Genomic DNA, 114,350 nt, shown 5'->3' on the forward strand with positions numbered 1-114,350 from the left:
GGCGCCTATACTCACCTTGCCACACCAAAACGCACGGGCGGCGATCCATTGCGTCTGGCGTTCTGCTGGGCGCATGGGCGGCGAAAACTGATCAAGGCCAAACCCAAGAAGGGTTCGCCTATTGTCGACAAGGCGCTGTTGCGCATCGCCACGCTCTACAAGATTGAAGACCAAATCCGTGGCTCGGATCCTGATCAGCGCCGGGCCGTCCGGCAGGAGCTGTCTCGTCCATTGGTCGACGAGTTCTTCGCCTGGCTGCAGGCGCAGGCCGGGCGGGTCTCGCGCAAGTCCGATCTCGGCAAGGCCATGGCCTACATGCTGAAGCGTCAGGACGGCTTCCGCCTGTTCCTGGACGATGGTCACGTCGATATCGACTCCAACCTCGTCGAGAACGCCATCCGCAGCCCTGCCATGAATCGTCGCAATGCGCTCTTCGCCGGTCACGACGAGGGCGGCCGGAACTGGGCACGCTTCGCCAGCCTGATTAGCTCCTGCAAGATGAACGGCGTCGAACCCTATGCCTATCTGCGCGACCTGTTCACGAAATTGGCCAACGGCCACCTTGACCGCGACATCGACATCCTGATGCCGTGGGCCTACGTGCGGCAGCCCAACGGCGCATAGGGACCTCGTCTCGTAGTCCCTGAGGAGCTACCCACAGACCTCAGCTTCACGCGATCGACCAAACGCAACTGAAAAATCAATGGGCCGCGACCGCCGCTTACGCTTTTTCAGCGTTCGCTGCCATATCTCCGAGATCAATGTTGATATCGTGCAAAAATGGAACCAGACGGTCGCCGATGTGGGTTTTTGCGAGCCGCGCAGCGAAGGAGAGCGGGCTTTCAGTGGTCGGGGATGATGAGGCCTTTGAGGCTTGGCTGTGGTCGTCTGATGACGCGTGGTTCTACCTCGATTCCATCGACGAGGCCCGCCTTGACGACCCGCGCACATTCGCAAAAGCGATCCGCCAATTCGCCCGCAAAATAAAAGCTGCGCAGCACAGAGCAAACATCGTGATTTCCAGTCGTCCGTACGCTTGGCGGAGCTACACCGATTACGCGATGGTACAGAAGTATCTGCCATATGCGAGGCAGAAAACGAAGGTTGTGGAGACGGTCGACGCCAACGAGCTCACTGAGGAGGTCCTCGAGCACGTTGAGGAGTCATCGGAAGCCGACGGCGGATTGCGCGTCTACGTTTTGAATGACCTTACCGAAACTGACATCCGCACCTTCGCCGAAGCGCGCGGTGTCGCCGATGCGGATCTGCTGGTCGAGGACATCCAGCGACGAAACCTTATCGCAGTTGCGGCACGACCCTTCGATCTCGAGAGCATCATCGAAAAATGGAAGCAGGATGGCGAACTCGGCAGCCGCTTCGATTTTCTACGCTTCGGGATCGATAGACGGCTTTCGGAAATCAATCCCGACCGGGACAGGCAACAGCCGCTAAATCGCGAGAGAGCTCGCGCAGGTGCGAGACATCTGGCTGCGGCGGTCATTCTATCGAGTAAATCCGGGATACGAGTACCGGACGAACAACCTCTCCAAGACGGCATCGACGCCGCTTCGGTGCTCGGTGTCTGGCAGCCCAGTGACGTCCACGCACTCCTCGAGAGAGGAGTTTTCGATGATGTTATCTACGGTAAGGTTCGCTTTCGTCACCGCGAGGTGCGGGAATTTCTGGCAGCGGAATGGCTGGCTGACTTATTGCGGACGGGAAATTCTCGGCGAGCAATCGAAAGCCTGATCTTCCGCGAAAAATACGGCCACACTTTCATCGCGCCCCGCCTGCGCCCAGTGCTGCCGTGGCTGATCCTCCTCGACGAGAACATCCGCCGCAGGGCGGTTGCCCTCAGTCCCGAAATCATCGCAGAAGGCGGAGATCCCTCCCGACTTCCGCAGGAGGAGAGGCGTCAACTCCTTTATCAAATCGTTGCCAGGATTGCCGAAGACGTCGGCCCTCGTTCGGCAAGCGACAATGACGCCATCGCGCGGATCGCCGATCCCGACCTGTCCGATGATGTCGTGCGGTTGACGGAAGAGTATCGTGAGAACGATTCTGCTCTGTTTTTCCTTGGCAGACTGGTCTGGCAAGGAAAAATGACAGCTTGCCTCGGGCCGATGGCGGATATCGCCGTTGAGGGCGGTAGAGGTCGCTACTCACGAATTGCGGCGGTGAGAGCCGTTGCGACGGCCGGAACGAGGGAAGACCTCGAAGCTGTCTGGGACAGGATTGTCGCGGACGAGAATCCTGTGGACCGGCATCTCGCCGCCGAGATCGTACGCAACGCATCGTCTGATCGCGCCTCCATTGATCGAGTCCCTGCGCTGATCGAGCGGCTAACACCGTACGAGCGCTTCCACACGTCTGGGCTGTCCGATGCCTTTCATCGATTTCTGGACGGCTTCGACGTCCAGCAGGCCGACGGCCAGCAGGAATTGGCAACGTTGATCGAGGCTTTCAATGAGACCCTTTCTCGGGAACCTTACCTCGATGGCGGGCGCGAACGTATATCGCGAGAACAGAGTTGGCTTCTCAGCGCGGCGGCGCATGGCGTCGAGCGACTTGTCGGCGTGCGATCTTCGCACGCGCTCTTGGAGAGCACTGTAGCTGTCTTGCAAAAGGTTGCCTCAGCCCGCTTCTGGCATGATATCGATCTTAGTGATCATGCGAAGCGCCTTCAGGAGGCGGTGCCAGACTGGCCCGATCTGAACGATACCGTTTTCTGGTCTGCGATTTCTGCCGAACGGTCACGACGTGAGGAGACCGGCGGGGCTCGCCTGACCGATCCGGTCTGGGCATTACATCATGAGTATTGCCGTTACAGAGATGCCGACTTCGATCGCGTGCTTTCGTTTATCCCGAACCGCGAGCATGACGACGACAAGCTCGTTGCGGTCACGCTTGCCTACCGCTTGATCAAGGACTTTGAACTCTCTGACGAGGACTTAGGTCGGCTGGGAAGCCTTGCCGAAAGCAACCCGTCCTTGGCAGAACACCTTGAAAGCCTTGTGAACTGGAGGCCCACGAAAGAGCAGCGAGCCATGCACGAGCGTTTTGCCAAGGCTCGGCGAAAACGTGAGAGAAAAAGTGCTGTAGCCGCAGAACGCCGACGTCGTTGGATCGAGGACCTCAAAGCCAACCCGAACCTCATTCGACGCCCGGAAGACGTCGCCCCCGGCGAAATGACTTACAATCAGTTATATCTGATGGAAGCTGCCCAGAATGGCGAAAGCAATCGGTGGCGAGGTGACAATTGGTGCAGCCTCATCGAGACATTCGGTGAAAACGTTGCCGTCGCATACCGCGATGCCGGCATCGACCACTGGCGCCACTACACCCCTGCGCTCGCCTCCGATGGGCAAGATACAACCGGCGTTCCAAGCAACCTTATCTTCGGTCTTGCGGGCCTCGAAATGGAAGCCGAGCAGGCTGCGGAGTTCCCGACGCACCTGAGTGACGATGAGTTACGTCTCGCCATGCGCTATGTGCCATGGGAACTGAACGGCTTCCCGACCTGGCTGGAGAAATCCTATCGTGATCGCCCTGAGGTCGTTTCCGACGCGATGCTCCGTGAACTTGCTTGGGACCTCGAACGTGAGGAGGCGCCGCGCTCCTACGTGCTCCATGACATCGTCTACTACGCGCCTTGGCTGCACGCGGATATCGCGGAGTGGGTCATTGACTGGCTGGAGGTGAACAATGCACGCGACGCAGATGTGCTCCGCAAGGCGATCTTCATTGCCAACAGCACAGCTGATAGCACTCGGCTTTCTGCTCTCGCGCGCGCAAAGTTGGAGGTGCAGTCTTCAGTCGCCGAGCACGCGAAATGGTTCGCGCTTTGGGTCGACATCGACGCTGACGAGGCAATCGCGCATCTGGAAGGGTGGCTCGGCTCACTGCCCGCCGCAGAGGCATCAACGGCCGCTCAGCATTTCATCACCGAGTTGCTTGGAAGTCGCCGCAGCGAAAACCTCGGGACGGGATTCGAAAGTCATCGGACACCGGCTCACCTCAAGCGCCTGTATGTGCTCATGCACCAACACATCACGGCAGAGACGGACATCAATCGGGCTGGACGCGGCGTTTACTCGCCCGGCCTGCGCGACGACGCTCAGGATGCGCGCGACGGCCTATTCAAAGCGCTCTGCGATATCCCCGGAAAGGAGACATACCTCGTCCTGAGGGAGTTAGCCGAGGACCATCCGAACGAGTCCTCTCGCGCCTGGATGCTCCGTTTGGCGTCCGAACGTGCCGAGAAGGACGGCGACATCGAGGATTGGTCGGACGATCAGTTGCGCGAATTCGACGCCGATCAGCTGATGACGCCAGCAACGAACGCCCAGCTCTTCTTGATTGCCGTCCAGCGGCTGATCGATATCCAGTCGTGGTTGGAGGACGGCGACGACAGTCCAAACCGGACATGGCAGCGTGTGGAGGCCGAAACGGAGATGAGAAATCTCCTCACCGGTCGCTTAAATGATCTGGCGAATGGTCGATACAGCTGCGCGCAGGAAAACGAGATGCCGAACGCGCAGCGACCCGACATCTGGGTCCAGAGGCCGGGCCTCACATCAGTCCCAATCGAACTGAAGCTCCTCGACAATGGTTGGACGGGACCGGACCTATGCGAGCGGCTCCGGAACCAACTCGCGGGCGACTACCTCCGAGATGAAGGTGGCGGCCGAGGTGTCATGTTGCTTGTATGGCAAGGGCGCGCACCTGATCGCAGGTGGCAAATTGAAGGTCGCTTGGTCGGCCTCGACGGTCTCGAAGAAACCTTGCAAGACTACTGGCACTCGATCGCCCATGACTGGCCAGCCGTTGAAGAGGTCAAAATCGTTGTCATTGATCTCGTGCGTCGGGGGCATCGATCGAATACCTGAACTTGGCATTGACCTGAATTACTACACCATTCTGTGGGAATGACAGATTTCTTAGTCGCTTGAGCCTATCTATTCGCATATGCAGGGAAGTCCCGCATTCCCTCCTCAGTATCGGTCAATCAGATCCGACGAGTTGGGCGTGGCAGAAGGTCCGCTTCCACGTCGAGGCCAGGGTGCGTTCGCACCTGCGGCGAACTTCCGGTTTCCACCCGCCGTTCGCCCGATTTGAGAGCATTGCCGGGCATAAGTGGGCACAGTGTTCGCCCATCCGCGTCTGCGATGCGTCCCAAAAGGTTCCCCGCTGTCCGATATCTGCTACACCTTGGGAAAGACTGGCAATTTGGTGCTCATGAACCTCGCCTCAAAATCCTTCCTGGGGTTCCTGATTGACCCTCTCGGCCGACATCCAAGGTCCCTAACCCTGCAAGAAAAGGGTATTGCGGCAAACGGGGCTGGTTTGCCCTGGATAGGGCTTGAAGCTATTGCGACGCGCCCATCGGTCAGCAAGGGCCTTCTCTCGTCGTCGCTTTCGCTCGATCTTGGCGGCGGCCGTAACCTGACCTTGCCAGCGGTGGATACCTCTGCGGCAAAGGAATTCGCGGATGCGGCCGCCAGAGCTTGGTCAGATTTCAATCGGGCGGAGCTGGAGAAGGAGGACGCCGCGGTCCGGCACATCCTGCACGCACTCGATGCGCTCAAGGTGCCGGATGCTTATCCCGCAGCATGCCACGTAGCGCCGCTGGTGCGCGATGCCGCCGATCTGAACAGCCGTGTGCTGTCCAAGCTGAACGCCGAGGCCGTCGGCGACCAGGTGATGTCCCGAATTGCCCCGATCATGGCGCTCGCATCCGATCCGCATGTCGTCCGTGACGCCTCCATTGCAGAGTTCGTCGAAGCTCAGCTCCTCCGATGGCAGGATTTCTTCGACACGGTCGAGTCCATGCCGCTGACGCCGGAGCAGCGCCTGTCGGTCGTCGTCGACGAAGACGCGACGCTGGTTCTGGCCGGCGCGGGCTCCGGCAAGACAAGCGTTATCACCGCCAAGGCCGCCTACCTCGTCAAGGCGGGGATAAGAGAGCCGAGCGAGCTCCTGCTGCTGGCCTTTGCGAAGGATGCCGCAACCGAGATGTCCGTTCGGATCGAGGCGCGGTGCGGGGTCCTCGTGGCAGCGCGCACATTCCACGCGTTGGCCTACGAGATCATCGGTGAAGTGGAGGGGGAGAAGCCCCCTTTGGCACCGACCGCAACAGACGACAAGGCGTTCCTGACGCTCATGAAGGAGATCCTGCGACACGTCGTAGCGACCGCCAGCGAGATCGCGCAGACCGTGATCGGCTGGTTCGCCGGTTTCTTTGACGACTTCCCGACAGAATGGGACTTCAAGACGAAGCACGAATGGTATGCGCAGATCGAGAGCCGCAACCTGCGGACGCTGCAAGGCGAAACGGTGAACAGCTTCGAAGAGCTTCTGATCGCCAACTGGCTCTTCCGGAACGGCATCGCCTACGAATACGAGCCGAGCTACGAGCACAAGCTCCAGAAAACGGGTCGCCGCATCTACACGCCCGATTTCCGGCTGACAGAGAGCGGCGTCTACATCGAGCATTTCGGCGTGCGCAGGAAACGCGGCCGGGACGGCGTGGAGGAACTGACCACGGCGCCTTACGTCGATCGCGATGAATACCTCGAAAGCATGGACTGGAAGCGGCAGGTCCATGCCGAGCACGAGACGGTTCTGGTCGAGACCTACAGCTGGGAGCGTGAAGAGGGCCGGCTGCTCGACGCGCTTGCCAAAAAGCTCGAGCCCCACGTCACGCTGCGGCCGATCCCGGACATCGCGATCTACGACCGTGTGGCCGAGGTCGGGGTGGTCGACAGCTTCACCTCGCTGATGGGCACCTTCCTGCGTCACTTCAAGAACGGCGGCTATCGGGTCGACGACTGCTCCGACAAAGCGCAGACGCTCAAGATGGGCAAGCGGGCCGAGGCCTTCCTAAAGATCTTCGGGGCCGTGTTCCGAGAGTATCAGTCCCGCCTGGGCGATCGGATCGACTTCGAAGACATGGTGAACCGCGCCACCGCCCTCGTCGAGAGCGGGCGCTACCAGAGCCCGTTTCGACATATCCTCGTCGACGAATTCCAGGACATCTCGACCGGACGGGCGAAGCTGATCCAGGCACTCAAACGCCAGCATTCCGATGCCAGGGTGTTTGCCGTCGGCGATGACTGGCAGTCGATCTACCGCTTTGCCGGGTCGGACATCCACATCATGCGCAACTTCGGCGCGGAATTTGGCGGCATTTATGCAGGAGCCACTGGAGTCCATCGGACCGTCGATCTCGGTCGGACCTTCCGATCGGTGGACAAGATCGCTCTGGCTGCCCGTCGCTTTGTTCTCCGCAACCCCGCTCAAATCACTAAGACGGTGATACCGGCAGGCGAGACGGACGAACCTTCGATCAGGATCGCTTGGACGCGCCGCGACACCGGGGAGACGGCCTTGAACGACGCCGTGGCTACTCTTGCCGCTACTGAAGGCAAGGGTGGCGGGAAGCCGTCGATCCTGATCCTCGGGCGATATCGTTTCCTGAGGCCCGATGTCGGGTGGCTTCAGCGTCAGAACCCCGGGGCGATGATCACCTTCAAGACCATCCATGCATCGAAGGGCCTCGAGGCCGATCACGTGATCATCCTTGGTGCCGACAACGCCAAGATGGGCTTCCCCTCGATGATCGTCGACGACCCTCTGCTTAGCCTTGTATCGCCTGAGGCCGAGCCATACCCAAATGCCGAAGAGCGGCGTGTCATGTATGTGGCTGTGACCCGCGCACGGCGGACCGTGACCATTCTTGCCTCTGAGGCGCGCCCTTCTGTCTTCGTCGAAGAGCTGATGAGAGAGCCCGAGTTCGGTGTAGTCGTGCCATTGGAGGCTCAGAAGCACACCCACACCTGTCCGGGTTGCGGCGGGCGTCTGCTTCACATGGCTGGAAAGGACGGTCGCGACTGGTATCGCTGCGAGCACGTGAAGCTGTGCGGCAGTCGCATGCCGGCTTGTCCCGCCTGCGGTGTCGGCCTCCCGATCCGTTCCCGGACCAGTGGAGAACTGGTTTGCACTGATTGCGGGGAGACCCAGCAGACTTGCCCCAGTTGCGAAGCAGGATGGCTTGTCGAACGGCGCGGCCGCTATGGAGCATTTCTCGGCTGTGTCCGCTTCCCTGACTGTGATGGCAAGGCCAAGCTACAGAAAAGCGCATGACTGGCTGAAAAGAGCATTAGCCAGCCGTCATTGGCACGGCCTTCGACGAAGGCCCGCGGTCAGCGCCTTCTGGATGCTCATGGTCGCCGCAGCGAAAGCCCGCTTTTCGTCCTTCGTATCGACCAGGCTGCGCGCCGAACTGACGCCGATCGCGCCCGCTCTCTCAGGCTGCTTCTGCCTGATCCATCTGTCGCTCCAGCGCTTGCCGTGCCAAGCCCGCGACGTAAGAAATATCCTCGATCTTAGTCAGCCGCACTTCAGAGTTACCATTGCCCCATCGACCGACGCCGGTCACGTCTTCTACCATTCCCCGGGGATCGCTGATATCTTGCGGCTCGATGTTGAGTGAGATTCGCAAGCCTTTCGCCTGAGGGACGACATCCGCGAAATTTGTTTCGGCCTTGAAGGCAACATAGAGCTTTAGAAACTCGCGGGTCACGCAGGGGTCGAGGGCAAGGATCCTTTGCTCGAATGCGTCAAACAGTTCTCTGGTATGACCTCCAGCCAAGTGATGGTGATCCTGGATCGTGTATCCAGTTGTCGGCGCATCCTTCACAACGTTCAGCGAGGCGATTTCTACATCCGTCAGGGTCGGCGCGGCCCAGACTTTGGTCGCTTCCTTCGCCAGCTTTGCTGCGCGCGCCTGGATGGCTTCCTCGTCCCAAGCCTCAGTCGCCCCAAGTCCTTTATTCACTCGGAGCGGGCTGTCTTTGAAGCCATTTTCCATGTCGCGCTTCTCGTGGAACGCACGATTGCTGTATTCAGGGTTGTATCCGGTAAGGGTCAAGTTTCCGAGTGTGTGCAACCAACGTTCCTGTACCTGTTCGGCTTCGGGACCGAGTTCATTTCGCCACTCTGCCGAAAGGTTTGGGTCTTGAGGCAGGATGTGTTCGATCGTGTAGTCGTCGACATGCACGCGCTCCTTGCGGCCATTATTTTCGAAACGCCGGAGCCAGTAGCTTCGCCGCGGGAAGTTATAAAGGTCTCGGGTCTTGAGCTCTTGGATGAACTCTTCATCTCGTGGGAAGCGCCGGTATGACTTCATGCCGTAGAAGTTGGTCCGGACGCTGCTCAGATAATCATCCTTGTCGATCGAACGGGCGAGGTTGGCGAAAGTTTTATTGAGCGAATTAGTGGGGATGGAGCAGATTGCGCGGCGGAAGACATAGGCTTCGACCATGCGCAGCACATCGTGAAACTCCACACTTGTCAGGCGTCCATTTTCGACGTCATCGAAGACCTCGAGAAGGAAGGGGTAGGCCACATCTACCTTGAGTTCGCGGATATCTTGGAACGCCTCGGCCAGGTCAGGCTCGGTCTGATGGCCAAGAGCGATGACACCGTAGAGGCGGGCGTAGTAGCGAACTTCTTTGACCAGGTCCTCGATAGTGCCGCCTTTGGATTGCACTTGGCGCGCATAGGCTTTGTAGGCCTCGTAGACGTCGCCCAAGCGGGGGATATTGCCTGTGCGGACCGTCAGGTAGTTGCGCATGAAGTTGTCAAAATGCGCTGTATATGCACCCTGACCGAAATCCTGCTCCATGGGGTGCCAGTAATGCTCATAGAGCCTTGTCTGATAGTCGGGCTCAAGTCCCATGAGCACGAAATTCCGGATGAGGTCCGCTTGGCTGAGCTCTCGCCCGGTCGAGTTCATGCTTTCGAAAATAAGCTGTGGGTTATCGTGTTCGCGGCTCAGGGCGATGTCCACCATGATCAGCTTGCCAAGGCCCTTGCAGATCGTCTCAACAACAGCGTCGCCTGCCGCAAGGCGGTTCTTGAACGCGTCATAGTTTTCGACGATGCGGTCGGACTTGGGCGTGGGATGGTCATGCTGACCGACGATCGCTTTCAGGGTATCGCGGTCGGTCCGGGTCAGCAGCAGCTTATAGAACTCATCGCCGCTGCGCCGGTGGTTAGTCAGGAGAGTTTCGCGGATCTCGTCTGCAGAGAAGCCTTCGACCGGTTCCTCATCACCGACACTGTCGGCGAGCGCAGCCAATAGCAATGTGATGGTGGTTAAGCGTTGCTGACCATCAATGACCAGGTTGGGGGCCCGCTTGGTATTATTGGATAGCCCATCCTCAATGTAGACAATGGAGCCGATGAAATGCACATCGATATTGTCATCCGACCCGGCTCTATAGATGTCCTCCCAGAGCTGGGTGCATTCCTTCTCCGTCCAAGAGTAGGTTCTTTGGTAAATCGGGATGACAAATCTCGGGGCGGCTCGGAGGAACTGGAGGAGGCCGGCTTCGGTCGCTTTCACTGGGTCACCTGAACTGAAAAAATAATCTTGGATTGAGCTCAGCCTAAAGCGCCAGCCGATTGAATGACAATCCGAATGTGACGTGCAGGGAGCAACACTTCTTAAAAAGACGGATAACTGCAGCAATGTATCTGCGAACCTGTTTTCGACCTGTCTCCGTGCTCCGCGATTGTGACCCAACAGTCCGGGACATATCTGTTAAGTTTCTCAGTGATGGCACAGACTTGCATCGGCTGTTTCCCGCAAATAGCTGCCATTGGTGAATGCCACAGCGAACGATCGCAGTCCGCTCATTCCGGCAGAACCTACCTCCTCTCGATTGACGCACGACGTCAAAAAGACGCTCTTCAAAGGCGCTATCAATATAATTTGGCAGAATCCCAAAAATATTCTTCGTCGAAGTAGCTTTTGACCAATGTCGTTGTTGATCGCTGAGATAGACCGCAGCCGCACCTGAAGAAAGGAACCACGAATATCCCCCGCCGACCGCCGATCTCGACGCCTTGGACATGAGGCGTGAGACCAAGCAGTCAGCGACATACGGACCTCCAATCCTTTTGACCCGGGACGAACCCCGGACCGCCACGACGAAATCAAGGAGGACCACAATGTTTCACACCAAAATTCAACCAGGCTCGGATTTCCGCGCCATGCCAACCGGAGAACTGGCACTGCGCGCATATCTGTCCGCGCATCATGAGGGGCTCGGCCAGGCCGCGGTCCTTCTCGCGGGGCGACGCGGCGCACGGCTGGTTAATGCCATCAGGGACGGCCTGGGCCAGCCTGGGCCGTTGACCACCCGTCTACGGCGCCGCCTCCTGGATCTGCGCGGCCTGCTGTTTCTCGAGCATAGCGACGACTGGGAGGAATTCGCGCCCGTCGCGATGCTGGAGCCCGATAATCCGATCGTTCCCGAACTCTGCCTCCTTGCGGATGGGCTCGACGACGCCCTGCGCAGCGCTGGCATCTTTCCCACTCCGGACTTTCGGGCAGCGTGATTGACTGGCCTGCGCCCGCCTCGCGCCAGGGCGCGGGCCTGCCGATCAAAAAAAATGCACCGGTCCGCAGATTTTTCCTTCGTGCCGGAGAAAAACGACCAATGTTCTCGTTACCAGCGCCACACAGCAGCCATTGAGACCAAGCAAGAGGAGACCTACGGAGACCGAACACTCCCCGCGATGCACGGACATGACGCCGATGAATCAGGCAAACCACCGTTCACGCATGCAAAAGGGAGACCACCATGCAAAACACCATCACCGTCATCGACACGAAGCAGGCCCGCTACGACGCGGTCGCCGACACGCAAAAGCACCTCCGCCAGCACGGAGCAAGCTTGTGCGATCTGCTCGACGCGCTCGATGATCCCGCAGGATTTGAGGCCTTCTGCGTGCTCCATTCGGGTCTTGCGGCACCGTTTCCGGACGCCGATACCGTCAACGTCGCGCTGCGCGATATCCGGCGCATTATTGCCGCACAATCGGCGTCGTCGCTCGAGCGGATTTCGCGCGAGCGCAACATCTACGCTGCGGAAGCCGCGCAGTGGCATGGTGCGCGGCTGAGCGATCTGATCGCGCGGTTTCGCCATGTCGGATAAGCTCCTGTCGCCCTGCGCATGGGAAGCACAGGGCCTGGATGAAGATCCGCATTCTGCACAACTGGCGCAGGACATCTGCGATGTGACAGCCTGGCTTTGCGTGAAATATCACGTCCCATCGGTCCGGCTATGGCTGTACCGACATCGATGGCAGCGAGGTCAACAGATTACAGGTGTTCATGCGCTTGCTTCCCATGAAAAACATCTTCGCATCCTTTCCGGTGCCGAGGCGGCATTCCCCGCGATTGGCTATGAGCTCCGTGATACCGGCGGGGAAATCTTCGCCCATCCCCTTTGCGAGCGCGAACATTCACGACACCAAGTATTGCGGGGCTTCGCCCGCGTAGAGGCTGCCTTGCGACGGTCTCGCCTCTCATAAATTCATCAGAAACCAATGAAAGGGCGGCGCGAGCCGCCCTTTTTCGTGTTCGCTCATCACTCACCGACGACCCTCAACACATTCACCGGGCGTGACCGCATCAGTTTACGTGCTTGTCGATCTTGTGTTGAACATGGTTGTCAATCTTGTCTTGGCCATGAACCCAGCGACAGCACGATAAACCTGCGACGTGCCCTGGCGCTGCCTCGTCATTCCATCAGAAAAATTCCATAGAAATGTTTTAGTCTGGCGTGTCCGGGACCCATATCCCGTGGGACAGAGTCGAACCTTCGTTCGCACTCAATCGGCTGAAATATCCGCGAAATCGGGCGTTTCCGCCCGATTGACCCTTTTTGCTTGCAAAATAGACATTTCAGCCCGGCCAGTGGCTAATAATTGATAGTCAGAACAACACCGCCTCGTCCCCCCAATCACCCGCACTTCGAATGACCGCAGCTTGCGCAGGTCATGCACCCCTCGATCATGCGCATTGCGAAATCGCCGCAGCTGCTGCACGCGGCTCCCCTGCCGGCTCCGAGGTTGACGACTTCGGCGGTCGGGTCGGCCTTCAGACCCAGCCCCTCACCGGCCAGAAAGCCAATCTTGACCATGTGCTGCTCCAGAATGCCGCCGATCGCGGCGAGGATGGAGGGGACGTATTTGCCGCCCATCCAGGCGCCGCCGCGCGGGTCGAAGACCGCCTTCAGCTCCTCGACCACGAATGAGACGTCGCCGCCGCGCCGGAACACCGCGCTGATCATGCGGGTCAGGGCCACCGTCCAGGCGAAATGCTCCATGTTCTTGGAGTTGATGAAAACCTCGAAGGGCCGACGCCGCCCGCCCAGAAAGACATCGTTCACGGTGATGTAGATCGCGTGGCTGCTGTCAGGCCATTTCAGCTTGTAGGTCATGCCCTCCAGCTCGGCCGGGCGGTCCAGCGGGTCGGACATGTAGATCACATCGCCGTCGCTGCTGACCTCCTGGGGCGCGACATCGGCGGTCTCGCTCACGCTGAGAACCGAGCCGGTCACCTCATTGGGCCGGTAGGTGGTGCAGCCCTTGCAGCCGCTGTTCCACGCCTGCATGTAGACATCCTTGAACGCGTCAAAGCTGATGTCCTCGGGGCAGTTGATCGTCTTGGAAATGCTGCTGTCGACCCATTTCTGCGCCGCGGCCTGCATGCGCACATGATCGGCCGGCGCCAGCGTCTGCGCGTTGACGAAGTAATCGGGCAGCTCCGCATCGCCGAACTTGTCCCGCCACATCTGCACGGCGTAGTCGACAACCTCCTCTTCGGTGCGGCTGCCGTCCTTTTGCAGGACCTTGCGGGTATAGCTGTAGGCAAAGACCGGCTCGATCCCGCTGCTGACATTGCCGGCGTAAAGGCTGATCGTGCCGGTCGGCGCGATCGACGTCAGCAGGGCATTGCGGATGCCATGCTTGCCCACGGCGCGGCGCACATCGTCGTCCATGCCCTGCATCGTGCCGCTGCGCAGATAGGCTTCGGCATCGAACAACGGGAAGGCGCCCTTCTCGCGGGCCAGATCGACCGAGGCCAGATAGGCCGCTCGCGCAATCGCCTTGAGCCAGCTTTCGGTCTGCATCGCCGCCTCTTCAGAGCCATAGCGCTGCCCCACCATCAGCAGCGCATCGGCCAGGCCCGTCACGCCCAGCCCGATCCGGCGCTTGGCCTGCGCCTCGGCCTCCTGCGCGGGCAGCGGGAACTGGCTGGCATCGACGACATTGTCCATCATCCGCACCGCAACGGCGACCAGATCGGCCAGCGCCGGCTCGTCCAGCGCGGCGCCCTCGCAGAAGGGGTCGCTCACCAGCCGCGCAAGGTTGATGCTGCCCAGAAGGCAGGCGCCATAGGGCGGCAGGGGCTGCTCGCCGCACGGGTTGGTGGCCGCGATCGTCTCGCAATAGGCCAGGTTGTTGGCCTGGTTGATCCGGTCGATGAAGATGACGCCCGGCTCGGCGTAATCATAGGTGGCCTGCATGATGCGGTTCCACAGATCGCGCGCCTGCAGCGTGCGGTACACCTTGCCGCCGAACTCCAGATCCCAAGGGCCGTCCGCCTCGACCGCGGCCATGAAGGGGTCCGTCACCAGCACGCTCAGGTTGAAATTGCGCAGGCGCGCCGGGTCACTCTTGGCGGCGATGAAATCCTCGATATCGGGATGATCGCAGCGCATCGTCGCCATCATAGCGCCGCGACGTGATCCGGCGCTCATGATCGTGCGGCACATCGCGTCCCATACATCCATGAAGCTCAGCGGCCCGCTGGCATCGGCGCCCACGCCCTTGACCACGGCGCCGCGCGGCCGGATCGTCGAGAAATCATAGCCGATCCCCCCGCCCTGCTGCATCGTCAGCGCCGCCTCGCGCAGCGCGTCAAAGATACCGCCCATGTCGTCGGGCACGGTGCCCATGACAAAGCAGTTGAACAGCGTCACCTTGCGGCCCGTCCCGGCGCCTGCGGCGATACGGCCCGCGGGCAGGAATTTGAAATCCTCCAGCGCGCGATAGAACCGCTCTTCCCACTGCTCCGGTTCGGCCTCGACCGACGAAAGCGCGCGCGCGACGCGGCGCCAACTGTCTTCGACCGACTCGTCGCCCGCCTCGCCCTCCGCCGGGCTGAACCGGTACTTCATGTTCCAGATCTGTTCGGAAATGGGGGCGGCAAAACGGCTCATGGGTGAGGCTCCGACATAGGCTGGCAAAGGGATGGGATTGCAGAGCCGTCAGCATAGGCGCGCGCCGGGCCGCGGTCAACGGCGCAGGTCGGCCAAACCCGCCTCCGATGGCCCTTGCCGCGACCCTGCTTTTTCTTGGTGAAAATACCCATTGCGCCCCATCGGCAGGCGCCACCGCCGCCGCGGCGCGGCATGCTGCCACGGGGCCTGTGCGCAGAAAACCCTGCCCGCGCCATTGAACTTGCCCGCCCGCCGCATAAACTGGGCGCCATGAAACCCGCAGCCCTCAATCTTGTGAAACTCAGCGTTGGCACCGCGAATGTCGAAGACCTGATCGCCTGGCAGGCGACCGGGCGGGCGCGGGGGGCGGATGGATTGCCGCGTCACGTCACCCGCATGTGGCCCAGACGCGCGGCCGAGCTTTTGGAGGGCGGGTCCATCTACTGGGTGATTCAGGGCGTGCTGCAGTGTCGACAAGGCATCCTTCGCCTTGATGAGCTGATCGGCCAGGATGGCATCCGGCGCTGCGCCATCGTGCTGGATCCGCAAATCATCCGCACCGCGACGGCGCAGAAGCGGCCCTTTCAGGGCTGGCGCTACCTGCCCGGCAGCAAAGCGCCGGCCGATCTGGCCGCCGCGCGGGCGGGCGAGGACGCGCTGCCCGCGAATCTCAGTGCCGCACTGGCCGATATCGGCGTGCTATAAAAGCAACAGATCTGCCTGCCTGGCAAAGCGCCGCCACCGCCGAATCAGGCCGCCACACGGACGTTCGGCGCCCGTCCGCCATAGGCTAAGCTATTGAAAAAGATAAACTTAAAAGATATTCTCGACCCCGGATCGATGATTCTTCACGTTTACGGCGGTTAACCGCCTATCAAAATCACATTTTCTTGAAACCGGACGTTTGACGGGGCAGTTGCATCCCGTAGGCCAAACCTAAATACGAAGCCTATGAGGCGCAGGGCCAAATCACTGGACCCACGCCCGAGCAGAGACGAAAGGACATACACCATGAAATACTTGCTCTCCGCCACCGCAGCGTCCGCACTGCTGGCAGGCACCGCGTTCGCAGGCAACATCGAGTCCGCGCCGATGGAACCTGTGATTGCACCGGCCCCCGCGCCGGTCTTCACCTCCCCCAACTGGACCGGCTTCTACGCTGGTGGCCAGTTGGGCTATGCTGACATCAGCGGCAGCGGCACTGGCTTCGCCGGCGACCGCGATGGTGACGGCGTTGACGACAACGTCGACGCGGATGGCTTTCCAATCCCGTTCGGCTTCAGCGCCAATGGCGACGGCATGATCGGTGGTCTGACCGTTGGTTACGATTACGACATGGGCGACTGGGTTGTCGGTGCCGCAGCAGACTATGACTGGACTGATATCAGCGTTGGTGGCCTTGCGCTCGACGACGACGATATCGCCATCGGTTATGGCACCACGATCGAAAGCATCTGGCGCGCCAAGCTGCGGGCTGGTTACAAGCTGGGTAACGGCCTGCTGTATGCAACCGCTGGTTATGCACAGGCTGACACCAAGGACTGGGGCAACACGGACGGTTACTTCGTCGGTGCAGGTTACGAGCACATGGTCACGCAGAACATCTCGCTTGGTGGCGAGATCCTGTACCATGAGTTCGACAACTTCAGCGGCGTGAACGTTCCTGACTATGACATCGAAGCAACCACCGCTCAGGTGCGTGCAACGTTCCGCTTCTAATCGGACCGTCGGGCCGCACAGGCCCGACACTTGACAAGATGAGCGCGCGGCCCGATCGGGTCGCGCGTTTTTCGTTGCGGCAAGCAATAGTTTCAGCAGCATGCGCCGGTTCAGCGCCGAACCGGGACGGCTTGGCGCGACAAGATCGGCGACGCCCGCGGACCGGCTGCAGCGAAGCCCGGCAGCGCCCAATTGAACCGTGATATAACCGCAACAGCTCGACTTCTGCGATTCCCGCAGATCCATGCGTCACGGCGAGACTCCGCCGACTCTGACCACCTCCGAAAATGGCTTCAAGCATCTGATTTCAAAAAATAAAACACGGATGAAGCCGCCATGTCCGCCTTCCCCTTCCAAATCAGGCGACTTGCCGCCGAACCTAGTCACATTTTCTTGAAACCAATCCAGGACGGGGCCGTTGCAATCCATGAGACAAACATTGATCTCTCAAGGCATGAGGCGACGGGCCAGATTTCTGATGCCACGCCCAGTCAGTTTACGAAAGGACAGAACATGAAATATTTGCTCTCCGCCACCGCAGCTTCCGCGCTGATGGCAGGCACCGCATTCGCAGGCAACATCGAGCCCGCACCGGTGGAACCCGTGATCGCACCGGCCCCCGCGCCGGTCTTCACGTCGCCCAACTGGACCGGCTTCTACGCCGGTGGTCAGCTGGGGTATGCCAACGTCGACTCCGACTTCCCCGGCGACCGGGATGGCGACGGCTTCATCGGTGGTCTGGTTCTGGGTTACGACTATGACCTCGGCAACAACTGGGTGATCGGCGGCGGTTTTGACTATGACTGGGCCGACATTGATTACGGCGATGGCGGCGTCAACGAGTCGACCATGGAAAGCATGTGGCGCGCCAAGGTGCGCGGCGGCTACAAGATCGGCAATGGCCTGCTCTATGCAACCACCGGTTATGTCAACGCGGACACCAACAACCGCGGCGACAACGACGGCTACTTCCTCGGTGGCGGTTATGAGCACATGGTTTCCGACCAGTTCTCGGTCGGCGGCGAAGTGCTGCACCATCTGTTCGACGACTTCACCGGTAGCTCGGACATCGACGTGACCACCGCCCAGGTGCGCGCGACATTCCGCTTCTGATCGGACAGCCCGGCCGTCACGGCCCGGCTTGAACAGAACGCGCGGCCCTCACGGGTCGCGCGTTTTTCGTTTTCGGCCCAGTGGACGCACGCAGCGAACCGGTTCCGGCGCGATTACAGACCTATGGCGCGCGAACATTGCCCCCATTGCCCCCACGGCATCGCGCAGCGTCAGTCAACGCCCAGCTTCGCCATCAACGCGGTCAGCGTGGCGCGGTCCGCGTCGCTCAGATCCGCGCGGCGCGCGCAGAACAGCGTGGCCTGACTGCGCAGGATCAGCCCGTCATCGAGAATCTTCAGGTGGTTCGCGCGCAACGTATCGCCGGACGAGGTGATATCGGCAATCGCCTCGGCCGTCTCGTTCTTGACGGTGCCCTCGGTCGCGCCCTGGCTGTCGACCAGGCTGTAATCGGCGACGCCATGCTCGCGCAGGAACTCGCGCACCAGCCGGTGATATTTCGTCGCGATGCGCAGCCGGTGACCGTGCCGCGCCCGAAACGCCGCCGCCGCCGCGTCGAGATCATCCAGCGTGCTGACATCCACCCAGGCCTGCGGCACCGCCAGAACCAGATCGGCATGGCCGAACCCCAGCTCGGCCAGCACATCGACGCGCGCTTCCCAGCCCACCAGCGTCTCGCGCACCAGATCGGTACCGGTTACGCCCAGGTCGATCCGCCCGGCGTCCAGCTCGCGCGGGATTTCCCCGGCCGAGAGCAGCACCAGCTCCACATCGCCCGCGCCGCGCACGATGCCGGCATATTCGCGCTCGGAGGCCGAGCGATCCAACGTCACGCCGCGCGCGCCGAACCATTGAAACGTCTTCTCCATCAGCCGCCCCTTGGACGGCACGCCCAGCCGGATGCTCATCGCGCCCCTCCCAGAAAAGCCACCAGTCCGGGCCGGATCACGCCGCCCACGGCGGGAATGGCGCGCCCCTGCCCCAACTGCCGGGTCAGCGCGTCATAGCGCCCGCCCGTGGCCACCGCCGGCAGTTCAGGATGCGCATCGCACGTGAAGCCAAAGACAAAGCCGTCGTAATATTCCATCTGGCTGCGGCCATAGGATGCCTCGAACGCCAGATCATCCACGGCAATCCCGCGCGCGGCAAGCGCGTCCAGACGCGCAGCGAACCCCGCGACGGCGCCATTGATGCTGGGCATGTCCACCGCGATGTCGCGCAATCGCTCCAGCGCGTTGGGACAGGTCTCGCGCACGTTCAGAATCGCGTCGATCAGGTCCACATCGGCGCCAGTCACCGGCGGCGCGGCCGCATCCTCGCGCAGCGCCTCGATACGCGCCGCAATCTCGGCCTCGCTGCGCAGGCCGATGATCGGCCCGGCATCCGCCATCGGATCGGTGGACTCCAGCAGCGCGGCGCGGCTGGCGGGCACCGGGCTGCGCCCCGCAAAACGGTCCATGAGCGCGCGGAAGCGGCGCGGGCGCCACACATGACGGCGCAGCGCCGCCTTGCGCGCAGGCGTTGTCGGTAATCCGTCGACAGCCGCCATGAGGATACCGATATCGCCCGTGGCCGCACGCAGGTTCAACGGCGCAAGGATATCATGCAGGCGGGCAAAAACCTCGGCATCCGCATCGGCGGGGGCCGTGCGATCAAAGACCTCATAGCCGACCTGCATGTATTCGCTGGCGCGCTCGGGATGCGCCTCCTGCCTGCGGAACACCTCGCCGGAATAGGTATAGCGCGCGGGCTCGGCCCCGTCCGCCATATGCATCTGAACGACCGGCACGGTGAAATCCGGGCGCAACATCTGCTCGCCCTTCATCGGGTCGGAGGCGACATAGGCGCGCGCGCGGATATCCTCGCCATAAAGGTCCAGCAAGGTGGCGGCAGGCTGCAGGATGGCGGTTTCGACAACCTGCGCGCCCGCCTGCTCGAAAATGCCGCGCAGGCGCTGCGCCTCGGCGCGGATCGCGGCCCGGCTGACATCCGACGGGCGGCGCGGCTGGTTCGGATCCTGCATCAGCTGTGCGCGTCCAGAATTTCGCGCACTTTGGCGATCATGTCGGCGCGCGGCACCTCGAACTGGCTGGGCCGTTCCTTCCATTCCTCCAGCGTCGCACTGGCCGCGATCTGCGCGCCCAGCACCAGATCCTTGATCTGCACCACGCCTGCCGCCTGCTCGTCCGCGCCCTCGATGATCGCAACGGGGCTGCCACGCTTGTCGGCGTATTTGAGCTGATTGCCGAAGTTTTTCGGGTTGCCCAGATACACCTCGGCCCGGATGCCCGCCTGCCGCAGCTCGGCCACCATGGCCTGATAATCGGCCATGCGCGCGCGGTCCATGACCGTCACGACAACCGGCCCCGGTGCGGCAACCTGCGCCTGTCCCTTGGCCCGCAGCGCGGCCAGAAGGCGGTCAACCCCGATGCTGATGCCCGTGGCCGGAACGCTCTGCCCGGTGAACCGCTTGACCAGATCATCGTAACGCCCGCCGCCCGCAACGCTGCCGAACTGGCGCTTGGCGCCTTTTTCGTCAAGGATGTCGAAGGTCAGTTCCGCCTCGAACACGGGCCCCGTGTAATAACCGAGGCCGCGCACCACGCTGGGGTCAATGTCGATCCGCTCCGTCCCATAGCCCTGCGCCGCCACCAGCGCCGCGATTTCTTCCAACTCATCCACACCCTCAGCGCCAATCGCCGACCCGCCGACAGCGGCGCGCAGATTGGCCAGCGTTTCGGCCACGCCTGCCCCCTTCGAGGTCAGGAACGCGATCACCGGCTCGGCCTGCGCATCGCTCAGCCCCACGCCGTCGATATAGGCGCCCGACGCATCCAGCCGCCCCTTGCCCAGAAGCTGGCGCACCCCGTCGCTGCCGACCTTGTCGAACTTGTCGATGGTGCGCAGAACCGCGTCGCGCTGGCCCTGATCGTCCAGCCCCATGACCTCCAGCACGCCGTTCAGAACCTTGCGGTTGTTCACCCGCACCACATAATCGCCGCGCGCAATCCCCACCGTCTCCAGACAATCGGCCAGCATCGCGCAAATCTCGGCATCGGCGGCCACCGACGGCGCGCCGACCGTATCCGCATCGCACTGATAAAACTGGCGAAACCGCCCCGGCCCCGGCTTTTCGTTGCGCCAGACCGGCCCCATCGCATAGCGCCGGTAGGGCGTCGGCAGATCGTCCTTGTGCTGGGCATAGACCCGCGCCAGCGGCGCCGTCAGGTCATAGCGCAGCGCCAGCCAGTCGCCGGGCTTGTCGCCCTCGTCTTCCTGCCATGCAAAGACGCCCGCGTTGGGACGGTCCACATCGGGCAGGAACTTGCCCAGCGCCTCGACCGTCTCGACGGCCGAGCTGTCGAGCGCGTCAAAGCCATAATGGTGATAGACCCGCGCGATCGCGTCCAGCATGGCGGCCCGCTCGACCACCTCGATACCAAAGTAATCGCGAAACCCCTTCGGCGTCTGCGCCTTGGGGCGCGGGGTCTTTTTCTGCTTGGCCATCGCATGACTTCCCGAAGCTGTGCTGTCTGCCGCGCGGTCTAGCCCAAGCGCCGGACGGCGGCAAGGGAAGGCGCCCGGCCCGGGTTTCATCCTGGCCCAAATACTCATCCCCGCGCGGCGCTTGACGCGGCGCGCGGGCTGGCCCACAACCGCCCCATGGACCGCCTCGAAGAACAGATCGCCCACCTGATGCGCGCCGTCGACGATTTATCGGATACCGTCGCGCGGCAGGACAAGGAGATCGCCACCCTCACCCGCCGGGTCGAGATGCTGATGCGCCGCGAGGCCGAGCGCGAGGCCGATAGCGGCAGCGCCGCCCCCTTTGGAAACGAGCGCCCGCCCCACTATTGAGCGCCCGAGATTATTCGCGAAAAATCTCCGCCCGCCTCAGATGTCCTGCACGTCCATCACGCCGTCGAGGCTCTTGATCGCGCCCTTGATCTGCGGCGTCACCGGGTACTCACGCCCCGCCGACAGCTCGACCTCGCCGGGCAGGCCGTCACCCATCAGGCAAAATCGCACCGGGCCGGGCCGGGCCGCCTTGGCCGCCTGCGCCGCGCCGTCCAGCACCCGCGCCACCGACGCCAGCGCAGACGGCGCATCGACGAAGATCAGCAGACCGAGGCTGCCCGCATCGGCCACCACGCCGTCGATCGGCGCGACAGAGCGCGCCAGCAGTTTCAGCTGCTCGGCCTCCATCGTCGCCTCGACCGTGACGACAACCTGCGCGCCCGTGTCGATATGCTCGCGCGATTTCTCCAGCGTCTCCGAGAACATCGTCACCTCGTAGCCGCCAGTCGTATCGCTCAGCTGGACAAAGGCAAACCGGTTGCCCCGCGCCGATTTACGCTCCTGTCGTCCGGCGACGACGCCCGCCATCTTGACCACGCAAGGGCCGCGCGCGGCGCGCTGCATCACCTCGTCCAGCGTCTCAACCTTCTTGCGCTTCAGCGCCGCCATGTAGTCATCCAAAGGATGCCCGGAGAGGTAAAATCCGACGGCCTTGAACTCCTCGGTCAGCCGCTCGGCGGGCAGCCAATCGTCCACCGGGGGCAGGCGCGGCTCGGGCAGATCCTCGCCCGCCTCGCCGAAGAGCGAGACCTGCGCCGAATTCTTCTGATCGTGGATCGCGGCCGAATAATTCATCAGCGCCTCGACCGCGTCAAAGACACGGCGGCGGTTGCGGTCGATCTCGTCGAACGCACCGGCGCGGGCCAGCATTTCCATCGGGCGCTTGCCGATCCGCTTGATATCGACGCGGCGCGCGAAATCGTAGAGCGTCGCAAAGGGCTTGTCCGCGCGCCCCTCCACGATCAGCTTCATCGCCTCGACGCCGACATTCTTCAGCGCGCCAAGGCCGTAGTGCAGCACGCCCTGCCGCACCATGAACTGCGCCTCCGAGCGGTTGACGCAAGGCGGCGCCCAGGGCAGATCCAGCCCTTTCTTCACTTCTTCGAAATAGACCGACAGCTTGTCCGTGAGGTGAATATCGCAATTCATCACTCCGGCCATGAACTCGGCCGGATGGTTCGCCTTCAGCCACGCGGTCTGATAGCTGACCACCGCATAGGCCGCCGCGTGGGATTTGTTGAAGCCGTAATTGGCGAACTTGTCCAGAAGGTTCCAGACCTCCAGCGCCTTGGCGTCATCGACGCCGTTTTCCTTGGCGCCCTTGATGAATTTCGGCCGCTCCTCATCCATCGCGGCCTGAATCTTCTTGCCCATGGCGCGGCGGAGCAGGTCCGCGCCGCCCAGGGAATAGCCCGCCATCTCCTGCGCGATCTGCATCACCTGCTCCTGATAGACGATGATGCCTTGCGTCTCGTCCAAGAGGTGATCGATCGTCGGATGCAGCGTGTCGCGCTTCGACAATCCGTTCTTCACCTCGCAGAATTTCGGGATGTTCTCCATCGGGCCGGGACGGTAGAGCGCGACCAGCGCGATGATGTCCTCGATGCAGTCGGGCTTCATGCGCTTGAGCGCGTCCATCATGCCGCTGCTTTCCACCTGGAACACGGCGACGGTTTTCGCGCGCGCATAGAGCGCGTAGGTCTTGGCGTCATCCAGCGGGATCTGCCCGATATCGTTCTCGGCGCCCTCGAACGGCTCGTAGATCGCGCTGCCGTCGGCGGCGGTGTGCAGATCGCGGCCCTCGCCGTGGATCTGCTCGATCGCGTTCTGGATCACGGTCAGGGTTTTCAGGCCCAGAAAGTCGAACTTGACCAGCCCCGCCTGCTCGACCCATTTCATGTTGAACTGGGTCGCGGGCATGTCGCTTCGCGGATCCTGGTAGAGCGGCACCAGCTCGTCCAGCGGGCGGTCCCCGATCACCACGCCCGCCGCATGGGTCGATGCGTTGCGCAAGAGCCCCTCGACCTGCATGCCGTATTTCAGCAGCCGGTCGACGACCTCCTCGTTGCGCGCCTCCTCGCGCAGGCGGTCCTCCTGGATCAGCGCCTGCTCGATGCTGACGGGCTTGACGCCCTCGACCGGGATCATCTTGGACAGGCGGTCCACCTGCCCATAGGGCATTTGCAGGACGCGCCCGATGTCGCGCACGGCTGCCTTGGACAAAAGCGCGCCGAAGGTGATGATCTGGCCCACCCGATCGCGGCCGTATTTCTCCTGCACATATTGAATCACCTCCTCGCGGCGGTCCATGCAGAAGTCGATGTCAAAGTCAGGCATCGAGACGCGTTCGGGGTTCAGGAACCGCTCGAACAGCAGGCTATAGCGCAGCGGATCAAGGTCGGTGATCGTCAGCGCATAGGCCACCAGCGATCCCGCGCCCGAGCCGCGCCCCGGCCCCACCGGGATATCGCGGTCCTTGGCCCATTTGATGAAATCGGCCACGATCAGGAAATAGCCTGGAAACCCCATGCCCTCGATGATCTTCAGCTCGAATTCCAGCCGCGCCTCATACTCCTCGACACTGACCGCGTGGGGAATCACCGCCAGCCGCGCGGCCAGCCCTTCCTTGGCCTGGCGGCGCAGCTCGTCCACCTCGTCATCGGCAAATTTGGGCAGGATCGGATCGCGCCGATACGCGCCAAACGCGCAGCGCCGGGCGATTTCAGCCGTGTTTTCAATCGCTTCGGGCAGGTCGGCAAAAAGCGTCGCCATTTCCTGCGGCGTCTTGAAATTATGCTGCGGCGTCAGGCGGCGGCGCGGTGCGGACTGGTCAACATAGGCGCCGTCGGCGATGCAGAGCATGGCATCATGCGCCTCGTACATGGCCGATTTGGGGAAATAGACGTCATTCGTCGCCACCAGCGGCAGCTCCATCGCGTAGGCCATTTCAATATGGCCGCGCTCGCTGGCGCGTTCGGCCTCGGGCAGACCGTCCTCGCCGGGATGGCGCTGCAGCTCGACATAGAGGCGGTCGCCGAAGATCTCGGAAAACTGGCGCATCAGCGCCTCGGCGGCGGGGCGCTGGCCAGCGCGCAGCAGCCGCCCGACCGGGCCATCGGGGCCGCCGGACAGGCAAATCAGACCGCCCGAATTCTCGGCCAGCTCGCTGCGGGTGACATGCGGCAGCGCGCCGTCCCCGCGCAAGTAAAGGCAGGAGTTGAGCTTCATCAGATGCTCGTACCCCTCCTCGTTCTGCGCCAGCAGGACGATGGGCGCGGGCGCGGACGGCCGCTCGCCGGGGGCGGTGTCCACATAGGCCAGATCGATCTGGCAGCCCATGATCGGCTGGATCCCTGCCCCTGCGGCCGAGACGGCAAATTCAAGCGCCGCGAACATGTTGTTCGTATCGGTCACGGCGACGGCGGGCATGCCCGCATCGACGCACAGACCGGGCAGTTTCTTGAGGCGGACAGCGCCCTCCAGCAGGGAGTATTCGCTGTGAACGCGCAGGTGAATGAATCGGTGGGGGCTGCTCATGGGGCCATCTTAGGCGAGCGCCGCGCGCGCCGCCAGAGGGCGCAGGGCGCGCCGCCGCGTCATCTTCCCGTGACAGGCGCGCCGTTCTTTGCCACTCTGGCCGAAAGCACACAGGATACCGCCATGCCCCTGCGCACCAACCTTCCGCCCGCTGCCTCCGTCGCCGAGCAAGGCGAGGGCGCACGCCTCAGCGCGCCGTCGGCGGTGCGCAACGCGCCGGTGATCGCCGAGATGCTGGCCGTCCACGGCCCGCATGAGGGCCGCGCGCTGGAGCTGGCCAGCGGCACCGGCCAGCATGTCATCGCCTTCGCCGCCGCCCTGCCGCATGTGGACTGGCAGCCGTCCGATATCGACCCGTCCCGCCGCGCCAGCATCGACGCATGGGCGCATGCCTTCAACATCCGGGCCGCGATCGCGCTGGATGCCACGGCGCCCGGTTGGAGCGCGGATCATGCGGGGCAGAACATGATCGTGCTGGTGAACCTGCTGCACCTGATCAGCGAGCGCGAGGCGCATATCCTGCTGCATGAAGTGTCGCTAGCACTGGCGCCCGGCGGGCTGTTCGCGCTTTACGGCCCCTTCCTGCGGGACGGAAAGACCGTATCAGAGGCGGATGCCGCGTTCGATGCCAGCCTGCGCGCGGGCGATCCCGACATCGGCTACAAGGACGCGGGCGCCGTCCAGCGCTGGATGCGCGATGCGGGGCTGCATCCGCTCGCTCCGCTGCCGATGCCCGCGAACAACCTCATGTTCCTGGCCCATCAGCCGCTATAGGTGATCTGCCCGCCGCAGATGGTGGCCAGGACGCGCACCTCGTGGATCTCTTCGGGCGCGCAAGCCTCCAGATCGCGGTCCAGCACCACGACATCGCCCATCTGCCCGGCAATCAGCTGACCCTTGCGGCCCTCGTTGAACTCCACCCAGGCGTTGGCGCTGGTATAGGAGGCGAGCGTATCCATCAGGCTTTGCGGGCGCACATCCCACGGCGCGCCGGGCTGCATCGGCGCGATGGCGCATTGGATGTTGCGCATGACATCCACCGGCACCACCGGCCAATCGGTCGAGAAGATCACCGGCGCGCCCGTCTCGCGGATGCGCTGCCATGCAAAGGTATAGGGGTATTGGTCATCATAAAGCAGTGTGCCCTGCGGGATGACCGGGAAATAGTCGCCCAAGGGCGAATGGCGCGGCTGCAGCGACGCGACGGCGCCCAGCGCGCCCAAACGCGGCAGGTCATCGGGGTGGATCACCTCGATATGCTCGATCCGGTGGCGCGAATCGCGGGCGCCGTTTGCCTCGCGCGCGGCCTGATAGCCGTCCAACGTCCGGCGCGTCGCCAGATCGCCGATGGAGTGGACGCTCAGCTGAAGGCCCATCGCATCGGCGCGCACGCATGCGGCGTTGAAATGGTCCGGCTCGAACACCGGCTCGCCCACGGTATCGGTGCCCGGATAGGGCCGCGTCATCAGCGCGGTGTGCGTGTCCATGACGCCGTCCATGAACATCTTGACCCGCCCCGACCAGACCCGGTCGCCGGTATAGCGGCGCCGCATCTCGCCCGCCTCCTCCAGCCGGTCCAGCGGATCGAAGTTCTTCAGGTGGAACGGCACCTGCATCCGGCATTTCAGATCGCCCGCCGCGTCCAGATCGCTCAGCAGCTCCAGCTGATAGAAATTGCCGTCCATGTTGTGCATCGTCGTGATGCCGTGGCTGGCCGCATGGGCCAGCCCCTTGGCCAGAAGGCGGCGGTCGGCGGCGCGCTCGGCCTCGGTCGCGGGCGGCTCCGGCTCGGCGCCGGTGACATAGCCCAGCATGTCGCGCCCGCCCGTGCGGCTGAGCTTCAGCACCGGGCCGAAAGCGCCGGTTTCCTGCAACTCGCCGCTGGCGGTGCCGCCCTCCTCCATCACGATGACGCTGCCTTCGGGCACCGGGCCGCCATGCAGAAGGTTCGCGCGCTCCAGCGCCTTGGTGTTGGCCCAAAGCGTATGGATGTCGGGCGCCAGCAGCGCCAGCGGGCGATCCGGCAGGATCGCGTCCAGATCGTGCCGCGTCGGATTGCGCCCGTCCATCAGCCCGTAGGCGGTGGAGGTGCCCAGAATCATCGCCTCGTCGGGGTTCGCCTCGGCATAGGCGCGAATCGTGCGCGCCGCGGCGTCGGTGCTCTCGACGCCCTCCATCGCCATGAATTCCAGCGCGGCAGAGCCCTGGAACAGGTGCACATGGCTGTCGATGAAGCCAGGCATCACCGTGCCGCCGGCCGCGTCGATCACCTGCGCGCCCGGTGCCGCCAGATCGCGGATCTGCGCCGTGCTGCCCACGGCCAAAACCGCGCCGCCCGCCAGCGCCACCGCCTCGGCGCGCGGCTGCGCGGGGTCCATCGTCAACACCTTGCCGTTCAGGATTACCAGATCCGCCTTGCCCGTCATGCGCCGTCTCCTTGCATTCAAAATCCGGCACCAGATTGCGGCATCGCGCAGGCGCGGTAAATACCCCCTGCGCGCATCCGGGGGAGATGGGGTATTTACCAATCAATGGCCTGCGGCATAGGCTGGCAGGCAAATCACGCACCGGGAATCGTGCGATACGGCAACATGACAAGGTGGCTCAGATGGCAACCCAGACAGAAATACGCGATCCTGGCACGCCGCAGGCCGCTGCCGCGCAGGACGTGATGATCCACGCCGAGGGCGTGATAAAGACCTTCGGCGAGGGCGCGGGAAAGATCACCGCGCTCGACAACGTGACGGTGGACATCCGCAAGAACGAGTTCTTCACGCTGCTCGGCCCCTCGGGCTGCGGCAAGACGACCCTTCTGCGCCTGATCGCGGGATTCGAGCTGCCCGACCGGGGCCAGATCCTGCTGGACGGTCAGGAAATCGGCCATCTGCCGCCCTACAAGCGGCCCGTGAACACGGTGTTTCAGTCCTATGCGCTTTTTCCGCATATGAGCGTGGCGCGCAACATCGGCTTTGGCCTTGAGATGCAGGGCCGTCCCAAGGCCGAGATCAAGACCGCGACCGAGGAAATGCTGGCGCTGGTGCAGATGGAGCATCTGGCGAACCGCCAGACCGATCAGCTGTCGGGCGGCCAGCAGCAGCGCGTCGCGCTGGCCCGCGCGCTGGCGCCGCGCCCCAAGGTCCTGCTGCTGGACGAGCCGCTGTCGGCGCTGGATCTGAAACTGCGCAAGGAGATGCAGATCGAGCTGAAGCGCCTTCAGGGCGAGACGGGGATCACCTTTGTCTTTGTCACGCATGACCAGGAAGAGGCGCTGACCATGTCGGACCGGATCGCGGTCATGCAGGCGGGCTGCATCCTTCAGGTCGGCACGCCAAAGGAGATCTACAACAACCCCGCGCGCCGCTTCGTTGCCGATTTCATCGGCGATATCAACATACTGGAGGGCGAACTTCAACAGGATGGGGGCGCCGTCCTGCTGCCCGGCGGGGCGTCCATCGGCGCGCTTTTGCCCGAGGGCGCGGCGCGGTCGGGCAAGGTGTCGATCGCGATCCGCCCCGAGAACATGGGCCTCACCGCCCCGGACGCGGCCGACGCGTCGCTGACCGGCGAGGTGACGAATATCGTCTATTTCGGCGCGGGCCATAACGTTCATGTCGCGCTGGACGGCGGCGGCGAGGTTTTGGTGCGCCGCGCGCAGACGGATGCGCAGGTCGGCGCCAAGGTGGGGCTGGCGGTGCCGGACGCCGTTCAGGTTCTGGTGGATTGATGACGGACGTGACCCCGCAGACCGCCACCGACGCGCGCCTCGCCGAGGCCCGGCGCCAGACGATGGGCGCCGCGCGCCGCCGCCGCTGGCAATTGCTGTCGCCCGCGCTGCTGATCATCGGGCTTTTCGGGCTTTTCCCGCTGACGATCACGCTGGTCTATTCGTTCCTCAGCCCCGGCTCTTATGGCGGGGTGCGCTGGGAATTCTCGACCGATGCCTATGTGCAGTTCCTGTTCGACCGCGACATCTTTGACGATACGCTGAGCTTCTCGGCGACCTATCTGAACATCTTCGCGCGCTCGATCGGGCTGGCGCTGGGGGCGACGATCGGATCGCTGATCATCGGATTTCCGACCGCCTATTTCATCGCGTCAAAGCCCGCGAACCAGCGCAACCTTTGGCTTTTCCTGATCACCCTGCCCTTCTGGGTGAACCTTCTGATCCGCACCTATGCGATCCTGCTGATCATCCGCGACGAGGGCATCATCAATCTCAGCCTGATCTGGACCGGATTGATCGACCAACCCATCGGCATCCTCTATACCGATACGGCCATTTTCATCGGCCTGATCTACAGCTACCTGCCGTTCATGGTCCTGCCTCTCTACGCGTCGCTGGAAAAGCTGGATTTCCGGCTGGTCGAGGCGGCGTATGACCTTTACGCCAGCCGCCTGCAGGTGCTGCGCCATGTCATCGTTCCGATGGCGAAACCGGGGATCGTGGCGGGCTGCATCCTTGTCTTCATCCCGGCGCTCGGCGCCTATATCACGCCTGATCTTCTGGGCGGGGGCAAGCAGCTGATGATCGGCAACCTGATCGCGCTGCAGTTTGGCGGCTCGCGCAACTGGCCCTTCGGGGCGGCGGCGGCGCTGATCCTGATGGTGGTCGTCATGGTGTCGCTGACCGTCTATGTCCGCTACTCCGGCAAGGAAGGAAACGGCCGTGGCTGAGCGCACCCCCACCCAAACCCCCGCCACCGTGGCCAGCCCCGACCCCGCCGCACCGCCCCCGCGCCGCCGCCGCCGGATGAAGGACCTGCGCAAGCAGCCCGGTTTCGACACGATGGCGTGGTTCTGCCTGTTTTGTCTTTATGCGCCCATCGCCGTGCTGGTGGTATTTTCCTTCAACGACAACCGCTCGGTCGTCAGGTGGACCGAATTCAGCCTGCGCTGGTACCGCGCCGCGTTCGAGAATGACGGCATCCGGCATGCCACGTGGATATCGCTGCAGGTGGCGTTCGTCGCGATGGTGTTCGCCACGACATTCGCCACGATGGCCGCGCTGGCCACGACGCGCGTGCGCGCCTTCAAGGGGCAGACGCTGACCTATGCGGTCATCAACCAGCCGCTGATGGTGCCGGAAATCGTCACCGCCGTATCGACGCTGGCGTTCTTCGTGCTGATCAAGCAGGTAACGGGGCTGAACGGCATCGGTTTCCTGATGCTGGCGCACACGGTGTTCTGCATCCCCTTCGCCTACATGCCCATCCGCGCGCGGCTGGAGGATATGAATCTGACGCTGGAACAGGCCGCCGCGGACCTTTACGGGACGCCATTTCAGGTCTTTCGCACCGTCACCCTGCCGCTGATGGCGCCGGGGATCGTGGCGGGCGCGATGCTGGCCTTCGTGGTGTCGCTGGACGATGTCATCATCACCCTGCTGGTCGGCGGACCGGGCGAGACGACGTTGCCCGTCTACATCTTCGGCCAGATCCGCCGGGGCATCACACCCGAAATCAATGCCGTCTCGACAGTGCTTCTGGGCCTGTCGGCGCTATTGGTCTCGATCTTCTTTCTGATCGGGAACAAGCGGAAATAATCCGCGAGACGTATAACCAACCGGAGGAGACAATCTGACATGACACAAAAACGCACGATGGCCGCGACCCTCGCCGCCGCGGTGACGCTGGCCGGCACCGCCTGGGGCGAGGGCGAATTGAACATCTACAACTGGGGCAACTACACCAACCCCGAGCTGATCGAGAAGTTCGAGAAGGAATTCGACGTCAAGGTCAACCTGGACGATTACGACAGCAACGAGATCATGCTGGCCAAGGTCCGCGAAGGCAGCAGCGGGTATGACATCGTCGTGCCCAGCGGCTATACCGTGCCGATCATGATCGAGCAGGATCTGCTGGCCGAGGTGAAGCCAAACGAGATGGAGAATTTCGGAAACGTCGATCCCCGATGGGTCGATGTCTACTGGGATCCGGGCCGCAACTACACTGTGCCATGGCTCTGGGGCACCACCGCGTTTACCGTCGATACCGAAGTCTATGATGGCGACATCAACACGCTCGCGCTGATGTTCGAGCCGCCCCAGGAGCTGTCGGGCCGCATCAACATGCTCAACGACATGCCCGAGGTCATCAATGCCGCGCTGCGCTATCGCGGGTATGAGCGTTGCAACAGCAACACCGACGAATTGCGCGACGTGACCGAGCTGCTGATGAACGCCAAGCAGCACTGGCGCACGATGGATTATGCCACCATCGAGAAGCTGACCTCGAACGATGTCGATCTCAGCCAGACATGGAACGGCGCCGCGATGCGTGCGCGCGAACAGCGCCCGACGCTGCAATACGCCTATCCCAAGGAGGGCTTCGCCGGCTGGATGGACAACGCCGCCGTGCTGAAGGACGCGCCCAACATGGAAAACGCCAAGAGTTTCATGAACTTCATGATGGCCCCCGAGAACGCCGCGCTCAACTCGAACTTCGCGCGCTATGCCAGCGGCATCAGCGGCAGCGAGGAATTCATGATCGAAGAGCTGCTCGACGCGCCGGAAATCATCATACCGGAAGGTGCGCCCGAGCCCGACTTCGTCGAGCCCTGCGCGCAGGAAGTGACCGATCTCTATAACCGCATCTGGACGAAGCTGAAGCAATAAGGCATTGCAACGCAGGCGGGGCGCGATATCGGCGCCCCGTCCTTTTTTCGCGCGCCGCAGCCCCGTTGCGCTGCCGCGCCCCGCCCCGAGGATACCCGCCATGAATGTTCCAGCCGCACCGGCTCATCCACCGTCGCCACTCAGCGCACGCGAACAAGGAATCATGGAGGGCTTTCCGCCGCCCCCCGACAAGGTGCCGGGCCCGAGCAATTGGGACATGCCCCCGTTCAACCGCTGGTCCTTTCAGAACATGCGCAGCCTTTTTCCCACGGTGGACGTCCGGCGCGGCGACGGCCCCGTGCGCCCGCTGGCCGCCTCCTCGCAGGAGGGGCTGGGCGGCGTGACGTTCCAGACATTGGCCGGGGCCGAATGCACCGTCGATGACTGGCTCGATCAAAGCTATACCGACGGGTTCCTAGTGATGAGCCGCGGCAAGGTGGTGCTGGAGCGGTATCTCAATGACATGCACGGCCACACGCCGCACCTGTCGCAATCGGTGGCCAAATCCATCGTCGGCACGCTGGCCGGGGTGCTGCATGGCGAGGGCGCGCTGGATCTGCACGCGCCGATCCTGGACCTGCTGCCGGAACTGGGCGAGTCGGGCTATGCCGGGGCCACGCTGGGCCAGGTGCTGGACATGCGCTCGGGCGCGCGCTTTACCGAGGATTACAACACCCCCGGCTCGGACATGACGCGCATCGACATCGCCAGCGGCTGGCGCCCGCCCCTGCCGGGCGAGCCTGCGCCGACCATCCGCGACGTGATCCAGACCCTTCCGGGCGTGCGCCCCCATGGCGAGGCGTTCAGCTATCGCTCGATCGAGACGGATGTCGTCGCCTGGGCGCTGGAGCGTGCCGGCGGCGCGTCATTGGCGCAGCTGCTGTCGAGCCGTATATGGCAACATCTGGGCGCCGAGCGGGACGGGTTCTTTACCGTCGACAAGGCCGGCACGGCGCTGGCCGATGGCGGCTTCAACGCCACCTTGCGCGATTACGCGCGCTTTGGCCTGATGATGCTGCAGGGCGGCGCCGTCGAGGGTCGGCAGGTCGTTCCCGAGGCATGGGTGCGCGCCAGCGCCCGCGGCGATACCGCCGCGTTCGGCGAGCCCTATACGGCCACCTCGCCGCATGGCGCCTATAGCCGCCAATGGTGGATTCATGACGCCCGGCGCGGCGATTTCATGGCGCGCGGCGTCTTTGGCCAGCTGATCTATCTGGATCCGCAGACCGAATTCATGGCCGTCAAGCTGTCCACATGGCCCGATTTCCTGATCCACAGCTACACCATCGACATGCTCTCGGCCGTGACCGCGCTGCGCGATGCGCTTTCCGCGCCGGATGCCGGACCGCGCAAGTTCGCCAGTTTCCTGCGGCGCAGGTAGGGCGCTAATCAGGCAGCGCCCCGCAAAACCCGCCGCCGGGCGCCGCGCCGGACCCCAGCGCAAAGAGCGCGGGCGCGTGATACGGGTTGGGCGGGCTGGCCGTCACGTCAAGCCCGATCACGAGGGCAAGACCGGCCAGCGCCAGCGCGGCTATGGTGCGGCGGCTCATGTCCGCGGCTCCAGGCCCACCAGCGCGCGGATGCGGATGCCCGCGAACGCGCCTGCGAAGGCGGCGATGAACCAGACCCAGCCATGCAGGCTGCCCGTGGCGATGCCTGAAAAGAACGCGCCGACATTGCACCCGAAGGCCAGCCGCGACGAATATCCCAGGACCAGCCCCGCGATGATGGCCGCCACCCACGCGCGCGCAGGATAGGCCGGCACAGGCTGCGCCAGCCCGCCCCGCCGCCATGCGGCGATGCCGAACGCGCCCGCGATCATGCCGAAATTCGTCAGCGACGTGTAATCGGTCAGCAGGCTCGCGCCCAGCCGCTCGGCCGATCCCGGCGCGGCCCAGTAGGGCGAGCCGGACAGGTCCGCGCCCAGTGCCGCCGCGCCCTTCGCGGCCCACAGCCCAAGGCCGTAGACCACGCCCCAGGGCTGGCCCGCGACCACCAGATTGGCAATCGCCAGCGCCGCCAGCAGCACGGCGGCGACCAGATAGCGCGCCGGAATACGGCGCGCGCCGGGCGCGCCCAGCAGCCAGAAAACCCCCGCCACCAGCGCCAGCGCCGCCAGCGTCACCACCAGCCCCGCCGTGCCTTGCAGCGTCAGGATGGGCAACGCGCCCAGCCCGGTCCACCAGAGCAGGTGGTAAGCCCCGGCAAAGCTGCCGATGGCAAAGAACGGCAGCGCCAGCAGGCCGACCGGATTGCCCGATCCGGCATTGACCAGCGTGCCCGATCCGCAGCCCAGCACCACCTGCATCGCGGCGCCGAAGACGAAGGCGCCGCCGATCATCGCCCAGCCGACCGGCGCCTGCGCGCCGCCCAGCTCGCCCGGATGCGCCGCCAAGAGCGGAAAGGCCGCGCAGGCAACCAGCCCGATCGCCAGAAGCTGCGCCAGGATGCCGCCCGGCTCGCGCCGCAGGATCATCGCGCGCCACGGCCCGGCAAAGCCGAACCGCATCCCCTCCAGCGCCATGCCGAAGCCCAGCCCGATCAGCAGCATCAGCCCGAACCGCGCCCCCGCGAAAAGCGCCACCAGCGCCACCGCCATGAGGCCCCCGAGGATCAGCGCCGCACGCGCCGCGCCAAGGCTGCGCGGGGCAGTGTCCGCTGCGCCAATGAATGCCGCCTGCGTCATCAATTGCCCCCGGTTAGCTGGTTCCAGAAATTGGCGAACAATCCCGGCTGGTTCTGCATCTCGCCCCCGGTTTGCGAATACTCCACCATCGAGCCGGGATAGAGCTTCACGTTCTCGATGCCTGCCAGTTCGGACATGGCGAACCAATCGGTCGCGGCCCAGTGGCCGGTGTTGCAAAAGGACACGAGCGGCGCGCCGGTGTCCGCGCCCAGCCGGGCCTTGAGCGCGGCGACGCTCATCTCGCCCCCGATGGCGGTCGCGCCGGGGCGGAAAAACTCGGTATGGGGCAGGTTTTGCGCCCCGGGCAACGTGCCGGGACGGTCCGCGGCATCATGCGCCTTTTTGCCCTCGAAAAAGGGCGCGGGGCGCGCGTCGATCAGCGTGGCGGCCTCCTGCCCCGACACCGCGCGCTCGATTGTCGCGGTGTCGGCGGTCCAGGTGTCGTCCCAGCTGATGTCGAGCGCGCTCGGCGCCGGCTGGGCTGCGTCCTTGGACAGCGGCAAGCCCGCGTTGACCCACGCGGTCGCGCCGCCGTTCAGCACCGCAAGCTGCGTGAACCCCGTGCTCTTGAGCGTCCAGTAGACGCGCGCGGCCGCGCCGAAATCGGTGTCCGTGTCTCCTTGCGAGACGATGACGACCGGCTCGGACGGCTCCAGCCCCAGACGCTCTAACAGGGCCTCCAGATCGGCGACGGCGGGCACCGCGCCGGGATTGTCCGCCGGGCCGCGAAAGAGGCTGTAAGGCGCCGCGAGTGCGCCCGTGATGTGGCCCGCATCAAACCCTTCGGCGCGAATGTCCAGAATGTCGCGCGCCTGCGCGCCTTTGGCAAGCTCGGCCAGCTCGGCGGGCGACACCAGCGGGCCGAACTCCTGCGCAAGCGCGCTGGTGGCAAGCATTGCGGCCGCGCCGGTCAGGAATGACAGAATGAGGCGTTTCATGGCGGGACTCCCTTCGGGAAAGACGTGTTTGACCTCCGATTTAGGATATTTGCAGGCGTTGCAAGCCGCGCCGGAGGACGGGCGCGGCCGGGAGGGAGGATTTCATTCAAATCGGCCCCGGACAGCCGGAACGATATTCCGATCCGGCGGCACGCACCAAGCCGCGCGACCCGCGTCCGTGCACCCCGATGGAACGCGGGCCTTATTGCCCCACCGTCATATGTTCAGCACCAAGCTGGCGATGGTGAAATACAAGATCACGCCGAGCCCGTCCGAGATCGTCGTCACCAGCGGGCCGCTCGCCGTTGCCGGATCCAGCCGCAGGCGGCTGAGCACGAAGGGCAGCGACATCCCGACAAGGCTGCCGATCAGAACCGCGACGAACATCGTCAGGCTGACGGTCATGGCGATATCCATGCCGCCCCGCCACGCGCCCAGCGGGAATACCACCGCCGCCATCGTGGCGCCCAGCGCCGCGGCCACCGCCGCCTCGCGCAGCAGCAGATCGCGCCAGTCGCTCAGCGCGACATCGCCCGTCGCCAGCGCGCGCACCATCAACGTCGCCGATTGCGATCCCGCGTTGCCGCTGCTGTCGATCAAAAGCGGCAGGAAGAATACCAGCGACACATAGGCAAGGATCACATCCTCGAAATAGGCGATGCCCGCGCCGGAAAAGAGGTTGCCGAAGATCAGCAGCGCCAGCCAGACGATCCGCCGCGAATAGAGCATGCCGATCCCCGCCTGCCGCATGTTCTGCGTGAACGGCAGCACGGTCGAGATCTTCTGGAAATCCTCGGTCGCCTCGGCCTGCATCACGTCGGCGGCGTCGTCATGGGTCACGATGCCCACCAGACGCCCGGCCCCGTCCAGCACCGGAATCGCCAGAAGGTCATAGCGCGCGATCAGCTTGGCCACGTCCTCCTGATCGGTCTCCAGCGTGACCGACACCGGCGCAGGCTCCATGAGCGTATCGATCCGCGCCTCGCCTTCCGCAAGGATCAGCGCGTGCAGCCGCACCGAGCCGGTCAGGCGCTGATCGCGGTCCACCACGTAGGAGCGATAGATCGTTTCCTTGCCGGGGGCTTGAAGGCGCAGGGCGTCAATGGCACCCTCGGCGGTCATGTCCGCATCGAGGATCGCGAAATCCGAGGTCATGATCGCGCCGGCGGAGCCTTCGGCATAGGTGGACAGGCGGCGCATATCCTCGCGCACGGACGGCTCCAGATCGCGGGCCAGACGGTCCTGCGCGGCGGCGGGCAGCTGGTTGAACAGATCGACGCGATCGTCGGCATTCATCGCGCCCACGATCCGCGCCAGATCATCCGGCGCCATGTGCTGTGCAAGGTCCACCTGGAACCCCAGCGGCAGGTTCTCGAACACGCTCGCACGCCGCGCGTCCTCAAGGCCGGACAGCAGCGCCCACGCCTCGTCCACCGGCATGAGCGCCAGCCACGCCGCCAGATCGATGGGATGCGCGGATCCAAGAAACGCGCGAACGGCATCTTCGCTGGTGTCTGCGGGATAGGCGGCAAGGTCGGCCGACATATGGGGGGAATCCTATCGGCTCGGGCAATGGGGCGTGCGCGGTGCACCCTAAGGCCGCGCAACGCCGCTTCCCAGCACGATCTTGACCGGGCGGGCACGCGCCGCGCCGCATCGCCGCCGCCGAGGGATAAATTGAAGTCCCGCGCCGCGCGGGCTACATGGGCGGGCAACGCACGCAGATGGAAAGTCCCGAACTATGGTGTCGCCCGATACAGACGCGCAATTATCCGGCGAAATCGACGCCGATCCAACGGCGGACCCGATAAGATGGCGTATCCTTTTCGTGCTGCTGGTCACGATCTTCATGACGCTGATCGGTGTGAGCATCGTGAACGTGGCGCTGCCCTCGATCCGGCAGGGGCTGGGCGCGTCGCAGTCGGACCTGCAATGGGTATTGTCGGGCTATGCGCTGACCTTCGGGGTGATCCTGGTGGCGGCGGGGCGCGCGGGCGACATCATGGGCCGGGGCGGCCTGTTCCTGATCGGCGTGGGCATCTTTACCGCCGCGTCGGTCGCGGCGGGGCTGGCGCCCAACGCCGAATGGCTGAATGCCGCGCGCTTTGTGCAGGGGATCGGATCGGGGCTGCTGAACCCGCAGGGCCTGGGCATGATCCAGCATTATTTCCGCGGCGACGCGCGCGGGCGCGCGTTCGGTTATTTTGGCACCGCGGTCGGCTTTTCGGTGGCCATCGGCCCGGTCCTCGGCGGCTTTCTGATCGAGCTGGGCGGGCCCGATCTGGGCTGGCGGCTGACATTTCTGGTCAACGTGCCGATCGGCCTGACCGCCATCGTTCTGGGGCTGCTGTGGTTTCCGCGCCCCCTGATCGTGCGCCTTCCCAGGACGGGAAGCGGCCTGCGCTCGCTGGATCCGGTCGGCGCGGGCTTGCTGGGATTCGCGGTGCTGGCCATCCTCTTTCCCTTCGTCGAGGGGAGCGGACGCACGATCCTGTGGCTGCTGCTGCCCGCGGGGCTGCTGCTGGTCTGGCTCTGGGTGCTGTGGGAGCGGCGCTATGCCCGTCTCGGCCTTAGCCCGATGGTCGATCTCAAGATCTTCGCGACCCGCAGCTATACCAACGGCATCACGATCATGGCGCTCTATTTCATGGGCGTCACCAGCGTCTGGGTGCTGGTTGCGCTCTATGTGCAGGAGGGCGCGGGCAAGTCGGCGCTGCAATCGGGCACGTTCGGCATTCCTGCCGCGCTTCTGTCGGCCTATGCCGCGCATTGGTCCGGCAGCCGGGTCATGCGCTTTGGCCGCAAGCTGGTGATCGGGGGGATGCTGATCGCGCTCTGCGGGCTGGGGCTGAGCATCATCGTGGTGCTGATGCACGAAGCCGGGCATCTGAGCATCTGGTGGCTGATGGCATCGCTGGCCTTTGTCGGCATCGCCCAAGGGGCGGTGATCAGCCCGAACCAGACGCTGACGCTGTCGGAGGTTCCGCTGAACTATGCCGGCAGTTCCGGCGCCATCATGCAGACCGGCCAGCGGATCGGCACCGCGGTCGGGATCGCCGTCATTACCGCCGCGACATTCTGGGCGCTGTCCAGGGCGTCATGGTCCGCGGCGATGGTCACGGGATTCAGCCTGATCGGATTCGTGGTGTTTCTGGGCCTTCTCGTCGCGGTCAAGGATCTGCGCGACCGCCGCAAGGCCTGAGGGGCGGGCAACCTGCCCCGCCCCCCGGGCGCCATCACTCCTCGCGCGCGCCTGCGGCGATCGCGTCCACCGCACGCAGCGACAGGGCGGCGATGGTCAGGCTGGGGTTGGCCGTGGCCGACGTGGGAAAGGTGCCCGATCCCAGCATGAACAGGTTGCGGTGATCGAAGCTGCGCAGATCGGCATCCACCACCGCGCCTTTCGCATCCGCGCCCATCCGCACGGTGCCGATGATGTGGCCCGCGCCCTCGGCATCCTCGCGGTGGTTGACGTTGGTTGCGCCCATCGCCTCGAAAATCTCGTCATGGGCCTCCTGAGCGGCCTGAAGTCCGGCGCGGGTATACTCGGACAGATCGTAATGAATGCGCGGCAAGGGCATGCCGTTCGCGTCCTTTTTATCGGGGTCCAGCGTCACGCGGTTTTCCGCGTCCGGCGATTGCTCGACCAGCGAGCTGATGCGGATCTGGCGTGATGTCGCCTCCTTGATCGCGGTATCGAGCGCATCGCCGCGCAGACCCGAGCGGGCCAGATCCTCGGCCGTCGAGAGCGGCGCACCGGTGGGCCAGCTATGCCCGTCATTGGCAATCTCGATCCGGAAGGCCGCGTGATCCTTGCGAAAATCGCCATCGCGCAGGTTCTCGATGCCCGATGTCGACAGCGGGCCGCGGAACGGCCAGACCGGCTCGGCCGTCTCCGCCCAGCTCAGCTTGGAGGGGTGGTCCATCAGGTTGCGCCCCACCTGGTCCGAGCTGTTGAAGATGCCGTTCTGCGCGCCCTCCTGCGCCGAGTTCAGCAACAGGCGCGGCGTTTCCACCGCGTGCGCCGCAAGCACCACCACCTTGCCGCTTGCAACGCCGGTGCTGCCGTCCGCGCGGCGGAAATCGACAGAGGCAATGCGCCCGTCCGCGCCCAGATTGAGCCGCGTCGCCGTCGTCTGGTCATGCACCTCGGCGCCTGCGGCCTCGGCCTCCCGGACGTGGACGGTGGCATCGTATTTGGCCTGAATGGGGCAGATCGGGATGCACGACCCGTTGCCGCAACAGGCCGGGCGATTCGCGTGGAATTCCGAGTTTCGCCCCTGTGGCGTTGCACGCAAATGAAACCGCGAGCCCTCCAGCGCCTTGCCGACCACCTTGTCCAGATAGGTGACCGGGATCATCGGCATCGGAAAATCGCCCGACCGTGGCGAGCCCAGATCCTCGCTGCTGTCGCCGGCAACGCCGATTTCCTGCTCGGCAGCCAGATAGAACGGCTCCAGCGCGTCATAATCGAGCGGCCAGTCGACGGCGTGGCCGTAAAGCGTGTTCAGCTTGAAATCTGCCGGCACGTTGCGCAGCGTGGTGCCCAGCCAATGCCACGTCGTGCCGCCGACAACCTTCAGGTAGGTGGATTTGAACAGCTCCGGGCCCATTTGCTGATAGTATTCCTCCAGCTTGTGGGTCAGCGGATGGGGCGCTTCGGGATCGTTCGGATAGGGCGATTCCGGCACCTTGGCCGGGGCTTTCCAGAACGTCTCGACCGCATCGAAACGGTCGATCCGCTTGCCGCTTTCCAAAAAGGCCACCTTCAGGCCTTTTTGCGCAAGTTTCGCGCCTGCCATCGCTCCGGCGATACCGGTGCCGATGATGAGAACGTCCGCGGTGATATCATTTGCCATTGCTGAAATTCCTTGGATATTGGTCTGTTAAATGAAAACGCGCGTGCCGCTCATGCCTTGGGCGGGTCCGCCCAATCGCCCATCTGCCCGTTGCAAAAGGCCATCGGCGTGGCGAATGTCATCGCCTGCCAGATCAGCGCATCGGTGTAGAACAGAACGTTCGGATCGTCCGCGGCAGGCGATGTTCCGGTGTACCAGGTCGCGACGATGGAGTTCTCCAGCTCGGCCGCCTCGCCCCCGCCGACCAATGCCGCGATGTCATCGGCCTTTCCGGCCTGCGAGAACGCCTCCAGCATTTTCGCCGCAAGATCCTCGTAGAGATCGTCCTTGCCGGTCAGTTCCTTGGACAGGGCAAGAAATGCGCCGACGTCAAGATCGGCCGCCATGGCACCTTTGGGCCATTGGGCCAGCGGCAGGACCGCCAGCGCGGACACGGCCGAGAGCAGACCGCGGCGGGTCAGCCTGGGCGAAGATGCGGTGTTGGTATCCATGAAGTCGTCCCCCGTTTGAAATGCCTGTGGATTGCGTTGCAACCCGACAGCGAACGTGCCGGACGTTTCAATGGTTCCGGCCGGGCGGCGCGTTTGCAGCCCGTGACGCGTCTTGCCGCGTCACTTCTCGCTGGCGCCCAACGGCAAGAGATCGGGGTCAATTCCGCGCTTCTCGGCGCTGGCCCGGACGCCGTTTCTGAGGGCCTGACTGCGCGTCAGCAACGTCCGAAAGCGCGTCTCGTCCAGGATCAGAAGCGTCGAGGGGGCGATTGCCTGCGCCTCGACCCGGCGGGCCTTGTTCATCAGGATGGCCATCTGGCCGAACATCTCGCCCCGGCCCAGCCGCCAAGTCTGGCCCGCGCTTTCCAGTTGCACCGCGCCCGACGCGATGAAGAACACGCTTTTCGCGGGATGGTCCTTGTGAAAGATCACCTTGCCCGCATCGACATACCGGGTCTGCAGCGAGCGGCCCAGCTTCCTGAGCGCGCGGTCGTCGAGATCGGCGAACAACGGAAACTGCCGCACCAGCTCCGAGCGCTGCACCGCAATATCAAGCCGCGGGCGCGCCTCCGCCTTGGCCCGGCGCCCGGTGAGGTCCTGCATCAGCGCGGTATAGACTTCGGCGCCGATCAGCCCATCGTCACGCATCGCGGTATATTCGCGCTCTTCCAGCCGCAGCGCCGTCCGGCGGATGAAGCGGCGCTCCAGTTCCTCGGCATAGCCGGGATATTGCAGCCGAAGTCCTTCCAGCGCGGTCTCGACACTCTCGATCCGACGCTCCAGAAGCTCGTGCAGGACGTCGCCCACGCGCCGCCCGTGGATGCGGCGGATGCGCCCGTCGATGAAGGCGTGCAGGTCCTGCAGGATCAGCCGCTGCGACAGCAGCCGCTCGAACCGGTCGGCGGTCATGCGCACCAAGAGGGTCTGCAGACCCAGCCGGCTGTGCAGCACCACCGCGGCGCGGAACGCCTTGCCATAGGCCACCGAGCGGCGCGCCGAGCGTTGATAGCCGCTGCGCCCGCCGGTGCGCGCCGCCTCGATCAGCCGATCGGCGTCCGACAGGATCTGCTCGGCCATGCGCGCCGATATCGTCCGCTCGCGCACGCGTTCAAGGATCGTCTCGCGCTCGAACCCGGCCAGCGCGATCAGGCCCAGCGTGATCCGGTCCCGGTCCAGAATGTCGACCGTGTTCTCGGCCGATTTCACGGCCTCCTCCAGCCGGTCGCCGAACATCTTCGCCTCCGAACGCACGATGTCATGGGTCAGGTTGTAATCGTCTGTCGTGCGGGCGACATCCTCGCGCACGGTCTGCAGCGCGACGGCGACCACCTGCCGCGACATCGCCTCGTCAATGGGGGACAGCCGGTCAAGCCCAAGCCAGCCGATGACCGTCCGCAGCGTCGTGCCCTGCACGATCAGCGTGAACAGCGTGAACCCCGTCGCCAGGATCCCGACGAGGCGCTTGACCTCGACCGGCACGCGAAAGCTCTCGGTCACGGCAAGCGCAAGCGCCAGCGTCACCGCCCCGCGCAGCCCGCCCCACAGGATCGCGGCGCGGTAGGGCCGGTCGACCACGGGCGAGACGCGCAGCATCGTCAGCAGCGGCAGCAATCCGAACAGGATCACCGCGCGCGCCGCGATGGCCGCAAGGACGATGACCACGATCAGCAGAAAATCCCCGATCCTGACATCCTGCAGGATGCGCGGGATCAGCAAGGCGGCAAGGATGAAGATCAGCGCGCCGGCCCAATGAGCCAGAAGATCCCAGATCTCGCGCAGGTTGATCCACGCCTGCGGCGGCAGACGCCCCGGCCCCGTCAGGTTCAGCGTCAGCCCGGCAACGACGACGGCGATCACGCCCGATGCGCCGATCACCTGCTCGGCCCCGATATAGGCCAGATAGGGCAGCGCCACCGAGATCGAGATCAGCGCCAGCTCGTGACGCCCGAACAGCGCCATGATCCAGACCGCGATCCGCGTCGCCAGCCAGCCGGTCAGCGCCCCGCCCGCGATCAGAACCGGAAACCGGCCCAGCGCATCGCTCAGCCGGGGGTCGGACCCGCCGATCGCGACGAACCCCATGAAAAGGCCGAAAAGCGCGATGGCCGCCGCATCGTTCAGCAGGCTTTCGCCCTCGATGATCCGCGCCAGCCTGCGCGGCGCCGAGATCGAGCGGAAGATCGACACCACCGCCGACGGATCGGTGGTGGAAACGATCGCCCCGATCAGCAGACAGGCCGCGATCGGCAGCGCGCTGACCCATGACAGCGCGATCCCCACGCTCAGCGTCGCCGCGATCACCGCGACAACCGCCAGAACCAGGATCGGCACCCAGTCATCGAGCATCCGGCGCAGGTTCATCCCCAGCGTCGCCTGAAACAGAAGCGTGGGAAGGAACACGTACAAAAAGACGTTGGACCGGATCGGCAGCCCAAGGATCGCGGCGGCCACCGGATTGAGCGCATCGGTCAGATCGGTGCGCATGAAGAACAGCGCGCCGGTTCCGATCAGAATGCCCAGGATCGCGAGGATCACAGTATAGGGCAGCCGCAGGCGCGCCGCCAACGGCTCGGCCGCGCCGATGACCAGAAAGAGCGATGAGATCACCGCGGTGACAAGAACGATATCCATAACATGCGGATACCCCAATTCGGCGCAGGCGGGAACTGGTCTCAACGGCAAATCCACGCAATCGCGGGCATCACTGGTGCAGCCGCGCGAACCGGCATCATATGGATGGACCAAGGGGCGATCATGCACTAGCCTTCAAGGCCGGCTGCCTCCGGTTCCGGGCGACACCGCCCTGCCCGGTCCGGGCCGCCTTGAGCAGACGGCACAAGGCCAGCGCCGGAAGGACTGATGCAATGAAGAAAATCATGGTTGCCACGGATTTCTCCGAGCGCTCCGACATGGCCGTGACGCGCGCCGCCATGCTTGCGCGCCAAAGCGGCGCCGCGATCGCGCTGGTCCATGTCGTCGATGACGATCAGCCGCGCCGCATCGTCGAGGTCGAGCGCGAGGAATCGCAGGCGCTGCTGGACCGGGCGGCGCAGACGATCCGCGAGGCGGGCGATGTTACCTGCGAGACGCGCGTTCTGATGGGATCGTCCTTTGCGGGGCTTGTCGAGGCGGGGGCGCAACTGCGCCCCGATCTGCTGGTGATCGGCGCCCATCGCCGGCAAATGCTGGAGGATGTGTTCATCGGAACCACGGCCGAGCGCACGATCCGCCTCGTGGATTTCCCGGTGCTGATGGTCAACGCGCCCGCCGCAAGGGATTACCGCCACATGATGCACACCTCCGACCTGTCGGCCGGCTCGCAAGACGCGTTGCAGCGCGCCGTCGCGCTTGGCATCGGCGCGGATGCCCGCAACAGCGTGCTTCACATCTTCGACGCGCCCGCGCTGCGGCTGGTGATGGTGGACACCATGTCACGCGACGAACAGAAACGGTATCTGGCCAATGAGCGGCAAGATGCCATGCGCGCGCTGCGCGCCTTCCTGTCGGACGCAAAGCTGGAGGGTATCGAGCCGGTCGTGCGCTACAAAGTGAAGGCGACCCATGACGAGATCCTGAAAGCGGCGAAGGCCGAAGAGGCCGATATCGTCATGCTGGCAACCCACGGCCGGCGGGGCCTTGCCAAGCTGCTGATCGGCAGCGTCACCGAAAAGGTGCTGCGCGCCGCACCCGTGGACATCCTGTCGATCCCGCCCAGGCGCGGCGGTTGAGGCGACGAGCCTTACGCCACCAGCGCCTCGGCCTTTTTCAGATCGACCGAAACCAGTTGCGACACCCCCTGTTCGGCCATCGTGACGCCGAACAGCCTGTCCATCCGGCTCATCGTGACGGCGTTGTGGGTGATGATCAGGAACCGCGTTTCGGTGCGGCGGCACATCTCGTCCAGAAGATCGCAGAACCGTGCCACGTTGGCATCGTCCAGCGGCGCGTCGACCTCGTCCAGCACGCAGATCGGCGCGGGATTGGCCAGAAACACGCCGAAGATCAGCGCCAGCGCAGTCAGCGTCTGCTCGCCGCCCGAAAGCAGGCTGAGCGTGGCCAGCTTCTTGCCGGGGGGCTGGCACATGATCTCAAGCCCCGCCTCCAATGGATCGTCCGATTCCACCAGCACCAGATTGGCCTCGCCCCCGCCGAACAAATGCTTGAAAAGCATGCTGAAATTCGCGTTCACCTGCTCGAACGCGGTCAAGAGTCGCTCGCGCCCCTCGCGGTTGAGCCCGGCGATGCCGCTGCGCAGCGCCTTGATCGCCTCCTCCAGATCGGTCTTTTCGGCGATCAGCGTGCCGTGCTCGGCCGCGATTTCCTTGGCGTCCTCCTCGGCGCGCAGGTTGACGGCGCCCAGCGCGTCGCGCTGGCGTTTCAGCCGGTTCACGTCCGCCTCGATCGCCTCGGCGCCGGGCATGGCGTCCACATCCGTATCGAGCGTGGCGAGCAGCGCCTCCGGCGTCATCTCAAGCTCGTCGGCGATCCGCTGAGCGGCGGCGCGGCGCGCCTCGCTCGCGGCGTCGGTGCGCGCCTCGCTGCGCGCGCGGGCCTCGCGCGCCTCGCCTGCGGCGCGTTCGGCGGTGCGCTCGGCCTCGGTGGCACTGCGCTGCGCGCCCTCGCCAGTGCTCAGCGCATCGCGGGAGCCGGCCAGACGCGCCTCGGCCTCGGTGATCTTCTCTGACAGCGTGCTGCGCTCATCGGCCAGCTTCGCGGGGATCTCGGCGGCCTCCGCCAGTTCGGCCTCGGACGCGGCCTTGCGCTCGGCCAGCTCGGCGCTGCGCTTTTCAGCCGTCTCCAGCCGGTGCCGCCAGCCGCTGATCTCCTTGGTCACTTCCTGGCGGCGGCGCACGCGTGCCTCGCCCTCGCGGCGCAGCTCGTCATGGGCCGAGCGGCGCGACATCATGGTGATGCGCGCGGCCTCGACCGTCATCTTGATATCCTCGGCGCGCGCGCGCTCGGCCTCCAGATCGCCCAGATCCGCCAGCCCCCTTTCGGCCTCGGCAAGGGCGGTGCGCGCGCCCATCGCCTCATCCTCGTGGCGGGTCACGGCGAGGCCCAGCGCCTCCAGCTTGGACGCGGCCAGGTTGCGATCCGCCTCGGCGCGGCTGAGCGCGCGCGAGGCGTCCTGCATCGCGCTGTCGGCGGTGCGGCGCGCGGCGCGCGCGGCCTTGTCGGCCTCGGTCCGCTCGGCCAGCTGGTGGGTCAGCGTCTCATGCGCGCTGCGCGCCCCATCGGCGCGCGCGGTGGCGTGTTCCAGCAATTGTTTCAGCTCTTCCAGACGGTTAAGCTGCTGGAGCCGCAATGCCGCGGCCGAGGGTGCATCCTCGGCCCAGGCGCGATAGCCGTCCCAGCGCCACAGATCACCCTCAAGGCTGACAAGGCGCTGGCCCGGTTTAAGCTGCGCCTGCAGGCGCGGCCCCTCATCGGGATCGACCAGCCCGATCTGGCTCATCCGGCGGGCCAGAACATCAGGCACGGAGACATTCCGGGTCAGCGGCGCCGCCCCGTCCGGCAGGGTCTGGGGCGCGTCATATCCCGGCAGTTCCGTCCAGCCGGACGGCCCGTCCGCGCCCACCTGCGGCGCGCGCAGATCATCGGCAAGCGCGGCGCCAAGCGCCTTTTCATAGCCTTGCTGCACCTGCAGACGGTCCATGATCTGCCCGCCCTCGGCGGTGTCGCGGTCCAGCAGCCGTGCCAGCGCCGAGACCTCGGCGCTCAGCGCGCTGAGCTCGCCGTCGGCGGCGCTGCGCTCGGCGCGCGCGTCGGCCTCGCGTGCCTGGGTGTCGCTGCGCGCCTCGTCGGCAGCCAGCAACGCGGCCTCGGCGGCCTCGGCGGCGGCCTGCGCCGTGCGCTCGGCCTCGCCCGCGGCGTCGAAATCGCGGCCCGCCTGCTCCATCGCCTCGCGGCTCTGGGCGACGGCGGCGCGGGCGCGCTCGGCCTCCGCCTCGCTGCGCTCCAGCGTCTTGCGGCTGTCGGACAAAAGCCGCTGCGCGGACTGGTGGCGCGCAGCAAGGCGCGCGACATCCTCGGTCAGCACGCTCAGATCCGACTCGCGCTCCTGAAGCCGCTCGCTGGCCTCGCGCGCGGCGTCCGCGGCATCCCCAAGACGGTCCTCGTGGCCCTCGGCGGCCTTCAGCAGCTCGGCCTGCTCCCAGTCAAGGCGCGCGATCGTGTCGCCCGCATCCCGGTTCAACCCCGCCTCGCGCTCGATGTCGCGCGCAAGCTGCGCGATGCGGCCCTCCAGCGTCTCGATCCGGGTGCGCGCGGCGATTTCCTGATCGGCAAGGCTGCCATGCTGCACGCTCAGCCGTTGCAGGATGGCGGCGGCGATCGCCTCCTCCTCGCGCAGGGCCGGCAGGGCGTCTTCGGCGGCGGCGCGGGCCTTGGCGGCGTCGCGCGCGGCTGTCTCCGCGCGGGCCGTGGCGGCCGTGCGCTCGCGCAGCTCGCCGCGAGCGACGGTCAACGCCTCGTCCGCCTCGCGCCAGCGCCGATAGAGCAGCAGGCCCTCGGCATGGCGAAGTTCGTCCCCGATGGCGCGATAGCGCGCAGCCTGGCGCGCCTGCCGCGCCAGCGTGGCAAGCTGCCCGGCCAGTTGATCGACGGTATCGTCCACGCGCGTCAGATTGGCCTCCGCCCCCTTCAGCTTCAGCTCCGCCTCGTGGCGCCGCTGATAAAGGCCCGAGATACCCGCGGCTTCCTCCAATATGCGGCGCCGCGATTTGGGCTTGGCGTTGATCAGCTCGGAAATCTGCCCCTGCCGCACCAGCGCGGGCGAGTGGGCCCCGGTCGAGGCATCGGCGAACAGCATCTGCACATCGCGCGCGCGCACATCCTTGCCGTTGACCTGATAGGCGCTGCCCACGTCGCGGGTGATGCGGCGCACGATCTCGATATGATCGGCGTCGTTGAAGCCTGCGGGCGCAAGGCGGTCGGCGTTGTCGATATGGATCGTCACCTCGGCGAAATTGCGCGCGCCGCGCGATCCCGACCCGGCAAAGATCACATCCTCCATCCCGCCGCCGCGCATGGCCGTCGGGCGGTTTTCGCCCATCACCCAGCGCAGCGCCTCCAGAAGGTTGGACTTGCCGCAGCCATTGGGCCCGACCACGCCGGTGCGGCCGCTGCCGATGATCAGATCGGTCGGGTCCACGAAGCTTTTGAAGCCGGTCAGTCTGAGCTTGGAAAAGCGCAAGGGATGCGTATGCTCCGTTCAGTGCCGCGAATTTGCTGGCGTCTATGTGGCGATCCTTGGGGCGGGCTGTCAATGTCAATCACCCCTCATATGGCGGGGGATCGCCGCTTATCCACAAGATATCGCATCGTGCGGCGCGCCCGCTTGACTTTGCCGCGGGCGCCGCGCCACATCTGCGCATGTTGATCATCGAGCCCGCAAACCCCACCGATCCCGGCCCCCGCGCCCTGCTGGAGCAAAGCCATGCGCTGATGCAGGAGCTTTTCACGCCGGAAGAGAACTTTTTTCTCGGCTTCGATGCGCTGGCCGCGCCGGAGGTTCATTTCGTGATCGCGCGCGAGGGCGAGACGCTTCTGGCCACCGGCGCGGTGGTTCAGATGGAGGGCTATTGCGAGGTCAAATCCATGTATACCGCCGCGTCCGCACGGGGGCGCGGCGTCGCCTCTGCCGTGCTGCGCGCGCTGGAGGATCATGCGCGCGGCCTGAATGCGGCGCGCATGATGCTGGAGACGGGCGAGGCGCTGGCCAGCGCGATTCGCCTTTACGAGCGGCACGGCTTCGTGCGTTGCGCGCTCTTCGGCGACTACACGCCGAACGATGTCAGCGTCTACATGGAGAAAACGCTCTGATCGCCCGCGCGCACGCGGCGCGCGTCAGCCCTCGCCGCCATCCTTCTTTGCGCGCTCGTCCTGCGCCGCTTTCATCCGCTTGAGCAGTTCCGCCTTGCTGGGCCGGCCGCCGGCGCGTTCGCCAAACGGATCCTTGTCCGAGCCGGGCGCATTATGCTCGGCGTGGCGCGGCGCGTTGCGGCCCATCTTGGGGGCGCCCTGTGCCTTGTAGTTCATGCTGTCATCCTCGCGGGCGAAGCTGCCCGGCGCCAGCTATCGCGCAAACGCGCGCCATGTTCAAGCGGCCGCAAGCGGTGCGCGCGCCTCAATAGCGCACCCGCTCGCAGGTCAGTTCGGCCAGGCCGTCCGAAATGGAATAGACGTCGCAATCATAGGTGTTGCCACGCGGCAAAGGCGCCTGGCGCTGGCCGCAATCAAGCCATGCGGTCATCAACGCGGCATCGCCGTCCAGCCTGCGCACACGGCAGCCCGACACCCGCTCGATCGCGGCGACGGCCTGCGGCGCGACCGCCCCCAGCCGCGGCGCCCATTGGCCGTTCCGGCGCATCGCCTCGGCCCGCGTGCCATCGACGCGCACATCGAACGTGACCCCCTTCACGGTAACGCGCGTCGCCTCGACCCCGCGAAATCCGGGGCCGGGCGTATTGCAGGCTGCCAGCAAAAGCACACCCAAAGGCAGCAGGACAAACATCAGGGGCACAGTCTTCATCCGCATCCCATAACACACCGGGTGTTAACGACTGGTTATCGTCGCTGCAGCGCAGCAAACATTCAAACCACGGCCGTCATTCGCAACAAAATGGTGCGAAACGAAATTTTACCAATTGATAAAATAAAAAACTGTGAAATACTGAATGCAGCCACCCCGATCAACCTGCGTGATGGAGGACGCCATGAAGGACACCGCGCTGACCCCCGGCATCACCGGCGGACGCCTGCCCCCCGAAGAATATGCTGAGAACTTCTCGGATCTGCATCCACGGCCGGACCATCACGAGGCGCTGGTCGCCGCCGATCGCTGCTATTTTTGCCATGACGCGCCCTGCATCACGGCCTGCCCCACCGATATCGACATTCCGCTGTTTATCCGGCAGATCGCCACCGGCACGCCCGAGGCGGCAGCGCGCACGATCTTTGCGCAGAACATCATGGGCGGCATGTGCGCCCGCGTCTGCCCGGTCGAGACACTCTGCGAGGAGGCCTGCGTGCGCGAGTTGGCCGAGGGCAAGCCGGTCCTGATCGGGCAGTTGCAGCGCTATGCCACCGACACGCTGATGGAGGCGGGCATTCACCCCTTTACCCGCGCGGAGCCGACTGGCAAGCGCGTTGCGGTCGTCGGCGCGGGGCCTGCGGGCCTTTCCTGCGCGCACCGGCTGGCGATGCATGGCCATGACGTGACCGTCTTTGATGCGCATGAGAAACCCGGCGGGCTGAACGAATACGGCATCGCCAGCTATAAAACGCCGAATGATTTCGCCGCGCGCGAGGTTGAATGGCTGCTCAAGATCGGCGGGATCGAGGTGAAGACCGGCCAGCGCCTTGGCGCGGGGCTGGACCTGGCGCAGTTGCGGGCGGATCATGACGCTGTATTCCTGGGCATCGGCCTTGGCGGCGTGAACGCGCTGAACCTGGAGGGTGAGGACAAGGACGGTCTGCGCGACGCGGTCGATTTCATCGCCGACCTGCGGCAGGCCAGCGATGTGTCCAAGGTTCCGGTGGGCCGCGACGTCGTTGTGATCGGCGGCGGCATGACGGCCGTGGACGCGGCGGTGCAGGCGAAACTCTTGGGCGCGCTGAACGTCACGCTGGTCTACCGGCGCGGCCGCGATCGCATGAATGCGAGCGTGTTCGAGCAGGATCTGGCCGCCTCTTCGGGGGTTCGGATCATCACGGGCGCCACGCCGCGCGCCATCATCGGCAACGGTGCGGTCCGCGAGATCGAGTTCGAATACACGGATGACGATCTGCAACCGACGGGCCAGACCTTCCGCCTTGCCGCCGATCAGGTATTCAAGGCCATCGGCCAGACCTTGCACGGCGAGGGCCTGCCGGATCTGGACGGGCACAAGATTGCCGTCACCGGCGCCGGGCGCACGTCGATGAAGGGCGTCTGGGCGGGGGGCGATTGCGCCGCGGGCGGCGATGATCTGACCGTGACGGCGGTGGCCGAAGGCCGCGACGCTGCAATGGACATTCACGCAAGTCTGACGAACGCGGGCGGATGATGCCCGGCTACGCAAGACAGGGAGAGTAAAGATGGCTGACCTCACAAGCGACTTCATCGGGATCAAATCGCCCAACCCGTTCTGGCTGGCCTCGGCGCCGCCGACGGACAAGGAATACAACGTGCGCCGCGCGTTCGACGCAGGCTGGGGCGGCGTCGTGTGGAAAACACTGGGCGAGGCCGGGCCGCCCGTGGTCAATGTGAACGGGCCGCGCTACGGCGCGATCTATGGCGCCGACCGGCGCCTTTTGGGCCTCAACAATATCGAGCTGATCACCGACCGCCCGCTGGAAGTGAACCTTGAGGAGATGAAGCGCGTCAAGCGCGACTATCCGGACCGCGCGCTGATCGCCTCGCTGATGGTGCCGGTGAACGAGGATGCATGGCGCGAGATCCTGCGCCGCGTCGAGGATACCGGCTGTGACGGGGTCGAGCTGAACTTCGGCTGCCCCCACGGGATGAGCGAGCGCGGCATGGGCAGCGCCGTGGGACAGGTGCCCGAATATGTCGGCCAGGTGGCCCATTGGTGCAAGAAGCACTCCAGCCTGCCCGTGATCGTCAAGCTGACGCCGAACATCACCGATGTGCGCAAGCCCGCGCAGGCGGCGATGGAGGGCGGCGCGGATGCGGTCAGCCTGATCAACACGATCAACTCGATCACGTCCGTCGATCTGGACCTCTTCGCGCCACAGCCCACCATCGACGGGCAAGGCGCGCATGGCGGGTATTGCGGCCCGGCGGTCAAGCCGATCGCGCTGAACATGGTCGCCGAAATCGCCCGCGATCCGGCGACAGCGGGCCTGCCGATCAGCGGCATCGGCGGCATCACCACTTGGCGCGACGCGGCCGAGTTCATGACCCTGGGCGCCGGTAACGTGCAGGTCTGCACGGCGGCGATGACCTATGGCTTCAAGATCGTGGAGGAGATGATCTCGGGGCTCAGCCAGTGGATGGATGAGAAGGGCATGACATCGACGGCGGACATCGTCGGGCGCGCGGTGCCAAACACGGTCAACTGGAAGGATCTGAACCTCAACTACGTCGCCAAGGCCGTCATCAATCAGGACGAGTGCATCAAATGCGGGCGCTGCTATGCGGCCTGCGAGGACACATCGCATCAGGCCATCTCGATGTCGCCGGACCGGGTGTTCGAGGTGATCGATGCCGAATGCGTGGCCTGCAACCTGTGCGTCAATGTCTGCCCCGTCGAAGGGTGCATCACGATGGAGGCGATGGCGCCCGGCGAGGTTGATCCGCGCACCGGCAAGGTGGTCGAGGCGGAGTATGCCAACTGGACGACCCATCCGAACAATCCGGGCGCCTGCGCCGCCGAGTGAACGATTTTTCGCGAAAAATCTCCGTCGAGAAAATTCGCGAATTTTCTAGAACATCATCTCGACCGGCCCATCATGGCACACGACGATGAACTGGTCTGCCGTGCGGATGAGGTGAAAACCGCGCAGCCGCACGGCACGGATGAATCGATCGCGGCCCACTTCGCGATCTACCCAAAGCCGTGATCGGCGCACGACACCGCCGGTCCGCGCGGCTTTGGCCGCGAACATCTGCTCCAGCCAATAGTCGGGGTCTGTTGATCGGGTCAGGCTCCGCATGATGCTCAACCTGCCGCAAGATCTTGAAAACAAGGTTAACGCGTGCGAGGATCCTCGCCCTCCGGGTCGATGACGCGCGCGCCCTCGCCGCCACTGTCGCCATCATCCAGGATCTGCCCGGACAGGCCCGACACGCGGTGCGACGCATCGCCGCCGCCCAGCGTCGCCGCAACGCGCAAGGCGCGCCGCAACTGCTCGGTGCGCAAACGGGCCGTCACGGGATCCACCGCAGCCCTGTATCCGTTTTGGTAATCCTTGCCATAGAACGCCGCCATGTCACTCCCCCACGGAGCCCGCCACCCGGCATCATCCTAAGCGGCGCAGCAGGGCCCGCCAAACGCGAAGTGACAACAGGATTAACGGCTCCTCAATCGCGACGCGGCTGCAGCATCCGGGTGAAAAGCGTGGTCAGAAACTGTTCCGCCCCGTCGGTGGGGGATTTCTCCTCGACAAGGACACCCACCTGCGCCGCGAAATCGGCGTAATGCTGCGTGGTGGCCCAGATCGAGAAGATCAGATGTCGCGGATCGGTCGGCGCGATGCGTCCGGCATCGATCCAGCCTTGGATCGTCGCGGCGGCGCCATCGACCAGCGGCTTCAGATCCTGCTCGAGATGCGGCGCGATTCGCGGCGCACCCTGCAGGATCTCGTTGGCGAAAAGGCGGCTTTCGCGGGGGTATTTCTGGCTCATCTTCAGCTTGCGGCGCACATAGGTCAGGATCTCGGTCAGCGGATCGCCGTCGGGGTCGATGCGCCGCAGCGGCGCCAGCCAGCGATCCATCAGTTGGTTCAGCAGCGTGACGTGGATCTCTTCCTTGCCGGAGAAATAGTAGAGGATATTCGGCTTGCTCAACCCGGCCCGCTCGGCGATCTGGTCAAGCGTGGCGCCGCGATAGCCATGTTGCGCGAACACGTCGAGCGCGGCCTCGCTGATGCGCGCGCGGTTTCGGCGTTGAATCCGGCTGCCGCCTGCCGCCGCGGTGGCCTCTTCTGTGCTGCTTTGCTCCATCGTGCCCCCTTCCCCCGCGCCTGTCCGCGGTGCAATCTACAAGCGCGCGCCATCCTCGCCCAACACTATTCTTGACAGGCGCTGGACCGTGCGCAATCGTTAAGTTGACCATTTGGTAAAAGACCACCCAGCGAACGCGCAAGGAAGGCTCAGGATATGGCAGCACCCGGACAGAACCTCAAGATCGACGGCCAGCGGCTGTGGGACAGCCTGATGGAGATGGCCAAGATCGGCCCCGGCGTGGCGGGGGGCAACAACCGCCAGACCCTGACCGACGCCGATGGCGAGGGGCGCGCATTGTTCCAGAAATGGTGTGAGGGCGCGGGCATGTCCATGGGCCTCGACACGATGGGCAACATGTTCGCGCGCCGCGAGGGCACGGACCCCGATGCGCTGCCGGTCTATGTCGGCAGCCATCTGGACACGCAGCCGACGGGCGGCAAATATGACGGCGTGCTAGGCGTTCTGGCCGGGCTGGAGCTGGTCCGCACGCTGAACGATCTGGACATCAAGACAAGGCACCCCATCGTCGTGACCAACTGGACGAACGAGGAAGGCACGCGGTTCGCGCCCGCCATGCTGGCCTCCGGCGTCTTTGCCGGGCTGCATGACGAGGAATGGGCAAACCAGCGCACCGATGCCGAGGGCAAGACCTTTGGCGACGAGCTGAAGCGCATCGGCTGGAAGGGGGACGAGCCCGTCGGCGAGCGCAAGATGCACGCGTTTTTCGAGCTGCACATAGAACAGGGCCCGATCCTGGAGGCCGAGGGCAAGGATATCGGCGTGGTCACGCATGGTCAGGGCCTTGAATGGACACAGCTGACCATCACCGGAAAGGATGCGCATACCGGCTCCACCCCGATGCCGCTGCGCCGCAATGCGGGCCTTGGCATGGCGCGCGTGCTGGAAAAGGTGAACGAGATCGCCCTCGCGCACGCCCCCAACGCCGTCGGCGCCGCGGGCCATATCGAGGTTTTCCCGAACTCGCGCAACGTGATCCCCGGCAAGGCCGTCTTCACCGTCGATTTCCGCTCGCCCGACATCAAGGTGCTGACCGAAATGGTGAGCCAGATGAAGAAGGCCGCGCAAAAGATCTGCGACGACATGGAATTGCAGGTCGAGTTCGAAAAGGTCGGCGGCTTTGACCCGGTCGAATTCGATCAGGGCTGCGTCACCGCCATCCGCTCGGCCGCCGAGCGTCTGGGCTATTCGCACATGGAGCTGATCTCGGGCGCGGGCCACGATGCCTGCTGGATCAATCAGGTCGCGCCCACCGCGATGGTGATGTGCCCCTGCGTCGATGGCCTGTCGCACAACGAGGCCGAGGAAATCACGCTCGAATGGGCGCGCGCCGGGGCGGACGTGCTGCTGCATGCGGTGGTGGAGACGGCCGGAGTCGAGGGCTGACCCCGAACAACACGCGGCGATCCCCGGTCAACCGGGGCGCCATGCGGCCCATGACGCCGCGCCAAAAGATCAAGGGAGAAAACCAATGACCACCAAAGTCATCAAGGGCGGCACCGTCTGCACCGCCGATCGCACATGGAAAGCCGACGTTCTGATCGAGGGCGAGACGATCAAGCAGATCGGCGAGGATCTGAAGGGCGATGAGATGATCGACGCCGAGGGCGCCTATGTCATCCCCGGCGGCATCGACCCGCACACCCATATGGAAATGCCCTTCATGGGCACGACCGCGGCGGAGACGTTCGAGACCGGCACATGGGCCGCGGCTTGCGGCGGCACGACGATGCTGGTCGATTTCTGCCTGCCGGGCGCTGACGGCTCCATCAAGAACGCCATCAACGAATGGCACCGCAAATCCGCGCCGCAGATCTGCACCGATATCGGCTATCACATGGCGATCACCGGCTGGGACGAGAATGTCTTCAACGAGATGAAGGACGCCGTCGATATGGGCGTCAATTCCTTCAAGCATTTCATGGCCTACAAGGGCGCGCTGATGATCGAGGATGACGAGATGTTCGCCTCCTTCAAGCGCTGCGCCGAGCTGGGCGCGCTGCCGATGGTGCATGCCGAAAACGGCGATCTGGTGGCCGAGATGCAGCAGAAATACTTCGACCAGGGCATCACCGGCCCCGAGGGGCACGCCTATTCGCGCCCCCCCGAATTCGAGGGCGAGGCGGCGAACCGCGCCATCTGCATCGCCGATGCAGCGGGCGTGCCTCTTTATATCGTGCATGTGAGTTGCGAGCAGACGCATGAGGCGATCCGCCGCGCGCGCCAGAAGGGCATGCGCGTCTACGGCGAGCCGCTGATCCAGTTCTTGACGCTGGACGAATCCGAGTATTTCAACAAGGATTGGGACCATGCCGCGCGCCGCGTGATGTCTCCGCCCTTCCGCAGCAAGGATCATCAGGATTCGCTCTGGGCGGGGCTGCAATCGGGATCGCTTCAGGTGGTGGCCACCGATCACGCCGCGTTCTCCACCGAGCAGAAGCGCCGCGGGCGCGACGATTTCCGCATCATCCCCAACGGCTCCAACGGGCTGGAGGAGCGGATGCCGGTGCTGTGGACCGAAGGGGTCGAAACCGGTCGCCTGACGCCGAATGAATTTGTCGCCACCACGTCGACGAATATCGCCAAGATCCTGAACATCTATCCCAAAAAGGGCGCCATCGTCGAGGGGGCGGACGCCGATATCGTCGTCTGGGATCCCAGGATTTCCAAGACGATCAGCCCCGCAAACCACCATTCGATTCTCGATTACAACGTCTTCGAGGGGTTCGAGGTGACGGCCAACAGCCGCTACACCCTCTCGCGCGGCGAGGTGATCTGGGCCTGGGGCCAGAATTCGCAGCCCCAGCCGGGCCGCGGCCGGTTCGTTCCGCGCCCCGCCTTCCCCTCGGCGCATACCGCGCTGAGCAAATGGAAGGCGCTGAACGCGCCGAAGATGATCCAGCGCGATCCGCTGAACATTCCGGCGGGGATCTAGGCGCGGCATGCCGGGCCCCACTGCCCCAAGGGCCGTTCTGGAAACGGCGCTCTACGCGAGCGACCTCGATGCAGCGGCGGCGTTCTACAAGGATGTCGTCGGCCTGACCGAGCATCAGCGCGTGCCCGGCCGCCACGTCTTTCTGCGCTGCGAGACGTCGATGCTGATGCTGTTCAACCCGCAGGCGACGCAGTCCGGCGGCGGCAAGCTGCCCGTCCCGCCCCATGGCGCACGCGGCGAAGGGCATGTCTGTTTTCGCGCCGAGCCGGGCGAGATGGACGCATGGGCGCACCACCTGTCCGCGATGGGCGTGGCGATCGAGGCCGATTTCGAATGGCCGAACGGCGCGCGCTCGATCTATGTGCGCGATCCGGCGCGAAACTCGGTGGAGTTCGCCGAAGCCAAATTATGGGATTTTGACACGTGAGCGATATCGTCATTTCGGCCAAGGATCTCGGCCTGACCTTCCAGACGGGCGACGGCCCGATCCACGCGCTCAAGGACGTGAACCTTGACGTGCGGCAAGGCGATTTCGTCAGCTTCATCGGCCCCTCCGGCTGCGGCAAGACAACATTCCTGCGTGTCATGGCCGATCTTGAGCAACCCACCGCCGGCACCATCACCGTCAACGGCACCAGCCCCGAAGAGGCCCGCCGCGCCCGCGCCTATGGCTATGTCTTTCAGGCCGCCGGCCTTTACCCGTGGCGCACCATCGGCGGCAACATCCGGCTGCCGCTGGAGATCATGGGATATTCCAGGGACGAACAGGCGCGCCGGACCGCGGATGTGCTGGAACTGGTCGAGCTCGGCGGGTTCGAGAAGAAATATCCCTGGCAGCTTTCGGGCGGCATGCAGCAACGCGCCTCGATCGCGCGCGCGCTTGCCTTCGACGCCGACCTGCTGCTGATGGACGAGCCCTTCGGCGCCCTGGACGAAATCGTGCGCGACCACCTGAACGAGCAGCTTCTCAAACTCTGGGACCGCACCGGCAAGACGATCTGCTTCGTCACCCACTCCATCCCCGAGGCGGTGTATCTGAGCACCCGCATCGTGGTGATGTCGCCCCGCCCCGGCCGCATCGCCGACGTCATCGAAAGCCCCCTGCCCCGCGAACGCCCGCTCGACATCAGGGACAGCCGCGAATTCATCGAAATCGCCCATCGCGTCCGCGACGGCCTGCGTGCGGGGCACGGCGATGATTGATCGCGGCATTCCTCAGCCTGCCTTGGCCGGTGACAATGGCCTCAGGTCTCGCGCCTTTCGCGGCGATCGGCTGTTCGGCTTGCGCCCAAGGGAAAACGGGTCACGAAGATCAGGGGGACACGCCTGATGCGTAACGTCCTGCCGATCCTGACAATCGTGCTGGCCATTCTGGCCATCTGGTACGCCTCCGCCATCGCCCTAAACGCGCCCTGGGCCTATGACAAGGCCAAGCGCGCGAATATCGAGCTGAGCGCCACCGATCTTGTCCGCGACACCTGGAGCCAGAAAAAACCGAAACTGCCGGTGCCCCATCAGGTCGCGTCCGAGATCTGGGACACGACCGGCGCCATGGTTCTGAGCGGGCGCGGCTTTTCCAAACGCTCGCTGATCTATCACAGTTGGGTGACCTTCAGCGCGACCATCCTCGGCTTTGCCCTGGGCACCGTGCTGGGCACGCTTCTGGCGGTCGGGATTGTCTATAACCGGACGATGGACCTCAGCGTGATGCCATGGGTGATCACCAGCCAGACAGTGCCGATCATCGCCATCGCGCCGATGATCATCGTTGTCCTGAACGCGGTCGGCATATCCGGACTGCTGCCCAAGGCGATGATTTCGATGTATCTTTCCTTCTTTCCGGTCGTCGTGGGGATGGTCAAGGGGCTGCGCAGCCCCGACGCGATGCAGCTGGACCAGATGCGCACCTGGAACGCCAGCGCGGCGCAGACCTTCTGGCGGCTGCGTCTGCCCTCGTCGATGCCGTATCTGTTCGCCTCGCTCAAGGTGGGCATTGCCGCCAGCCTTGTCGGCGCGATCGTGGGCGAGCTGCCGACCGGCGCGGTTGCCGGCCTTGGCGCGCGCCTGCTGGCAGGCAGCTATTACGGCCAGACCGTCCAGATCTGGAGCGCGCTTCTGACCGCTGCCGCACTTGCCGCGCTGATGGTCGGCGTGATCGGGCTGATCCAGCGCGTGACGCTCAAGCGGATGGGGATGGCGTGATGGGCTGGCTCCTGGGCGCGGTTGCGGCATGGCTGATCGGATGGCAGATAAACTCGCGGCTTGCGCGGCGCCCGCTAAGCCGGGCGACGGCGTTCGCCGGGCCGGTCATCTTCGGGCTGACGGTCATCCTGATCTGGGAGTGCCTCGTGCGGGGGCTGGACATCTCGCCGGTGCTGCTGCCGCCGCCCAGCCAGATCATCCAGACCTTTGGCGCGTCGCTGCCCCTGCTGTGGCGCGATTTCGTGCAGACCGTGGTAAAGGGCGCGCTGACCGGGTATGTTCTGGGATGTTCGGCCGCTGTGCTGCTGGCCGTGGCGATCGACCGGTTTCCGTTCCTGAAGCGCGGCCTTTTGCCCGTCGGCAGCTTCATGGCCGCGCTGCCCATCATCGGCCTCGCGCCGATCCTGGTCATGTGGTTCGGGTTTGACTGGCAATCCAAGGCGGCGGTCGTGGTGGTGATGGTGTTCTTTCCGATGCTGGTCAACACCGTCGAAGGCCTGAGCGATACCGGCGCGATGCAGCGCGACCTGATGCGCACCTATGCCGCCGGATACTGGAAGACACTCTTCAAGCTGCGCCTGCCTGCCGCGATGCCGTTCATCTTCAACGGGCTCAAGATTGCCACGACACTGGCGCTGATCGGGGCCATCGTGGCAGAGTTCTTCGGCTCGCCGACCAAGGGCATGGGGTTCCGCATCTCCATCTCGGTCGGGCAATTGGCGATGGATCTGGTCTGGGCCGAGATCGTCGTGGCCGCCATCGCCGGATCGGCCTTCTACGGCGCAATCGCGCTGCTGGAGAAGACGCTGACATTCTGGCATCCTTCGCAACGGGGCCGGATGTAGCGCCATAGGAACGATAACCACAGGGAGAAGACAACAATGAAAAAACTGACACACGCACTTGGCATCACCACGCTGAGCCTCGCCGCCACGGGCGCCGCACACGCCGCCGACGATGTCACCCTACAGCTCAAATGGGTCACGCAGGCGCAATTTGCCGGCTATTACGTCGCGCAGGATCAGGGCTTCTATGGCGAGGAGGATCTGAACGTCACGATCAAGCCGGGCGGTCCCGATATCGCCCCGGCGCAGGTGATCGCCGGCGGCGGCGCCGATGTGGTGGTCGACTGGATGCCGTCGGCCATGGCGAGCCGCGAAAAGGGCCTCGATCTGGTCAATATCGCGCAGCCTTTCAAATCGTCGGGCATGATGCTGACCTGCCGCAAGGATACCGGCGTCGCCAGCCCCGAGGATTTCCCCGGCAAGACGCTGGGCGTCTGGTTCAGCGGGAACGAGTACCCCTTCCTCAGCTGGATGAGCAAGCTGGGCCTTGCCACCGACGGATCGGAGGGCGGCGTCACGGTGCTCAAGCAGGGCTTCAACGTCGATCCGCTGCTGCAGGGTCAGGCGGCCTGCATCTCGACCATGAACTACAACGAATACGGCCAGGTCCTCGATGCCGGTCTCACCCCGGAGGAGCTGGTGGTGTTCAAATACGAGGATCAGGGCGTCGCCACGCTGGAGGATGGCCTTTATGTCCTTGGCGAAAATCTCGAAGATCCCGAATTCGTCGACAAGATGGCCCGTTTCGTGCGGGCGTCGATGAAGGGCTGGAAATGGGCCGAGGAGAACCCCGAAGAGGCCGCGCTGATCGTTCTGGACAATGACGCCAGCGGCGCGCAGACCGAAGATCACCAGATCTTCATGATGAAGGGTGTGTCCGAGCTGACCGCGGGCAGCGACGGCACCCTTGATCCGGCGGACTTCCAGCGCACGATCGACTCGCTCCTGTCGGGTGGCTCGGACCCGGTCATCACCAAGGATCCCGGCGATGACGCCTGGACCCATGCGATCACGGACAAGGCACTGAACTAAGGCGTTTCGCGACATGACAAAAACGGGGCGCGCCAGTCATTGGCGCGCCCTTCCTTCATCTTGGCACAAATACTCGAACGCCCTGCCGCGGCCTCAGGCGGTGCGGCTGATATCCGCGCCAAGGCGCGCCATGAGCGGCTCGAAAATGGGAAAGGACGTGGCGATGGGGCCGCCATCGTCGACACTGACCGGCGCGTTCGCCGCCATGCCGAGGATCAGGAACGACATCGCGATGCGGTGGTCCAGGTGGCTGGCGCAGCTGGCACCGCCCGGCACATTGCCGTGACCGCGCCCGTGCACGATCCACCAATCCTCGCCGTCCTCCACCTCGACGCCGTTGGCGCGCAGGCCGGTGGCCATCGCCTCGATCCGGTCGGATTCCTTGACGCGCAGCTCGGCGACCCCGCGCATGACGGTTGCGCCATCCGCGAAGGCGGCAACGACCGACAGGACGGGATATTCGTCGATCATCGATGCGGCGCGCGCCGGGTCCACCTCGATCCCCTTCAGATCCGGCGAGAACCGCGCGCGCAGATCGGCCACAGGCTCGCCGCCCTCCTCGCGTTCGTTCTCATAGGTCAGATCGGCGCCCATCTCGCGCAGCGTGGTGAACAGACCCGCGCGCGTCGGATTGAGCCCGATCCCCGGCACCAGCACGTCCGAGCCCGGCACGATCAGCGCGGCGCAGACCGGGAACGCGGCCGAGCTGGGATCGCGCGGCACCGCGATTGTCTGCGGCGACAGCTCGGGCTGGCCGGTCAGGGTGATGACGCGGCCCTCGTCGGTGTCCTCGGTCCGGATCTGGGCGCCGAAGCCGGCCAGCATCCGCTCGGTATGATCGCGGGTCGCCTCGCGCTCGATCACCACGGTCTGGCCGGGCGCGTTCAGCCCCGCCAGCAGAACCGCCGATTTCACCTGCGCCGAGGGCATGGGCACGGTGTAGCGCACCGGCGCAGGCGCGGCCGCCCCGACGATCGTCATCGGCAGCCGCCCGCCCGCGCGCCCCACCGCCTGCGCACCGAACAGCGCAAGCGGGTCCGTCACCCGCGCCATCGGCCGCTTGTTCAGGGACGCATCGCCGGTGAAGGTGGCCGCGATCGGCGTCGTCGCCATCGCCCCCATGATCAGGCGCACGCCGGTGCCGGAATTGCCGCAATCGATGACAGCCTCCGGCTCGGCAAAGCCGCCCACGCCGACGCCATGCACCGACCAGGCGCCGCCGCCCAGATCCGTGACCTCGGCGCCGAAGGCACGCATCGCGCGGGCCGTGTCCAGCACGTCCTCGCCCTCCAGCAGGCCGTTGATGCGCGTCTCGCCCACCGCCATCGCGCCCAGGATCAGCGCCCGGTGCGAGATCGACTTGTCACCCGGCACATCCGCCGTGCCGGTCAGCGGGCCGCAATTGGCCGAACTCATGGGGATGGGTGTACCGTGGCCAGACATGGATGCGCCTTCGTGTCAGGGAGATGTCACCGGTTGATAGCGCAGCCGGCAGGGCGCGTCCATCACCGCGGCGTCACTCTGTCCGCTCGCCGCCCAGCGAAAGCGTATGCGCGCGCAGCCATGTCATGAAACCGCGCGGGTCGCTGGCCAGCATCTGCATGCGCTCGTCCGATATCGGCGGGCCGACGACCGGCTTTTGCGGGCGGTTGCAGCTATGCACCACCTCGTGCAGCAAGAGGCCCTGGCGCAGTGTGGGCGACAGCCTGTTGGCCACCTGGTACCAGCGGCTGTTCGCGCCGGGAAAGTAGATCGGCACCACCTTGGCGCCCGATCGGCGGATCATCTGGGCGGTAAAGACGTTCCATTCGCGTTCCACCGCCGGGCCGAACATCGTGTCCGAGGAGGCAACCACGCCGGAGGGAAAGACGCTGATCAGCCCGCCATCCTTGAGATGGGCCATCGCCTTGGCGCGCATCTCGACCGATTTGCGCTGCGCGTCCGGCTCGTGCGGGAAGGGCACGGGGATCATGTAGCTGGCCGCAACCTCGTCGATACCCGTCAGCAGGGCGCGCGTCAGGATCTTGTAATCGGTGCGCCTGCGCCCGATCAGGTCGGCCAGGATCATGCCGTCGACCAGCCCGTGAGGATGGTTGGCCACCGCCACCACCGGCCCGTCGACGGGGATGTTGTCCAGCTCATGCTCGGGCGTCAGAAGGTCGATCCCCATCGTGTCCAGCGACGCGCGCCAGAACGGCTGCCCGGTGGGGGCGCCGCGGCGCTCGAAATCGCGGATCATGCGGATGATGGACAGCTTGCCGGTCATCCATTCGATGCCGCGGATGATCGAGGCGGTCAGCGGCGTATCGAACGAGTTGGAATAGGTCAGGCTGCGCCGGTCATATTTGGGAAATGTCATCGTCTGCGCGTCGCCACCCGCCGCACCGGCGGCGGTCTCGCGGGACGCGCTGTCGCCCTCTTCGCGTTGCTCGTTCACCAACTGGGACCGTTCCATTCCGTCCAAAGCGCGATGCGCTACATGTCTTCTCCGAACTTGGCCGCCACAAGGGCCGCCACCGCGTCCGCCAGCGCCTCGGCATCGGGGCCGCGGGTTTCGACGTCAATAGTGGTTCCCATCGCGGCTGCCAACATCAAAAGCCCCATGATGCTGTCGCCACTGGCCGACTGGCCATCATGCGAGACCTCGGCGGTGGCGTCAAAGCCCTCGACCACCTCGACCAGCTTTGCCGAAGCGCGCGCGTGCAGGCCCTTGACGTTCACGATCTGCAATTTGCGTGTCACAGGTGCTGACATAAGATCAATCTTCCACTGAAATATTCTGGCTGTCGGTGTATTTGCGCGCGGCATAGAGCGCGTCGCGCACCGCATCGGGCAACGGCTTGTCCCGGCTCTTGGCAAGCTTGATCAGCATGGGCAGGTTCGCGCCATACAGCATGCGCCGGTCGCCGCTGCGGCAGGCCGGAAGCGACAGGTTGGAGGGCGAGCCACCGAACATGTCCGTCACCACGGCAACGCCGTGCCCGCGATCCACATCTATCGCGGCTTGGGTGATCTCTTCGGCCTTGGCCGTGCGGTCATCCCCGGCGTCGACCGAAATGGCGCGCACGCCGTTCTGAGGGCCGACAACATGCTCGACCGCCGCAAGATATTCCCGCGCGAGTCCCCCATGAGCGACAATGACGATCCCGATCACGCCCTTGCATCCTTTTGCCGGTGGTTGTGTGTTATGGCGCCGCATCCAGCGTCGCGCGCCGTTCAAGTTCACGATGCCTAATTGACACCTGCCAGCCGTCCTGTGCAAGGGTGCGGGCCAAAGTTTCCGCCATTGCGACCGATCTGTGCTGCCCTCCGGTGCAGCCCAGCGCAATCGACAGGTAAGACTTACCCTCTTGTTCGTAGGCGGGCAACAAGAGCCGCGTCATCGCGGTCAATTGATCGTGAAACGGGGCAAAACGCGGGTCGGCGGCCACGAACGCGGCCACTTCGGGCGCGCGGCCGTCCAGCGCGCGCAAATCCGCCTCCCAATGCGGGTTTCGCAGGAAACGGCAATCCAGCACCATGTCCACGCCGCGCGGCAGGCCGCGCTTGTAGGAAAACGAATGAATCGACACCGCCAGGCGGCCTGTGCCCTGCGGCGCGATCCACTGCTCCATCTCCGCGCGCAGATCGTGCGGGCTCAATTCTGAGGTGTCAATCAGGATGTCGGCGCGGGTGCGCACCGCGCGCAGAAGGTCCATCTCGCGCGCGATGCCGATCTGCGGGCTTTCGGCGGGGGCCATCGGATGGCGCCTGCGCGTTTCGGAAAACCGCCGCAGCAGCACGTCGGGCCGACAATCCAGATAGAGCAGCTGCACGCGGCCCTCGCTATGCGCGTCCAGTGTCTCGACCGCGTCGATCAGCGCCTCGACGGAAAAGTCGCGGTTGCGCGCATCCACGCCCAGCGCCAGGGGGCGGCCCTGAGCGGCGGGCGCGCCGTCCGGCTGCGGCACCATGAACAGGCGCGGCAGCAGGCTGAGCGGCAGGTTGTCGATCGCCTCGTATCCCATATCCTCAAGAATGCGTATCGCGGTGCTGCGCCCCGCCCCCGACGGTCCGGTGACCAGCATCATCGGCGGGGGCGATATCGGCGCGGGACGTGGATCAGACATGAGCGGCCTCCTTCATGCAGCCCGGCCATGAAGCAAATACAGATAGACGGCAGCGGGAAAATGCGCCGCCGCGACGGCGCGCATCACGGGCAGCGCGACGTCCAGGATCGTTTCCGTCTCGCGTTCGGGCAGGCGCGGCGGCGCAGCGGCGTCCAGATCGACGATCAGCGCAAGCGGGGTTGCGCCGCCGGCGGGGGCATTCAGGATGCCGATACCGCGCGCCTCGATCTGGCCCCGGATCGGACCGGGCGCATCGACGATAAGCTGCGCGCCCTCGCGCCACAGAACGGAGCGATCATCCGACACCAGCGCGCCGCCCAGCGCGATCAACTGCAGCGCCAGCGCGGATTTGCCGGCACCCGACGCGCCCCGGATCAGGGCGGCATTCCCGCCCACGGACACCGCCGTGGCATGCAGCGTCAGACCCTCGCGCGCGTCCGCCATGCCTCAGACCGGCAGGCCGACCACGAACCGCGCGCCCAGCGGATCCGAAGTGATGTCCGCATCGGTGGGCCGGATATTCTCGGCCCAGATCACGCCACCATGGGCCTCGACGATCTGCTTGGAAATCGCAAGGCCAAGGCCGGAATTATTGCCGAAATCGCTTGCGTCGCGCTGCGAGTAAAAGCGTTGGAAAATCTTCGTCAGCGCCTGATCGGGAATACCGGGGCCGGTATCCTCGACCACGATCAGAACGCGGTTCTCGCGGCGGCGCGCCCAGATGCGGATCGCGTCGCCCTCCTCGCAGAAACTGGTGGCGTTGGAGATCAGATTGACGAAAACCTGCGCAAGCCGCGCCTCCAGACCATTGATGACGATCGGCTTTTCGGGGAAATCCGTGATGAATTCGATCCCCTTTCCCGCAGCCTGTTCGCCCAGATACTGACCCAGATTGCGCAGCATCTTGAGCAGATCGAATGGCTCTTCCTCCTCCTTGACCAGCTCGCTGTCCAGGCGCGAGGCGTTCGAGATATCGCTGACCAGCCGGTCAAGACGGCGCACGTCGTGGTCGATCACATCCAGCAGCTTTTCGCGCTGGTCGTCGCGCTTGGCCACGCGCATGGTGCCGACAGCGCTGCGCAGGCTGGCCAGCGGGTTCTTGATCTCATGGGCGACATCGGCGGCAAATTGTTCGTTCCCGTCGATCCGGTTGTAAAGGGCGGCGACCATGCCGCGCAGCGCGCCGGACAGGCGCCCGATCTCGTCGGGCCGCGCGGTCAGGTTCGGAATGCGCACGCGGCCCGCGCCGGGCTTGCCACGGTTGCGCGCGCCGCCGATTTCGGCGGCGGCGGCCAGATCGGCCAGCGGGTGCGCGATGGTCGAGGCAAGGATCAGGCTGAGCCCGATGGAGACCAGCGTCGCGATGATGAACATCTGCAAGACGCGCTCGCGCTCGGACATCACGAGGTTGTCGATCTCGCCGGTGGCGCTGATCATCGCGACCACGCCGACGGGGGCGCCGGCCTGGCGGATCGGCGCCGCCACCGCCAGGGCCGCGCCGCCCGTCACGTTACCGGAAATCACCTGCGTGCTGCCCTTTTCCAGAACGGCCGCCACCTGGCTGCGCGCCAATTGCTCAACCGTGGGCGCCTGTTCGTCCGGGGCCGAGGTGAACGGCGTCGAAATCCACGACCAGAAACGGGCCAGCGTATCGGAGATGACGGTCGGCTGGCGCCGCGTCTCGCCGCCCGGGCGCTCGGACTGTCCGATCGTGCTGCCGGCCAGCGCGCCGGTGGTGTCGAAGACAAACACCTCGGCGCCTTTTTGCACGTCGATCGTGCCAAGCGTTGCAGCCACGTCGATCCCGTCATTCGTGATCAGGTTGACTGGAGAGCGTCCGGGCATCTGCACTTCGAAGACATTGGCCACCAGTTCGGTCTCGTTCACGAGCCCGCCCAGACGCTGCACGGCCAGCCCGTCGCGCGACGAATTCAGATAGAGGATTCCCGCGACAAGGATGTTGAGCGCGATCAGGTTGAAGATGATGATCTTGCGCGTCAGGGGCGAGTCGCGCAGCGAAAACAGGCCGCGGCTGGCGCGGCGGGCGCGGACCTCGTCCTCGACCACGCCGTCGGGCGCGACGAAATCGTCACCAAGAACCACATCGCCATCGCGTCCGGGTGCAGCGTCGCGCACATCAATCCTTTCGGCCAGTGCCATTATTCTTCGTTATATCTGTAGCCGATACCATAGAGCGTCTCAATCGCCGAGAATTCCGCGTCCACCTGGCGCAGTTTCTTGCGCAGCCGCTTGATGTGACTGTCGATCGTGCGGTCATCGACATAGACCTGATCGTCATAGGCCACATCCATCAACTGATCGCGGCTTTTGACAAAGCCGGGCCGCTGCGCGAGCGCCTGAAGCAGCAGGAATTCGGTCACGGTCAGCGACACGTCGCGCCCCTTCCAGGACACCGCGTGGCGCAGCGGATCCATCCGCAGCTCGCCCCGCTCGATCATCTTGCCCTCCTCGGCATCCGCAGGCGTGACGTTGCCGTCCAGCGCATCCTGGCGGCGCAGCAGCGCGCGGATCCGCTCGACCAGAAGCCGTTGGGAGAAGGGTTTCTTGACATAATCGTCGGCCCCCATACGAAGACCGAGAACCTCGTCGATCTCGTCATCCTTGGAGGTCAGAAAGATCACCGGCATCTGCGATTTCTGGCGCAGCCGCTGCAGCAGGTCCATCCCGTCCATGCGCGGCATCTTGATGTCCAGCACGGCCATGTCCGGCAGTTTCTTGGAGAAGGCATCGAATGCCTGTTGGCCGTCACTATACGTTTCCACCTCGAAACCTTCGGCCTCGAGGGTCATGGATACGGATGTCAGAATATTCCTGTCATCGTCCACAAGGGCGATCTTGGACATGCATTCATTCCTTGTACTGCTCAGGTTGCCTGATTTTTTCCACAATTATGGTCCTGTTTTTGCTTGCCGATCAATCCCAATTCGCGAATCGCGCCGCTGCGCCCTCTCATTTGGGCCGAATTTTGATAATCAATGACTAATATGACTCACTTTTCCGCCGCCCCGCGCGGATTGCCCGCCTTCGGGCACGCCCTCTTGCGCGCCCGATGCGCGTGATTGCGCTAACTCGGAATTGGTTGCGCTAACTGCGGCAAAGCGACCTGTTCAACCCCTGAAACCGCATGCTATGACGCCGGCGTGCCGGGGCGGGCGCCCTGCCGCAGGCCGTCATGACGCGCTCGCACCATGCGACGCCGAAACCGGCACGGACCAGATATTGGAGAGCGATTGTCATGACATTCGGACGGGTAAATCCAAAATTCCGCCTTGAGGACCAAGGGATCACCGGGCTTGGCGACGTGTTCTACAACCTCGCCGAGCCGGCGCTGATGGAAACCGCGCTGAAGAACGGCGAAGGCACCCTGGGCATCGGTGGCGCGTTCCTGGTCTCGACCGGCAAATTCACCGGCCGCTCGCCGCAGGACAAGCACGTGGTCAAGACCGACAGCGTCAAGGACACGATCTGGTGGGAAAACAACGCCGAAATGTCGCCCGAGGGGTTCGATGCGCTTTATGACGACATGATCGCGCATATGGCGGGCGGCGATTATCATGTGCAGGATCTTGTCGGCGGCGCCGATCCCGCTCACGCGGTCAAGGTGCGCATGATTACCGAACTGGCGTGGCATGGCCTGTTCATCCGCCATCTGCTGCGCCGCCCGGACACCGAGGCGCTGGACAATTTCGTCGCCGAATTCACCGTCATCAACTGCCCCAGCTTCCAGGCCGATCCCAAGAAGCACGATTGCCGGTCCGAAACCGTCATCGCGATGAATTTCGACCGCAAGATCATCCTGATCGGCGGCACAGAATATGCCGGCGAGAACAAGAAATCCGTGTTCTCCCTGCTGAACTACCTGCTGCCCGAAAAGGACATCATGCCGATGCACTGCTCGGCCAACCATGCCAAGGGCAACCCGGTGGATACCGCCATCTTCTTCGGACTTTCGGGCACCGGCAAGACGACGCTGTCGGCCGATCCGGACCGCACGCTGATCGGCGATGACGAGCATGGCTGGTCCGATCGCGGCACCTTCAACTTCGAGGGGGGCTGCTATGCCAAGACGATCAACCTGAACCCCGAGGCCGAGCCGGAAATCTACGCCACCACGCATAAATTCGCTACCGTGATCGAGAACATGGTCTTCGATCCCGTCACGCGCGAGCTGGATTTCGAGGACGATTCCCTGACCGCGAACACGCGCTGCGCCTATCCGCTGGAATACATCTCGAATGCCAGCCCGACGGCGATCGGCGGGCATCCCAAGAACATCATCATGCTGACCTGCGACGCGTTCGGCGTGCTGCCCCCCATCGCCCGGCTGACCCCCGCGCAGGCGATGTATCATTTCCTGTCCGGCTTCACCTCCAAGGTGGCGGGCACCGAGCGCGGCGTGACCGAGCCCGAGCCGACCTTCTCCACCTGCTTCGGCGCGCCCTTCATGCCGCGCCGGCCCGAAGTCTACGGCAACCTTCTGCGTGCCAAGATCGCGCAGCACGGGGCGACCTGCTGGCTGGTCAATACCGGCTGGACCGGCGGGGCCTACGGCACCGGCGCGCGGATGCCGATCAAGGCGACGCGTGCGCTGCTGACGGCGGCGCTCGATGGGTCGCTCAACGCGGTCAAGTTCCGCACGGATGCCAATTTCGGCTTCGAAGTGCCGGTAGACGCGCCCGGCGTTGCCACCGTCCTGCTGGACCCGCGCCGCACCTGGGACAAGCCCGACAGCTATGATCGTCAGGCGGCCAAGCTGGTCGACATGTTCGCCAAGAATTTCGAGCAATACCTGCCCCATATCGACGATGACGTGCGCGCCGCCGCCATCGGCTGAGCCAGCGTCAGGGGGCACATCGCAAAGACGCGGCTTCGGCTGCGCCTTTTTCGCGTTTGCGGCCCGGTCATGCCCGGCTTCTTCTTGCTGAAAATATCCTCGCCGAAGGCCCGGATCTCTTTCGGCGCTATCCCACCAGATAGAGCATCAGGTACAGGGCCGCCGCGCCCGAGACGATTGCGACCAGCACGTTGCGCGTCACCAGCCCCGCAAGGATGGTCACGCAGGCCGCCGTCATGCGCGGCAGATCCAGCGCGCCGCCCGTCGCGGGCGGCCAGACCACCATGGGCGCCACAAGCCCCGGCAGCACCGCCACGGCGGTATAGCGCAGATGGCGCAGCACCCAGCCGGGCAAGGGGCGATCCCCGATCAGCCCAAGGAAAACAAAGCGCAGGCCAAAGCTGCCCAGCCCGAGGCAGACGATGGTGATCCAGATGTCGAGCGTTGCGATGTCCCTCACAGCCGCGCCTCCGCCCGCCGCGCCTGCATAAGCTCCACCTGCCCGCCCGCGATCATGCCCGCGGCCCCCGCCACCAGCAGGCCAAGGCCGTAGGGGATGAAGGCCAGCGACAGCGACACCGCGATCGCCACCAGCGCCGCCGCGACATGCGCCGCCGTGCGCAGCATCGGCGCGATCATCGCAAGGAAGGTGATCGGCACCGCGAAATCCAGCGCGAATTCGGGCGGGATCGCGCTGCCCACCAGCGCGCCGACGATGGTGAACACCAGCCACAGGGGCACCAGCGGCGTGATCGCGCCGAAATAGAAGGGCAGCTTCTGCGCCACGCTCCAGCGGGGGTGTTTCTCATAGGCCAGGATCGCGCTGGCATAGGCCTGATCGACCATGAAAAACGCAACCAGCGCCCGCTTGCCCAGCGGCGCGCGCCCCAGGTGAGGCGTCAATGATGCCGAATACATCGCCATACGCAGGTTCACCGCCAGCGCCGTGACGATCACGATCAGCGTCGGCGCGTGCTCGGACAGCAGTTGCACCGCCGTGAACTGTGACGCGCCCGCGACAACGAGGGCGGAAAAGGCGATGGTCTCCAGCAGGGTGAAGCCCGCCTCCGTCGCAACCACGCCGAACAGCGTCGCGAAAGGCACCAGCACCAGGATGAAGGGGGCCCCGGCGCGCACGCCTTGCCAGTAGGTCGAATTGGTGGTTTCTGGGGTCATCGAATACACGCCGGGAAAGTAGCATTGCGACGTTGCTAACGGCCCCCGACAGGAGATGCAATTGCCCCCCTCGGATGACGCCAGCCCCTATATCATCGCCCCCGCTCCTGCCGCGCCCGGCCTGACGCGCGCCGTCACCGGCACCGACCAGACCGGCGCGCCCCAGACCATCGACGTGGTCGAGGAGCGCCCGCTGACCATATTCCTCAACGCGCAGGAGATCGTCACAGCGATGACGATCGGCGACTATCCCGAATACCTGGCACTGGGATTCCTGCGCAATCAGGGCATGCTGAAGGATGGCGAGACGGTCCTGCGCGTCGATTATGACGACGAGCTGGAAACGGTCGTCGTGCGCACCGACGGGCAGACCACCTATGAGGACAAGCTGAAAAAGAAGACACGCACCAGCGGCTGCGCCGTCGGCACCGTCTTCGGCGACATGATGGAGGGGCTGGAGGGCGTGACGCTGCCTGCGGCCCGCCTGCGCACGTCCCATCTGTATAGCCTTGCGAAAGTGATCAACACCACGCCGTCGCTCTACCTGACGGCGGGCGCGATCCATGGCACGGTGCTGTGCGAGGGGGATCGCCCGCTGGTCTACATGGAGGATGTCGGGCGCCACAATGCCGTCGACAAGATCGCCGGCTGGATGCTGTCGGAAGGCGTGGGCCCGGAGGGCAAGACGCTCTACACCACCGGGCGGCTGACGTCGGAGATGGTGATCAAGACCGCGCTGATGGGCATCCCCATCCTCGCCTCGCGCTCCGGCTTCACCGCCTGGGGGGTCGAGATCGCGCGGCAGGTCGGTCTGACGCTGATCGGGCGGCTGCGCGGACGGCGGTTTGTCTGCCTTGCTGGGGAGGAGCGGCTGATCCGCGACGCCGATCCGGCGGCGGTCGCGGACGAGGACAGCAAGCATCGGCGCAAGGGGGCGGAGACGTGATCCACTCCCTTTCATTCTTTGTGCAGCAAACCGCCGCCTTGATTGCAGTCATGGTCATTTTCTCTCTGCCCGCCTACCTCTTTCTGAGTTATTGCTGGCGCCTCAACTTTCGCCGTGGTGACTCTCTTGGCGGTAAGGCAGACCGCCTTGACTGGCCGGAGCCCGGAAACCCTTATGGCTGGAAGTTGAAGCATCAGTGGCGCGTCGCGATTTACGGCCCACCGAAACAAGGCGGCATTCCTGATGCAATTTGGCTAAGGATGGCGTCCCTTCACCGTCTCAGCATGATGGTTCTGACGCTCACTTATGTTGTGCTGGCCATTCTCTGCATCGGATCGTCACCCGCAATGCTGATCCCATTGCTCGCCGGGGGTGCATGGGTTTTGATCCGCACGCCAAACTGGCCTGAAAGCGCGAGGAAAACAGGATGAAACAGCCCTATGCCATCATCCTTGCCGGGGGCCGCGCCACGCGCATGGGCGGCGGCGACAAGGGGCTGTTGCCGCTGGGCACGGGCACGTTGATGGATCACGTGCTGGAGCGGCTGGAGCCGCAGGTCGCGGCCGCCGCGATCAACGCCAATGGCGATCCGGCGCGCCTTGCGCGGTTTGGCCTGCCGGTGCTGGCCGACCCGGTGGAGGGGTTCGTCGGGCCGCTCGCGGGCGTTCTGGCCGGGCTGGACTGGGCGGCCGCCGAAGGTGCCGAGACGGTGGTGTCCGTCGCCGCCGACACGCCCTTCTTTCCCTGCGATCTGGCCGCCCGCCTCGTGCTCGCCGCCGAGGGGATGGACACGCCGCTGGCGCTGGCCGCCACGCCGGACGGGCGGCATCCGACCTTTGGCCTCTGGCCCGTGGCGCTGCGCGAGGATCTGCGCGCGGCACTGGAGGGCGGCTTGCGCAAAGTCGTGCAATGGACCGACGCGCATGGCGCCGCGACGGCGATGTTCGACGGCGCGGGCGATCCCTTTTTCAACGTCAACACGCCCGAGGATCTGGCCCGCGCGCAAGCCGTGCAGGAGACGCAGACATGAAGATCTACGGCGTCACCGGCTGGAAGAACGCGGGCAAGACCGGCCTGATGGAGCGGCTGGTCACCGAGATCACCGGGCGCGGCCTGAGCGTGTCGACCGTCAAGCACGCGCATCACAGCTTTGACGTGGACCAGCCGGGGCGCGACAGCTATCGCCACCGCGCGGCCGGCGCGGGCGAGGTGCTTCTGGTGTCGGGCACGCGCATCGCGCTGATGCAGGAGCTGCGCGGCGCGCCCGAGCCGCCGCTGGCGGATCTGCTGACCCGGCTCAGCCCCGTCGATCTGGTGCTGATCGAGGGCTACAAGCGCGATCGCCACCCCAAGATCGAGGCGTGGCGCGCCAGCGCGGGCAACCCGCTGATCGCGCCGGACGATCCCACCATCCGCGCCGTCGCCGCAGACCGGCCCGGCGATCTGGCGCATCTGGACCGCCCGGTTATGGACCTGAACGACACCGCGGCCATCGCCGATTTCATCCTGCGCGAGACCGGGTTGTGAGGCTTTTCGACACGGTCCTCGTGGTCGACTGGTCGGCCCGCGCGGCGCCCTCGCCCGCGAAGCCCGGCGCCGATGCGATCTGGACCGCCGCCGCGCGCGGCGGCGCGGCCGAGTGCAGCTATCACCGCACGCGCGCGGGCGCGATGCAGGCCATCGACGCGCTGCTAGAGGAGGAGCTGGCCGCGGGCCGCCGCGTTCTGGCGGGCTTCGATTTTCCCTTCGGCTATCCGCGCGGCTTTGCGCGCGCACTGACCGGCACGGACGATCCGCTGGCCCTGTGGGCGGAGCTTGCGGCGCGGATCGTGGACGGCGCGGACAATGCCAATAATCGCTTTGACGTGGCGCGCGCGATCAATGCCGCCCTGCCCGGCATCGGCCCCTTCTGGGGCGGCCCGGAAGACCAGACAGATGCGACCCTGCCCGCCAAGGGCAGCTTGCGCGAGGCGCATGGCCTGCCCGAGCGGCGCGCCTGCGAGATGCACTTGCCCGGCGCGCAAAGCTGCTGGAAGCTCTACACCACCGGCTCGGTCGGCTCGCAGGCGCTGTTGGGAATTCCGCGTCTTCAGGCGCTGCGCGAGCGCTTTGGCGCCGCCCTTAGCGTGGCGCCGTTCGAGGCGCCGGACACCCCGATCGTGCTGGCCGAGGTCTATCCCTCGCTGCTGGCCCCGCATGTCGCCGCGCAGCAGGAGCCCGGCGAGATCAAGGACCGCGCGCAGGTGCGCGTTCTGGCCGAGGCGCTGCACGGCGCGGGCGATGCGCTGGATGCGATGCTGCGCGAAGGCGACGCCGAGGAGGGCTGGATCCTCGGGCTTGGCCACGAGGCGCGGCTGGCGGGCGATGATGCCGGCATGCCCCCTGCCCCGCCGCCGCTGCGCGATGATTGCTTTGCCATGCCCGCGGGCGTCGACTGGACCCCCGTCGATGACGCGCTCGCGGCGCTGCGCGCGGGGCTGCATCCGGTGGCGCGCATCACGCGCTGCAAGGTGGCGGACGCGGCCGGGCGCGTGCTGGCCGAAGGCGTGGCTGCCGCGCGCGCCAATCCGCCAACCGCGAATTCGGCGATCGACGGCTATGGTTTCGCCCATGACAGCCTGCCGCCGGGCGATCCGGTCCTGCCGCTGGTCGCGGGCCGCGCCGCCGCGGGCGCACCATATGGCGGCACGGTGCCGCCCGGCCACGCCATCCGCATCCTGACCGGCGCCGCCATTCCGGGCGGCGTCGATACCGTGATCTTGGAAGAGGACACGCGGAGGGGCGCGGGGCAGATCGCCTTTCGCGGCGGGATCAAGCCGCGCGCCAACACCCGCAAGGCGGGCGAGGATGTGACGGAAGGCGCCGAAATCCTGCCGCGCGGCCGCGTGCTGACGCCCGCCGATCTGGCGCTGATGGCGGCCACCGGGCTGGGCGAGGTCGCCGTTTTCGAGCGCTTGCGCGTTGCCGTCCTGTCCACCGGCGACGAGTTGGTCGAGGCGGGCGGCACTGCCGGCACGGGGCAGATCTTCGACGCGAACCGCCCGATGCTGCTGGCGCTGCTGCGCGGCTGGGGGATGGAGGCAATCGACATTGGCCGCATTCCCGATGACCGCGGCGCGCTGCGCGCGGCGCTGGATGATGCAAGCGCGCGCGCCAATGTGGTCCTCACCTCCGGCGGCGCATCGGCGGGGGACGAGGATCACGTCTCGGCCCTGCTGCGCGAGGCGGGCGCGATGCAGCAATGGCGCATCGCGCTCAAACCGGGCCGCCCGCTGGCGCTGGGGCTTTGGCAGGGTGCGCCGGTCTTTGGCCTGCCGGGCAACCCGGTGGCGGCGCTGGTGTGCACGCTGATCTTCGCGCGTCCCGCTCTGGGCCTGCTGGCCGGGGCCGGATGGCAGGTGCCGCAGGGATTTGACGTGCCGGCCGCGTTCGGTAAATCCAAGAAGGCGGGCCGCCGCGAATATCTGCGCGCGCGCATCCAAGACGGCCGCGCCGAGGTTTTCGCCTCCGAGGGATCGGGCCGGATCAGCGGGCTCAGCTGGGCCGAAGGGCTGGTGGAGTTGCCCGACGGCGCCGCCACCATCCGCCCCGGCGATCCGGTGCGCTACCTGCCCTTCGGCAGCTTCACGCTCTGACCGCTCAGGGGATGGCCAGCCGGATGCCGTAAGCCACCACCCCCAGCGCCGCGACGGACAGCGCCCAAATGGCGATGAACCAGCCGATCCGCCGCCAGAGCGTTCCGCGTTTGCCGCCCGCCATCAGTGATAGCCCGTGTCGGGATCCACCTTGCCGCGAAACACCCAATAGGCATAGGCGGTATAGGCCAGGATGATCGGCAGCAGGACCGACGCCCCGATCAGCATGAATTTCTGGCTCAGCTCGGGCGCCGCGGCCTCCCAGATGGTCACTTCGGTCGGCACGATATAGGGGAACATCGACACGCCAAGCCCGACAAAGCACAGGGCGAACAGCGCCAGCGCCAGGACGAAGGGCCAGTACTCGTGCCGGTGGATCGTCAGCGAGCGGAACATCAGCGCCGCAATGGCCAGCACCGCAAGCGCCACGCCCCCGGCCAGCGCGATATGCCAGCCGGCAAACCAGCGCGCGTAATACCCCTCCTGCAGGAACGGGGTCCAGAGGCTGACGACCCCGATGAACGCCAGCGTCGCGACGCCCAGGGGCCAGGCGCGGGTGCGCATCCGCTCCTGCAGCGCGCCGGTGGTCTTCATCACCAGCCACGTGGCCCCCAGCAGCATGTAACCGACCATCACGCCGATGCCCACGGTCACCGAAAACGGCGTCAGCCAGTCCCACCAGCCGCCCGCATAGGTGCGCGCGGCCTTGTCGATATGAATCCCCTGAAGCAGCGCGCCCAGAGCGATGCCCTGGCACAGCGCCGCCAGCCCCGAGCCGCCGATGAACGCCGCGTCCCATGCCGCGCGGGCGGCGCCGCGCTCGGCCCGCCAGCGGAATTCGAAGGCAACGCCGCGAAAGATCAGCGCCAGCAGCATGACGATGATCGGCATGTAGAGCGCGGGCAGGATCAGCGCATAGGCCAGCGGAAACGCCGCCATCAGGCCCCCGCCGCCCAGCACCAGCCACGTCTCGTTACCGTCCCAGACCGGCGCGACCGAGTTCATCATCACGTCCCGGTCGCCGCGCTTTCGCTCGGCCGCGAACAACATTCCAAGGCCCAGATCGAACCCGTCGAGGATCACGTAGATCAGCACGGCCGCCGCGATCAGGAAGGCCCAGATCACGGTCAGATCGAATGAGAAACCTTCAACCAGCGACATGGCTTATCCTTTCGTCCGGGTGGCATGGGCGCCTTGCGGGGCATCGTCATACGCGGCGGCCCGTCCCCCTGAACGGATGGGCCCGTCGCTGACATCCTTCAGACGCGGCTCGTCCGGGCTGGGCGGCTTGGACATCAGGCGCAGTATGTAATAGGTGCCGGCGCCGAACACGGCAAAATACACCACGATGAACGCAATCAGCGTGGCGCCCACGGCGGGCGCATCCAGCGGCGCGGCGCTGTCGGCGGTGCGCAAGAGGCCGTAGACGGTGAAGGGCTGCCGACCCACCTCGGTCGTGACCCAGCCCGCCAGCACGGCGATCAGGCCCGACGGCGCCATCGCCAGCGCCGCGCGGTGCAGCCACGGCGCCGCGTAAAGCCGCCCGCGCCAGCGCGCCCAGAGCGACCAGAGCCCGATCCCCAGCATCGCAAAGCCAAGGCCGACCATGATGCGGAACGCCCAGAACACGATCGCCACGGGCGGCTGATCGGCGTCCGGCACCGTATCCAGCCCGGCCAGCGGCGCGTTCAGATCATGCTTGAGGATCAGCGACGACAGCTTGGGGATGCCCAGCGCATAATCCAGCCGTTGCGTCTCGTCATTGGGGATGCCGAAAAGGTAGAGCGGCGCGCCATTCTCGTGGCTCTCGTAGTGTCCTTCCATCGCCATCACCTTGACCGGCTGATGCTCCAGCGTGTTGATGCCGTGCAGATCGCCCAGAAATATCTGAACCGGGGCGACGATCGCGGCCATCCACATCGCCATCGAGAACATGGTCCGCGTCGCCGGGCTGGCCAGCTGCCTCTTGCGGCGCTGGCCCAGAAGATGCCAGGCGGCCACGCCCCCCACGATGAAGGCGGTGGTCAGGTAGGCCGCCGTGACGGTGTGCATCAGGCGATAGGGAAAGGACGGGTTGAACACGATCTGCCAGAAATCCAGCGGCAGAAACTGGCCGGTCTCGGCGTCGATCTCGAACCCCACGGGGGTGTGCATCCAGCTGTTGACGCTGATGATCCAGAACGCCGAAAAGACCGTGCCCACGGCAACGGCAAGGCAGGCCCCCATATGCAGCCCCTCGCCCACCTTGTCGCGGCCAAACAGCATGATGCCCAGAAACCCGGCCTCCAGGAAAAAGGCCGACAGCACCTCGTAGGCCATGGGCGCGCCGATCACCGGCCCGGCCTTGTCCGAGAAAACGGACCAGTTGGTGCCGAACTGGTAGGACATGACGATGCCCGACACCACGCCCATGGCAAAGGCGATCGCGAAAATCTTGACCCAGTAGCGGAAGAGATCCAGATACTTGTGCTCGCGCGTCCACAGCCACAAGCCGTTCAGCACCGCCAGATAACTGGCCAGGCCAATGGTGAAGGCCGGAAACAGGAAGTGGAACGAGACGGTAAAGGCGAACTGGATACGCGCCAGAAGCACCGCGTCAAATGATCCGAGCATGGCTGACCCCCGCATATCGGTGACCGTCTACCTAGCCCGACGCGGGCGGATTTACAATTTCTTGCGTTGCCCCGCATTGTCGCACCCGGCTTTGCAAACCGCGGCGGCCCTGCGTAAGGTCGCACGCACAAGGCATATCTTTCAAAAGGACGACAGTTTGATTCAGAACGTCTGGGTGGACCGCTTTCCCGGCCTGTCGCGCCTTGAGGACCGCATCAAGGGTATCTTGCTGGACCGCAGCGCGGTGCTGCATGTGCCGCGCGGCACGGTGATCTTCGGGCCGGGCAAATCGCCCGAGAACATGCTGTTTCTGCTGGACGGCTCGGTCCGGGTGCAGCAAACCTCCGAAGGCGGGCGCGAGATCGTGCTTTACCGCATCCATGCGGGCGAAAGCTGCGTTCTGACCACCGCCTGCCTGCTGGCCTATGACGATTATTCGGCCGAAGGCATCGCCGAAACGGATGTTTCGGCCGCGGCCATCCCGCGGGCTGTTTTCGATGATCTGGTCGCCAATTCCGCCGAGTTCCGCAAATTCGTGTTCCTCGCCTTCTCCAAGCGGATCACCGATCTGTTCCTGATGATCGACGAGGTCGCGTTTCAGCGCATCGACCTGCGGCTGGCACAGAAGTTGCAGGAGCTGGCGCAGGGCGGGACGGAAGTGCGGACCACGCACCAACAACTCGCCGCCGAGCTGGGCAGCGCGCGCGAGGTGATCTCGCGCCAGTTGCAGGAATTCCAGCGCCGGGGCTGGATCACGCAGACGCGCGGCACCATCACCCTGACCGATGCCGGGGCGCTGGCCGATCTGGCGCAACATCGCAGCGGGCCGGGTTCGTGACAAAGTCACAGACGGGCGGCCCCGCGCGGCGGTATGTATCGCAAAAGCCAGTCTTGAGGATATCGTCATGACCCCCAACATCGGATCCACGGATCGCATTTTCCGCATCTTCTTCGGCCTTGTGCTGATTGCGCTGCCCTTCATCGGCAACATCGCCTTTTTCGAGCCAGAATGGGTCACGGTCGCATCCGTCGTGATCGGCATCGTGTTGCTGGCCACAGCCGCCATGCGGTTCTGCGGGCTCTACAGGATCCTGGGCATCCGCACCTGCCGCATGTGATTTCAAAAGACCGGAGGCGATCATGAGCTATCCTAACAACATATCGCTGACACCCCCCGACGTCTCGGCCCATCTCGACGAGGCGGCGAACACGATCAGCGATATCGTCAAGGATCCTGCCGACGATCATTGCGCGCGGCCCGGCGCACGACCGGATCATCAGGGATGAATGGCTGGCCAAGCCCGGACATCCCGGCCAAAGCTGACCAATCGTAACGGCTGACGCCAAAAGACGGATAACATGCACGCCATCACCCGATATTTCCCGATCCTGACATGGGGCCGGAGCTATGACCGCTCTGCGCTGTCGGACGATCTGATCGCCGCGGTGATCGTGACGATCATGCTGGTGCCGCAATCGCTGGCCTATGCGCTGCTGGCGGGGATGCCGCCCGAAGCGGGGCTATATGCGTCGATCGCGCCGATCCTGCTTTATGCCGTGTTCGGGACCAGCCGCGCGCTGGCGGTCGGGCCGGTGGCGGTGGTGTCGCTTATGACGGCGGCCGCCCTCGGGCAGGTCGCCGAGCAGGGCAGCATGGGCTATGCCGCCGCCGCGCTGACGCTGGCGGCGCTGTCGGGGGTCATCTTGCTGGCGATGGGCCTCTTTCGGCTGGGGTTTCTGGCGAATTTCCTGTCGCATCCGGTGATTGCCGGGTTCATCACGGCGTCGGGCATCATCATCGCGCTGGGGCAGCTGCGCCATATCCTGGGCATTTCCGGCGGCGGCGACACGCTGATCGAGCTCTTGCGCAGCCTTGGCGGCAATCTGGGCCAGATCAACCTGCCGACGCTGGTCCTTGGCGGGTTGGCCACGGCGTTTCTTTTCTGGGTGCGCCGGGGGCTGAAGCCTGCGCTGCGCGGACTGGGGCTTGGGCCGCGCCTTGCCGATGTCGCGGCCAAGGCGGGCCCGGTTGCCGCCGTTGCCGCCACCACTCTGGCGGTCTGGGGCCTTGATCTGGGTGCCAGGGGCGTGGCCATCGTCGGCGACGTGCCGCAGGCCCTGCCGCCCCTGACCATGCCGGATCTTTCGCCGGACCTGGTGGGGCAGCTTTTGCTGCCTGCGCTGTTGATCTCGGTCATCGGATTTGTCGAGTCGATCTCGGTCGCGCAGACGCTGGCCGCCAAGAAGCGCGAACGCGTCAGCCCCAATCAGGAGCTGATCGGGCTGGGCGCGGCCAATATGGGCGCGGCCTTTACCGGCGGGTTTCCGGTGACGGGCGGCTTTTCCCGCTCGGTCGTGAATTTCGACGCGGGCGCGCGCACGCCCGCCGCGGGCGCGTTCACCGCCTTCGGCCTTGCCCTCGCCGCGCTGTCACTGACGCCGCTGATCTACTACCTGCCCAAGGCAACGCTGGCCGCGACGATCATCGTGGCGGTTCTGGGGCTGGTCGATTTCAGCATCCTCAAACGCAGCTGGAGCTATTCCAAGCCCGATTTCGTCGCCGTCGCCACCACCATCGCCGTGACCCTCGCCCTCGGGGTCGAGCTGGGCGTCAGCGCGGGGGTTGCAATCTCGGTGCTGCTCTATCTGTTCAAGACGTCGCGCCCGCATATCGCCGAGGTCGGCCGCATTCCGGGGACCGAGCATTTCCGCAACATCCTGCGCCATGAGGTGCAGACCGATCCGGCCATCGTCACCCTGCGCGTGGACGAGAGCCTTTATTTCGCCAATGCGCGGTTTCTGGAGGATCACATCCTGGACCGCGTAACGCGCGACAAGGCGGTGGAGCACGTCATCCTGCACTGCGCAGCGGTGAACGAGATCGACCTCAGCGCACTGGAATCGCTGGAGGCGATCAACCAGCGCCTGAGCGAGATGGGCGTCAGCCTGCACCTGTCCGAGGTGAAGGGCCCCGTCATGGACCGCCTGAAGCGCGGGCATTTTTTGAACGATCTGACCGGCCGCGTGTTTCTGTCGCAACATGAGGCGGCCCGCGCCCTGCAATCGCCCGCCGCGCCGGATGAAACCAGGGGCCGCGCGCCCGCACCTGACAACAAAGGAGGCATCTGACATGTTGCCAATCACCCCAACCGATTTCACGCCATGGGCATCGCTGGGAGGCGGTATCCTGATCGGCCTTTCGGCGGTCATGGTCATGGCCCTTTTCGGCCGGATCGCCGGTATCGCCGGGATCACCGCAGGCGCCGCCACGTCCGACGACCGGGGCTGGCGCATCGCCTTCATCGCCGGGCTGATCGCGGCGCCGCTGCTGTGGCTGGTCGCCAGCGGCGCGATGCCCGAGCAGACGGTCAGCGGCAACCTGCCCGCCATGGGCATCGCCGGCCTCATGGTGGGCGTCGGCACGGCGCTGGGATCGGGCTGCACGTCGGGCCACGGGGTGTGCGGACTTGCGCGCCTGTCGGGCCGGTCGCTGGCGGCGGTCATCACGTTTCTGGTCTTTGCTGCAGCGACGGTTTTCGTGCTGCGCCACGTCATCGGGGGGGCGGTCTGATGCGGCCTTTCTTCGGTTTCCTGTCCGGTCTTGTCTTTGGTATCGGGCTGATCCTGTCCGGCATGGCCGATCCTGCCAAGGTGCTGAATTTCCTTGATGTCTTCGGCGCCTGGGATCCCAGCCTCGCCTTCGTGATGGGCGGCGCCGCGCTTACGGCATTCATCGGCTACAGGCTGGCATGGCGGCAAAGCGCGCCGGTCCTGCTGCCGAAATTCGACATCCCCACCGCCAGCGAGATCGACGTGAAGCTGCTGACCGGCGCGGCCGTTTTCGGGATCGGCTGGGGCATCGGCGGCTTTTGCCCCGGCCCGGCCTGGACGGCACTGACCCTCGGGGCGCCCGGCACGCTGATCTTCGTGCCGATGATGCTGATCGGCGTTTTCGCCGGGCGGCGCCTGAAATCCATTTGATCTGCAAGAAGGAGTGCAAGCACATGACACGCGACGCAATCACCCGCCATTCCCCCTCGACCGGATCGGGCAGCCCCGACGTCTGGGGCATTTACGAGCCTGATACCGGCTCGGTCCAGTATATCTGCGCCTGCCCGGCCACGAAGAAGGCCGCGCTGATCGACGTGGTCTGGAACTTCGATCCCAAGAGCTTTGGCACCGGCACGCACAGCATGGAGCAGGTGCTGGACCTGGCCCGTCAGAACGGTCTGACGATCGACTGGATCCTCGACACGCACCCCCATGCCGATCACCTGATGGCGTCGGCCCAGTTGCAAAAGCGGCTGGAGGTGCCCAACGCCATCGGCGCCAAGGTGCGCCAGATCGCCGAGCTGTGGCGCGAGATCTACAACACGCCGGATGCGTTCGACGTGGACTGCGATTTCGACCGTCTCTTCGAGGATGGCGATACGTTCAGGATCGGCGAGCTTGACGTGCGCGTCATGCTGTCACCGGGTCATACGCTGGGCTCGATCACCTATGTGTGCGGCGATGCAGCCTTTGTGCATGACACGCTGATGATGCCCGATGCCGGCACCAGCCGCGCCGATTTCCCCGGTGGATCGGCCGATGAGCTGTGGCAATCGATTCAGCAGATCCTGAACCTGCCGGACGACACGCGCCTTTACATTGGGCACGATTACGGCACCGACCAGCGCGACGAGCCCGCCTGGGAGGCGACGGTCGCCCAGCACAAGGCGCAGAACAAGCATGTGAAATCCGGCACGGGCAAGGCCGCTTACATCAAGACGCGCGAGGAGCGGGACGCGACGCTGGCCCTGCCGGACCGGATGCTGGCGGCGCTGCAGATCAACCTGCGCGGTGGGCGCCTGCCCGACGCCGAAGGCGACGGACATGCCTATCTGAAACTGCCGGTCGACAAGTTCTAAGGTCGCGTCCAGCGGATGGACCGGCCTTGCGCGGCGCCCAATCGGCGCCGCGTTTGCCGTTCAGCCGCTGCGCGCGGTCTTGATCGCGTCCTCCAGATCGGCGCGTTCCAACGCGCCGGGGTAGAGCGTGCTTCCGATGATATAGGCAGGCGTTCCGCGCAGGTGCAGCGCGTTGGCCTGCCGGTCCGTGCGGGCAAGATACGCGTCCCACTTGCCCTGATCCGCGCGATACGCCGTCTCGGCCTTCGACACATCCAGCCCCGCATCCGCCAGCGTTTGCGCGATCATCGCCTCGGACAGGCGGCCGGGCGTGGCCATCAGCGCCGCATTGGCCGCGCCATATTGCCCCAGAGATGCAAATCCCAGCGACAGCTGGCTGGCCCGGATCGAGGCGGCGCCGAAGATCGGCCAATCCTTCATCACCAGCCGGATACCGCCATCCTGCGCGACAAGATCGAGCAAGTCGGCATGGCCCCGTTTGCAGTATGGACATTGGTAATCAAAAAATTCCGCCAGTGTGACATCCCCGTCCGGATTGCCCAGAACCGGGCCGTCCGGATCGAACAGGATCGCTTCGGCGGTGACATCCTGCGCGCGTGTGATGCGCGGCGCCGCGGCAAGGGCAAGGGCGGCGCCGCCCGTCATGGCAAAGGTTCTGCGGGTCAGTTTCATCCATTTCTCCTTTATGGACAGGATCGGTCAGCCGCGGGTGCAGCCGCGCGGTCACGTCATGGCGCGGGGCGCCCGCCTCACGCATCGCGCGCTCCAGCACGGCGCGGGATATCTCGCCGGTATGGGCGGCCACAAGGGTGCCTTCGCCATCGAAAACCAGCGTCGCGGGCAGACCGGCGGCATCCAGCGTGCCCATCAGCTCCATTTGCCGGGTCCAGCACGATGTGATCCGCACCCAGCCCCCCGGCCCCCAGAAAACGCCCGATCTGCGCGACACTTTCCCCTTGGTTGGCAAAGACGAACTGCACGGCCTCCGTCTGCGCGGCGACGTCCAGCATCATCGGCATCTCGCGCCGGCAGGGCGGGCACCACGTGGCCCAGAGGTTCAGCACCAGCGGACGGTCGATGTCCTCCAGCACGATATCGGGGCCGCGCAGCGCCTCGAACGTGCCCGTGGGCCGGTCCGGGGCCGCGCCGGTCAGAACGCTGCCGAGCGCAAGGAACACCGCCGCCGCGCCCCCCGCGCCGGCGATCAGGGGCAGCGCGGCGCGGCGCGTGCGCAAGGCGGCAACGCCGATCACCAGCGCCGCCGCAACGGTGCCGACAAGGAGCGAAAACCCGCCCTGCCACAGCTTCAGCACGTCCCAGGGGTTTGCCGCAAAGCTGCCCGCATTGGCCGCCACGAAGCCAAGCCGTGCGCCGATGACCCACGCGATCAGCACTCGAAAGCTCCAGCGATGCGCGGCATGCGGGCGCCAGTGATCGGCGATCAGCACGAACACCACCACTGCCGCAACGAATGCCAGCCGCGATGCGTCCATCACCAGCGGCCCCAAGGAGATGTCATTCATGGTAAACCTCCGGAAACGGCGTGTATCGCGCGGCATGGAATGGGTTTGAACACGGTCATCCCAGACGGGTAGAGTGCAGATCTTAAGCGGGCCTTAAGGTTCGCGCCCTACGCGCCCTTCATGGAGCCATCATGCGGATATTGATAGTCGAGGATGACGCCGTTCTGGCCGACGGTCTGACCGTGGGGCTGCGCCTCGGCGGGTTCACCGCCGAGGCGGTGCATACGCTGGAGGACGCGCGCGCCGCGCTTGAGACGTCCGACTTTGCCGGGATCGTGCTGGACATTATGCTGCCGGACGGCTCGGGGCTGGATCTGCTGGCCGAGTTGCGCGGGCGCGGCGTGCAGACGCCGATCCTGCTGCTGACAGCGCGCGACCGGACGCGCGACAGGGTCGACGGGCTGGATGCGGGCGCGGACGATTATCTGGGCAAGCCCTTCGATCTGGAAGAGCTGTCGGCGCGGCTGCGCGCGATGCTGCGCCGCAGCGAAGGGCGCGCGTCGGCGGTGATCCGCTGGAATGGCCTCGTGCTGGACCCGGCGGCGCAGACCGGGCAGATGAACGGCGCCGCGATCCGGTTCTCGCCGCGCGAATTTGCGGTGCTGCACGCGCTGATCGAGCGCCCCAGCCGCATCGTGCCCAAGCCCGTGATCGAGGACCGGCTCTATGGCTGGCAGGAAGATGTCGAGAGCAACACCGTCGAGGTGCATATCCACCATCTGCGGGCCAAGCTGGGGCGCGATTACATCGAAACGGTGCGCGGCCTTGGCTACCGCCTTGCGCCGGAGCGCCGCTGATGTCGCTGCGCCTGCGCCTTTTTCTGCTGCTGACGGCGGCCACGGGGCTGATGTGGCTGTCGGCGGTGCTGTGGATCAACCATTCAACCCGCGCCGAGGTCGAGAAGGTGCTGGATGCGCGTCTGCGCGAGGCGGCGACGATGGTCTCGTCGCTGATGGCGGACCGGCGGATCGACGCGGCAACGGCGCTGGATGGCCAGTTGTCGCTGCCTGCCTCCGGCGAGGCGGGCTATTCGCGGCAGTTATCCTGTCAGGTCTGGTCGCTGGAGGGCGGTCTTCTGGGCCGTTCGGACGGCGCGCCGGAGGCGCAGTTGACCAGCGCCGCCGCGCTCGGATTTTCCGAGGCGATGGTCGATGGCGCGCTCTGGCGGGTCTATACCACGGTCAACCCCGATCTGGGCGTGCGCGTCATGGTGGGCGACGCGATCGAGGTGCGTGACCGGCTGGTGCGCGACGTGATGACCGGCTTTGCGGTTCCGGCGGCGGTGATCCTGCCGTTTCTGGCTGTGCTGATCTGGCTGAGCGTGGCGCGCGGGCTGGAGCCGCTGGACCGGCTGGCGCGGGGGCTGCGCGCCCGTCCGCCCCAGGATCTCAGCCCCCTGCCCGAGGGCCCCGCCCCGCGCGAGATCCGGCCCGTGCGCCGCGCGCTCAACCGCCTTTTCGCCGAGGTGGAGGCCGCGCGCACCGCCGAGCGCGATTTCGTCGCCTTCGCCGCGCATGAGCTGAAGACGCCGCTGGCCGGGCTGCGGATGCAGGCGCAGATCGCCCGCATCGCCGAGGATGACGCGACGCGCCGCCACGCGCTGCGCACGATCGAGCGGTCGGTGGATCGCACGGACCGCATGGTGCGCCAGTTGCTGGATCTGGCCGCGGTCGAGCGGCAGGCGCCCGCCGCCGCGCCGGTGGATCTGCATGCGCTGGTTCGGGACATCGCCCAGGATCTGGACAGCGCCGCAGCGGCGCGGCGCGTGCGCATCGACGCCTCAGGCACCCAAGGCGCCACGCTGCAGGCGACGCCGTTCCTTGTGCATGCCGCGCTGCGCAACCTGCTGGAGAACGCCGTCATCGCCTCGCCGGAGGGCGGCACGGTGCAGGTATCGGCGATGGCCGAGGATGGCACCCTCACGATCAGCGTGACCGATGCGGGGCCGGGCATCGCGCCCGCGCAGGCGGGCCGCATCACCGAACGTTTCTACCGCGCGCCCGGCGCGCTGCACGATGGCAGCGGCCTCGGCCTTGCCATCGTGGCCAGCGCGGCGCAGCGGCTGGGCGGGCGGCTCGATCTGCCGGCGGCCGACGGCGCGGGACAGACCGCGCGGCTGGTCCTGCCGCTGCGCGGCGAGGTTGCCGACGGCTGAAACCGCCGCCCGTCTCGGGGCGGCGGCGCAGGTCGCGCGGCGCGGGCGCCGGATCAGCGGGACAGCAGCACGTCCAGCGGCACCGGCTCGCTGATGGTCCACTCACTGATCACGGCGGGCTTGCCGTCCGTGATCTCGATGATCTGCATCGGCGCGATGTTCTGGTGATGCAACTCGGGGCTGAAGCTGCGCACGCCGAAGGCCGTCGGCTCCTTGTCCATCTTTTCCAGCTCGGCCGTCACTGCCGCGCCCTCAAGCGTGCCCGCACGCTCGACCGCCTTGGCCCACAGATCCATCAGGATATAGCCCGGATAGGCGTAGGAGCTGGCCGGGCGCGCGCCTGTCGCCTTCTCGAAGGCCACGTTGAACGCCTCGGCCTCGGGGCGCGGATCGTCGCCGTGGATCGAGCCCTGCACCGGCAGGACGAAGCCCGACAGGTCCGGTACCGCGTTCAGCCAGTATGAGCCGTCCACGGCCGACCCGTTGAGGATGATCGAATTGATGCCCGCCGCGCGGATCTGGCGCACCGCCGCCGCCGCGCCCGGAATGACCGAGCAGAGCATGATCACGTCCGGCTCCGCGTCCAGGCTCTTGATCCGGGTGATCTGACTGGCGATGGAGGCGTCGTCATTCTTGAACGTGTCGCGCCCGACGATCTCGGCGCCCTCCAGTTGCGGGAACATCCAGTCAAAGCCGCGGCAGATGCCCTTGTTGTATTCGATGAACGTATCCAGCAACACATAACCGCGGCGCGCATCGCGTTCGGCATGGCTCCACTCGGCCATGGTGGCGCCCTGAACGGCGGCCAGCACCGAGCCGGAGAAGCTGTTGGGCCCGACGCCCTGAATGCCCGCCTTCACGTCCTCGGCGCAGAGGAAAAACGAGTTCATGCCGGCCGCTTCGGCCGACAGCGCGGCGGGGGCGCCGAAATCGTAATCGCAGCTGACGATCATCATGTCCGCTCCCTCGTCGATCAGTTGCAGACCGGCCTTGGCCGATTGCGCGCGGTCGGTCTTGGTGTCGGCCTCGACCCATTTGATCTGCCGGCCCAGAAGGCCGCCATTGGCGTTGATCTCGTCGATGCGGATACGCGCGGCGGCGGCGGCGGGGGTGTCATATGCCTCCATCCAGCCCGATTTCGCGATGGCGAAACCGATGGTGATATCCTCCTCGGCGGCGGCGGGGATCGCGGCCATGGCAAGGGCCGCGGCGGTCAGAAAATGCTTCATTGGTGTCTCCTCAGTTGGGTGCCGTTTTCGGCTTGGTTTTTGGGTTGCGCAGAAATGCCAGACTGCGGGGGGCGAATTCGCGGCCCGCGGTCAGACCGCCGGGCCGCAGGATCAACACGGCGATCATCACGAGGCCGATCACGATCTCCTGCGTGCCGCTGGGCAGCGCGAACTCGGCGGCGCCCACGCTCACGCCCTGCTCGCCGCGCACCAGAAGCTCGATCAGGATCGACAGTACCAGCACGCCAGTGACCGCGCCCGACAGGCTGCCGATGCCGCCGACCACCAGCATGGCGAGCGAGATGAAGGTGATGCCCAGATAGAAATTGTCAGGATTCAGCACGCCGATGGAATGGCCCAGCAGAACGCCCGCGATGCCGGTGAAGAACCCCGAGACAACCAGCGACAGCAGCCGGTGGCGATAGATATGGATGCCCGAGGCGCGCGCCGCGACCTCATCCTCGCGCGTGGCGCGCAGGGCAAGGCCGGAGGCGGAATTGGCGTAAAGGCTGGCCGCGAAAACGGCGGCCACGGCCCAGCCGAGCGCCGTCCACTGATCCACATACCGCTCCAGCCCGACGACCGAGGAGGTGGCGCCGGTGACGCCCTCCCAGTTGGAATAGACGGTGTTGACGATGGCAAGGAACGCGAAGGTGGCGATGGAGGCCGCGATACCGCTCAGCCGCAGGATCGCCGCACCCGACAACAGCGCGACCAGCGCCGCCAGCAGGCCCGACACGATCGCCGCCGGAAACATCGGCCATTCGGCATTGGCCAGCCACAGCGGCAGATCGGGCAGGAAGAGCGATTTCATCTGCGGCTTCAGCGTCAGCCAGGCCGAGCAATAGGCCCCGATCGCCATGTATCCCGCATGGCCAAAGCTGATGATGCCGGAATTGCCGACGAAGATCCAAAGCCCGACCACCAGCACGACGCGGATCAGCGTCTCGGCGGCCATGCGTGCCAGCGCCTTGTCGCCGAAAAACGTGGCCAGCAGCACCAGCCCCAGCAGGATCGCAGACAGGATGACGGGCGTGGCATAGGACAAAAGGCGGGCTTCGGTATGGCGGTTCATCATTGCTCAGATCCTCGGACGGGCGGATTTAGGCACGAACAGGCCCTGCGGGCGCACCAGCAGGCTGACGATCACCAGCGTGTAGAGAAACGCATCCCGGAAGGGGCGCGCGTCGAGCGGAAGGTAGGCTTGCAGCACGACGGAGGCCGCCCCGATCAGAAAGCCCGCCGCGACCGCGCCGGGGAGCGAGCCCAGCCCGCCGATGACGGTGGCGATGAAGGCCACCAGCATGATCTGCCCACCCATGCGCACGTCGGCCACGCCCGTCTGCGTCGCCATGATCAGCGCCACGGCAGCGGCCAGCGCGCCCGACAGCGCGAAGGCGCCGGTGATCACGACATTGGCGCGCACGCCCAGAAGGCGCGCCATGCGGAAATTCTCGGCGGCGGCGCGCATCTCCAGCCCGATCCGCGTCTTGCGCAGCAGGAGGGCAAGGCCCGTGACCACCACCAGCGTGGTCAGGATCACGATCAGTTGCAGCACAGGCACGCTGGCCCCCGCCAGCTCGACCGGCATGTTCAGATCGGGCCAGAGGCTGATCGCCTTGGGCCGGCCGCCATAAAGCGCCAGCAGCGTGTTCTGGATCACGAAGCCCAGCGCGAAGGAGCCGACCATCATCGCCACCGGGGACGCGTTGCGCATGTGGCGGAACACCAGCATTTCGGACGCGACGGCAATCAGCGCGCCCAGCCCGAGGATCACCGGGATCAGCACGATGGCCGGCGCGCGGCCCAGAAACATGACCGACATCGCATCGGTCGAGGGCAGGATCAGCGCAAAGACGCAAAAGGCGATGTATTCGCCATGCGCGAAGTTCACGAGGTTCATCACGCCGAAGATCAGCGCGATTCCCAGCGCCGCCATGGCATAGATACCGCCCAACGCCGCGGCATCGAAGAAAAGTTGCGTGATATCGCTCATGCCTTTGCCTCCGCGTCTTCTGCCGCGCCGGATTTGCCGAAATAAGCCTCGGTCAACGCCGCCTGATCGCCGAAATCTGCGGCATCTCCGCCGCCGACGATGGCCCCGCCCCGCATCAGGATCAGCCGCCCGCCGACGCGCGCGGCCCTGACCGAGCTTTGCTCGACGATCAAAAGGGTCAGGCCGCGCTCCTCTTGCAGCGCAATCAGCTTGTCATAGACCTGATCGACCACCTTGGGCGCGAGGCCCAGCGATGGCTCGTCCACCATCATCAGCTTGGGGTTGGTCATCAGCGCGCGCCCGATGGCCAGCATCTGCTGCTGCCCGCCGGACAATGCGCCGGCGGGCGCGTGTCGCCGCTCGCCCAGAATGGGGAAGGCGCTGTAGATCTCGTCCATGTCGGTCTGCACCGCGTGCCGGTCCCGGCGCAGGCCGGTGCCGACACGCAGGTTTTCCTGCACCGTCAGCGCGCCGAAAATCTCGCGCCCCTCGGGCACCATCGACAGGCCGAGCCGCGCAATCGCTTCGGGCGGCTGGCCGGTCAGGATATCGCCGTCCATTTCGATCCGGCCCTGACTGGTGGCCACCGCGCCGCTGATCGCACCCAGAAGGGACGACTTGCCGGCGCCGTTGGGGCCCGCGATGAACACGCGCTCGCCCTCCTCGATGCTCAGCGACACTTCGTTCAGGGCCGGCACCTTGCCATAGCGCACGGACAGGTCGAAAACGCCCAGTTTCGACATCACGCGGCCTCCTGATCGACGCCGAAATAGGCATCACGAACGGCGCGGCTGGCGGTGATGACATCGCGGCCGCCCTCCTCGATGATGCGTCCCGCGTCGAGGACATAGACATGGCTGGAGACCGAAAGGACCAGCCCCACGTTATGCTCGATCAGCAGAACGCCGGTGCCCAGCTCGCACGCGACGCGCGCGATGAGGCGCGCCAGATCGGCGGCCTCGGCCTCGGACATGCCGGCGGCGGGCTCGTCCAGCAGCAAAAATTGCGGCGCGAACATCAGCGCGCGGGCAATGCCGACGCGCCGCTCGTCGGTATAGGGCAGCCCGGCGGCGGGCGCCTCGGCGAGGTGGGCAATCTCCAGCCAGTCCAGCACGCGCATCGCCTCGGTCTCGGCGGCGTGGCGCGAGCGGCCGAGACCGACGCCGGTGACCGCCAGGTTATCCAGCACATCCAGCCCGGCAAAGAGCCGCCCAGCCTGAAACGTGCGCGCGATCCCGGCGCGGCGCATCCGGTGCGGCGCCAGAGCGCCGACATCCTGCCCCGCCATCGTGATCCGGCCCGAACTGGGCGGCTGGAAGCCGGTCAGCACGTTGACCATCGTCGTCTTGCCCGCGCCATTGGGCCCGATCAGCCCATGCACGGCGCCGGGCGTCAGCGTCATGGTCACATCCGTCAGCGCCTTGAAGCCGCCGAAGGCCACCGAAACGTCGGTGGCATTCAGCGCGTTCTGCGCATTTTGCGTGGCATGGCTCACCGCTTACGCCTCGGCCATCGTCTGGGCCTTGGCGGAGGTGCCGTCGCCCGTCGCCGCGGTCAGCACATAGGTGCCGGTATCGTGCAGCGTCACGGTCCAGTCAGGCTCGACCACGATGGTTGTCGTCACCTCCTCGATCACCGCGGGGCCGGTCAGCGTGTCGCCCGCGCCCAGCGCGCCGCCGTCATAGACCGGCGTGCTGCGTGCGGTGCCATCGGCGCTGAACACCATGTCGCGGTGCCCCTTGATGGCCGCCGCCGCGCCCTTGCCCGGCGCGATCTTCATGCGCGTGGGTTTGGCCACATGCCCGTTGATGGTGCTTTCGACGTTGACCACCTCGACCGCGCTGCGTGGCTCGTCATAGGTGTAGAGCTCCTTGTGGCGGGCATGGAAGGCGTCCTTGATCTTCTCCAGCGATGTCTCGGTCACCTCGAAGGGGCTGATTTCTACCGTGCATTCATGCACTTGCCCGACATAACGCATGTCCAGCGAGCGGCGGATCGAGATATCCTCCTCGGCAAAGCCGTCATCCTTCAGATCCTCGCGCCCGCGCGCCTCAAGTCCCTTGAACAGCTCGTCAAGACGCGCCGCGGACGCGGCCCCTTCCAGCCGCAGGGGCGCGGGGGCCATGTAATTGTACCGGACGTCCGACAGGATCTGGCCGTAGGCGCACAGGCCCGAGGCCAGCTTGGAAATCAGCACCTTGGCGATGCCCATCTCGCGCGCCAGCGCGGTGATATGCGCGCCGGTCGCGCCGCCCGCGCCCATCAGCACGAAATCGCGCGGGTCATACCCCCGCTCGACCGAGACGCGGCGGATGCCGTTCATCATGTTGTTGTTGACGATGGTGAACATGCCGTAGGCGGCCTTTTCGACGGAGATGCCCAGCGGATCGGCCAGCTTGGCCTTGATCGCCGCGCGCGCCTTGTCCACGTCCAGCGGCAGGCGCCCGCCGACCAGACCGTCGGAGTTGAGATAGCCCAGCGTCAGGTTGGCGTCGGTCGTCGTCGGGTTCTCGCCGCCCTGCCCGTAGCAGGCCGGGCCCGGCTCGGACCCGGCCGATTGCGGGCCCATCTGCATCAGCCCCATCTCGTCGATCCACCCGATCGAGCCGCCCCCGGCGCCCAGCGTTTCGACCTGGATCATCGGGATGCCGATGCGGTAGCGAAGGAAGTCGATGTTCTTGTTGATATTCGCCTGCCCGTCGCGCGTCAGCGTGATGTCAAACGACGTGCCGCCCATGTCGACGGTGATGATGTTGGTATCGCCCCAAGGCGCGGCCACGTCGAGCGCCGCCTGCGGCGCCGATGCCGGACCGGAGTTGATCGCATAGACCGATTGGTCCGACACGACGCGGCCCAGCGCGAGGCCGCCGTTCGACTGGAAATACCGTACCGGATGCTTGGAGCCCAGCTCGCGGAAATAGCCGTCGATCGCCTCCACGTAGCGTTGCAGGATCGGCGCCAGATAGGCGTTCACGATCGCCGTCGAGGTGCGGGTATATTCGCGCACCTGCGGATAGAGCACGCTGCCCACGGTCAGGCGCACGTCGGGCATCATCTCGCGCACGATCTCGGCGGCGCGCATCTCGTGGTCGGTGTGGAGCACCGACCAGACAAAGGAGATGGCGACCGATTCCACGCCCTCGGCGATGAAATAGCGGCAGGCCTCGCGCACCTGCTCCTCGTCCATCGGGGTGCGCACGGTGCCGTCCGACAGGACGCGCTCGGAAATCGGGCGGCGCAGGTGGCGCGGAACCAGCATGGTCGCGGGCGGATAGTCGGGATCGTAGCGATACCCGTCCTCCTTGTGGCCAAGGCGGATCTCGATGGAATCCTCGTGCCCCTCTGTCGCAATGAGGCCGGTTTTCGCGCCGTTATGGGTGATCAGCGCATTGAGGCCGACGGTCGTGCCGTTGATGCACAGATCGGAGTTCGACACGATGTCGCGCGGCGATACGCCGGTCTCCTCCTCGATCAGGGCAAGGCCGTTCCTGATGGCCTTGGTCGGCTCGTTCGGGGTCGACAGAACCTTGAAGATCTGAACGTCGCCGCCCTGTTCTGCCAGAACGAAATCGGTGAAGGTGCCGCCGGCATCGATGCCAAGACGATATTTGCTACGCATGGGAAAATCCTTTCTAGTCTTGGCTTATGCAGCGCTGGCGCGGGTTTTCGCGGTCGCCGCCTCGTCCACGGTCAGGCTTTCGGCGTCGGAGAGGATGACGCCATAGTCCTGCTTGGCCCCTTCGATGCTGACCAGGCCGTTGCGGATATCCTCGACCACGCGGCGCGGATCGCGCTCGAACGGGTTGCCGAAGCCGCCGCCGCCGGGGTTCTTGTTGGCGGCCCGCTCGCCGGGGTTGATCGTCTCGATCACGTTGTCGGTGATGATTTCGGTCTGGCCGTTCCGGGTGATTTCCAGCCGCCCGACCTTGGGCTCGATCATCGTGGATTTCGCGCCGCCGGCACCCATCGCGGGGATGCGGCGGCCCTCGCCGAAGGTGATCAGCGTCATCGGCTTGTCCAGCGGCTCCACCTCCCAGCAGGCGCCCGATCCGCCGCGGAACTTGCCCGCGCCGCCACTGTCGACCATCATCGAATAGCGGTGGATGATGATGGGATAGGAATGCTCCAGCATCTCGATATCGCCCGAGGTCAGCGCGCCAAAGCAGCATTGCGGCCCGCGCACATGCCAGCCATCCTGCGACGCCGTGGCGCCCGCGCCGGAGATGATCGAGGCGAGCACCATCGTCACGTATTCCTCGTCATGGCGCGTGTCCCAGCCGGCGATGTTGCAGCCATTGGCATGGCCCCAGCTGGCCGAAACCTTGTCGGGCGCCGCCTGCTCGAACGCGAGGCGCACGGCGTCGGTCAGCGTCTCCATCGGGGTGGTGGTGCAGTTGGCGTGGGGCGCGGGTGGCTTGGCGTTGCACAGCGTGCCGCGCGGGCCCATGTCGACGGTGATGTTGCGATACAGCCCCTCGTTATAAGGCGGCGGAAGCTGCGCGAACATCATCAGGCCCAGATAGACGCCGGAATAGCTGTTCCCCTCGTAGGAATTGATGAAATACGGGATCTGCGGCGGGCTTTCGATCTCGATATGCACCTTTTCGCCGTTGATCGTGACGGTCGCGGTGATGTCGAAATCGCCAAAGCCGTGGCCGGCATCCTCCAGCACGGCGGTGCCGCTATAGGTGCCGTCCGGCACTTCGGCGATCAGGCTTTTCATGTGCTTGTTGGCCATGTCCAGCAGCACCTCGATGCAGTCCTGAACCGTTTCCTTGCCGTATTTGTCCAAGAGCGCGATCATGTTGCGCGCACCGACCTGGCAGGCGCCGATGAGCGCATTGAAATCGCCCTCCTGATCGCGGCGGGCGCGCATGTTGGTCAGCAGCATGTTCAGGATGTCATGGCGCGGCTTGCCCTCGTCCCAGATCTTGATCGGGGGGATGCGCAAACCTTCGGCGAAGATCTCCTTGGCGTCGGGGTTGTAGCCGGCGGGCACCGGGCCGCCGATATCGGTCAGGTGGCCCTTGCAGACGGTCCAGAACACCAGCTCGCCCTTGTAGAAGACGGGGTAATACATGCAGGTGTCGATGATATGGCTGCCGGCATAATCGGGATCGTTATGCAGGATCAGATCGCCCTCCTTGATGTCGCCATCAAAGAACTTGTCCACCGCCTTCATCGCGGGAATGAGGCTGCCGAGGTGGATGGGAATGTCCTGCCCCTGCAGGATCATCTCGGGCGTGTGGTTGAAAAGCGCGGTGGAGTAGTCATGCGCGAGGTTGAAGACCGAGCTGCGCGCCGTCTTCTCCAGCGCCATGGTCATTTCGCGCTGCGTTGTCTCCAGCACGCCGCGCACCACCGACAAGGTAATGGGATCGACATTTTTCCGAGGCATATCATGTGTCCTTTGCGTTGCGCGCAAGGGGCCCGGACGCGCCTGCGGGTGCCCCTTCGAGGGGCTCGCCTGCATCGCCATGCCGCCTTTGCACGTCGAGATCATGGGCCAGCATTGCCCGCGCGGCGCCCTTCGGTCTTGCCCCCCGGCGCAGGATCATTTGGCGATCAGCGCAGCGATATTTGACGCCGAACGCAGGATTTCTTGACGCTGAGCGCAGTCACCGGAAATTTTCTTTGTGAAATGAGGCTTCGCCGGTAACTTCGTTCAAGGGAGGAGCAAATGTCAGCCACATTGAAATTTTCGACTGCGAACACGCCCGCGCATGACCGGTCGAGCCATTGGAACGCGGTCATCATGGATGCGTATTTTCCGCTGGAGTTGCAGTTTCAGAGTCCCTCGCAATTCGACGGCAGGCTCAGCCGCATGCCGCTGGGCCACGTGGGCCTGTCGCGGCTGACATCCGCGCCGGTCCTTTACGAGCGGCGCCCCAGCCACATTCGCGAGGCCCGCGAGGAAGAGTACCTGGTGACGATCCCGCGATCATCGCCGGTGGAATTCCGCCAGCTGGGCCGCGACGTGCGCTGCGATCCGGGCGGATTCATCCTAAAGCGCGGGGACGAGCCCTATCGCTTCATGTATGCCAAGCCCAACGATCTGTATGTGCTGAAGGTCAGCCGCCGCGCGTTGTCCGAGCGCGTGCGCAATCCTGACCGGTTCTGTGCGCAGGTCATCGACGCGACCTCCGGCACCGCGGGGCTGTTCGCGGCGATGGTCGATCAGATCCAGCAGCGCATCGACGATCTGAGCGGCGCCGCCGCCGAGACGGCAGGCCGGCAATTGCTGGAGCTTCTGGGTCTTGCGCTGGATGAAAAATCCAGCGCGGTGGATACCGGCGACGTGTCCAGCGTGCGCGCGGCGCATCTGCTGCGGGTCGAGCGGTTCATCCGCGATCACCTGAAGGATCCGGCCCTGTCCCCCGATCTGATCGCGCAGGGCTGCGGCATTTCCAAGCGCTACCTGCACGATCTGTTCAAGGACGTGAACGGCACTGTGTCGCAGCAGATCCGTGATCAGCGCCTGACGGCGGCGCGCGACCGGCTGGCGGCGTCACGCTCGGTCAGCATCGCCGAGGTCGCCTATCGCTTCGGGTTCTCTGATCAGGCGCAATTCTCGCGCCTGTTCAAGACGCGCTTCGGCATGACCCCGTCCGAGTTGCAGCGCAGCGCGCCACCGCAATTCGCCTAAAGCGCCGGGGCCTGTGCGACGCGGTCCGCGCGATCCTTGCGCGCGAAGAACACGTAATAGAACACCGGCGCCGCGATCAGCGTCAGCACGCTGGCAAAGGCCAGCCCGCCCATGATGGTCACCGCCATCGACACGAAGAACGCATCGCCCAGAAGCGGGATCATGCCCAGAATGGTCGTCGCTGCCGCCAGCACCACCGGCCGCAGACGCGACACGCAGGCCACCACGATCGCCTCGCGCAGCGGCAGCCCTTCGGCGCGCACAAGGTCGATCTCCTCTACCAGCACGATGCCGTTCTTGATCAGCATGCCCGACAGCGACAAAAGCCCCAGCAGCGCGGTGAAGGTGAAGGGCAGCCCCGTGCCCAGCAGCCCCAGCACCACGCCGTTCACCGACATCGGCACCAGAAGCCAGATGATGACCGGCTGCCTGATCGCGTTGAACAGCAGCACCGAGATCACCACCATCACCAGCAGGCTGAGCGGCAGCTGCCCGCTGAGGCTCTTTTGCGCATCGGTCGAGCTTTCGAATTCGCCGCCCCATTCCAGCGTGTAGGCGGCGGGCACCTCGACCCCCTCCACGGCGGCGCGGATCTGGCCGAACACTTCGGCGGCGGTGCGCTCGGGCGGGATATCGGCGCCGACGGTCAGCGTCGCCACACGGTCGCGGCGATGGAAAAGCGTGTCCTGCACCTCGAAATCCAGCCCGTCGATCACCTGCTCGATCGGCATGAAGTTCTGGCCGGTTTCGGACCACACCGGCTGATCGCGCAGGTCGCTGGTGGCGTTCCTTGGCAGGCGCACGGTGATCGGGATCAGCCGCTCGTCCTCGCGATAGACGCCGCCCGAAATCCCGTCGGTGGCAAAGCGCAGCGCGCCGGCCACGTCATCGCGGCTGATCCCGGCGCTTTGCGCGCGGTCGGTCGCGTAGATGGGGCGCAGGACCAGTTCGGGCTCGCGCCAGTTGGTGCGCGCGTCCAGAATATCGGGCGAGGCGCCCTCCATCGCGTCGATCACCTGCGCGCCCAGTCGGCGCAGCACCACCGGATCCGGCCCCGAAAGCCGCGCCTCTATCGGATCGCCCCCGCCCGGCCCGAACACCAGCCGCCGCGTGCGGAATTCGCCCTGCGGCAACGCCTCGCGCCCGAAGGCCTCCAGCTCTGCGCGCAAGGCGGGGATCGCGTCGATGTTCGGGGTGCGGATGATCATGTGCCCATAGCTGGGGTTCGGCTTTTCGGCGGAATAGGTCAACATGAAGCGGCTGGCGCCCTGCCCCGCATAGGTGGTGTAGGACAGCACGTCATCGCGCGCGCCCAGCCACTCCTCGATCACCGCCAGATCCTGCGCCGTCTCGCGGATCGTGCTGCCCTGCGCCAGCTTGTAATGCACGAAAAACAGCGGCGTGTTGGAGTTGGGAAAGAACTGCTGCCGGATCTGCCCGAAAGCGGCAAAGGAGGCGACGGTAATGACGATCAGCCCCCCGATCACCAGCCAGCGGGCCTTGATCGCGCCGCGCAGCGTGGCGGCATAGGCGCGAAAGACCGGGCCATCATACGCGCCCGCGCCTCCCGCCTTGCCGCGCTTGAAGAGGTAATGCCCCAAAAGCGGCGTCGCCGTGATCGCCAGCACCCAGCTGAGCAGCAGCGAAATGGCGATCACCGCAAAGAGCGAGAACAGGAATTCACCCGTCGCATCCGGGCTGAGGCCGATGCCGGCGAAGGCCATGATGCCGATCACCGTGGCGCCCAGCAGCGGAATCTGCGTCTTGCCCGCCGTCTCGCCCGCGGCCTGCCGCGAGGATTGGCCGCCCTGCATGGCGATCTGCATCCCCTCGGCCACCACGATGGCATTGTCCACCAGCATGCCCATCGCGATGATCAGCGCCCCCAGCGAGATCCGCTCCATCTCGATCGCGAAAACGGCCATAAAAAAGAGCGTGCCGACCACGGTCAGCAGCAATGTCGCCCCGACGACGACTGCGGCGCGCCAGCCCATGAACAGCGCCAGCACCGCCACGACGATGCCCACCGACATCGCGAGGTTGATCAGAAATGCGTTCGAGGCCTCTTCGACCACCACATGCTGCTGATAGATAGGGCTGAGTTCGACGCCTTCGGGGATGTCGGCGAACAGCTCGGCCAGCCGCGCATCGACGCGGTGCCCGACCTCGACGATGTTCTCGGCGGCAAGGCCCGCGACGCCAAAGCTGAACGCCTCGGCGCCGTCATGGCGCAGAATCATCGACGGCTGCTCGACACGGCCGCGATAGACATGCGCCACGTCGTAAAGGTTCAGCAGCTCGCCCGCGACGCCGATGGACAGGCCCGAGATATCGGACACGCTGTCCGATCCGGCAGGCCCCTCGATCAGCGTGCGGCGCCCGCCCCGGTCGAGCGAGCCGGCGGGCGATTCGGAGTTTGCCGCGGACAGCGCGCTGACCACCGCCTGGGGCGGCACGTTCTTGGCCACGGACACGGCCAGTTCCGGCTCGACAAAGATGGCCTCTTCGGGAAGCCCCGACAGATCGACATCGGCCACCCCCTCGACGGCGAGCAATTCGCGTCGCAGCCATGTGGCAAGGCGGTGGATTTCCCCGTCCGAAAATCCCGGCGCGGTGACGGCGTAATACAGGCCGAAGACATCGCCAAAGCCGTCATTGACGAAAGGCGGGCGCACGCCCGGCGGCAGATCATGCGCCGCATCGCGCACCTTCGCGCGCAGCTTTGTCCAGATATCGGGCAGCGTGTCGCCGTCATAGGTCGATTTCACCTCGACCTCGATCAGCGAGCGGCCCGGCTGGTTCACCGATGTGATGGTCTCGACTTCGCCCATCTGCTGAATGGCCGATTCCAGCGGCTCGGACACCTCGCGCGCGACCTGCGCCGCCGATGCGCCGGGATAACCGGTCATGATCACCGCCTGTTTGATGGTAAAGGCCGGATCCTCCAGCCTGCCCAGCGACGAGAAGCCCCAAAGACCGCCGAAAAGACAGCCCAGGATTAAAAGCCAGGTCAGGATCGGCTTTTCGATGGACGCGCGCGCGATGTTCATCTGCCTGTGCCCTTAATTCGGAAAACCGGTGAAACGGCGCACCGTCTGACCGTCTTTCAGCGCCGTCGCCCCGGCCGCGACGATCTGCTCTCCGGGCTGCAGCCCTGACGTGACGCGAAAACTGCCATCCTCGGCCACATCCAGCGCCACCTTGCGCCTGTGCACCGTGGCGCCGTCCTTGTCGCCCTCGTAGACCATGACAAAGACCGCGCCACCCGGCTCAGGTACCAGCGCAGAGGCGGGCACGGCAAGCCCGGCATCGTCCAGATGCCTGCGCGCCGAGACCGTGACCGAAGAGCCGGGCAGGACATCCGGCGCGTCATCCGCGGCAAATGCAAGGGTCAGCTTGAAGGTCTGGCCGACAGCCGCGGCGTCAGAGGTGAACTCCCTGATTTCCAGCGGATAGCTGCGGTCGCCTGCCGGGAAATTGGCATGGATGCTGACATCGGGATTGCGCCCGGCCTGCTGGAACAGGATTTCGGGCACCTCGACCTCGACGCGCAGCTCGGACATGTCGTGCAGCCGCGCAACCGGCGTTCCGGCGGCGACGGTGCTGAAATTGGCGACCAGCCGCTCGGCAACCAGCGCCTCGAACGGCGCGGTCAGCGTGGCCTGCGCCAGCGCGCGCTCGGCATCGCGCAGTGCGATCATGGCGAGCCCCTCGTTGGTGCGCGCATCATCGCGTGCCGCCTGACTGACCGACGCGTTGCTGAGCCGCGACAGGCGATCCAGATCGCGCGCCGCCTGCGATTGCCGCAGCCGGGCCTGCCCCAGCGCAAGCTCGAAGGGTTCGGGATCCAGCCGCGCGACAAGCGCGCCCTGCTCGACGGTCTGCCCCTCGACCAGCGGAAACTCGATCAACTGCCCGCCGGTCTGGAACGCCAGATCCACCGTCTGGCGCGCCACGACCTTGCCATAGAATTCGCGGGTCATCCCGGTTTCCGCCTGGCCCACTGTCATCACCTTGACCGGCCGGATCGCGGGATCGGCCGCGCGCGCCGCCAGCGGCGCAAGCGACAATGCCAGACATAGTGCAGAGACGATGAAGCGCGTCAAAACGGCAATCCTTTTGGCAGGCCATCGGCCATGATGTGGTCGCGGATGCGCAGCATCAACGCGCCGAAGCGGTGCAGATCGGCCTCCGGCAGGCCCGTCGCATCGCGCAAGGCGGCGTCGATCCGGTCCATCAGAGCGCGCCGGGCGCCCTGCCCCTGCTCGGTCAGCTCCAGCAGCCACGCGCGGCGGTCATCGGGATCGCGCCTGCGCACCACCAGCCCCTTGGCCTCCAGCGCATCGGCCAGAACCGTGACCGTCGACGGCAGGCTTTGCATGATCTTCGCAAGATCGCCCATCCGCCGCGGGGCGGACAGCCGCAGCAGAAACAACCGCTCCTGTTTGGAGATGCCCGGATCCGCGCAATCCAGCTTGTCATGCAGCGACCAATAGAGAACGGCGATGCTCAGCATCACCTCGCCCAGCTCGATCCCGGTATCCGCCGTGTTCGTCATGGTCCGATTCCCGCAAGACATTTTGCGCCCTGCATATTTCATGAAGCGAAACATTCGGGAAGTAAATCATCCGTGATCCGGCCCGCGCGGCGTCAACGCCCCCGCGTTTGCGCCAGATCATGGTAATCTCGGCCAATCATGCGAAGATGGATCAACAAAAGAGGAGCGACAGCATGTACAAGCATATCCTGATTTCGACCGACGGCTCGGAACTGGCCATGAAGGGGGTCGAGCACGGGCTGGCCCTCGGCAAGGAAAATGCCAGCAAGATCACCGTCATCACGGTCAGCCAGCCCTATCCGCTACAAAGTGCGGCGACGCTGGATTCGTGGAGCGCGGCGCAAAAACGGCATGCCGAGGACGCATTACTGGCCGTCAAGGGCGCGGCCGAAAAGCTCGGTGTCGAGATCGCCACGCGGCAGGCCGTCAACGATTCGGCCGCCGAGGGCATCGTCGACACGGCGCGGGATCTGGGCTGCGACCTGATCGTCATGGCCTCGCACGGGCGGCGCGGCGTTAGCCGCCTGTTGCTGGGCAGTCAGACCTCCGAGGTGGTCAGCCACAGCCCGATCCCGGTGCTGGTCGTCCGTTGACGCCCCGGGCGGTGACGCGCCTTGAGGCGCGTCATTCACCCAGGCCCAACGCGCGTTTGCGGTCATTGGCCCATTTCAGGATCGTCAGATCGAAGGTCAGCGCCATCAGCGACACGCAGATGCCCAGCACGAAATTCTTGCCCATATCCGTGCCGGCCAGCGTGCGCTGAAGCTCCTGGCCCAGATCCTGCGTGCCGATGAAGGCCGCGATGATGACCATGAAGAACGCGAACATGATCGCCTGGTTGAACCCCACCGCCATCGTCGGCAGCGCCAGCGGCAGCTGCACCTTCCACAGCTTTTGCATACGGGTGGCGCCGGACATGTCGGCGGCCTCGGTCATCTCTTCGGGCACGGTGCGCAGACCTTCGATGGTGTAGCGCGTCAGCGGCACCATGGCGAAGATCAGGATCGAGAAGATGACGGCGACATCGGTGATGCCGAACAGCATGATCGCGGGGATCAGGTAGACAAAGCTGGGGAATGTCTGCGCCGTGTCGCAGGCCAGAAGCACCCGGCGCGACCATTTCTCATCGCGCGATGCGATGATGCCGATCGGCAAGCCGAACAGCAGCGCAAGCGTCACCGCCGAGATCACCGAATAGAGCGTGATCACCGACCGGTCCCACCAGCCCGACAGCGCCACGAGGCCAAAGAAGAGCGCCGCCAGCCACGCCTGCTTGCGCCCCCCCAGCCACAGCGCGAAGGCCGCGATGGCAAGGATGAAGGCCGGTGTGGGGATGCTGAGCAGGAAATTCCGGAAGGGGATCAGGATCTGCACGTTCACCACATAGCGGATCCAGCCGGTGATTGCGTTGACCCAGCCGAGGGCCAGAAAATCCTTGATCAGATCGTCCATCAGCTTGCCCTGGCTGAAATTCTGGCGGCGGCCGATATCGCTGGCGACCTCCACGAACTGCCCCAGGATGCAGAAGAAGACAAAGGCGCCGATCCCGATCAGCAGCAGCGCGTGCTGCTTCCACCAGGGGGTGCCGCGCTCGTGATGTTCGGGCTGCTTCAGCGCCCATGCCTTGGACATGCGGTCCAGCATAACGGCGATCAGCACGATGGTGATGCCGATCTCGAAACTGCGGCCCAGCTTGAAAGAGCCCATCATCGCCAGCAGCTTGGCGCCAAGGCCCGGCATGCCGATGAAGGCGGTCAGAACGACCATGGCAAGGCTCAGCATGATGACTTGGTTGACGCCGACCAGTATCTCGCGCCGCGCAGAGGGCAGATAGACATGGCGCAGCAGTTGCCAGCGGGTGCAACCGCTCATGTGGCCGGCCTCGATCACCTCGTGCGGCACCTTTTGCAGGCCCAGCGTGGTCATCAGGATCATCGGCGGGATCGCATAGATCGTGGTGGCCACGGCCCCGGCCGTCGGGCCGACCTTGAAGAAGATGACCGCCGGCAGAAGATAGGTGAAGAAGGGCAGCGTTTGCAGCACCGACAGCACCGGCTTGATCGCGCGGCTGACCCAGGCATATTTCCAGCCCGCAATGCCCAGCGACAGGCCGATCACGAAGGCCAGCGGCGCGGCCACGACCAGCACCGACGCCGTCTGCATCGCGATCTTCCACTGGCCGATCAGCGCGGTCCAGACAAACACGCCCCCGCCCAGAAGCGCCATGCGCCAGCCGCCCAGGTAATAGCCCACCACGGCGGCAACGGCGGCGATGGCGGTCCAGGGGATCGGCCCCAGATAGGGCCAGCGGCGCTGACCGAAAAAGAGGTTCGCGGTAGCGTCCAGCACCCATTCCAGCCCCTCCGTCAGGAAGCGTGTGAGCGCCAGAAGGCCAAGATCGTCCTTGATGAAGTTGAACCCCGCATCCAGCCAGGCGGCGAAGGGCGGAATCCATGCCTCAGGCAGACGGTGCAGCACAGCAGGCAGGACGCCCGCATAATGCAGCAGCGTCAACACCGCGGCGAGCACCACCATCAGCAGCGCCGCGCGGGGCCGTGTCAGGGCAAGGCCAGCCACCGGATCGGTTGTCAGGACGGCCATCAGTGGGCCCCCACAAGGATGTTCAGCGCATCCTCGCGCCGGAACGCGCCGATCACCTTGCCTTCACGCGCAACCGGGATCGCCTCACGCGTGTCCTGCACCAGAAGCTGCGCAAGCTGGTGAACGGTGGACAGCGCATCGACCGGATCGCCGCTGCCGGTCAGGTCCGGCTTGGCCAGAACGCTGGCATGCACGACGCGGGCCTTGTCGATCTCCTCGGTGAATTTGCGCACGTATTCCGTGGCCGGGTGCAGCACGATCTGGTCGGGCGTGTCGCATTGCTCGACCGCGCCGTCCTTCATGATGGCGATGCGGTCCGCAAGGCGCAGCGCCTCGTCGAAATCATGGGTGATGAAGACGATGGTCTTGGCCAGCATCTCCTGCAGGCGCAGGAATTCATCCTGCATTTCGCGGCGGATCAGCGGGTCGAGCGCGCTGAAGGGCTCGTCCAGAAACCAGATATCGGGCTCGATCGCGAGGCTGCGGGCGATGCCGACGCGCTGCTGCTGGCCGCCCGACAGCTCGCGCGGGAAATAGTCCTCGCGCCCCTCAAGACCGACCAGCTTGATGACCTCCATCGCGCGCTCGCGCCGCTTGTGGCGGTCCTGCCCGCGCATCTCCAGCGGGAAGGCGACATTGTCCAGCACCGTGCGATGCGGCAGAAGGCCGAAGGATTGGAACACCATGCCCATTTTCGAGCGGCGCAGCTCGATCAGCTCTTTTTCGGACAGGCTCATCACGTCCTGGCCCTCGACCTCGATCGTGCCGCCGGTGATGTCGTGCAGGCGGCTGAAGCAGCGCACCAGCGTGGATTTTCCGGACCCCGACAGGCCCATGATCACCAGCATCTCGCCGCGCCGGACATCCACGCTGACATCCTTGACGCCGGCGATATAGCCATCGCTGCGGATTTCCTCATAGCCGCGTCCGGCGGGCATGGTGGCAAGATATGTCGTCGGGTCGGAGCCGAACAGTTTCCAGACATTCCGGCAGGAGATGACGGGCTGTTCGGTGGCGGCGGATGCGGTCTGTTGCATTAAGTTCCTCGGGGCAAAGCGGCCCCGTCCGATGAATTCGGGCGGGGCCGGAAAGGTTGGATCATGGCGCGGGGTGGATCAGTTGACCCAGCCTTCCCAGACGTCGCGATTGGCATCCAGCCACTCGGCCGCGGCCTCTTCGGGCTCCAGCTCGTCGACATCGACCAGCTTGGCCATTTCTGCGATCTGCGGGTTGGTAAAGGAAATCTTGGTCAGCGTCTCGTAGGCGCCGGGCCATTTTTCCTGCATCCCTTCCCAGGCGGCCTTCTTCAGATAGCCGTTGGCGGGATTGCCGCAATCATAGAGCGCATCGGGGTTCGGTCCGACAGCCGGATCGGTGTCACAGCCGTCTTCCCATTCGGGAAATTCCACGAACTCGCCCGGCCAGACCGCCTCGGCAAAATTGGGCGTCCAGTTGAAGACGACAATCGGCTTCTTCTCGGCCTCGGCGGCGCCGATCGTGGCCCAGAGCGCGGCGGCGCTGCCGGCATTGATCACGGTAAAGTTCATGTCCAGCGCCTCGACCCGCTCCTTGCCGTGCTTGAGCCAGTCCACCGGACCATCCAGATAGCGGCCCTTGTCACCGGTCTCGACCGTGGCGAAAACCTCGGCGCACTCGTTCAGCGCCTCCCAGTCGGGCAGGCCCGGACAGGCCTCCTTGGTCCACATGGGATACCACCAATCCTCGCGCGTGACGGCGTCGTGATCGCCGGCGTCGACAATGCCGCCCTTCTCCATCGCGGCGCGGTAGGATGCGCCGAACGCCCCTTCCCACACTTCCATCTCAAGCGTGACGTCGCCGAGGCGTATGGATTCGTAGACTGCCTGGCTGTCCGTGGTGACGTATTCCACGTAATTGCCCTGCTCCTGCAGGATCTGGCCCACGACATTCGACATCACGATCTGCGAGGACCAGTTGTGGATCGGAATCACGATGGGGTCGCTGCTGTCTTCGGCAAGGGCCGTCAAAGGCGCGCAAACGGCCAGTACGGCCGCGACGGCCGTTGAAGTCTTTCTCATGCTTTTCTCCCGTTGGACCGGCGCAACTGATGTACACCGGCGGCACCGTTGGTTCGGCGCCATTATGATTTGGATGTTTCCAAAATTATCGACCAGCAAGGCTCGTTTTGGCCCCATATCGGCACTGGTCGGAGGTGCAGTGTTGCACGTCTTCACTGTGGGTCAAGTTTTTTTTCTGGGCTTGCGCTAGCGCAAAGACAGGCCGCCACGTGTCTGATTCAAGTTATATCAAGGGCTTGGGCGCCAAAATTATCGCATTTCAGCCAAAAAAACTTTGCCCGATAGTATCAATCTTGTCCTGAGAGTGAAAAATCTGCATTCTTCAGGCGCATATGAGCCCCGGACAGCGCGGCGGGGGGCTTCGGGACAGGATCACGCGCAGCGACAGGATGCATATGACGGTTCAAAAGCTCACCCACGCGCAGGCGGCCAAGCTGACGCAGGATCCGCATCGCGGAACAAAGGAAGACCGCGAAAACGTTCTGGAAATCGCGATCGGGCGTGAATTGCGCGCGCATCGGCGCAAGCAGGAGATCACCGTCGCCGAGCTTTCGGCCAAGACCGGTCTCAGCATCGGGATGCTCTCCAAGATCGAGAACGGCAACACGTCCCCGTCCCTGACGACGCTTCAGACGCTGGCCAATGCGCTGCGCGTGCCGATCACCGGCTTCTTCCGCCGCTTCGAGGAGACGCGCGAATACGTGCATACCAAGTCCGGCGAGGGCGTCGAGCTGGAACGCGCAGGCACGCGCGCGGGGCATCAATACAACCTTCTGGGCCATATCGGATCAAACGGATCGGGCGTCATCGTGGAGCCCTACCTGATCACGCTCAGCGATATTTCCGACACCTTCCCGACCTTTCAGCATGGCGGGATCGAGACGATCTACATGCTGGAGGGCGCGGTCGATTATCGGCATGGCGATGATGTGGTGCCCCTGAAGCCCGGCGATACGCTGTTCTTCGACGCCGATGCGCCGCACGGGCCGGAGCGGCTGGTCAGCCTGCCCTGCCGCTATCTGTCGATCATCTGCTATCCGCAAAACGCCTGACGGCGCCGCGTCATGCAAAAAGGGCGGACCATATGGCCCGCCCCTTTCCGGATATCTGCGCCAGGAGCGCGAATCAGATGTCCAGCGTGTGGTCACGCTCCCACTGGGTGAAGTGCATGGCGTAGTCGTTCCACTCCTTCTGCTTCAGCTTGACGAAGCCCTTGGCAAACTCATCGCCCATGGATTTGGTCAGCTCGGTGTCAGACTCGAAGGTGCGCAGACCTTCCCACATGTTCTGCGGCAACTGCGCGGCATCCTTGACCTTGGATTCGTCGATCACCTGATCCATGTCGTGCGATTCTCCCGGATCCACCTTGTTGCGGACACCCGACAGACCCGCAGCCATGATCACGGCCGGCATCAGGTAGGGGTTGGTTGCGCCATCAGGCAGGCGCAGCTCCATCCGGCCGCCGCCCGGCACGCGGACCAGATGCGTGCGGTTGTCACCGGCCCAGGTGATGCTGTTGGGCGCCCAGGTGGCCCCCGATGCGGTGCTGGCCGCGCCGATGCGCTTGTAGCTGTTGACCGTCGGGCAGCAGATGACGGTCATGCCGCTGCCATGCTTGAGGATACCGCCCAGGAAATGCCCGCCAAGCTCGGACAGGCCATGACGGCCCGCCGGCGTGTCGCCCTCGCCGGCAAAGAGGTTGGTCTTGGCATCCTCGCCCATGCCATCCCAGGCCGAGATATGCGCGTGCAGGCCGTTGCCCGTCAGCCCCGGAAGCGGCTTGGGCATGAAGCTGGCGCGCATGCCGTGCTTTTCGGCGACGTATTTGATCATGAATTTGAAGAAACTCAGCTGATCGGCCATCGTCAGGACATCGTCGAAGTCCCAGTTCATCTCCCACTGGCCGTTGGCGTCCTCGTGATCGCTCTGATAGCAGCCCCAGCCCAGCTCGTGCATGTAATCGCTGGTCTCGCGGATGATGTGATAGTTGCGCATCATCGCCTGCTGGTCATAGCAAGGCTTCCGGCGGGTATCGAGCGTGTCGCCGACGGCGGTTCCGTCGCAGTTCAGCAAGGAGAATTCTGGCTCCACCCCGATCTTGAAATGCAGGCCCATCTCGGCCGCATCGGCGATCTGCTTGCGCAGCACGTTGCGCGGCGCCTGGGCGGAATATTCGTTCTTCATCACGGGGTTGCCCGGAACCCAGGCCATGTCGGGCTGCCACGGCAACTGGACCACGGCGTCGGCATCGGGCATCACCAGCATATCTGGATGCGAGGGCGTGTAATCCATGCCGCCGGCAAACCCGGCAAAGCCTGCGCCGTTTTCCTGCATGCGGCCAATGGCGCGGATCGGGACCAGCTTGGTGCGCTGCGTGCCCAGAATATCCGTGAAGTTGACCATGAAATACTTGATGCCGCGTTCCTGGCCCCAATCGTGCAGATTGATTTGAGAGTCTTGAACGAGTTGATCTGTTGTCATGTTTGGGGGTCCCTGTTGAAACGTTTCTGGGCTTTATAGGCAAAAAAGGGCGCAGCACCAAAGTGCTGCGCCCTTTTAACCGAAGGTCGTCAGTAGCTGGTGCCGGGCTTGCCGGGATACCACTGGGTGCCGGCAAGGGGGATCTTGGCCATCGCCGCGGCCTCCATTGTCAGCGAGACCAGATCCTCCGGCTCGAGGTTGTGCAGGTGGTTGTGCCCGCAGGCGCGCGCGATCGTCTGCGCCTCCAGCGTCATCACCTTGAGGTAGTTGTTCAGGTGTCGGCCCCCCGCGATGGGGTCGAACCGCTTGGACAGTTCCGGATCCTGCGTGGTGATGCCGGCGGGATCCTTGCCCTCGTGCCAGTCGTCATAGGCGCCCGCGGTGGTGCCCAGCGCGTTATACTCGGCCTCCCACTTGGGATCGTTATCGCCCAGCGCGATCATCGCCGCGGTGCCGATGGCGACCGCGTCGGCGCCCAGCGCCAGCGCCTTGGCCACGTCCGCACCATTGCGGATGCCGCCCGAGACGACCAGTTGCACCTCGCGGTGCAGCTCCATGTCCTGCAGCGCGCGCACCGCTTCGGGAATGCAGGCGATGATGGGCAGGCCGACATGCTCGATAAAGACGTCCTGCGTGGCAGCCGTGCCGCCCTGCATGCCGTCCAGCACGACCACGTCCGCACCGGCCTTGATCGCCAGCATGGTGTCGAAATAGGGGCGCGTGCCGCCGATCTTGACATAGATCGGCTTTTCCCACCCGGTAATCTCGCGCAGCTCGAGGATCTTGATCTCCAGATCGTCGGGGCCGGTCCAGTCGGGGTGACGGCAGGCGCTGCGCTGGTCGATGCCCTTGGGCAGGTTGCGCATCTCGGCCACGCGGTCACTGATCTTCTGGCCCAGCAGCATACCGCCGCCGCCCGGCTTGGCGCCCTGGCCGACCACGACCTCGATCGCGTCGCAGCGGCGCAGGTCATCGGGGTTCATGCCATAGCGCGACGGCAGCACCTGATAGACCAGCTGCTTGGAATGGCCGCGCTCTTCCTCGGTCATGCCGCCGTCGCCGGTGGTGGTCGAGGTGCCGGCCATGGATGCGCCGCGGCCCAAGGCCTCCTTGGCGGGGCCCGAAAGCGCGCCAAAGGACATGCCCGCGATTGTGATCGGGATATCCAGCTGGATCGGCTTCTTGGCGAAACGCGTGCCCAGCGTCACCGAGGTGTCGCATTTCTCGCGGTAGCCTTCGAGCGCGTAGCGCGAGATCGAGGCGCCCAGAAACAGCAGGTCGTCGAAATGCGGCAGCTTGCGCTTGGAGCCGCCACCGCGAATGTCATAGATCCCGGTGGCCGCGGCGCGGCGGATCTCGGCATTCGCGGAGTTGGAGAAGGTGGCCGACTGGATCGGCACTGTGCGCGGTGCGCCCTTTGCGTCGTCTTTCATGGTCGGTCCCCTCAATATGCGTTGTCGATGTCGAAGTTGTAGAGCTTGCGCGCCGAGCCGTAGCGCTTGAACTCTTCGGGCTTGGCATCGCATTCGCCGCGCTCCAGCAGATCTTTGAGTATCTCGATATGCTCGGGGCGCATTTCCTTTTCGATGCAGTCCGCGCCCAGCGACTTGACCGAGCCGCGCACGAAGAGCCGCGCCTCGTAGATGCTGTCGCCCAGCGCATCGCCCGCGTCGCCGCAAACCACGAGGTTGCCCGACTGCGCCATGAAGGCGCTCATGTGGCCGATATTGCCGTGCACGATGATGTCGATACCCTTCATCGATATACCGCAGCGCGAGCTGGCATTGCCCTTGATGACCAGGGTGCCGCCGCGGCCGGTGGCGCCGGCATACTGGCTGGCGTCGCCTTCGACGATGACCGTGCCGCTCATCATGTTCTCGGCCACGCCGGGCCCGGCGGAGCCGTGGATATGCACCGTCGCCTGCTTGTTCATGCCGGCGCAGTAATACCCGGTGGAGCCCTTGACGTTCACCTCGATGGGCGCGTCCAGACCGACGGCGATGGCGTGGCTGCCCTTGGCATTCACGACTTCCCATGCGGTCTGGTTGGTTTCCTTGGACTGCGCCTGAAGGGCGGCGTTGAGGTTGCGCAAACCCTGCGCTTCAAGATCGAAAGTTTGCATTTACGCGGCCTTCTCGGTAGCGGTCGGAGCGTGATCGTGGCTCCAGAAATAGACGGTTGCGGGCTCGGGCTCCCACACGCGGGCATGATCGATGCCGGGCAGGTTCACGAAGGCGCGGTATTCGCTGGCAAACGCGACATACTGATCGGTTTCCGCCATGACCGCGGGCTTGCACGCGATCGGATCGCGCACGACGCCGAAGCCGTCCTTGGTGCCGACGACGAAATTGAAGAACCCGTCCAGATCGTCGATGGTCGAAGCCAGCGCCTCGCCCAGGGATGCACCGTTCTGCATCTTCCACGTGACGTAGGCGGCGCCCACTTCGGTGTCGTTCTCGGTCTCGATGTGCATGCCGGCCTTGCGCAGCTTGCGGCGCAGGCTGGCGTGGTTCGACAGCGAGCCGTTGTGCACAAGGCACTGGTCGCGGCCGGTGTTGAACGGGTGCGCGCCCATCGTGGTGACGGCCGATTCGGTCGCCATGCGCGTGTGGCCGATGCCGTGGCTGCCGGACATCGACGAGATGTCAAAGCGCGCCGCGACGTTCTTGGGCAGGCCGACTTCCTTGTAGATCTCCAGCGTCTCGCCGGTGCTCATGATGCGCACGTCGGGGCGGATTTCGGCCAGAACGGTGCGGCCTGCCGCAGCCCAGGCCACGTCGATCTCGATCACGGCGTGGGTGTCGTTGACGCGAACGGTCACTTCGCCGCCCAGCGCCTGTTGCATGTCCTTGGCCAGGTCCGCAAAATCGCGGTCGGGGTGATCGGACTGAACCGTCACCTTCACCTTGCCCTTGTGTTCGGTGCCATAGATGGCGATGCCCGCGCTGTCGGGGCCACGATCCGTCATCGTGATCAGCATTTCCGTCAGCATACGGCCCAAATTGGGCTCAAGCGACGTGTCCTTCAGAAAAAGTCCTACGATCCCGCACATCTGTTGTGATCCTTCTGTGATATCGATTCGAGGCTAGCAGCTAAGATGCGTCCACTCAACTATCAAGAAACAAATTTTCATCTTAGGCAAGACCCGTCTCATCGGTCTTGGCTGGAAAAGGCCGCCCGCAACCGGGCGGCCCGGCGTTTTCAAAGGTGGAACACCTGGTTGGCGATGATCACCACCACCACCCCCGCGGCCAATGTGATATAAGGTAGCATCCCGGCCTTGCGCTGGCTCAGGTCGGTATTGCCGCCCACCGACAGGTCATCCAGCATCTTGGCGGGAAACTTGCCCTTGTCGGTGATGTAGTGGCGATACCAGAACACCGGCAGGATCAGCGCGATGGCGATCATCGCCGAGCGCAGCGTGCCCTCGCCCCAGACATTCGCGCCCGCGCCCAGCAAGGTCGCGTTCACGAAGGCCAGCGTGCCGCCGATCCACAGCATGATGGTGGGGGCCTTCCACGGACGGTTGGCATGGGCGTTGTCGATCCGGTGGATCCAGCCCGAATGCAGGTTCAGGAAGTTGAACACCAGATAGCAGCAGTTCGAGACCGCCAGAACGAACAGGTAGTCCGACATCAGCAGCAGGATCAGGTTGAACCCCAGATCCGACCACATGCCCGCCACCGGCGCGCCGTGATCGTTGGTGCGCGACAGGAACTTCGGCAGCCACCCGTCGACCGAGCCCTGATAAAGCGTCCGCGAGGAGCCGGCCATCGACGTCATGATCGCCAGCACCAGCGCCAGGAACAGCATCACAACCATGATCTTGGCGATGATGCTGCCGCCGCCGACCATGCCGGCCATGGCGCCCGCCACGGCAGAGCCGTCGACGATACCGGGCTGAAGCATGCCCTCGACGCCCAGTACCCCCTGAAAGCTGAGCGGAACCAGCGTATAGACCACGACGCAGATTACGCCGGCGGCGATGATCGCGCGCACCGTGTCGCGCTGCGGATCCCTGAATTCGCTGGTATAGCAGATCGCCGTCTCGAACGCGTAGGCAGACCATGCCGCGATGAAGAGCCCGCCGAGGAACAGCGTCGTGCCCTCGATGTTCCACGTCCCGTCAACCACGTTGCCCGCATCATCATAGGCGAGCGGCACCAGCGGCAGCAGGTTTTCCGACAGAACGTCCCCCGTCAGCAGCGGCACGATCCCGACGATCAGCAGCGGGATCAGAACGGCGAGGCCAATGATCGTCTGCAGCTTCGCCGCGGCGGAAATGCCCTTGTGCTGCGCGATGAAGACGCACAGCAGGATGGCCGAGCCGACGATGGAGACCGCATTGATGCGCAGTGTCAGTCCCTCGTTCAGGAAATCCAGTCCGACAAGCGTGATCTCCCACGAGTTGATGGCCGATTCGGCGCCGAAGAACGACGTGAGCACGTATCCCGCGGCCAATCCGCCGCCAATCGCCAGAACCGGCGTCCAGGCCAGCCAGTTGCACCAGACCGACAGGGGCGCGATGATCTTGGAATAGCGCACCCAGGCAGCGGCGCCATAGATCGACGCGCCGCCCGATTTGTTCGGGAAAAGCCCGGCGATCTCGGCATAGACGAACGCCTGCAGGAAGCCGAACGTGACCGACAGCATCCAGATCACCCATGACGGGTTGCCGATGGTCGCCGCGATTCCCCCGATCGAGAACAGCACCAGCGCCGGCACGCCCGACGCCATCCAGAAGGCATCTTTCCATCCGATCGCCCTTTGCAGGCTGCCGGATCCCGACTCGTTCGTTGCGCTCATCCACTTGTCTCCCTTGTTGGCTTTCCTGTGCATCGGCAAGGCTGCGATGTGGGTCGTTTGCCCATCAGGAATATTTTATTACCGTGCATTGACCGTGTTTTTTTGCGTCCTGTCAATTATTGATCGCCCGCTCGGCCGGCCAAGTTTCGCCAAACCGGGCGACCGAACCTGTAAAACCTGGCGTCTCCGGCAGGCTGAAAATTTCCGGCAACTCTCCTGTCAGGAAATTTTATTGCATGTCATTCTTGCTTTTCAAACGCGACTGTTGCTCAATGCCCTGATGAATTCTTATTGAACGAACAAGGGGGGCCAACAATGGCGATCATCTGGAGACATTCCGCGCTGGCACACCGCCACGCCGAAATCGGCGGCGAGCTGGAGGACTGGAACGGCATGGGAACCGCATGGTTCTATGACGACAGCGAAGAGCGCGCGCAGGCCGATTACGAGGCCGTGCGCACCAAGGCCGGCCTGATGGACGTGTCGGGCCTGAAGAAGGTGCACCTGACCGGCCCGGATGCGGCGCATGTCATCGACCGCACCACCACCCGCAACGTCGAAAAGCTGATGCCGGGGCGCGCCGTCTATGCCGCGATGCTGGACCAGCGCGGCATGTTCATCGACGATTGCGTGATCTACCGTCTGTCGGTCAACACCTGGATGGTGGTGCATGGCACCGGCACCGGGATGGAGATGATGACGCAGGTCGCGGCGGGCAAGAACGTGTCGATCATCTTTGACGACGATCTGCACGACATCTCGCTGCAGGGCCCCGTGGCGGTGGATTTCCTCGACAAGCATGTGCCGGGCATCCGCGATCTGGCCTATTTCGGCATCCTGCAAACCAAGCTCTTCGGCTGCCCCGTGATGATCTCGCGCACCGGCTATACCGGCGAGCGCGGCTATGAGATCTTCTGCCAGAAAAAGCACGTGGTCGAGCTGTGGGATCAGATCCTGGAGGGCGGCAAGGACATGGGCATCCGCCCGGTGCAGTTCAGCACGCTGGACCGTCTGCGCACCGAATCCTACCTGCTGTTCTTCCCCGGCGACAACTCGGAAACCTATCCGCATGAAAACGGCGATCCGGCGGGCGATTCGCTGTGGGAGCTGGGCCTTGAATTCGTTGTCTCGCCCGGCAAGACAGGCTTCATCGGCGCGGAAAACCACTATGCGCTGGAAGGCCGCGAGCGATTCAAGATCTACGGCGTCAAGCTGGAGGGGGACACCCCCGCCGACGAGGGCGCGGACCTGCTGCAGGACGGCAAGAAGGTTGGCACCGTCACCTATGGCATGGTCTCGAAGGTCAACAACCACAATGTCGGCATCGCCCGCATGCCCGTGGACGCGGCCAAGCCCGGCACGAAGCTGACCGTGCGGAATGCCGACGGCACCGAGATCGCGGCGACCGCCGAAGAGATGCCGTTCTACGACAAGGACAAGAAAATCCGCACCGCCAAGGGCTGATGCGTTATAAACGTCTGCGGCGGGCGCGCC

Annotated in this window: 101 protein-coding genes; 48 read left to right on the top strand and 53 right to left on the bottom strand. The window is 65.0% G+C overall.

Annotation, left to right across the window (positions count from 1 at the left end; translation table 11 throughout):
- The 4 genes from tnpC to DC366_RS13390 all read left to right on the top strand — a co-directional run.
- On the top strand, window positions 1–624 hold a 624-nt coding region (gene tnpC, locus DC366_RS13380; protein WP_108692738.1), incomplete at its 5' end, for an IS66 family transposase.
- Window positions 625–703: 79 nt separating this feature from the next.
- Entirely contained in the window at window positions 704–859 is a 156-nt protein-coding gene (locus DC366_RS19920) for a hypothetical protein (protein ID WP_165802913.1), read from the top strand.
- Window positions 846–4,889, top strand: coding sequence for an NACHT domain-containing antiphage protein HyoA (gene hyoA / locus DC366_RS13385; RefSeq protein WP_207768719.1), 4,044 nt, complete (start codon window positions 846–848; stop codon window positions 4,887–4,889). Before DC366_RS19920 ends, hyoA begins: the two co-directional genes overlap by 14 nt.
- Window positions 4,890–5,238: 349 nt before the next feature.
- Window positions 5,239–8,145, top strand: coding sequence for a UvrD-helicase domain-containing protein (locus DC366_RS13390; protein WP_243405135.1), 2,907 nt, complete (start codon window positions 5,239–5,241; stop codon window positions 8,143–8,145).
- 163 nt (window positions 8,146–8,308) lie between these two features.
- On the opposite strand, the gene DC366_RS13395 is transcribed toward DC366_RS13390, so the two are convergent.
- Window positions 8,309–10,411, bottom strand: coding sequence for a DUF262 and DUF1524 domain-containing protein (locus tag DC366_RS13395; RefSeq protein ID WP_108692739.1), 2,103 nt, complete (start codon window positions 10,409–10,411; stop codon window positions 8,309–8,311).
- Window positions 10,412–11,019: 608 nt separating this feature from the next.
- On the opposite strand from DC366_RS13395, the gene DC366_RS13400 reads away from it, so the two are divergent.
- From DC366_RS13400 to DC366_RS20075, 3 genes are all read left to right on the top strand, one after another.
- Window positions 11,020–11,409, top strand: a complete 390-nt coding sequence (locus DC366_RS13400; RefSeq protein WP_133176209.1) for a hypothetical protein — start codon at window positions 11,020–11,022, stop codon at window positions 11,407–11,409.
- 245 nt (window positions 11,410–11,654) lie between these two features.
- Window positions 11,655–12,008, top strand: a complete 354-nt coding sequence (locus DC366_RS13405) for a hypothetical protein (RefSeq protein WP_108692741.1) — start codon at window positions 11,655–11,657, stop codon at window positions 12,006–12,008.
- Entirely contained in the window at window positions 11,998–12,387 is a 390-nt protein-coding gene (locus DC366_RS20075; protein ID WP_207768720.1) for a hypothetical protein, read from the top strand. Before DC366_RS13405 ends, DC366_RS20075 begins: the two co-directional genes overlap by 11 nt.
- A 431-nt stretch (window positions 12,388–12,818) precedes the next feature.
- Here DC366_RS20075 and DC366_RS13415 read toward each other — a convergent pair whose 3' ends face one another.
- A complete protein-coding gene (locus DC366_RS13415; protein ID WP_108692743.1) occupies window positions 12,819–15,083 on the bottom strand; it encodes an adenosylcobalamin-dependent ribonucleoside-diphosphate reductase in 2,265 nt (754 codons plus the stop codon).
- Window positions 15,084–15,353: 270 nt separating this feature from the next.
- Between DC366_RS13415 and DC366_RS13425 the strand changes: the two genes are divergently transcribed.
- From DC366_RS13425 to DC366_RS13435, 3 genes are all read left to right on the top strand, one after another.
- Entirely contained in the window at window positions 15,354–15,788 is a 435-nt protein-coding gene (locus DC366_RS13425; RefSeq protein ID WP_108692745.1) for a DUF1489 family protein, read from the top strand.
- Window positions 15,789–16,094: 306 nt separating this feature from the next.
- Complete coding sequence (locus DC366_RS13430) at window positions 16,095–16,802, top strand: outer membrane protein (protein WP_108692746.1); 708 nt, start codon at window positions 16,095–16,097, stop codon at window positions 16,800–16,802.
- A 513-nt stretch (window positions 16,803–17,315) separates the two neighbouring features.
- On the top strand, window positions 17,316–17,915 hold the full coding sequence (locus DC366_RS13435; protein ID WP_108692747.1) for an outer membrane protein: 600 nt from the start codon (window positions 17,316–17,318) through the stop codon (window positions 17,913–17,915).
- 170 nt (window positions 17,916–18,085) lie between these two features.
- Here the strand turns inward: DC366_RS13435 and hisG are convergent, their stop codons facing one another.
- Genes hisG through hisS form a run of 3 tightly spaced genes read right to left on the bottom strand, consistent with a single transcriptional unit; the run spans window position 18,086 to window position 21,380 of the window.
- Window positions 18,086–18,781, bottom strand: coding sequence for an ATP phosphoribosyltransferase (hisG, locus tag DC366_RS13440; protein WP_108692748.1), 696 nt, complete (start codon window positions 18,779–18,781; stop codon window positions 18,086–18,088).
- Window positions 18,778–19,896 carry an ATP phosphoribosyltransferase regulatory subunit gene (locus DC366_RS13445; protein ID WP_108692749.1) on the bottom strand — a complete coding sequence of 373 codons (1,119 nt, stop codon included), beginning with the start codon at window positions 19,894–19,896 and terminating at the stop codon, window positions 18,778–18,780. The genes hisG and DC366_RS13445 overlap by 4 nt, the downstream gene beginning before the upstream one ends.
- Entirely contained in the window at window positions 19,896–21,380 is a 1,485-nt protein-coding gene (gene hisS, locus DC366_RS13450; protein WP_108692750.1) for a histidine--tRNA ligase, read from the bottom strand. The genes DC366_RS13445 and hisS overlap by 1 nt, the downstream gene beginning before the upstream one ends.
- Window positions 21,381–21,536: 156 nt before the next feature.
- Between hisS and DC366_RS13455 the strand changes: the two genes are divergently transcribed.
- Entirely contained in the window at window positions 21,537–21,731 is a 195-nt protein-coding gene (locus tag DC366_RS13455; RefSeq protein WP_108692751.1) for a SlyX family protein, read from the top strand.
- Between the two features lie 36 nt (window positions 21,732–21,767).
- On the opposite strand, the gene dnaE is transcribed toward DC366_RS13455, so the two are convergent.
- Complete coding sequence (dnaE, locus tag DC366_RS13460) at window positions 21,768–25,268, bottom strand: DNA polymerase III subunit alpha (RefSeq protein WP_108692752.1); 3,501 nt, start codon at window positions 25,266–25,268, stop codon at window positions 21,768–21,770.
- A 123-nt stretch (window positions 25,269–25,391) separates the two neighbouring features.
- Between dnaE and DC366_RS13465 the strand changes: the two genes are divergently transcribed.
- Window positions 25,392–26,042, top strand: coding sequence for a DUF938 domain-containing protein (locus DC366_RS13465; protein ID WP_108692867.1), 651 nt, complete (start codon window positions 25,392–25,394; stop codon window positions 26,040–26,042).
- Here DC366_RS13465 and DC366_RS13470 read toward each other — a convergent pair.
- A complete protein-coding gene (locus DC366_RS13470; RefSeq protein WP_108692753.1) occupies window positions 26,030–27,694 on the bottom strand; it encodes an amidohydrolase in 1,665 nt (554 codons plus the stop codon). The two genes, DC366_RS13465 and DC366_RS13470, sit on opposite strands and share 13 nt — an antisense overlap.
- Window positions 27,695–27,939: 245 nt before the next feature.
- On the opposite strand from DC366_RS13470, the gene DC366_RS13475 reads away from it, so the two are divergent.
- The 5 genes from DC366_RS13475 (at window position 27,940) to DC366_RS13495 (ending at window position 33,262) form a co-directional block, all read left to right on the top strand.
- Entirely contained in the window at window positions 27,940–28,992 is a 1,053-nt protein-coding gene (locus tag DC366_RS13475; protein ID WP_108692868.1) for an ABC transporter ATP-binding protein, read from the top strand.
- A 62-nt stretch (window positions 28,993–29,054) separates the two neighbouring features.
- Window positions 29,055–29,942, top strand: coding sequence for an ABC transporter permease (locus DC366_RS13480; RefSeq protein ID WP_108692869.1), 888 nt, complete (start codon window positions 29,055–29,057; stop codon window positions 29,940–29,942).
- Window positions 29,943–30,018: 76 nt separating this feature from the next.
- Complete coding sequence (locus DC366_RS13485) at window positions 30,019–30,810, top strand: ABC transporter permease (RefSeq protein WP_108692870.1); 792 nt, start codon at window positions 30,019–30,021, stop codon at window positions 30,808–30,810.
- A gap of 39 nt (window positions 30,811–30,849) precedes the next feature.
- Window positions 30,850–31,881 (top strand): extracellular solute-binding protein, encoded by a 1,032-nt coding sequence (locus DC366_RS13490; protein ID WP_243405130.1) that lies wholly within the window; start codon window positions 30,850–30,852, stop codon window positions 31,879–31,881.
- A 163-nt stretch (window positions 31,882–32,044) separates the two neighbouring features.
- A complete protein-coding gene (locus tag DC366_RS13495) occupies window positions 32,045–33,262 on the top strand; it encodes a serine hydrolase domain-containing protein (RefSeq protein WP_207768721.1) in 1,218 nt (405 codons plus the stop codon).
- A 4-nt stretch (window positions 33,263–33,266) separates the two neighbouring features.
- On the opposite strand, the gene DC366_RS19925 is transcribed toward DC366_RS13495, so the two are convergent.
- The 4 genes from DC366_RS19925 to mgtE form a co-directional block, all read right to left on the bottom strand.
- Window positions 33,267–33,431, bottom strand: a complete 165-nt coding sequence (locus DC366_RS19925; protein ID WP_165802914.1) for a hypothetical protein — start codon at window positions 33,429–33,431, stop codon at window positions 33,267–33,269.
- Complete coding sequence (locus DC366_RS13500) at window positions 33,428–34,480, bottom strand: YeeE/YedE thiosulfate transporter family protein (protein ID WP_243405136.1); 1,053 nt, start codon at window positions 34,478–34,480, stop codon at window positions 33,428–33,430. Before DC366_RS13500 ends, DC366_RS19925 begins: the two co-directional genes overlap by 4 nt.
- An 86-nt stretch (window positions 34,481–34,566) precedes the next feature.
- Window positions 34,567–35,505: a sulfurtransferase gene (locus DC366_RS13505; protein ID WP_108692757.1), complete on the bottom strand. Its 939-nt coding sequence runs from the start codon at window positions 35,503–35,505 to the stop codon at window positions 34,567–34,569.
- 216 nt (window positions 35,506–35,721) lie between these two features.
- Complete coding sequence (mgtE, locus tag DC366_RS13510; protein WP_108692758.1) at window positions 35,722–37,050, bottom strand: magnesium transporter; 1,329 nt, start codon at window positions 37,048–37,050, stop codon at window positions 35,722–35,724.
- A 196-nt stretch (window positions 37,051–37,246) separates the two neighbouring features.
- On the opposite strand from mgtE, the gene DC366_RS13515 reads away from it, so the two are divergent.
- Window positions 37,247–38,707 carry an MFS transporter gene (locus tag DC366_RS13515; RefSeq protein ID WP_108692759.1) on the top strand — a complete coding sequence of 487 codons (1,461 nt, stop codon included), beginning with the start codon at window positions 37,247–37,249 and terminating at the stop codon, window positions 38,705–38,707.
- A gap of 34 nt (window positions 38,708–38,741) precedes the next feature.
- Here the strand turns inward: DC366_RS13515 and DC366_RS13520 are convergent, their stop codons facing one another.
- The 3 genes from DC366_RS13520 to DC366_RS13530 form a co-directional block, all read right to left on the bottom strand.
- Window positions 38,742–40,364: a GMC family oxidoreductase gene (locus DC366_RS13520; protein ID WP_108692760.1), complete on the bottom strand. Its 1,623-nt coding sequence runs from the start codon at window positions 40,362–40,364 to the stop codon at window positions 38,742–38,744.
- A gap of 50 nt (window positions 40,365–40,414) precedes the next feature.
- Entirely contained in the window at window positions 40,415–40,855 is a 441-nt protein-coding gene (locus DC366_RS13525) for a sugar dehydrogenase complex small subunit (RefSeq protein WP_108692761.1), read from the bottom strand.
- 120 nt (window positions 40,856–40,975) lie between these two features.
- Entirely contained in the window at window positions 40,976–43,486 is a 2,511-nt protein-coding gene (locus DC366_RS13530) for a cation:proton antiporter (RefSeq protein WP_108692762.1), read from the bottom strand.
- 233 nt (window positions 43,487–43,719) lie between these two features.
- On the opposite strand from DC366_RS13530, the gene DC366_RS13535 reads away from it, so the two are divergent.
- The gene (locus DC366_RS13535) at window positions 43,720–44,583 is read left to right on the top strand and encodes a universal stress protein (protein WP_108692763.1); all 864 of its coding nucleotides are present in this window, start codon (window positions 43,720–43,722) and stop codon (window positions 44,581–44,583) included.
- 11 nt (window positions 44,584–44,594) lie between these two features.
- On the opposite strand, the gene DC366_RS13540 is transcribed toward DC366_RS13535, so the two are convergent.
- On the bottom strand, window positions 44,595–48,050 hold the full coding sequence (locus tag DC366_RS13540) for a chromosome segregation SMC family protein (protein ID WP_108692764.1): 3,456 nt from the start codon (window positions 48,048–48,050) through the stop codon (window positions 44,595–44,597).
- Window positions 48,051–48,229: 179 nt separating this feature from the next.
- Between DC366_RS13540 and DC366_RS13545 the strand changes: the two genes are divergently transcribed.
- On the top strand, window positions 48,230–48,679 hold the full coding sequence (locus DC366_RS13545) for a GNAT family N-acetyltransferase (protein WP_108692871.1): 450 nt from the start codon (window positions 48,230–48,232) through the stop codon (window positions 48,677–48,679).
- 24 nt (window positions 48,680–48,703) lie between these two features.
- Here DC366_RS13545 and DC366_RS13550 read toward each other — a convergent pair whose 3' ends face one another.
- Both DC366_RS13550 and DC366_RS13555 read right to left on the bottom strand, forming a co-directional pair.
- Window positions 48,704–48,895 (bottom strand): hypothetical protein, encoded by a 192-nt coding sequence (locus DC366_RS13550; RefSeq protein WP_108692765.1) that lies wholly within the window; start codon window positions 48,893–48,895, stop codon window positions 48,704–48,706.
- An 88-nt stretch (window positions 48,896–48,983) separates the two neighbouring features.
- Entirely contained in the window at window positions 48,984–49,388 is a 405-nt protein-coding gene (locus tag DC366_RS13555) for a hypothetical protein (protein ID WP_207768722.1), read from the bottom strand.
- 184 nt (window positions 49,389–49,572) lie between these two features.
- On the opposite strand from DC366_RS13555, the gene DC366_RS13560 reads away from it, so the two are divergent.
- Window positions 49,573–50,904 carry an NAD(P)-dependent oxidoreductase gene (locus tag DC366_RS13560; protein WP_108692872.1) on the top strand — a complete coding sequence of 444 codons (1,332 nt, stop codon included), beginning with the start codon at window positions 49,573–49,575 and terminating at the stop codon, window positions 50,902–50,904.
- A gap of 31 nt (window positions 50,905–50,935) precedes the next feature.
- Window positions 50,936–52,240: an NAD-dependent dihydropyrimidine dehydrogenase subunit PreA gene (preA, locus tag DC366_RS13565; RefSeq protein WP_108692766.1), complete on the top strand. Its 1,305-nt coding sequence runs from the start codon at window positions 50,936–50,938 to the stop codon at window positions 52,238–52,240.
- A 45-nt stretch (window positions 52,241–52,285) separates the two neighbouring features.
- Here the strand turns inward: preA and DC366_RS13570 are convergent, their stop codons facing one another.
- From DC366_RS13570 to DC366_RS13580, 3 genes are all read right to left on the bottom strand, one after another.
- Window positions 52,286–52,516: an N-(5'-phosphoribosyl)anthranilate isomerase gene (locus DC366_RS13570; protein ID WP_108692767.1), complete on the bottom strand. Its 231-nt coding sequence runs from the start codon at window positions 52,514–52,516 to the stop codon at window positions 52,286–52,288.
- Window positions 52,517–52,551: 35 nt separating this feature from the next.
- A complete protein-coding gene (locus DC366_RS13575) occupies window positions 52,552–52,791 on the bottom strand; it encodes a hypothetical protein (protein WP_108692768.1) in 240 nt (79 codons plus the stop codon).
- 92 nt (window positions 52,792–52,883) lie between these two features.
- On the bottom strand, window positions 52,884–53,525 hold the full coding sequence (locus tag DC366_RS13580) for a TetR family transcriptional regulator C-terminal domain-containing protein (RefSeq protein WP_108692769.1): 642 nt from the start codon (window positions 53,523–53,525) through the stop codon (window positions 52,884–52,886).
- Between the two features lie 156 nt (window positions 53,526–53,681).
- Here DC366_RS13580 and DC366_RS13585 point away from each other — a divergent pair, with 156 nt between their 5' ends.
- The 7 genes from DC366_RS13585 (at window position 53,682) to DC366_RS13615 (ending at window position 60,560) form a co-directional block, all read left to right on the top strand.
- Window positions 53,682–54,932: a Zn-dependent hydrolase gene (locus tag DC366_RS13585; protein WP_108692770.1), complete on the top strand. Its 1,251-nt coding sequence runs from the start codon at window positions 53,682–53,684 to the stop codon at window positions 54,930–54,932.
- An 85-nt stretch (window positions 54,933–55,017) separates the two neighbouring features.
- Window positions 55,018–56,481 (top strand): dihydropyrimidinase, encoded by a 1,464-nt coding sequence (gene hydA / locus DC366_RS13590; RefSeq protein WP_108692771.1) that lies wholly within the window; start codon window positions 55,018–55,020, stop codon window positions 56,479–56,481.
- A gap of 7 nt (window positions 56,482–56,488) precedes the next feature.
- Entirely contained in the window at window positions 56,489–56,908 is a 420-nt protein-coding gene (locus DC366_RS13595; RefSeq protein ID WP_108692772.1) for a VOC family protein, read from the top strand.
- Window positions 56,905–57,684 carry an ABC transporter ATP-binding protein gene (locus DC366_RS13600; RefSeq protein WP_108692773.1) on the top strand — a complete coding sequence of 260 codons (780 nt, stop codon included), beginning with the start codon at window positions 56,905–56,907 and terminating at the stop codon, window positions 57,682–57,684. Before DC366_RS13595 ends, DC366_RS13600 begins: the two co-directional genes overlap by 4 nt.
- 126 nt (window positions 57,685–57,810) lie before the next feature.
- Window positions 57,811–58,683 (top strand): ABC transporter permease, encoded by an 873-nt coding sequence (locus tag DC366_RS13605; protein ID WP_439331661.1) that lies wholly within the window; start codon window positions 57,811–57,813, stop codon window positions 58,681–58,683.
- Window positions 58,683–59,528 (top strand): ABC transporter permease, encoded by an 846-nt coding sequence (locus tag DC366_RS13610; RefSeq protein WP_108692775.1) that lies wholly within the window; start codon window positions 58,683–58,685, stop codon window positions 59,526–59,528. The genes DC366_RS13605 and DC366_RS13610 overlap by 1 nt, the downstream gene beginning before the upstream one ends.
- Before the next feature lie 36 nt (window positions 59,529–59,564).
- Window positions 59,565–60,560, top strand: coding sequence for an ABC transporter substrate-binding protein (locus DC366_RS13615; RefSeq protein WP_108692776.1), 996 nt, complete (start codon window positions 59,565–59,567; stop codon window positions 60,558–60,560).
- 93 nt (window positions 60,561–60,653) lie between these two features.
- Here DC366_RS13615 and aroA read toward each other — a convergent pair whose 3' ends face one another.
- The 8 genes from aroA to DC366_RS13655 form a co-directional block, all read right to left on the bottom strand.
- A complete protein-coding gene (gene aroA / locus DC366_RS13620) occupies window positions 60,654–62,003 on the bottom strand; it encodes a 3-phosphoshikimate 1-carboxyvinyltransferase (RefSeq protein WP_108692777.1) in 1,350 nt (449 codons plus the stop codon).
- A 73-nt stretch (window positions 62,004–62,076) separates the two neighbouring features.
- A complete protein-coding gene (locus DC366_RS13625) occupies window positions 62,077–62,919 on the bottom strand; it encodes a lysophospholipid acyltransferase family protein (protein ID WP_207768726.1) in 843 nt (280 codons plus the stop codon).
- 116 nt (window positions 62,920–63,035) lie between these two features.
- On the bottom strand, window positions 63,036–63,314 hold the full coding sequence (locus tag DC366_RS13630; RefSeq protein WP_108692779.1) for an HPr family phosphocarrier protein: 279 nt from the start codon (window positions 63,312–63,314) through the stop codon (window positions 63,036–63,038).
- 4 nt (window positions 63,315–63,318) lie between these two features.
- The gene (locus DC366_RS13635) at window positions 63,319–63,714 is read right to left on the bottom strand and encodes a PTS sugar transporter subunit IIA (RefSeq protein WP_108692873.1); all 396 of its coding nucleotides are present in this window, start codon (window positions 63,712–63,714) and stop codon (window positions 63,319–63,321) included.
- 31 nt (window positions 63,715–63,745) lie between these two features.
- Window positions 63,746–64,669: an RNase adapter RapZ gene (gene rapZ / locus DC366_RS13640; protein WP_108692780.1), complete on the bottom strand. Its 924-nt coding sequence runs from the start codon at window positions 64,667–64,669 to the stop codon at window positions 63,746–63,748.
- 12 nt (window positions 64,670–64,681) lie between these two features.
- Window positions 64,682–65,113, bottom strand: coding sequence for an HPr kinase/phosphorylase (locus DC366_RS13645; RefSeq protein ID WP_108692781.1), 432 nt, complete (start codon window positions 65,111–65,113; stop codon window positions 64,682–64,684).
- Between the two features lie 3 nt (window positions 65,114–65,116).
- Window positions 65,117–66,829 (bottom strand): sensor histidine kinase, encoded by a 1,713-nt coding sequence (locus DC366_RS13650; RefSeq protein ID WP_108692782.1) that lies wholly within the window; start codon window positions 66,827–66,829, stop codon window positions 65,117–65,119.
- The gene (locus DC366_RS13655; protein ID WP_108692783.1) at window positions 66,829–67,533 is read right to left on the bottom strand and encodes a response regulator transcription factor; all 705 of its coding nucleotides are present in this window, start codon (window positions 67,531–67,533) and stop codon (window positions 66,829–66,831) included. The genes DC366_RS13650 and DC366_RS13655 overlap by 1 nt, the downstream gene beginning before the upstream one ends.
- Before the next feature lie 392 nt (window positions 67,534–67,925).
- Between DC366_RS13655 and DC366_RS13660 the strand changes: the two genes are divergently transcribed.
- Window positions 67,926–69,524 (top strand): phosphoenolpyruvate carboxykinase, encoded by a 1,599-nt coding sequence (locus tag DC366_RS13660; protein WP_108692784.1) that lies wholly within the window; start codon window positions 67,926–67,928, stop codon window positions 69,522–69,524.
- A gap of 127 nt (window positions 69,525–69,651) precedes the next feature.
- Here the strand turns inward: DC366_RS13660 and DC366_RS13665 are convergent, their stop codons facing one another.
- Window positions 69,652–69,984: an AzlD domain-containing protein gene (locus DC366_RS13665; protein ID WP_108692785.1), complete on the bottom strand. Its 333-nt coding sequence runs from the start codon at window positions 69,982–69,984 to the stop codon at window positions 69,652–69,654.
- Window positions 69,981–70,700 (bottom strand): AzlC family ABC transporter permease, encoded by a 720-nt coding sequence (locus tag DC366_RS13670; RefSeq protein ID WP_108692786.1) that lies wholly within the window; start codon window positions 70,698–70,700, stop codon window positions 69,981–69,983. Before DC366_RS13670 ends, DC366_RS13665 begins: the two co-directional genes overlap by 4 nt.
- Before the next feature lie 55 nt (window positions 70,701–70,755).
- Here DC366_RS13670 and DC366_RS13675 point away from each other — a divergent pair, with 55 nt between their 5' ends.
- From DC366_RS13675 to DC366_RS13695, 5 genes are read left to right on the top strand one after another with little or no spacing between them, the layout of a single operon-like run.
- Window positions 70,756–71,646 (top strand): formate dehydrogenase accessory sulfurtransferase FdhD, encoded by an 891-nt coding sequence (locus DC366_RS13675; protein WP_108692787.1) that lies wholly within the window; start codon window positions 70,756–70,758, stop codon window positions 71,644–71,646.
- Window positions 71,643–72,077 (top strand): hypothetical protein, encoded by a 435-nt coding sequence (locus tag DC366_RS13680; protein ID WP_133176210.1) that lies wholly within the window; start codon window positions 71,643–71,645, stop codon window positions 72,075–72,077. Before DC366_RS13675 ends, DC366_RS13680 begins: the two co-directional genes overlap by 4 nt.
- The gene (gene mobA / locus DC366_RS13685) at window positions 72,074–72,676 is read left to right on the top strand and encodes a molybdenum cofactor guanylyltransferase MobA (RefSeq protein WP_108692789.1); all 603 of its coding nucleotides are present in this window, start codon (window positions 72,074–72,076) and stop codon (window positions 72,674–72,676) included. Before DC366_RS13680 ends, mobA begins: the two co-directional genes overlap by 4 nt.
- The gene (mobB, locus tag DC366_RS13690; RefSeq protein ID WP_108692790.1) at window positions 72,673–73,173 is read left to right on the top strand and encodes a molybdopterin-guanine dinucleotide biosynthesis protein B; all 501 of its coding nucleotides are present in this window, start codon (window positions 72,673–72,675) and stop codon (window positions 73,171–73,173) included. Before mobA ends, mobB begins: the two co-directional genes overlap by 4 nt.
- Entirely contained in the window at window positions 73,170–75,281 is a 2,112-nt protein-coding gene (locus tag DC366_RS13695; RefSeq protein WP_108692791.1) for a molybdopterin-binding protein, read from the top strand. The genes mobB and DC366_RS13695 overlap by 4 nt, the downstream gene beginning before the upstream one ends.
- Before the next feature lie 4 nt (window positions 75,282–75,285).
- Here the strand turns inward: DC366_RS13695 and DC366_RS13700 are convergent, their stop codons facing one another.
- From DC366_RS13700 to DC366_RS13710, 3 genes are read right to left on the bottom strand one after another with little or no spacing between them, the layout of a single operon-like run.
- A complete protein-coding gene (locus DC366_RS13700; RefSeq protein ID WP_108692792.1) occupies window positions 75,286–75,405 on the bottom strand; it encodes a DUF2474 domain-containing protein in 120 nt (39 codons plus the stop codon).
- A complete protein-coding gene (gene cydB, locus DC366_RS13705; protein ID WP_108692793.1) occupies window positions 75,405–76,442 on the bottom strand; it encodes a cytochrome d ubiquinol oxidase subunit II in 1,038 nt (345 codons plus the stop codon). Before cydB ends, DC366_RS13700 begins: the two co-directional genes overlap by 1 nt.
- 3 nt (window positions 76,443–76,445) lie before the next feature.
- On the bottom strand, window positions 76,446–77,894 hold the full coding sequence (locus DC366_RS13710; RefSeq protein WP_108692794.1) for a cytochrome ubiquinol oxidase subunit I: 1,449 nt from the start codon (window positions 77,892–77,894) through the stop codon (window positions 76,446–76,448).
- A gap of 160 nt (window positions 77,895–78,054) precedes the next feature.
- Here DC366_RS13710 and DC366_RS13715 point away from each other — a divergent pair, with 160 nt between their 5' ends.
- The 7 genes from DC366_RS13715 to DC366_RS13740 all read left to right on the top strand — a co-directional run bounded on the left by DC366_RS13715 (window position 78,055) and on the right by DC366_RS13740 (window position 82,804).
- On the top strand, window positions 78,055–78,732 hold the full coding sequence (locus tag DC366_RS13715) for a Crp/Fnr family transcriptional regulator (protein ID WP_243405137.1): 678 nt from the start codon (window positions 78,055–78,057) through the stop codon (window positions 78,730–78,732).
- A 67-nt stretch (window positions 78,733–78,799) separates the two neighbouring features.
- Window positions 78,800–79,012, top strand: a complete 213-nt coding sequence (locus DC366_RS13720) for a YgaP family membrane protein (RefSeq protein WP_108692796.1) — start codon at window positions 78,800–78,802, stop codon at window positions 79,010–79,012.
- Between the two features lie 22 nt (window positions 79,013–79,034).
- Entirely contained in the window at window positions 79,035–79,181 is a 147-nt protein-coding gene (locus DC366_RS19930; RefSeq protein WP_165802915.1) for a hypothetical protein, read from the top strand.
- Window positions 79,182–79,253: 72 nt separating this feature from the next.
- Complete coding sequence (locus DC366_RS13725) at window positions 79,254–81,023, top strand: SulP family inorganic anion transporter (protein ID WP_108692797.1); 1,770 nt, start codon at window positions 79,254–79,256, stop codon at window positions 81,021–81,023.
- 1 nt (window position 81,024) lies between these two features.
- Window positions 81,025–81,465, top strand: a complete 441-nt coding sequence (locus DC366_RS13730; protein ID WP_108692798.1) for a YeeE/YedE family protein — start codon at window positions 81,025–81,027, stop codon at window positions 81,463–81,465.
- On the top strand, window positions 81,465–81,875 hold the full coding sequence (locus DC366_RS13735; RefSeq protein WP_108692799.1) for a DUF6691 family protein: 411 nt from the start codon (window positions 81,465–81,467) through the stop codon (window positions 81,873–81,875). Before DC366_RS13730 ends, DC366_RS13735 begins: the two co-directional genes overlap by 1 nt.
- Window positions 81,876–81,898: 23 nt before the next feature.
- Window positions 81,899–82,804: an MBL fold metallo-hydrolase gene (locus DC366_RS13740; RefSeq protein WP_108692800.1), complete on the top strand. Its 906-nt coding sequence runs from the start codon at window positions 81,899–81,901 to the stop codon at window positions 82,802–82,804.
- A 60-nt stretch (window positions 82,805–82,864) separates the two neighbouring features.
- On the opposite strand, the gene DC366_RS13745 is transcribed toward DC366_RS13740, so the two are convergent.
- Both DC366_RS13745 and DC366_RS13750 read right to left on the bottom strand, forming a co-directional pair.
- Complete coding sequence (locus tag DC366_RS13745) at window positions 82,865–83,476, bottom strand: DsbA family protein (protein WP_108692801.1); 612 nt, start codon at window positions 83,474–83,476, stop codon at window positions 82,865–82,867.
- A 77-nt stretch (window positions 83,477–83,553) separates the two neighbouring features.
- Window positions 83,554–84,327 carry a TlpA disulfide reductase family protein gene (locus DC366_RS13750; RefSeq protein WP_165802916.1) on the bottom strand — a complete coding sequence of 258 codons (774 nt, stop codon included), beginning with the start codon at window positions 84,325–84,327 and terminating at the stop codon, window positions 83,554–83,556.
- Between the two features lie 131 nt (window positions 84,328–84,458).
- Between DC366_RS13750 and DC366_RS13755 the strand changes: the two genes are divergently transcribed.
- Both DC366_RS13755 and DC366_RS13760 read left to right on the top strand, forming a co-directional pair.
- Window positions 84,459–85,124 carry a response regulator gene (locus tag DC366_RS13755; protein WP_108692803.1) on the top strand — a complete coding sequence of 222 codons (666 nt, stop codon included), beginning with the start codon at window positions 84,459–84,461 and terminating at the stop codon, window positions 85,122–85,124.
- Window positions 85,124–86,482, top strand: coding sequence for an ATP-binding protein (locus tag DC366_RS13760; RefSeq protein WP_243405131.1), 1,359 nt, complete (start codon window positions 85,124–85,126; stop codon window positions 86,480–86,482). Before DC366_RS13755 ends, DC366_RS13760 begins: the two co-directional genes overlap by 1 nt.
- Before the next feature lie 53 nt (window positions 86,483–86,535).
- On the opposite strand, the gene DC366_RS13765 is transcribed toward DC366_RS13760, so the two are convergent.
- The 7 genes from DC366_RS13765 to capB are packed head-to-tail and all read right to left on the bottom strand — an operon-like array spanning window position 86,536 to window position 95,105.
- On the bottom strand, window positions 86,536–87,711 hold the full coding sequence (locus DC366_RS13765; RefSeq protein WP_108692805.1) for an ABC transporter substrate-binding protein: 1,176 nt from the start codon (window positions 87,709–87,711) through the stop codon (window positions 86,536–86,538).
- Window positions 87,712–87,721: 10 nt separating this feature from the next.
- Complete coding sequence (locus tag DC366_RS13770; protein WP_108692806.1) at window positions 87,722–88,789, bottom strand: branched-chain amino acid ABC transporter permease; 1,068 nt, start codon at window positions 88,787–88,789, stop codon at window positions 87,722–87,724.
- Between the two features lie 3 nt (window positions 88,790–88,792).
- A complete protein-coding gene (locus DC366_RS13775) occupies window positions 88,793–89,707 on the bottom strand; it encodes a branched-chain amino acid ABC transporter permease (protein WP_108692807.1) in 915 nt (304 codons plus the stop codon).
- The gene (locus DC366_RS13780; RefSeq protein ID WP_108692808.1) at window positions 89,704–90,450 is read right to left on the bottom strand and encodes an ABC transporter ATP-binding protein; all 747 of its coding nucleotides are present in this window, start codon (window positions 90,448–90,450) and stop codon (window positions 89,704–89,706) included. The genes DC366_RS13775 and DC366_RS13780 overlap by 4 nt, the downstream gene beginning before the upstream one ends.
- Window positions 90,450–91,202: an ABC transporter ATP-binding protein gene (locus DC366_RS13785; protein ID WP_243405132.1), complete on the bottom strand. Its 753-nt coding sequence runs from the start codon at window positions 91,200–91,202 to the stop codon at window positions 90,450–90,452. The genes DC366_RS13780 and DC366_RS13785 overlap by 1 nt, the downstream gene beginning before the upstream one ends.
- A gap of 3 nt (window positions 91,203–91,205) precedes the next feature.
- The gene (gene capA / locus DC366_RS13790; RefSeq protein ID WP_108692809.1) at window positions 91,206–93,326 is read right to left on the bottom strand and encodes a caprolactamase subunit alpha; all 2,121 of its coding nucleotides are present in this window, start codon (window positions 93,324–93,326) and stop codon (window positions 91,206–91,208) included.
- Window positions 93,327–93,350: 24 nt separating this feature from the next.
- On the bottom strand, window positions 93,351–95,105 hold the full coding sequence (gene capB, locus DC366_RS13795) for a caprolactamase subunit beta (RefSeq protein ID WP_108692875.1): 1,755 nt from the start codon (window positions 95,103–95,105) through the stop codon (window positions 93,351–93,353).
- A 282-nt stretch (window positions 95,106–95,387) separates the two neighbouring features.
- On the opposite strand from capB, the gene DC366_RS13800 reads away from it, so the two are divergent.
- Complete coding sequence (locus DC366_RS13800) at window positions 95,388–96,353, top strand: AraC-like ligand-binding domain-containing protein (RefSeq protein ID WP_108692810.1); 966 nt, start codon at window positions 95,388–95,390, stop codon at window positions 96,351–96,353.
- On the opposite strand, the gene DC366_RS13805 is transcribed toward DC366_RS13800, so the two are convergent.
- Genes DC366_RS13805 through DC366_RS13815 form a run of 3 tightly spaced genes read right to left on the bottom strand, consistent with a single transcriptional unit; the run spans window position 96,350 to window position 100,911 of the window.
- A complete protein-coding gene (locus DC366_RS13805) occupies window positions 96,350–99,403 on the bottom strand; it encodes an efflux RND transporter permease subunit (RefSeq protein ID WP_108692811.1) in 3,054 nt (1,017 codons plus the stop codon). The two genes, DC366_RS13800 and DC366_RS13805, sit on opposite strands and share 4 nt — an antisense overlap.
- A 12-nt stretch (window positions 99,404–99,415) precedes the next feature.
- Complete coding sequence (locus DC366_RS13810; RefSeq protein ID WP_243405133.1) at window positions 99,416–100,459, bottom strand: efflux RND transporter periplasmic adaptor subunit; 1,044 nt, start codon at window positions 100,457–100,459, stop codon at window positions 99,416–99,418.
- The gene (locus tag DC366_RS13815) at window positions 100,456–100,911 is read right to left on the bottom strand and encodes a MarR family winged helix-turn-helix transcriptional regulator (RefSeq protein ID WP_108692812.1); all 456 of its coding nucleotides are present in this window, start codon (window positions 100,909–100,911) and stop codon (window positions 100,456–100,458) included. Before DC366_RS13815 ends, DC366_RS13810 begins: the two co-directional genes overlap by 4 nt.
- Before the next feature lie 173 nt (window positions 100,912–101,084).
- Between DC366_RS13815 and DC366_RS13820 the strand changes: the two genes are divergently transcribed.
- Window positions 101,085–101,504, top strand: a complete 420-nt coding sequence (locus DC366_RS13820; protein WP_108692877.1) for a universal stress protein — start codon at window positions 101,085–101,087, stop codon at window positions 101,502–101,504.
- A 31-nt stretch (window positions 101,505–101,535) separates the two neighbouring features.
- Here the strand turns inward: DC366_RS13820 and DC366_RS13825 are convergent, their stop codons facing one another.
- From DC366_RS13825 to DC366_RS13835, 3 genes are all read right to left on the bottom strand, one after another.
- Window positions 101,536–103,512 carry an ABC transporter permease gene (locus DC366_RS13825; RefSeq protein ID WP_108692813.1) on the bottom strand — a complete coding sequence of 659 codons (1,977 nt, stop codon included), beginning with the start codon at window positions 103,510–103,512 and terminating at the stop codon, window positions 101,536–101,538.
- Complete coding sequence (locus DC366_RS13830; protein WP_108692814.1) at window positions 103,512–104,549, bottom strand: quaternary amine ABC transporter ATP-binding protein; 1,038 nt, start codon at window positions 104,547–104,549, stop codon at window positions 103,512–103,514. Before DC366_RS13830 ends, DC366_RS13825 begins: the two co-directional genes overlap by 1 nt.
- A 78-nt stretch (window positions 104,550–104,627) precedes the next feature.
- Window positions 104,628–105,569 carry an ABC transporter substrate-binding protein gene (locus DC366_RS13835; RefSeq protein WP_108692815.1) on the bottom strand — a complete coding sequence of 314 codons (942 nt, stop codon included), beginning with the start codon at window positions 105,567–105,569 and terminating at the stop codon, window positions 104,628–104,630.
- Window positions 105,570–105,964: 395 nt separating this feature from the next.
- On the opposite strand from DC366_RS13835, the gene DC366_RS13840 reads away from it, so the two are divergent.
- On the top strand, window positions 105,965–106,621 hold the full coding sequence (locus tag DC366_RS13840; protein ID WP_108692878.1) for a helix-turn-helix domain-containing protein: 657 nt from the start codon (window positions 105,965–105,967) through the stop codon (window positions 106,619–106,621).
- Between the two features lie 73 nt (window positions 106,622–106,694).
- On the opposite strand, the gene glnT is transcribed toward DC366_RS13840, so the two are convergent.
- The 5 genes from glnT to DC366_RS13865 form a co-directional block, all read right to left on the bottom strand.
- A complete protein-coding gene (gene glnT / locus DC366_RS13845; protein ID WP_108692816.1) occupies window positions 106,695–108,050 on the bottom strand; it encodes a type III glutamate--ammonia ligase in 1,356 nt (451 codons plus the stop codon).
- Between the two features lie 89 nt (window positions 108,051–108,139).
- Window positions 108,140–109,483 carry an FMN-binding glutamate synthase family protein gene (locus DC366_RS13850; RefSeq protein WP_108692817.1) on the bottom strand — a complete coding sequence of 448 codons (1,344 nt, stop codon included), beginning with the start codon at window positions 109,481–109,483 and terminating at the stop codon, window positions 108,140–108,142.
- A gap of 11 nt (window positions 109,484–109,494) precedes the next feature.
- On the bottom strand, window positions 109,495–110,172 hold the full coding sequence (locus DC366_RS13855) for a GltB/FmdC/FwdC-like GXGXG domain-containing protein (protein ID WP_108692818.1): 678 nt from the start codon (window positions 110,170–110,172) through the stop codon (window positions 109,495–109,497).
- Window positions 110,173–111,102: a class II glutamine amidotransferase gene (locus DC366_RS13860; protein WP_108692819.1), complete on the bottom strand. Its 930-nt coding sequence runs from the start codon at window positions 111,100–111,102 to the stop codon at window positions 110,173–110,175.
- Between the two features lie 149 nt (window positions 111,103–111,251).
- On the bottom strand, window positions 111,252–112,889 hold the full coding sequence (locus DC366_RS13865; RefSeq protein ID WP_108692820.1) for a trimethylamine N-oxide permease: 1,638 nt from the start codon (window positions 112,887–112,889) through the stop codon (window positions 111,252–111,254).
- 282 nt (window positions 112,890–113,171) lie between these two features.
- On the opposite strand from DC366_RS13865, the gene DC366_RS13870 reads away from it, so the two are divergent.
- Entirely contained in the window at window positions 113,172–114,320 is a 1,149-nt protein-coding gene (locus DC366_RS13870) for an aminomethyl transferase family protein (RefSeq protein WP_108692821.1), read from the top strand.
- Window positions 114,321–114,350: the final 30 nt, after the last annotated feature.

This window comes from Pelagivirga sediminicola (assembly GCF_003072125.1).
Lineage (GTDB): Bacteria > Pseudomonadota > Alphaproteobacteria > Rhodobacterales > Rhodobacteraceae > Roseovarius > Roseovarius sediminicola.

Coding starts and splice junctions, on each gene's coding strand:
- DC366_RS13530 (WP_108692762.1), bottom strand. CDS start 43,486: ATGGATATCGTTCTTGTCACCGCGGTGATCTCATCGCTCTTTCTGGTC.
- DC366_RS13625 (WP_207768726.1), bottom strand. CDS start 62,919: ATGACATTTCCCAAATATGACCGGCGCAGCCTGACCTATTCCAACTCG.
- DC366_RS13645 (WP_108692781.1), bottom strand. CDS start 65,113: ATGGCGGACGCGCGCGAGGGTCTGACGCTGCATGCCACGGCGGTGTCC.
- DC366_RS13870 (WP_108692821.1), top strand. CDS start 113,172: ATGGCGATCATCTGGAGACATTCCGCGCTGGCACACCGCCACGCCGAA.
- DC366_RS13560 (WP_108692872.1), top strand. CDS start 49,573: ATGAAGGACACCGCGCTGACCCCCGGCATCACCGGCGGACGCCTGCCC.
- hydA (WP_108692771.1), top strand. CDS start 55,018: ATGACCACCAAAGTCATCAAGGGCGGCACCGTCTGCACCGCCGATCGC.
- hisS (WP_108692750.1), bottom strand. CDS start 21,380: ATGGCCAAGCAGAAAAAGACCCCGCGCCCCAAGGCGCAGACGCCGAAG.
- DC366_RS13780 (WP_108692808.1), bottom strand. CDS start 90,450: ATGTCGAAACTGGGCGTTTTCGACCTGTCCGTGCGCTATGGCAAGGTG.
- DC366_RS13720 (WP_108692796.1), top strand. CDS start 78,800: ATGACCCCCAACATCGGATCCACGGATCGCATTTTCCGCATCTTCTTC.
- DC366_RS13710 (WP_108692794.1), bottom strand. CDS start 77,894: ATGCTCGGATCATTTGACGCGGTGCTTCTGGCGCGTATCCAGTTCGCC.
- DC366_RS13740 (WP_108692800.1), top strand. CDS start 81,899: ATGACACGCGACGCAATCACCCGCCATTCCCCCTCGACCGGATCGGGC.
- DC366_RS13515 (WP_108692759.1), top strand. CDS start 37,247: ATGGTGTCGCCCGATACAGACGCGCAATTATCCGGCGAAATCGACGCC.
- DC366_RS13405 (WP_108692741.1), top strand. CDS start 11,655: ATGCAAAACACCATCACCGTCATCGACACGAAGCAGGCCCGCTACGAC.
- DC366_RS13770 (WP_108692806.1), bottom strand. CDS start 88,789: ATGATGAACCGCCATACCGAAGCCCGCCTTTTGTCCTATGCCACGCCC.
- DC366_RS13500 (WP_243405136.1), bottom strand. CDS start 34,480: ATGGCGGTGGCGCTGGTGGCGCTTTTCGCGGGGGCGCGGTTCGGGCTG.
- DC366_RS13630 (WP_108692779.1), bottom strand. CDS start 63,314: ATGTCAGCACCTGTGACACGCAAATTGCAGATCGTGAACGTCAAGGGC.
- aroA (WP_108692777.1), bottom strand. CDS start 62,003: ATGTCTGGCCACGGTACACCCATCCCCATGAGTTCGGCCAATTGCGGC.
- DC366_RS13755 (WP_108692803.1), top strand. CDS start 84,459: ATGCGGATATTGATAGTCGAGGATGACGCCGTTCTGGCCGACGGTCTG.
- DC366_RS13835 (WP_108692815.1), bottom strand. CDS start 105,569: ATGAGAAAGACTTCAACGGCCGTCGCGGCCGTACTGGCCGTTTGCGCG.
- dnaE (WP_108692752.1), bottom strand. CDS start 25,268: ATGAGCAGCCCCCACCGATTCATTCACCTGCGCGTTCACAGCGAATAC.
- DC366_RS13745 (WP_108692801.1), bottom strand. CDS start 83,476: ATGAAACTGACCCGCAGAACCTTTGCCATGACGGGCGGCGCCGCCCTT.
- DC366_RS13430 (WP_108692746.1), top strand. CDS start 16,095: ATGAAATACTTGCTCTCCGCCACCGCAGCGTCCGCACTGCTGGCAGGC.
- mobA (WP_108692789.1), top strand. CDS start 72,074: ATGAAACAGCCCTATGCCATCATCCTTGCCGGGGGCCGCGCCACGCGC.
- DC366_RS13485 (WP_108692870.1), top strand. CDS start 30,019: ATGAAGGACCTGCGCAAGCAGCCCGGTTTCGACACGATGGCGTGGTTC.
- DC366_RS13650 (WP_108692782.1), bottom strand. CDS start 66,829: ATGGCACTGGCCGAAAGGATTGATGTGCGCGACGCTGCACCCGGACGC.
- DC366_RS13765 (WP_108692805.1), bottom strand. CDS start 87,711: ATGAAGCATTTTCTGACCGCCGCGGCCCTTGCCATGGCCGCGATCCCC.
- DC366_RS13820 (WP_108692877.1), top strand. CDS start 101,085: ATGTACAAGCATATCCTGATTTCGACCGACGGCTCGGAACTGGCCATG.
- DC366_RS13575 (WP_108692768.1), bottom strand. CDS start 52,791: ATGGCGGCGTTCTATGGCAAGGATTACCAAAACGGATACAGGGCTGCG.
- DC366_RS13670 (WP_108692786.1), bottom strand. CDS start 70,700: ATGACCCCAGAAACCACCAATTCGACCTACTGGCAAGGCGTGCGCGCC.
- DC366_RS13615 (WP_108692776.1), top strand. CDS start 59,565: ATGAAAAAACTGACACACGCACTTGGCATCACCACGCTGAGCCTCGCC.
- DC366_RS13400 (WP_133176209.1), top strand. CDS start 11,020: ATGTTTCACACCAAAATTCAACCAGGCTCGGATTTCCGCGCCATGCCA.
- capB (WP_108692875.1), bottom strand. CDS start 95,105: ATGCCTCGGAAAAATGTCGATCCCATTACCTTGTCGGTGGTGCGCGGC.
- DC366_RS13570 (WP_108692767.1), bottom strand. CDS start 52,516: ATGCGGAGCCTGACCCGATCAACAGACCCCGACTATTGGCTGGAGCAG.
- DC366_RS13585 (WP_108692770.1), top strand. CDS start 53,682: ATGGCAGCACCCGGACAGAACCTCAAGATCGACGGCCAGCGGCTGTGG.
- DC366_RS20075 (WP_207768720.1), top strand. CDS start 11,998: ATGTCGGATAAGCTCCTGTCGCCCTGCGCATGGGAAGCACAGGGCCTG.
- hisG (WP_108692748.1), bottom strand. CDS start 18,781: ATGAGCATCCGGCTGGGCGTGCCGTCCAAGGGGCGGCTGATGGAGAAG.
- DC366_RS13735 (WP_108692799.1), top strand. CDS start 81,465: ATGCGGCCTTTCTTCGGTTTCCTGTCCGGTCTTGTCTTTGGTATCGGG.
- DC366_RS13865 (WP_108692820.1), bottom strand. CDS start 112,889: ATGCACAGGAAAGCCAACAAGGGAGACAAGTGGATGAGCGCAACGAAC.
- DC366_RS13595 (WP_108692772.1), top strand. CDS start 56,489: ATGCCGGGCCCCACTGCCCCAAGGGCCGTTCTGGAAACGGCGCTCTAC.
- DC366_RS13660 (WP_108692784.1), top strand. CDS start 67,926: ATGACATTCGGACGGGTAAATCCAAAATTCCGCCTTGAGGACCAAGGG.
- DC366_RS13830 (WP_108692814.1), bottom strand. CDS start 104,549: ATGCAACAGACCGCATCCGCCGCCACCGAACAGCCCGTCATCTCCTGC.
- DC366_RS13480 (WP_108692869.1), top strand. CDS start 29,055: ATGGGCGCCGCGCGCCGCCGCCGCTGGCAATTGCTGTCGCCCGCGCTG.
- DC366_RS13700 (WP_108692792.1), bottom strand. CDS start 75,405: ATGGCGGGCGGCAAACGCGGAACGCTCTGGCGGCGGATCGGCTGGTTC.
- DC366_RS13730 (WP_108692798.1), top strand. CDS start 81,025: ATGTTGCCAATCACCCCAACCGATTTCACGCCATGGGCATCGCTGGGA.
- DC366_RS13455 (WP_108692751.1), top strand. CDS start 21,537: ATGGACCGCCTCGAAGAACAGATCGCCCACCTGATGCGCGCCGTCGAC.
- DC366_RS13390 (WP_243405135.1), top strand. CDS start 5,239: ATGAACCTCGCCTCAAAATCCTTCCTGGGGTTCCTGATTGACCCTCTC.
- DC366_RS13750 (WP_165802916.1), bottom strand. CDS start 84,327: ATGAATGACATCTCCTTGGGGCCGCTGGTGATGGACGCATCGCGGCTG.
- DC366_RS13415 (WP_108692743.1), bottom strand. CDS start 15,083: ATGAGCCGTTTTGCCGCCCCCATTTCCGAACAGATCTGGAACATGAAG.
- DC366_RS13580 (WP_108692769.1), bottom strand. CDS start 53,525: ATGGAGCAAAGCAGCACAGAAGAGGCCACCGCGGCGGCAGGCGGCAGC.
- cydB (WP_108692793.1), bottom strand. CDS start 76,442: ATGTCGCTGGTTGAAGGTTTCTCATTCGATCTGACCGTGATCTGGGCC.
- DC366_RS13445 (WP_108692749.1), bottom strand. CDS start 19,896: ATGCAGGATCCGAACCAGCCGCGCCGCCCGTCGGATGTCAGCCGGGCC.
- capA (WP_108692809.1), bottom strand. CDS start 93,326: ATGCGTAGCAAATATCGTCTTGGCATCGATGCCGGCGGCACCTTCACC.
- DC366_RS13425 (WP_108692745.1), top strand. CDS start 15,354: ATGAAACCCGCAGCCCTCAATCTTGTGAAACTCAGCGTTGGCACCGCG.
- DC366_RS13815 (WP_108692812.1), bottom strand. CDS start 100,911: ATGACGAACACGGCGGATACCGGGATCGAGCTGGGCGAGGTGATGCTG.
- DC366_RS13775 (WP_108692807.1), bottom strand. CDS start 89,707: ATGAGCGATATCACGCAACTTTTCTTCGATGCCGCGGCGTTGGGCGGT.
- DC366_RS13855 (WP_108692818.1), bottom strand. CDS start 110,172: ATGCAAACTTTCGATCTTGAAGCGCAGGGTTTGCGCAACCTCAACGCC.
- DC366_RS13435 (WP_108692747.1), top strand. CDS start 17,316: ATGAAATATTTGCTCTCCGCCACCGCAGCTTCCGCGCTGATGGCAGGC.
- DC366_RS13840 (WP_108692878.1), top strand. CDS start 105,965: ATGACGGTTCAAAAGCTCACCCACGCGCAGGCGGCCAAGCTGACGCAG.
- DC366_RS13505 (WP_108692757.1), bottom strand. CDS start 35,505: ATGAAACGCCTCATTCTGTCATTCCTGACCGGCGCGGCCGCAATGCTT.
- DC366_RS13725 (WP_108692797.1), top strand. CDS start 79,254: ATGCACGCCATCACCCGATATTTCCCGATCCTGACATGGGGCCGGAGC.
- glnT (WP_108692816.1), bottom strand. CDS start 108,050: ATGACAACAGATCAACTCGTTCAAGACTCTCAAATCAATCTGCACGAT.
- DC366_RS13470 (WP_108692753.1), bottom strand. CDS start 27,694: ATGACGGGCAAGGCGGATCTGGTAATCCTGAACGGCAAGGTGTTGACG.
- DC366_RS13535 (WP_108692763.1), top strand. CDS start 43,720: ATGAAGAAAATCATGGTTGCCACGGATTTCTCCGAGCGCTCCGACATG.
- DC366_RS13490 (WP_243405130.1), top strand. CDS start 30,850: ATGACACAAAAACGCACGATGGCCGCGACCCTCGCCGCCGCGGTGACG.
- DC366_RS13475 (WP_108692868.1), top strand. CDS start 27,940: ATGATCCACGCCGAGGGCGTGATAAAGACCTTCGGCGAGGGCGCGGGA.
- DC366_RS13520 (WP_108692760.1), bottom strand. CDS start 40,364: ATGGCAAATGATATCACCGCGGACGTTCTCATCATCGGCACCGGTATC.
- DC366_RS19920 (WP_165802913.1), top strand. CDS start 704: ATGGGCCGCGACCGCCGCTTACGCTTTTTCAGCGTTCGCTGCCATATC.
- DC366_RS13675 (WP_108692787.1), top strand. CDS start 70,756: ATGCAATTGCCCCCCTCGGATGACGCCAGCCCCTATATCATCGCCCCC.
- DC366_RS13610 (WP_108692775.1), top strand. CDS start 58,683: ATGGGCTGGCTCCTGGGCGCGGTTGCGGCATGGCTGATCGGATGGCAG.
- DC366_RS13800 (WP_108692810.1), top strand. CDS start 95,388: ATGTCAGCCACATTGAAATTTTCGACTGCGAACACGCCCGCGCATGAC.
- DC366_RS13850 (WP_108692817.1), bottom strand. CDS start 109,483: ATGAAAGACGACGCAAAGGGCGCACCGCGCACAGTGCCGATCCAGTCG.
- DC366_RS13495 (WP_207768721.1), top strand. CDS start 32,045: ATGGAGGGCTTTCCGCCGCCCCCCGACAAGGTGCCGGGCCCGAGCAAT.
- DC366_RS13550 (WP_108692765.1), bottom strand. CDS start 48,895: ATGAACTACAAGGCACAGGGCGCCCCCAAGATGGGCCGCAACGCGCCG.
- DC366_RS19925 (WP_165802914.1), bottom strand. CDS start 33,431: ATGAGCCGCCGCACCATAGCCGCGCTGGCGCTGGCCGGTCTTGCCCTC.
- DC366_RS13760 (WP_243405131.1), top strand. CDS start 85,124: ATGTCGCTGCGCCTGCGCCTTTTTCTGCTGCTGACGGCGGCCACGGGG.
- DC366_RS13655 (WP_108692783.1), bottom strand. CDS start 67,533: ATGTCCAAGATCGCCCTTGTGGACGATGACAGGAATATTCTGACATCC.
- DC366_RS13825 (WP_108692813.1), bottom strand. CDS start 103,512: ATGGCCGTCCTGACAACCGATCCGGTGGCTGGCCTTGCCCTGACACGG.
- preA (WP_108692766.1), top strand. CDS start 50,936: ATGGCTGACCTCACAAGCGACTTCATCGGGATCAAATCGCCCAACCCG.
- mgtE (WP_108692758.1), bottom strand. CDS start 37,050: ATGTCGGCCGACCTTGCCGCCTATCCCGCAGACACCAGCGAAGATGCC.
- DC366_RS13525 (WP_108692761.1), bottom strand. CDS start 40,855: ATGGATACCAACACCGCATCTTCGCCCAGGCTGACCCGCCGCGGTCTG.
- rapZ (WP_108692780.1), bottom strand. CDS start 64,669: ATGTCTGATCCACGTCCCGCGCCGATATCGCCCCCGCCGATGATGCTG.
- DC366_RS13605 (WP_439331661.1), top strand. CDS start 57,811: ATGCGTAACGTCCTGCCGATCCTGACAATCGTGCTGGCCATTCTGGCC.
- mobB (WP_108692790.1), top strand. CDS start 72,673: ATGAAGATCTACGGCGTCACCGGCTGGAAGAACGCGGGCAAGACCGGC.
- DC366_RS13805 (WP_108692811.1), bottom strand. CDS start 99,403: ATGAACATCGCGCGCGCGTCCATCGAAAAGCCGATCCTGACCTGGCTT.
- DC366_RS19930 (WP_165802915.1), top strand. CDS start 79,035: ATGAGCTATCCTAACAACATATCGCTGACACCCCCCGACGTCTCGGCC.
- DC366_RS13545 (WP_108692871.1), top strand. CDS start 48,230: ATGTTGATCATCGAGCCCGCAAACCCCACCGATCCCGGCCCCCGCGCC.
- DC366_RS13555 (WP_207768722.1), bottom strand. CDS start 49,388: ATGAAGACTGTGCCCCTGATGTTTGTCCTGCTGCCTTTGGGTGTGCTT.
- DC366_RS13860 (WP_108692819.1), bottom strand. CDS start 111,102: ATGTGCGGGATCGTAGGACTTTTTCTGAAGGACACGTCGCTTGAGCCC.
- DC366_RS13465 (WP_108692867.1), top strand. CDS start 25,392: ATGCCCCTGCGCACCAACCTTCCGCCCGCTGCCTCCGTCGCCGAGCAA.